Source organism: Acidovorax sp. FG48 (assembly GCF_057809085.1).
On record NZ_JBMDJH010000003.1, the window covers coordinates 169886 to 282255 of the forward strand.

General features: G+C 64.6%; 102 protein-coding genes, 4 tRNA genes and 1 pseudogene (2 of these 107 running past the window's edge). 54 read left to right on the forward strand and 53 right to left on the reverse strand.

What is annotated here, in order from left to right:
* The 3 genes from rpmA to proB all read left to right on the forward strand — a co-directional run.
* On the forward strand, positions 1–17 hold the 3' portion of the coding sequence (gene rpmA, locus ACODSU_RS05680; protein WP_005794180.1) for a 50S ribosomal protein L27. 241 nt of this gene lie to the left of the window's left edge; only the last 17 of its 258 coding nucleotides appear in the window; its start codon lies beyond the left edge, outside the window; its stop codon occupies positions 15–17.
* A gap of 169 nt (positions 18–186) precedes the next feature.
* Positions 187–1257 carry an Obg family GTPase CgtA gene (gene cgtA / locus ACODSU_RS05685; protein ID WP_060987288.1) on the forward strand — a complete coding sequence of 357 codons (1071 nt, stop codon included), beginning with the start codon at positions 187–189 and terminating at the stop codon, positions 1255–1257.
* Between the two features lie 89 nt (positions 1258–1346).
* A complete protein-coding gene (proB, locus tag ACODSU_RS05690) occupies positions 1347–2489 on the forward strand; it encodes a glutamate 5-kinase (RefSeq protein WP_488840752.1) in 1143 nt (380 codons plus the stop codon).
* Between the two features lie 113 nt (positions 2490–2602).
* On the opposite strand, the gene ACODSU_RS05695 is transcribed toward proB, so the two are convergent.
* Positions 2603–3280, reverse strand: coding sequence for an RNA pyrophosphohydrolase (locus ACODSU_RS05695; protein ID WP_015012721.1), 678 nt, complete (start codon positions 3278–3280; stop codon positions 2603–2605).
* Positions 3281–3373: 93 nt separating this feature from the next.
* Between ACODSU_RS05695 and ACODSU_RS05700 the strand changes: the two genes are divergently transcribed.
* Positions 3374–5116, forward strand: coding sequence for a proline--tRNA ligase (locus ACODSU_RS05700; RefSeq protein ID WP_488840754.1), 1743 nt, complete (start codon positions 3374–3376; stop codon positions 5114–5116).
* Entirely contained in the window at positions 5113–5820 is a 708-nt protein-coding gene (locus tag ACODSU_RS05705; protein ID WP_488840756.1) for a lytic transglycosylase domain-containing protein, read from the forward strand. Before ACODSU_RS05700 ends, ACODSU_RS05705 begins: the two co-directional genes overlap by 4 nt.
* Before the next feature lie 36 nt (positions 5821–5856).
* Here ACODSU_RS05705 and paeA read toward each other — a convergent pair whose 3' ends face one another.
* The 6 genes from paeA to hemA form a co-directional block, all read right to left on the reverse strand.
* Positions 5857–7200 (reverse strand): polyamine export protein PaeA, encoded by a 1344-nt coding sequence (paeA, locus tag ACODSU_RS05710; protein WP_488840758.1) that lies wholly within the window; start codon positions 7198–7200, stop codon positions 5857–5859.
* Positions 7201–7368: 168 nt separating this feature from the next.
* Positions 7369–8376: an AAA family ATPase gene (locus tag ACODSU_RS05715; protein ID WP_015012725.1), complete on the reverse strand. Its 1008-nt coding sequence runs from the start codon at positions 8374–8376 to the stop codon at positions 7369–7371.
* A gap of 156 nt (positions 8377–8532) precedes the next feature.
* Positions 8533–8856, reverse strand: coding sequence for a Grx4 family monothiol glutaredoxin (gene grxD, locus ACODSU_RS05720; RefSeq protein WP_015012726.1), 324 nt, complete (start codon positions 8854–8856; stop codon positions 8533–8535).
* Positions 8857–8918: 62 nt separating this feature from the next.
* Positions 8919–9773: a peptide chain release factor N(5)-glutamine methyltransferase gene (gene prmC / locus ACODSU_RS05725; RefSeq protein WP_488840760.1), complete on the reverse strand. Its 855-nt coding sequence runs from the start codon at positions 9771–9773 to the stop codon at positions 8919–8921.
* 72 nt (positions 9774–9845) lie between these two features.
* Positions 9846–10934, reverse strand: a complete 1089-nt coding sequence (gene prfA, locus ACODSU_RS05730; RefSeq protein ID WP_488840762.1) for a peptide chain release factor 1 — start codon at positions 10932–10934, stop codon at positions 9846–9848.
* Positions 10935–11047: 113 nt separating this feature from the next.
* The gene (gene hemA / locus ACODSU_RS05735) at positions 11048–12367 is read right to left on the reverse strand and encodes a glutamyl-tRNA reductase (RefSeq protein WP_209817591.1); all 1320 of its coding nucleotides are present in this window, start codon (positions 12365–12367) and stop codon (positions 11048–11050) included.
* Positions 12368–12439: 72 nt separating this feature from the next.
* Between hemA and ACODSU_RS05740 the strand changes: the two genes are divergently transcribed.
* Together ACODSU_RS05740 and ACODSU_RS05745 are read left to right on the forward strand one after the other, a co-directional pair.
* Complete coding sequence (locus tag ACODSU_RS05740) at positions 12440–12718, forward strand: hypothetical protein (protein WP_309826357.1); 279 nt, start codon at positions 12440–12442, stop codon at positions 12716–12718.
* 173 nt (positions 12719–12891) lie between these two features.
* Positions 12892–13860 (forward strand): Bug family tripartite tricarboxylate transporter substrate binding protein, encoded by a 969-nt coding sequence (locus ACODSU_RS05745; RefSeq protein WP_488840764.1) that lies wholly within the window; start codon positions 12892–12894, stop codon positions 13858–13860.
* Between the two features lie 114 nt (positions 13861–13974).
* Here the strand turns inward: ACODSU_RS05745 and ugpQ are convergent, their stop codons facing one another.
* The 6 genes from ugpQ to ugpB form a co-directional block, all read right to left on the reverse strand.
* Positions 13975–14736, reverse strand: a complete 762-nt coding sequence (ugpQ, locus tag ACODSU_RS05750; protein WP_488840766.1) for a glycerophosphodiester phosphodiesterase — start codon at positions 14734–14736, stop codon at positions 13975–13977.
* Entirely contained in the window at positions 14733–15137 is a 405-nt protein-coding gene (locus ACODSU_RS05755; RefSeq protein ID WP_310227385.1) for a bleomycin resistance protein, read from the reverse strand. Before ACODSU_RS05755 ends, ugpQ begins: the two co-directional genes overlap by 4 nt.
* Entirely contained in the window at positions 15106–16116 is a 1011-nt protein-coding gene (locus tag ACODSU_RS05760; protein ID WP_488840768.1) for a sn-glycerol-3-phosphate import ATP-binding protein UgpC, read from the reverse strand. Before ACODSU_RS05760 ends, ACODSU_RS05755 begins: the two co-directional genes overlap by 32 nt.
* A 61-nt stretch (positions 16117–16177) precedes the next feature.
* Complete coding sequence (gene ugpE / locus ACODSU_RS05765) at positions 16178–17029, reverse strand: sn-glycerol-3-phosphate ABC transporter permease UgpE (RefSeq protein ID WP_015012735.1); 852 nt, start codon at positions 17027–17029, stop codon at positions 16178–16180.
* Between the two features lies 1 nt (position 17030).
* A complete protein-coding gene (gene ugpA, locus ACODSU_RS05770) occupies positions 17031–17912 on the reverse strand; it encodes a sn-glycerol-3-phosphate ABC transporter permease UgpA (RefSeq protein WP_015012736.1) in 882 nt (293 codons plus the stop codon).
* A gap of 120 nt (positions 17913–18032) precedes the next feature.
* Positions 18033–19346, reverse strand: coding sequence for a sn-glycerol-3-phosphate ABC transporter substrate-binding protein UgpB (gene ugpB / locus ACODSU_RS05775; protein WP_488840770.1), 1314 nt, complete (start codon positions 19344–19346; stop codon positions 18033–18035).
* 300 nt (positions 19347–19646) lie between these two features.
* Here ugpB and serA point away from each other — a divergent pair, with 300 nt between their 5' ends.
* The 14 genes from serA to nudB all read left to right on the forward strand — a co-directional run bounded on the left by serA (position 19647) and on the right by nudB (position 36119).
* Positions 19647–20876 (forward strand): phosphoglycerate dehydrogenase, encoded by a 1230-nt coding sequence (gene serA, locus ACODSU_RS05780; protein ID WP_015012738.1) that lies wholly within the window; start codon positions 19647–19649, stop codon positions 20874–20876.
* Positions 20877–20974: 98 nt separating this feature from the next.
* Entirely contained in the window at positions 20975–24889 is a 3915-nt protein-coding gene (locus tag ACODSU_RS05785) for a DUF3683 domain-containing protein (RefSeq protein ID WP_488840772.1), read from the forward strand.
* Positions 24889–25320: an HIT family protein gene (locus ACODSU_RS05790; RefSeq protein ID WP_309826352.1), complete on the forward strand. Its 432-nt coding sequence runs from the start codon at positions 24889–24891 to the stop codon at positions 25318–25320. Before ACODSU_RS05785 ends, ACODSU_RS05790 begins: the two co-directional genes overlap by 1 nt.
* A gap of 79 nt (positions 25321–25399) precedes the next feature.
* On the forward strand, positions 25400–25822 hold the full coding sequence (locus tag ACODSU_RS05795; RefSeq protein ID WP_015012741.1) for a gamma-butyrobetaine hydroxylase family protein: 423 nt from the start codon (positions 25400–25402) through the stop codon (positions 25820–25822).
* 216 nt (positions 25823–26038) lie between these two features.
* Positions 26039–26770, forward strand: coding sequence for a bifunctional demethylmenaquinone methyltransferase/2-methoxy-6-polyprenyl-1,4-benzoquinol methylase UbiE (gene ubiE / locus ACODSU_RS05800; protein WP_015012742.1), 732 nt, complete (start codon positions 26039–26041; stop codon positions 26768–26770).
* A 36-nt stretch (positions 26771–26806) separates the two neighbouring features.
* Positions 26807–27844: a Tim44 domain-containing protein gene (locus tag ACODSU_RS05805; protein ID WP_488840775.1), complete on the forward strand. Its 1038-nt coding sequence runs from the start codon at positions 26807–26809 to the stop codon at positions 27842–27844.
* A 61-nt stretch (positions 27845–27905) separates the two neighbouring features.
* On the forward strand, positions 27906–28544 hold the full coding sequence (locus ACODSU_RS05810) for a hypothetical protein (RefSeq protein ID WP_488840777.1): 639 nt from the start codon (positions 27906–27908) through the stop codon (positions 28542–28544).
* On the forward strand, positions 28541–30106 hold the full coding sequence (gene ubiB / locus ACODSU_RS05815) for a ubiquinone biosynthesis regulatory protein kinase UbiB (protein ID WP_488840779.1): 1566 nt from the start codon (positions 28541–28543) through the stop codon (positions 30104–30106). Before ACODSU_RS05810 ends, ubiB begins: the two co-directional genes overlap by 4 nt.
* 166 nt (positions 30107–30272) lie before the next feature.
* Complete coding sequence (locus ACODSU_RS05820; protein WP_488840781.1) at positions 30273–31724, forward strand: high affinity choline transporter 1; 1452 nt, start codon at positions 30273–30275, stop codon at positions 31722–31724.
* Between the two features lie 88 nt (positions 31725–31812).
* Positions 31813–32154: an FmdB family zinc ribbon protein gene (locus ACODSU_RS05825; RefSeq protein ID WP_110959688.1), complete on the forward strand. Its 342-nt coding sequence runs from the start codon at positions 31813–31815 to the stop codon at positions 32152–32154.
* An 8-nt stretch (positions 32155–32162) separates the two neighbouring features.
* Positions 32163–32783: a DUF502 domain-containing protein gene (locus ACODSU_RS05830; RefSeq protein WP_015012747.1), complete on the forward strand. Its 621-nt coding sequence runs from the start codon at positions 32163–32165 to the stop codon at positions 32781–32783.
* Between the two features lie 56 nt (positions 32784–32839).
* Positions 32840–34657 (forward strand): aspartate--tRNA ligase, encoded by a 1818-nt coding sequence (aspS, locus tag ACODSU_RS05835; RefSeq protein WP_060986755.1) that lies wholly within the window; start codon positions 32840–32842, stop codon positions 34655–34657.
* A 138-nt stretch (positions 34658–34795) separates the two neighbouring features.
* Entirely contained in the window at positions 34796–35626 is an 831-nt protein-coding gene (locus ACODSU_RS05840; RefSeq protein ID WP_060986754.1) for a CsgG/HfaB family protein, read from the forward strand.
* A 19-nt stretch (positions 35627–35645) separates the two neighbouring features.
* Positions 35646–36119, forward strand: coding sequence for a dihydroneopterin triphosphate diphosphatase (gene nudB / locus ACODSU_RS05845; RefSeq protein WP_488840783.1), 474 nt, complete (start codon positions 35646–35648; stop codon positions 36117–36119).
* 65 nt (positions 36120–36184) lie between these two features.
* On the opposite strand, the gene ACODSU_RS05850 is transcribed toward nudB, so the two are convergent.
* Positions 36185–37951, reverse strand: coding sequence for a response regulator (locus ACODSU_RS05850; protein ID WP_488840785.1), 1767 nt, complete (start codon positions 37949–37951; stop codon positions 36185–36187).
* Positions 37952–38307: 356 nt separating this feature from the next.
* Between ACODSU_RS05850 and ACODSU_RS05855 the strand changes: the two genes are divergently transcribed.
* The 8 genes from ACODSU_RS05855 to ACODSU_RS05890 all read left to right on the forward strand — a co-directional run bounded on the left by ACODSU_RS05855 (position 38308) and on the right by ACODSU_RS05890 (position 44684).
* A complete protein-coding gene (locus ACODSU_RS05855) occupies positions 38308–39045 on the forward strand; it encodes an endonuclease/exonuclease/phosphatase family protein (protein ID WP_015012752.1) in 738 nt (245 codons plus the stop codon).
* Positions 39046–39091: 46 nt separating this feature from the next.
* Positions 39092–40336, forward strand: a complete 1245-nt coding sequence (clsB, locus tag ACODSU_RS05860) for a cardiolipin synthase ClsB (RefSeq protein WP_488840787.1) — start codon at positions 39092–39094, stop codon at positions 40334–40336.
* A gap of 116 nt (positions 40337–40452) precedes the next feature.
* Positions 40453–41178 carry a GTP cyclohydrolase I gene (gene folE / locus ACODSU_RS05865; protein WP_309826342.1) on the forward strand — a complete coding sequence of 242 codons (726 nt, stop codon included), beginning with the start codon at positions 40453–40455 and terminating at the stop codon, positions 41176–41178.
* A gap of 2 nt (positions 41179–41180) precedes the next feature.
* The gene (locus ACODSU_RS05870) at positions 41181–41603 is read left to right on the forward strand and encodes a BLUF domain-containing protein (protein WP_060986749.1); all 423 of its coding nucleotides are present in this window, start codon (positions 41181–41183) and stop codon (positions 41601–41603) included.
* Between the two features lie 225 nt (positions 41604–41828).
* Positions 41829–42710 (forward strand): EamA family transporter, encoded by an 882-nt coding sequence (locus ACODSU_RS05875; RefSeq protein WP_488840790.1) that lies wholly within the window; start codon positions 41829–41831, stop codon positions 42708–42710.
* Entirely contained in the window at positions 42707–43564 is an 858-nt protein-coding gene (locus tag ACODSU_RS05880) for a DUF429 domain-containing protein (protein ID WP_488840792.1), read from the forward strand. Before ACODSU_RS05875 ends, ACODSU_RS05880 begins: the two co-directional genes overlap by 4 nt.
* 84 nt (positions 43565–43648) lie before the next feature.
* Positions 43649–43888 carry a hypothetical protein gene (locus tag ACODSU_RS05885; RefSeq protein ID WP_488840794.1) on the forward strand — a complete coding sequence of 80 codons (240 nt, stop codon included), beginning with the start codon at positions 43649–43651 and terminating at the stop codon, positions 43886–43888.
* A 124-nt stretch (positions 43889–44012) separates the two neighbouring features.
* A complete protein-coding gene (locus tag ACODSU_RS05890; protein WP_488840796.1) occupies positions 44013–44684 on the forward strand; it encodes a histidine phosphatase family protein in 672 nt (223 codons plus the stop codon).
* A gap of 581 nt (positions 44685–45265) precedes the next feature.
* Here ACODSU_RS05890 and ACODSU_RS05895 read toward each other — a convergent pair.
* The 8 genes and pseudogenes from ACODSU_RS05895 to ACODSU_RS05930 form a co-directional block, all read right to left on the reverse strand.
* Positions 45266–46603 (reverse strand): annotated as a pseudogene (locus ACODSU_RS05895) (tetratricopeptide repeat protein); the annotation flags it as partial.
* A gap of 23 nt (positions 46604–46626) precedes the next feature.
* Positions 46627–47235, reverse strand: coding sequence for a hypothetical protein (locus tag ACODSU_RS05900; protein WP_015012762.1), 609 nt, complete (start codon positions 47233–47235; stop codon positions 46627–46629).
* Between the two features lie 105 nt (positions 47236–47340).
* Positions 47341–48744: an amidase gene (locus ACODSU_RS05905; protein WP_488840798.1), complete on the reverse strand. Its 1404-nt coding sequence runs from the start codon at positions 48742–48744 to the stop codon at positions 47341–47343.
* A 135-nt stretch (positions 48745–48879) separates the two neighbouring features.
* Positions 48880–50370 (reverse strand): ABC transporter substrate-binding protein, encoded by a 1491-nt coding sequence (locus ACODSU_RS05910; RefSeq protein WP_488840800.1) that lies wholly within the window; start codon positions 50368–50370, stop codon positions 48880–48882.
* Between the two features lie 191 nt (positions 50371–50561).
* Positions 50562–51446 (reverse strand): ATP-binding cassette domain-containing protein, encoded by an 885-nt coding sequence (locus ACODSU_RS05915; RefSeq protein ID WP_488840802.1) that lies wholly within the window; start codon positions 51444–51446, stop codon positions 50562–50564.
* On the reverse strand, positions 51443–52480 hold the full coding sequence (locus ACODSU_RS05920) for an ABC transporter ATP-binding protein (protein WP_488840803.1): 1038 nt from the start codon (positions 52478–52480) through the stop codon (positions 51443–51445). The genes ACODSU_RS05915 and ACODSU_RS05920 overlap by 4 nt, the downstream gene beginning before the upstream one ends.
* A gap of 29 nt (positions 52481–52509) precedes the next feature.
* Positions 52510–53388, reverse strand: coding sequence for an ABC transporter permease (locus tag ACODSU_RS05925; RefSeq protein WP_209817534.1), 879 nt, complete (start codon positions 53386–53388; stop codon positions 52510–52512).
* Between the two features lie 5 nt (positions 53389–53393).
* On the reverse strand, positions 53394–54356 hold the full coding sequence (locus tag ACODSU_RS05930; protein ID WP_056060468.1) for an ABC transporter permease: 963 nt from the start codon (positions 54354–54356) through the stop codon (positions 53394–53396).
* A gap of 208 nt (positions 54357–54564) precedes the next feature.
* Here ACODSU_RS05930 and ACODSU_RS05935 point away from each other — a divergent pair, with 208 nt between their 5' ends.
* On the forward strand, positions 54565–54822 hold the full coding sequence (locus ACODSU_RS05935) for a YfhL family 4Fe-4S dicluster ferredoxin (protein WP_056747312.1): 258 nt from the start codon (positions 54565–54567) through the stop codon (positions 54820–54822).
* 101 nt (positions 54823–54923) lie between these two features.
* Here the strand turns inward: ACODSU_RS05935 and pth are convergent, their stop codons facing one another.
* From pth to ACODSU_RS05970, 7 genes are all read right to left on the reverse strand, one after another.
* Positions 54924–55532: an aminoacyl-tRNA hydrolase gene (gene pth, locus ACODSU_RS05940; RefSeq protein ID WP_488840806.1), complete on the reverse strand. Its 609-nt coding sequence runs from the start codon at positions 55530–55532 to the stop codon at positions 54924–54926.
* A gap of 201 nt (positions 55533–55733) precedes the next feature.
* Positions 55734–56369, reverse strand: coding sequence for a 50S ribosomal protein L25/general stress protein Ctc (locus ACODSU_RS05945; protein WP_295937496.1), 636 nt, complete (start codon positions 56367–56369; stop codon positions 55734–55736).
* A gap of 160 nt (positions 56370–56529) precedes the next feature.
* Positions 56530–57504 (reverse strand): ribose-phosphate pyrophosphokinase, encoded by a 975-nt coding sequence (locus ACODSU_RS05950; RefSeq protein WP_488840808.1) that lies wholly within the window; start codon positions 57502–57504, stop codon positions 56530–56532.
* A gap of 46 nt (positions 57505–57550) precedes the next feature.
* Positions 57551–57627: transfer RNA gene (locus ACODSU_RS05955), tRNA-Gln, on the reverse strand.
* Between the two features lie 30 nt (positions 57628–57657).
* Entirely contained in the window at positions 57658–58515 is an 858-nt protein-coding gene (gene ispE, locus ACODSU_RS05960; RefSeq protein ID WP_488840810.1) for a 4-(cytidine 5'-diphospho)-2-C-methyl-D-erythritol kinase, read from the reverse strand.
* A gap of 63 nt (positions 58516–58578) precedes the next feature.
* The gene (locus ACODSU_RS05965) at positions 58579–59106 is read right to left on the reverse strand and encodes a lipoprotein insertase outer membrane protein LolB (protein ID WP_488840812.1); all 528 of its coding nucleotides are present in this window, start codon (positions 59104–59106) and stop codon (positions 58579–58581) included.
* Positions 59106–60887, reverse strand: a complete 1782-nt coding sequence (locus tag ACODSU_RS05970) for a tetratricopeptide repeat protein (protein WP_488840814.1) — start codon at positions 60885–60887, stop codon at positions 59106–59108. The genes ACODSU_RS05965 and ACODSU_RS05970 overlap by 1 nt, the downstream gene beginning before the upstream one ends.
* Before the next feature lie 29 nt (positions 60888–60916).
* Here ACODSU_RS05970 and mutM point away from each other — a divergent pair, with 29 nt between their 5' ends.
* From mutM to mutY, 3 genes are all read left to right on the forward strand, one after another.
* Positions 60917–61732: a bifunctional DNA-formamidopyrimidine glycosylase/DNA-(apurinic or apyrimidinic site) lyase gene (gene mutM, locus ACODSU_RS05975; RefSeq protein WP_060984790.1), complete on the forward strand. Its 816-nt coding sequence runs from the start codon at positions 60917–60919 to the stop codon at positions 61730–61732.
* Positions 61733–61835: 103 nt separating this feature from the next.
* On the forward strand, positions 61836–63797 hold the full coding sequence (locus ACODSU_RS05980) for a dynamin family protein (protein ID WP_488840816.1): 1962 nt from the start codon (positions 61836–61838) through the stop codon (positions 63795–63797).
* A complete protein-coding gene (mutY, locus tag ACODSU_RS05985; protein WP_488840818.1) occupies positions 63794–64864 on the forward strand; it encodes an A/G-specific adenine glycosylase in 1071 nt (356 codons plus the stop codon). Before ACODSU_RS05980 ends, mutY begins: the two co-directional genes overlap by 4 nt.
* Positions 64865–64973: 109 nt before the next feature.
* On the opposite strand, the gene rapZ is transcribed toward mutY, so the two are convergent.
* Genes rapZ through ACODSU_RS06000 form a run of 3 tightly spaced genes read right to left on the reverse strand, consistent with a single transcriptional unit; the run spans position 64974 to position 68454 of the window.
* Complete coding sequence (gene rapZ / locus ACODSU_RS05990; RefSeq protein ID WP_488840820.1) at positions 64974–65837, reverse strand: RNase adapter RapZ; 864 nt, start codon at positions 65835–65837, stop codon at positions 64974–64976.
* Positions 65837–67555 carry a DNA repair protein RecN gene (gene recN / locus ACODSU_RS05995; protein WP_488840822.1) on the reverse strand — a complete coding sequence of 573 codons (1719 nt, stop codon included), beginning with the start codon at positions 67553–67555 and terminating at the stop codon, positions 65837–65839. The genes rapZ and recN overlap by 1 nt, the downstream gene beginning before the upstream one ends.
* 2 nt (positions 67556–67557) lie before the next feature.
* Positions 67558–68454, reverse strand: a complete 897-nt coding sequence (locus tag ACODSU_RS06000) for an NAD kinase (protein WP_488840824.1) — start codon at positions 68452–68454, stop codon at positions 67558–67560.
* A 28-nt stretch (positions 68455–68482) separates the two neighbouring features.
* Between ACODSU_RS06000 and hrcA the strand changes: the two genes are divergently transcribed.
* The 4 genes from hrcA (at position 68483) to greB (ending at position 70541) form a co-directional block, all read left to right on the forward strand.
* A complete protein-coding gene (hrcA, locus tag ACODSU_RS06005) occupies positions 68483–69487 on the forward strand; it encodes a heat-inducible transcriptional repressor HrcA (protein ID WP_488840826.1) in 1005 nt (334 codons plus the stop codon).
* 50 nt (positions 69488–69537) lie between these two features.
* Positions 69538–69614, forward strand: a tRNA-Ile gene (locus ACODSU_RS06010).
* 204 nt (positions 69615–69818) lie between these two features.
* Positions 69819–69895, forward strand: a tRNA-Arg gene (locus tag ACODSU_RS06015).
* A gap of 79 nt (positions 69896–69974) precedes the next feature.
* Complete coding sequence (greB, locus tag ACODSU_RS06020; protein ID WP_488840828.1) at positions 69975–70541, forward strand: transcription elongation factor GreB; 567 nt, start codon at positions 69975–69977, stop codon at positions 70539–70541.
* A 73-nt stretch (positions 70542–70614) separates the two neighbouring features.
* On the opposite strand, the gene ACODSU_RS06025 is transcribed toward greB, so the two are convergent.
* The 4 genes from ACODSU_RS06025 to ACODSU_RS06040 all read right to left on the reverse strand — a co-directional run bounded on the left by ACODSU_RS06025 (position 70615) and on the right by ACODSU_RS06040 (position 74786).
* Positions 70615–72894: a RelA/SpoT family protein gene (locus ACODSU_RS06025; protein WP_488840830.1), complete on the reverse strand. Its 2280-nt coding sequence runs from the start codon at positions 72892–72894 to the stop codon at positions 70615–70617.
* A gap of 97 nt (positions 72895–72991) precedes the next feature.
* Complete coding sequence (gene rpoZ / locus ACODSU_RS06030) at positions 72992–73195, reverse strand: DNA-directed RNA polymerase subunit omega (RefSeq protein WP_005794722.1); 204 nt, start codon at positions 73193–73195, stop codon at positions 72992–72994.
* Positions 73196–73211: 16 nt separating this feature from the next.
* Positions 73212–73832 carry a guanylate kinase gene (gmk, locus tag ACODSU_RS06035; protein ID WP_015012785.1) on the reverse strand — a complete coding sequence of 207 codons (621 nt, stop codon included), beginning with the start codon at positions 73830–73832 and terminating at the stop codon, positions 73212–73214.
* A gap of 36 nt (positions 73833–73868) precedes the next feature.
* Positions 73869–74786, reverse strand: a complete 918-nt coding sequence (locus ACODSU_RS06040; protein WP_110959660.1) for a YicC/YloC family endoribonuclease — start codon at positions 74784–74786, stop codon at positions 73869–73871.
* Between the two features lie 75 nt (positions 74787–74861).
* Here ACODSU_RS06040 and ACODSU_RS06045 point away from each other — a divergent pair, with 75 nt between their 5' ends.
* The 5 genes from ACODSU_RS06045 (at position 74862) to hemW (ending at position 79642) form a co-directional block, all read left to right on the forward strand.
* The gene (locus ACODSU_RS06045) at positions 74862–75878 is read left to right on the forward strand and encodes a serine/threonine protein kinase (RefSeq protein ID WP_015012787.1); all 1017 of its coding nucleotides are present in this window, start codon (positions 74862–74864) and stop codon (positions 75876–75878) included.
* A gap of 82 nt (positions 75879–75960) precedes the next feature.
* Positions 75961–76863 (forward strand): PP2C family protein-serine/threonine phosphatase, encoded by a 903-nt coding sequence (locus ACODSU_RS06050; protein WP_015012788.1) that lies wholly within the window; start codon positions 75961–75963, stop codon positions 76861–76863.
* Between the two features lie 131 nt (positions 76864–76994).
* Positions 76995–77729 carry a ribonuclease PH gene (rph, locus tag ACODSU_RS06055; RefSeq protein ID WP_015012789.1) on the forward strand — a complete coding sequence of 245 codons (735 nt, stop codon included), beginning with the start codon at positions 76995–76997 and terminating at the stop codon, positions 77727–77729.
* A 49-nt stretch (positions 77730–77778) separates the two neighbouring features.
* Complete coding sequence (gene rdgB, locus ACODSU_RS06060; RefSeq protein ID WP_056641312.1) at positions 77779–78378, forward strand: RdgB/HAM1 family non-canonical purine NTP pyrophosphatase; 600 nt, start codon at positions 77779–77781, stop codon at positions 78376–78378.
* A gap of 13 nt (positions 78379–78391) precedes the next feature.
* Entirely contained in the window at positions 78392–79642 is a 1251-nt protein-coding gene (hemW, locus tag ACODSU_RS06065) for a radical SAM family heme chaperone HemW (RefSeq protein WP_488840833.1), read from the forward strand.
* A 44-nt stretch (positions 79643–79686) separates the two neighbouring features.
* On the opposite strand, the gene ACODSU_RS06070 is transcribed toward hemW, so the two are convergent.
* Positions 79687–80031, reverse strand: a complete 345-nt coding sequence (locus tag ACODSU_RS06070) for an I78 family peptidase inhibitor (RefSeq protein WP_488840836.1) — start codon at positions 80029–80031, stop codon at positions 79687–79689.
* Between the two features lie 348 nt (positions 80032–80379).
* Between ACODSU_RS06070 and ACODSU_RS06075 the strand changes: the two genes are divergently transcribed.
* On the forward strand, positions 80380–82131 hold the full coding sequence (locus ACODSU_RS06075; protein ID WP_488840838.1) for a diguanylate cyclase domain-containing protein: 1752 nt from the start codon (positions 80380–80382) through the stop codon (positions 82129–82131).
* Between the two features lie 563 nt (positions 82132–82694).
* Here the strand turns inward: ACODSU_RS06075 and ACODSU_RS06080 are convergent.
* The 10 genes from ACODSU_RS06080 to ACODSU_RS06125 all read right to left on the reverse strand — a co-directional run bounded on the left by ACODSU_RS06080 (position 82695) and on the right by ACODSU_RS06125 (position 89292).
* The gene (locus ACODSU_RS06080; RefSeq protein WP_488840840.1) at positions 82695–83129 is read right to left on the reverse strand and encodes a hypothetical protein; all 435 of its coding nucleotides are present in this window, start codon (positions 83127–83129) and stop codon (positions 82695–82697) included.
* 213 nt (positions 83130–83342) lie between these two features.
* Positions 83343–83430, reverse strand: a tRNA-Ser gene (locus ACODSU_RS06085).
* 19 nt (positions 83431–83449) lie between these two features.
* Positions 83450–84130, reverse strand: a complete 681-nt coding sequence (gene ureG, locus ACODSU_RS06090) for an urease accessory protein UreG (RefSeq protein ID WP_488840842.1) — start codon at positions 84128–84130, stop codon at positions 83450–83452.
* A 62-nt stretch (positions 84131–84192) separates the two neighbouring features.
* On the reverse strand, positions 84193–84903 hold the full coding sequence (locus ACODSU_RS06095; RefSeq protein WP_488840843.1) for an urease accessory protein UreF: 711 nt from the start codon (positions 84901–84903) through the stop codon (positions 84193–84195).
* An 11-nt stretch (positions 84904–84914) separates the two neighbouring features.
* Positions 84915–85574, reverse strand: coding sequence for an urease accessory protein UreE (gene ureE / locus ACODSU_RS06100; protein ID WP_488840845.1), 660 nt, complete (start codon positions 85572–85574; stop codon positions 84915–84917).
* A gap of 75 nt (positions 85575–85649) precedes the next feature.
* Positions 85650–86147 (reverse strand): GNAT family N-acetyltransferase, encoded by a 498-nt coding sequence (locus tag ACODSU_RS06105; protein WP_343735084.1) that lies wholly within the window; start codon positions 86145–86147, stop codon positions 85650–85652.
* Between the two features lie 13 nt (positions 86148–86160).
* Positions 86161–87906, reverse strand: coding sequence for an urease subunit alpha (gene ureC, locus ACODSU_RS06110; protein ID WP_488840848.1), 1746 nt, complete (start codon positions 87904–87906; stop codon positions 86161–86163).
* Between the two features lie 93 nt (positions 87907–87999).
* A complete protein-coding gene (locus ACODSU_RS06115) occupies positions 88000–88305 on the reverse strand; it encodes an urease subunit beta (protein WP_488840850.1) in 306 nt (101 codons plus the stop codon).
* A gap of 22 nt (positions 88306–88327) precedes the next feature.
* Complete coding sequence (locus ACODSU_RS06120) at positions 88328–88942, reverse strand: HupE/UreJ family protein (RefSeq protein WP_488840851.1); 615 nt, start codon at positions 88940–88942, stop codon at positions 88328–88330.
* A 47-nt stretch (positions 88943–88989) separates the two neighbouring features.
* A complete protein-coding gene (locus ACODSU_RS06125) occupies positions 88990–89292 on the reverse strand; it encodes an urease subunit gamma (RefSeq protein ID WP_015012806.1) in 303 nt (100 codons plus the stop codon).
* Between the two features lie 148 nt (positions 89293–89440).
* Between ACODSU_RS06125 and ACODSU_RS06130 the strand changes: the two genes are divergently transcribed.
* The 4 genes from ACODSU_RS06130 to mgtA all read left to right on the forward strand — a co-directional run bounded on the left by ACODSU_RS06130 (position 89441) and on the right by mgtA (position 97787).
* Positions 89441–93055 (forward strand): hybrid sensor histidine kinase/response regulator, encoded by a 3615-nt coding sequence (locus ACODSU_RS06130; protein ID WP_488840853.1) that lies wholly within the window; start codon positions 89441–89443, stop codon positions 93053–93055.
* Entirely contained in the window at positions 93055–94125 is a 1071-nt protein-coding gene (locus ACODSU_RS06135; protein ID WP_488840855.1) for a response regulator, read from the forward strand. Before ACODSU_RS06130 ends, ACODSU_RS06135 begins: the two co-directional genes overlap by 1 nt.
* Positions 94126–94522: 397 nt before the next feature.
* Positions 94523–94768 carry a hypothetical protein gene (locus ACODSU_RS06140; RefSeq protein ID WP_488840857.1) on the forward strand — a complete coding sequence of 82 codons (246 nt, stop codon included), beginning with the start codon at positions 94523–94525 and terminating at the stop codon, positions 94766–94768.
* 283 nt (positions 94769–95051) lie between these two features.
* On the forward strand, positions 95052–97787 hold the full coding sequence (gene mgtA / locus ACODSU_RS06145; protein WP_488840859.1) for a magnesium-translocating P-type ATPase: 2736 nt from the start codon (positions 95052–95054) through the stop codon (positions 97785–97787).
* 24 nt (positions 97788–97811) lie between these two features.
* Here mgtA and ACODSU_RS06150 read toward each other — a convergent pair whose 3' ends face one another.
* Together ACODSU_RS06150 and ACODSU_RS06155 are read right to left on the reverse strand one after the other, a co-directional pair.
* Positions 97812–98138, reverse strand: a complete 327-nt coding sequence (locus ACODSU_RS06150) for a plasmid stabilization protein (protein WP_488840861.1) — start codon at positions 98136–98138, stop codon at positions 97812–97814.
* A gap of 206 nt (positions 98139–98344) precedes the next feature.
* Positions 98345–99031 (reverse strand): DUF3334 family protein, encoded by a 687-nt coding sequence (locus tag ACODSU_RS06155; protein ID WP_488840863.1) that lies wholly within the window; start codon positions 99029–99031, stop codon positions 98345–98347.
* Positions 99032–99198: 167 nt separating this feature from the next.
* Between ACODSU_RS06155 and ACODSU_RS06160 the strand changes: the two genes are divergently transcribed.
* Complete coding sequence (locus ACODSU_RS06160; protein ID WP_488840865.1) at positions 99199–100383, forward strand: S-methyl thiohydantoin desulfurase domain-containing protein; 1185 nt, start codon at positions 99199–99201, stop codon at positions 100381–100383.
* Between the two features lie 63 nt (positions 100384–100446).
* A complete protein-coding gene (locus ACODSU_RS06165; RefSeq protein WP_209817837.1) occupies positions 100447–101496 on the forward strand; it encodes a sensor domain-containing diguanylate cyclase in 1050 nt (349 codons plus the stop codon).
* Here the strand turns inward: ACODSU_RS06165 and ACODSU_RS06170 are convergent.
* The 3 genes from ACODSU_RS06170 to ACODSU_RS06180 form a co-directional block, all read right to left on the reverse strand.
* A complete protein-coding gene (locus ACODSU_RS06170) occupies positions 101487–101948 on the reverse strand; it encodes a (2Fe-2S)-binding protein (protein WP_291444834.1) in 462 nt (153 codons plus the stop codon). The genes ACODSU_RS06165 and ACODSU_RS06170 overlap by 10 nt on opposite strands.
* Positions 101949–101968: 20 nt before the next feature.
* Complete coding sequence (locus ACODSU_RS06175) at positions 101969–104239, reverse strand: xanthine dehydrogenase family protein molybdopterin-binding subunit (RefSeq protein WP_488840868.1); 2271 nt, start codon at positions 104237–104239, stop codon at positions 101969–101971.
* Positions 104240–104465: 226 nt separating this feature from the next.
* Entirely contained in the window at positions 104466–105650 is a 1185-nt protein-coding gene (locus tag ACODSU_RS06180; protein WP_488840870.1) for an MFS transporter, read from the reverse strand.
* 416 nt (positions 105651–106066) lie between these two features.
* Between ACODSU_RS06180 and urtA the strand changes: the two genes are divergently transcribed.
* From urtA to urtE, 5 genes are all read left to right on the forward strand, one after another.
* The gene (gene urtA, locus ACODSU_RS06185; RefSeq protein WP_060984130.1) at positions 106067–107329 is read left to right on the forward strand and encodes an urea ABC transporter substrate-binding protein; all 1263 of its coding nucleotides are present in this window, start codon (positions 106067–106069) and stop codon (positions 107327–107329) included.
* 181 nt (positions 107330–107510) lie between these two features.
* Positions 107511–109091 carry an urea ABC transporter permease subunit UrtB gene (urtB, locus tag ACODSU_RS06190; RefSeq protein WP_488840872.1) on the forward strand — a complete coding sequence of 527 codons (1581 nt, stop codon included), beginning with the start codon at positions 107511–107513 and terminating at the stop codon, positions 109089–109091.
* Positions 109092–109111: 20 nt separating this feature from the next.
* Entirely contained in the window at positions 109112–110251 is a 1140-nt protein-coding gene (gene urtC, locus ACODSU_RS06195; protein ID WP_488840874.1) for an urea ABC transporter permease subunit UrtC, read from the forward strand.
* A complete protein-coding gene (gene urtD / locus ACODSU_RS06200) occupies positions 110248–111123 on the forward strand; it encodes an urea ABC transporter ATP-binding protein UrtD (protein ID WP_015012821.1) in 876 nt (291 codons plus the stop codon). Before urtC ends, urtD begins: the two co-directional genes overlap by 4 nt.
* 76 nt (positions 111124–111199) lie before the next feature.
* Positions 111200–111892, forward strand: coding sequence for an urea ABC transporter ATP-binding subunit UrtE (gene urtE / locus ACODSU_RS06205; protein WP_488806390.1), 693 nt, complete (start codon positions 111200–111202; stop codon positions 111890–111892).
* A 4-nt stretch (positions 111893–111896) separates the two neighbouring features.
* Here urtE and ACODSU_RS06210 read toward each other — a convergent pair whose 3' ends face one another.
* Positions 111897–112370, reverse strand: partial view of a phosphatase PAP2 family protein gene (locus ACODSU_RS06210; protein ID WP_488840877.1) — the 3' portion only. The gene runs 387 nt beyond the window's last position; only the last 474 of its 861 coding nucleotides appear in the window; its start codon lies off the right edge, out of view; it ends in the stop codon at positions 111897–111899.

Consider the following 112370-nt stretch of genomic DNA (forward strand, 5'->3'; position numbering starts at 1 on the left):
ATGTGACACCCGCCTGAGGATTTTCCTCTGGCACTCATCGAAGCCCCGCTTTGTCGGGGCTTTGTTGTTTGGTCTGTACGCGCTACTGATGTGTTGTTGGTGGGTGGTGGCTGGAGTACGCGTCGCCATTCCGCCACAATGGATTGCCAGCGGATGCTGCGGACCCTTTTGTAAACTGGATACCCCATGAAGTTCGTCGATGAAGCCTTTATTGACATTGCCGCTGGTGATGGTGGCAATGGCTGCGTGTCGTTCCGGCACGAAAAATACAAGGAGTTCGGCGGCCCCAATGGTGGTGACGGGGGGCGCGGCGGGCATGTGTTCGCCGTGGCTGACCCCAATCTGAATACCTTGGTGGACTATCGCTACTCGCGCCGCCATGAGGCCAAACGGGGTGAGCATGGCATGGGTTCCGACATGTTCGGTGCTGCAGGTGCTGACATTACGCTCAAGATGCCGGTTGGCACCATCATCAGCGATGCCGAGACGGGTGAGGTGCTGTACGAGCTGCTAACCCCGGGCGAGGTCATCACCATTGCCAAGGGCGGAGACGGCGGCTTTGGCAACTTGCGTTTCAAGAGCGCCATCAACCGCGCTCCGCGCCAAAAAACGCCCGGCTGGCCTGGAGAGAAAAAGAATCTCAAGCTGGAATTGAAGGTGCTGGCCGATGTGGGCCTGCTGGGCATGCCCAACGCGGGCAAGTCCACCTTCATCACGGCGGTGTCCAACGCGCGGCCGAAGATTGCGGACTACCCTTTCACCACATTGCACCCCAACCTGGGCGTTGTGCGGGTGGGACCTGAGCAGAGTTTTGTGGTGGCCGACATTCCCGGTCTGATCGAGGGCGCATCCGAAGGTGCGGGCTTGGGGCACCAGTTCCTGCGCCATCTGCAGCGCACGCGCTTGTTGCTGCATATCGTTGACGTGGCGCCGTTCGATGAGGCGGTGGACCCAGTAGCCCAGGCCAAAGCCATCGTGAACGAGCTCAAGAAATACGACCAGCAGCTCTACAACAAGCCGCGCTGGCTGGTTTTGAACAAGCTGGACATGGTGCCCGCCGAGGAGCGTGAGGCGCGTGTGAAGGACTTTGTGAAGCGCTTCAAATGGAAGGGCCCTGTGTTTGAAATCTCCGCCTTGACCCGCGAAGGCTGCGAGCCGCTGATCCACGCCATCTTCCGCCACGTGCAGTCCGAGCAGCGCACGGAGAACGAGCCGGTGGAGGTGGATCCTCGTTTTGCTGGTGACGCGCCGGCCTGACGCCTTGAGGTCCAGAGCACAGAATTGCTATATTTTTAATAGCTACTCAGGCATTAAGCAGTAGCGCTATCGGCATCAAAGACATCAAAATGGTTTCCAGCGTATTGAGAGATGCCCGCCGCATCGTGGTGAAGGTGGGCTCCAGCCTTGTGACCAATGAAGGGCGTGGACTGGATGAAACTGCCATCGGCGAGTGGAGTCGCCAACTGGCTGCTCTGGTACGCGGCGACGGGGGCGCACCGCGCGAGGTGGTGATGGTGTCTAGTGGCGCCATTGCCGAAGGCATGAAGCGTCTGGGCTGGACCACGCGACCCCAGGAAGTCCACGAGTTGCAGGCGGCTGCAGCGGTGGGGCAGATGGGGCTGGCGCAGATGTACGAGACCAAGCTGCGCGAGCAGGGCATGGGCAGCGCGCAGGTGCTGCTCACCCATGCCGACCTGGCCGACCGCGAACGCTATCTCAATGCTCGCTCAACCTTGCTTACGCTGCTGCGCTTGGGTGTGGTCCCGGTGATCAACGAAAACGACACGGTGGTCAATGACGAGATCAAGTTTGGCGACAACGACACGCTGGGTGCGCTCGTGGCCAACCTCGTGGAGGCCGACGCCCTGATCATCCTCACGGACCAGAAGGGGCTGTACACCGCTGACCCGCGCCGTGATCCATCCGCACAATTTGTGCATGAGGCCAAGGCAGGTGATCTGGCGCTGGAAGCGATGGCGGGCGGCGCGGGCTCAAGCATCGGCAAGGGCGGCATGATCACCAAGATCCTGGCGGCCAAACGTGCGGCGGGCTCTGGTGCTTCGACTGTGATCGCCTGGGGGCGCGAGCCCGATGTGCTGGTTCGTCTCGTGAATGGCGAGGCACTGGGCACCCTCCTGGTCGCGCAAACGCAGAAAAAGCAGGCCCGCAAGCAGTGGATGGCCGACCATCTGCAGCTGCGCGGCTCCGTGGTGGTGGACGCGGGTGCGGCCGCCAAGGTGCGCGACGAGGGCAAAAGCCTGCTGCCCATCGGCATGACGGCGGTGGAGGGCGACTTTTCGCGTGGCGATGTGATTGCCGTGCGCGACGGGTCCGGAGTCGAAATCGCACGTGGCTTGGCCAACTATGCAGCGGCGGAAGCCCGCCTGCTGTGCCGCAAGCCGTCAACGGAGTTTGAGAAACTGCTGGGCTACATGGCGGAGCCGGAGATGGTCCACCGCGACAATCTCGTGCTGGCGCAGGGCGCTTAGAGATTCACAGCATACATCGATCAGCTTGTGCATCGGTTCCGGGCTGAGGGACGATCCACCCACCAAAACAAAACGCCTGCATTTGCAGGCGTTTTGCATGGAGCGCTACCGGGTCAGCGCGGCGTGTCTGATACCGATGGCATACCGTCAAGCTCTCCCGGCATGCTGTTTTGCGGGTCGGGGTCGAAACTGGCGCCCGGCGGGAGCTCCATTCCCGGGTTGACAAGCATGGAGCCCGTGCGAAACATGTTCGCAGCGCCGGTGTGTTCGCCCTCTCTGGTGCGCAAGCCACTGCGCAAATAACGGTTGCGCTGCTCGTGGCGCGGGAGATAGCGGGCCAGTTCAGTGAGCGCCATCTCGTAAACGCCACGTTTGAACTCGACCACCACATCCAGCGGAACCCAGTAGTCGTTCCACCGCCAAGCGTCAAACTCCGGGTGGTTGGTGGCGCGCAGGTTCAGATCCCAGTCGTGTCCCATCAATTGCAGCAGATACCAGATCTGCTTCTGTCCCTTGTAGTGGCCGCGTGCATCGCGGCGGATGTACCGGTCAGGCACCTCATAGCGCAACCAGTCCCGGGTGCGGGCCACCACGCGAACGTGGTTGGGCAATAATCCCACCTCCTCATGCAGCTCGCGGAACATGGCTTGCTCGGGGGTTTCGCCCCGGTCAATGCCACCCTGCGGGAACTGCCAGCTGTGGGTGCGTATGCGCTTGCCCCAAAACACCTGGTTTTTCTGGTTGAGCAGGATGATGCCGACGTTCGGCCGAAAGCCGTCCCGGTCAAGCATAATCAAACCCCAAATTTTTAAATTGTGTCCATTATGCACGGCGCCTAGCGCGCAGCAAGTGGACGGCCCCGTTCTGCCTGCAATCGATTCCTGATGAAAGCCTCCCAATTCTTCATTTCCACGCTCAAGGAAGCTCCGGCGGACGCCGAAGTGGTCAGCCACAAACTCATGACGCGGGCCGGGCTGATCAAGAAGCTGGGCGCTGGCATCTATAACTACATGCCTTTGGGTCTGCGCGTGATCCGCAAGGTGGAAGCCATCGTGCGCGAAGAAATGAACCGCGCGGGCGCCGTGGAGCTGACCATGCCGGTGGTGCAGCCCGCCGAGCTCTGGCAGGAAACGGGCCGCTTTGAGAAAATGGGCCCTGAGCTGCTGCGCATCCAGGACCGCCATGGGCGCGACTTTGTGGTGCAGCCCACCAGCGAAGAAGTGATCACTGACATCGCACGCCAGGAGCTCAAGAGCTACAAGCAGCTGCCGAAGAACTTCTACCAGATCCAGACCAAGTTCCGCGACGAGCGCCGCCCCCGTTTTGGCCTCATGCGCGGCCGCGAGTTCATCATGAAGGATGCTTACAGCTTTGACCGCGACCAGGCGGCCGCCAAGGCCAGCTACCAGGTGATGGCGCAGGCCTACCGGCGGATCTTTGACCGCTTCGGCCTGACCTACCGCGCCGTGGCCGCTGACAGCGGCGCCATCGGCGGCGACCTGTCGGAAGAATTCCAGGTGATTGCTGCAACCGGTGAAGACGCCATCGTCTACTGCCCGCAGAGCGACTACGCCGCCAACATGGAAAAGGCCGAAGCGCTGGCCCCCGCCGGTCCGCGCGGCGCTGCCACGCAGGCGCTGACCAAGACGGCCACACCGGGCAAGAGCACCTGCGCCGATGTGGCGGAACTGCTGGGTGTTCCACTCAACACCACCGTGAAGTCGCTGGTGCTGGCCACGGACGAAACCAACGAAGCCGGTGAGATCGTCAAGACCCAGGTCTGGCTGCTGCTGCTGCGCGGCGACCACGATATGAACGAGATCAAGGTTGGCAAGGTGCCCGGACTGGCGGGCTTCCGCTTCGCGACGCTGGGCGAAATTGAGGACCACTTTGGCTGCAAGCCGGGTTACCTGGGTCCCATCGGCCTGAAGAAGCCTTTGAAGATCGTGGCAGACCGCGAAGTCGCTGTGATGGCCGACTGGATCTGCGGCGCCAACGAAGTGGACTTTCACATCACCGGCGTCAACTGGAGCCGCGACCTGCCGGAGCCCGACATGGTGGCCGACCTGCGCAATGTGGTGGCGGGCGACCGCTCCCCCGACGGCAAGGGCGAGCTGGCGATCGAGCGCGGTATCGAAGTGGGCCATGTGTTCTACCTGGGCACCAAGTACAGCAAGGGTATGAACGCGACCTTCCTGGGCGACGACGGCAAGCCGGCATTCTTCGAGATGGGCTGCTACGGCATTGGCGTGACGCGCCTGCCCGCTGCCGCCATTGAACAAAACCACGACGAGCGCGGCATCATCTGGCCGGACGCGATTGCGCCGTTCACCGTGGTGGTCTGCCCCGTGGGCATGGACCGCAGCGAGGCCGTCAAAGCCACGGCCGAGCAGCTGTATGCCGACCTGCTGGCCGCAGGCGTGGACGTGATCCTGGACGACCGTGGCGAGCGTCCCGGCGCCATGTTTGCCGACTGGGAGCTTATCGGCGTGCCCCACCGCGTGACCATCGGCGACAAGAGCCTGAAGGAAGGTGTGGTCGAGTACCAGCACCGCCGTGATGCCGCAGCCACCAAGGTGGCCGTGGCCGACATCCTGGCCCACGTGAAGGGCCGCATGGCCGTATGAGCAAGAGCGGCACCCCCTTGAACGCTCCGTGGGCTGCCGCTACTGGCGGCCCCGTGGGGCCGTCGCGCCGCAGCTGCCTGGTGTCGCTGGCGTCGCTGGCAGCGCCCGCTGCCTGGCTGGGTGCTCCGCAGGTGGCGCACGCCGGCGGGCAGCTGGAGGAGCCCCTGATGGACTCGGTGCGTACCGCACTCAGCTCGGCCATCGCCAACCAGGCGCCGCCCGAGCCAGAGTTTTTCACCACCGAAGCGCGCCTGCACTACCTGCGGTGGCTGGGTACGCAAAGCGATCGCCTGCGCCCGCGCAAGCCGGACCTGGAGGTGCGCCGCGACTTCCTGCAGACGGTCTGGTACGAATCCAAGCGCGCGGGGCTGGATGTGTCCCTGGTTCTGGGGCTGATCCAGGTGGAAAGCGGATTCCGCAAGTTTGCGGTGTCCAGCGTCGGAGCGCGGGGCTACATGCAGGTCATGCCTTTCTGGACGCGCGTGATTGGTGATGGCGACCCGGGCAAGCTGTTTCACATGCAGACCAACCTGCGTTTTGGCTGCGTCATCCTGCGCCACTACATCGACCGGGAGCAGGGCGATCTGTTCATGGCCCTGGGCCGCTACAACGGCAGCCGGGGCCGGTCGCCCTACCCGGATGCCGTGTTTGCGGCCCAGCGAAAGTGGCTGTTTGCCGACCGGCCCCAGTCGCCTGCCGCTTAAATTAGTGGACGGGGCATGACACCGGCCGGGCCCCGGTCACTGCGCGGTGGTTGCTGCGGGGGCTGACGGGTTCGCCGCAGTGCCGCCAGAGGCCCCGCCCAGCCGGGACACCATGACCTGGTCGATGCGGTAGCTGTCCACGTCCAGCACCTCAAACTTGTAGCCGCCCCAGCTCACGCTGTCGGTGCGGCGCGGCACGCGGCGCAGCATCACCATCAGGAAGCCCGCCAGGGTTTCGTATTCGCCGGTGTGCGGCAACTCGTCCAGCGACAGCGCATGCAGCACATCCTCGATGGGCGTCACACCGTCGATGAGCCAGGAGTTTTCGTCCCGCCGCACGATCTGCTCCTCATCCACCGGGCCCACCAGGTCACCCATCACGGTGCTCATCACGTCGTTCAGCGTGACCACGCCCACCACCAGGCTGTATTCGTTCACGATGACCGCAAAGTCCTCGTGCACCTGGCGGAACTGCTCCAGCACTTCCGACAACGTGAGCCGGTCGGGCACGATCAGCACCTTGCGCACCAGGCTGTCGTCGGCCAGCGAAATCGGCTGGTTGTTCAGCACGCGCTGGAACAGATCCTTGGCATCCACATAGCCCACCACGTGGTCGATGTCGCCTTCGCACACCGGGTAGGTCGAAAACGGCTCGGCAGCGATGCGCAGGCGGATGACCGAGTCGGGCTCGTCGCGCAGAAAAAATGCAATGCGGTCGCGCGGCGACATGGCGCTGGATACTGTGCGCGTGTCCAACTCAAACACGTTGGTGATGACCTGCTGCTCGCGCGCCGCCAGCACCCCGGCACGCGCGCCTGCCTCCATCATGGCCAGGATATCGTCTGACGTGATGCGGTCATCGCGCAGCGATGACAACCCCAACAGGCGGAACAGCGCGTCGGCCCCCCGGCTGTAGAACCACACCAGCGGCCGCAACAGCGTCATGCACCAGGCCATGGGCTGTGCCAGCCGTATCACGAGTCGTTCGGGCTCGGCCATGCCCAGGCGTTTGGGGAACAGGTCGGCAAACAGGATGAACAGCGAGGTGATGATGAGGAAAGACGCCAGAAACCCCGCCCGCTCGGCCGTGGGCCCTGACATCCACAGCGCAAACAGTTCGCTGAAATGCGGGCTCAGCGCCCCTTCGCCCACGATACCGCCCAGGATGGCCACGGCGTTTTGCCCCACCTGCACCACCGTGAAATAGTCTCCTGGCTGCTCTTGCATGCGCAGTACCCGGTCCGCGCGCGCGTCGCCTTCGTCGGCCATCTGGCGCAGGCGCAGGCGGCGGGCGGCCGCGAGCGAAATCTCGGCCATGGAGAAAAAGGCGCTGGCTGCAATCAGCAGCCCGATCACGAAGAGGCTTTGGGACAGGGTCATGGGACGAGGGTGGAGCCGGTGCACGGTGTGTGTGCCACGGGCCACCAAGTGTATCTGCGCACCTTGTGCGCCGGCCTGCTGATGCTGCCTGGGTGGATAGTGCTAACCCCGCGCCAGGCCTTTGCTTGGCGTGGCGGGGGAGGCGACACCAGCAGGCGACCGCGCTACTTACTGCACAAAGCCGATGCGGCTGCGCCCCGTGGCCGCCTTGGGCAGATCGGTGATCTCCACGGTAGACCGGCGGTCCAGCCGCGCGTTGCCAAAGCCGGTCATCAGCGCCCGCCGCATCTCGCGCGGGGGCATCTGGGCCAGGTGGTCCAGCACGTCGTCCAGCGGTTCGGGGTCGATCAGGCGGCCCCAGTCATGCCCCGCGCGGATGCCCTGGTACAGGTTGCGGGCGATGGTGCGGGCCTGATCCAGCGTGGGCGCCTCCACCTCGAACACGTTCATGCGGTTCAGGATGGGGTCGGGAATGCCGCGTGTGTCGTTGGCTGTGGTGATCCAGATCACCTGGCTCGCGTCGATGGCCACCTCGGCAAACTCGTCGGTAAAGCTCTGGGCGGTGTCGTACTCCAGCAAGCTGTACAGCGCACCCAGCGGGTCGTACTGCGCATCGCTGCTGGCCTTGTCGATCTCGTCCACCACGATGACCGGGTTGGCATATTCGCCTTCGACCAGCGCCTCAAACACCTTGCCGGGCCGCGCGCCCTTCCATTGTGCGGACGAGCCCGACAGCAGCCAGCCGGCGGTCATGGAGCTCATGGGCAGCAGGTTCATGCCCGTGCCCAGCAGCTCGGCCAGGTGGCGCGCAAAGTGGGTCTTGCCGATGCCTGGCGGGCCCAGCAGCAGCATGGGCGTGACTTCCAAGCCGTCGCTGCTGTCCTGCGCCAGCGCCACATGGCGCTTCACGTCGTCCAGCACCTCGGTGAAGTTGGGCAACTGCTCGTACAGGCTGGCCATGTCGGGCACGCCCGAGGGCTTGACCTGAAAACGCTCCGGACCACGCTCCAGCATGCGTTCGTACACGGTGCGCAGGGTTTCGTATTCGCGCTGGTTGCCCGACTCTTGCAACCGGGCCAGCTTGCGTTCCACATCACCCGGATGGAACACGTTGCGCATCTGGGCCACCGGCAGGCGCAGGGCGGGAGACTGGGGAACAAGGCTATGGCTGGTCATTGCATGCTCCTGTGAGGGTTACGTCACGCAATCATTCAAGCACACAACATGCCCGCTGCTCCATCGGAAAAGCCCCTGATTGGTGCCTCTGTTGCGGGCAAACAAAAAGGCCGCCCGAAGGCGGCCTGATGGCGGGTGGCGCAACGGCTGCGTCGATCAGCCTTCGGTGCCCAGCACCTGCTTGAGTTCGCCCGATTCGTACATCTCCATCATGATGTCCGAGCCGCCGATGAACTCTCCCTTCACGTACAGCTGGGGGATCGTGGGCCAGTTGCTGTATTCCTTGATGCCCTGGCGGATTTCGTCGTCTTCCAGCACGTTGACGGTGACCACGCTCTTGGGGTCCACGCCGCAGGCCTTCAGGATCTGGATCGCGCGGCCGGAGAAGCCGCACATGGGGAAGCTGGCGCTGCCCTTCATGAACAGCAGGATGTCGCTGGATTTGACGAGGGCGTCGATGCGTTGTTGGGTGTCGCTCATGGGTAAAACTCCTTGAAAGAGGCGGGCGGGCCTGGGTGGGGGAGGGCCCGCAATGGGATGGATTATTTCACTGTCTGCGCCAAGGGCCATTGCCCGCCCGTGCAACGCGCAATGCCAGCGAGGTCATTGCGGCTTTGCACCTGGGCAAAGCCGCGGGCGGCAAGCAGGGCCTTCACGGCTTGGGCCTGGTCGTAGCCATGCTCCAGCAGCAGCCAGCCCCCGGGGCGCAGGTGGGTGGGCGCCTGGGCCACGATGGTGCGGATGTCTTCCAGGCCGTCTGCGCCGCTGGCCAGGGCCTGCAGCGGCTCGTGCGTCAGCGCGGCCAAGTGCGGGTCGGCGCTGGGGATGTAGGGAGGGTTGGAGACGATGGCATCGAAGGGACCCGCCACGCCCGCCAGCCAGTTGGCGGGCTGGAACTGCACGGGCAGGCCCAGTCGCTCGGCATTGGCCTGCGCCACGGCCAGCGCATCGGTACTGGCATCCACCGCCAGCACCTGGGCGTCGGTGCGCTGGCTTTGCAGCGCCAGGGCGATGGCGCCGCTGCCGGTGCCCAGGTCCACCACGCGGGGCGATGCCAGCGGGGCGATCACCTCCAGCGCCCAGTCCACCAGGGTTTCGGTGTCAGGGCGCGGGTCCAGCACGCGCGCGTCCACCTGCAGCGGCAGGCCGTAGAACTCCTTGCGGCCCGTGAGGTAGGCCACCGGCTCGCCCGCCAAACGGCGCTGGCACAGGGCGATGAACTGGGCGTGGACGGTGTCTTCCATGGCTTCGGTGTCGTGCGCCAGCAGCCAGGCGCGGCCTGCGTCAGGGCGACCCACGGCGTGCAGCAGCAGCAATTGCGCGTCGATGCGTGCCAGGCCCAGCGTGTGGGCCTGCGCCAAAGCCTGGGCGAGGGTGGGAGAGGTGGTGTGGTTCACTATTGTTTTGATAGCTGTTCAGGCATATGAATCTATCGCTACCAGCCAATTTGTCTCAAATTCTGGCCGAGCTCACCCGGTGGCGCCCATCTCCAGCTCTTCCAGCTGCTCGGCCTCGCGGGCATGCTGCAGGGCCTGCAGCACATCGCCCAGGTCGCCTTCCATCACGGCCAGCAGCTTGTACAGCGTGAGGTTGATGCGGTGGTCGGTCAGGCGCCCCTGCGGGAAGTTGTAGGTGCGGATGCGGTCGCTGCGGTCGCCGCTGCCAATCAGGCCCTTGCGCAGCGCGGCCTCCTTGGCGGCGCGTTCGCTACGCTCTTTCTCCTGAATGCGCGCCTGCAGCACCTGCAGCGCCTTCGCCTTGTTGCTGTGCTGGCTGCGGCCGTCCTGGCATTCGGCCACGATGCCGGTGGGCAAGTGCACCACGCGCACGGCAGAGTCGGTCTTGTTGATGTGCTGACCGCCCGCGCCGCTGGCGCGGAAGGTGTCGATGCGCAGGTCCGCCGGGTTCAGGGTGATGGCCTGGTGCTCGTCGGGCTCGGGCATCACGGCCACGGTGCAGGCGCTGGTGTGGATGCGGCCCTGCGTTTCGGTGGCGGGCACGCGCTGCACGCGGTGGCCGCCGGATTCGAACTTGAGCGCGCCGTACACATGGTCTCCCTCCACGCGCAGCACGATTTCCTTGTAGCCGCCCAGCTCACTTTCGTTGGCGCTCATGATCTCCACCTTCCAGCCCTGGGTGGCGGCATAGCGGGTGTACATGCGGGTCAGGTCGGCGGCGAACAGGGCGGATTCATCGCCGCCCGTGCCCGCGCGGATTTCGACGAAGGCATTGCGCGCATCGTCGGGGTCTTTGGGCAGCAACAGGCGCTGGAGTTCATCCTCCAGCTGCACCAGCTCGGCCTCGGCGCTGGTGATTTCTTCCTGTGCCATCTCGGCCATGTCGGGGTCGACCAGCATCTCGCGCGCACCCGCCAGGTCGGCCTCGCGCTGCTGGTAGCGGGCGTAGCGGCCTGCGACCTGCGTGACTTCGGCATGTTCGACGGAGATCCGCCGGTACTGCGCCATGTCGCTCATGATGTCTTCGCGCGAGAGCAGAAAGTCGAGTTCGCCCAGGCGTTGTGCGTAGCGCTCCAGCTGGCTTCGGAGAAAGGGTTTCATGGAATTCTGGGAAAAGGATTTGCTACAGATTTGGTAGCTGTTAGCGCTTGTATATCATGCGCTTGAGACCGATTTGACTCAAATCGGAACGGCTGCGGAGCGGGCGAGCGCCGCTACAGGCCGTTGTTGTGGGGGGTCTTGCTTTGCGAGCGCAGGAACAGGCGCGAGACGGTCTGGGCCGTCTGGGCGCGCATCTCGGCATCGCCCGCGCGCAGTTCGGCCAGAGTGCCGTGCAGCATCTTTTGCGTGAGGCCGCGCGAGAGGGCTTCGAGCACGGCGTCCACATCCTCGCCCTTGGCCAGCAGCTTCTTGGCGCGGGCGATTTCCAGCGCGCGCCATTCGTCCGTCTGGGCGTTGAGCTGCTGGATCAGCGGCACCACGCCACCCTCGGCGGCTGCGGGGCTGCGCAGTTCCATCCAGTGCATGAAGCTTTGCACGCCCGCATCGATGATCGCCTCGGCCTGCGCCACGGCGGCCTGGCGGTTGGCCTGCGCGGTCTGCACCACGGTGGCCAGGTCGTCCACGGTGTACAGGTAGACGTCGCCCAGGGCTTTCACCTCGGGCTCAATGTCGCGCGGCACGGCCAGGTCCACCATGAAGATGGGGCGGTGGCGGCGCTTCTTGAGCGCGCGCTCCACAGCACCCAGGCCGATGATGGGCAGGCTGCTGGCGGTGCAACTGATGACGGCGTCGAACTCGTGCAGACGCTCGGGCAGGTCGGCCAGGCGCATCACCTCACCGCCAAAGCGAGTGGCGAGCTTTTCGCCGCGCTCCAGCGTGCGGTTGGCAATGGCGATGGCCTTGGGGTTCTTGGCGGCGAAGTGCGTGGCGCACAGCTCGATCATCTCGCCCGCGCCGACGAACAGCACGCGGATCTTGGAGAGGTCTTCAAACAGCTGGCTGGCCAGGCGCACGGCGGCGGCGGCCATGCTGATGCTGTGGGCGCCAATCTCGGTACTGGTGCGCACCTCTTTGGCCACCGCAAAGCTGCGCTGGAACAGCTGGTTGAGCGTGGTGCCCAGTGCGCCGGCTGTTTCGGCGGCGCGCACAGCGTCTTTCATCTGGCCCAGGATCTGGGCCTCGCCCAGCACCATCGAATCGAGGCCGCTGGCCACGCGGAAGGCATGGCGGGCGACGAGGCTGTCTTCGAGGGTGTAGGAGTGCGAGCGCAGCAGGGCCGGGCTCACGCCACCGCTTTGGGCCAGCCAGCCCAGCGTGTGGTCCATGGCCGGCGCCTCGGCGGCGCAGTAAATTTCGGTGCGGTTGCAGGTGGAAATGATGGCGGTTTCCACCCCCGGGTGCCGGGTGTTGCTGCCCAGCGACTGGCGCAAACCGTGCAGGGTGGGCGCAATCTGGTCGAGCGCAAACGCAAACCGGCCACGCAGATCGAGCGGCGCGGTGGTGTGGTTGATGCCGAGGGCCCAGACTGCCATAAGCTGCAATTATAAAATTGTTGGCCCGAACAGGCGGCCTTGCTTGTTCAAGCCTTGATTTGGGTCAATTCCATGGGTCCGCTGGACATCGCCAACCACCTCCTCAACTTTGTTGCACCCGCTGCCGCTGTGGCGCTCGTACTGGTGCTTTCGGGCCGCCTGGTGGGCTCGCGCAGCGCCTCTGCGATGTCGGTGTGGCTGCGTGGGGCGATTCTGTTTGCCGTGGGGGTGGCGGTGCTCGCGGCAGGGCTGGTGCTGTGGGGGCGTGACGGCAAGATGCTCACCTATGCCGCGCTGGTCGTGGCCTGCGCCACCTGCCAGTGGGTGCTGGTGCGGGGCTGGAAGGCCTGAAGCTTTCAGCAAGCCGTCACATGTTTTGAGGGTTTGCGAGGGGTGCTCTGGAGGGCTGCCGCGCCCTAGTGTCTGATAGCCTCTTTGCATCTTCCCATGCGGTCGCCATGGTCCGCGTCGACGGAAGCGGCAAGCATCCCTCACACCCACAACCAAAAGCTGGAGACACCCCCATGAAGCTGCTGCGTACCTGCATCACCCTGGCCGCAGGCCTGGCCTTGTCTGCCGCCGTGCATGCGCAGGCGTTTCCGTCCAAGCCGGTTCGTATCGTGGTGGGCTTCCCCGCCGGCGGGCCGCTGGACCAGCATGCGCGCCTGCTGTCCGACAAGCTGCAGACCGTGCTGGGCCAACCCGTGGTGATGGACTACAAGGCCGGTGCCGGTGGCACGGTGGGGGCGCAGGAGGTCATGAGAGCGCCCCCGGACGGCCACACCATCATGCTGGCCAACACGGGGGTGATGGTCATCAACCCCGCGCTGTACAGCCGCCTGCCCTACGCGACCTTGAAGGATTTTGTGCCCGTGGCACGCACGGCCATGCAGCCGTTGGCCTTGCTGGTCAACCCGAGCGTGCCCGCGAAGAACCTGCAGGAGTTCATGGCCTATACCAAGTCGCGGCCTGGTCAGGTCAACTTTGGCTCGGCGGGCAATGGCGGCATCAGCCACCTGGTGCCCGAGATGTTCAAGACGGCCACGGGCCTATTCATGGTGCACATTCCCTACCGGGGCAGCGCGCCCGCGTTCACCGACCTCATGGGCGGGCAGGTGCAGTTCATGGCCGAGAGCATTCCGCAGGCTGCGTCGTACCACAAGCAAGGCAAGGTGCGCGCCCTGGCCGTGACCAGCAAGGAGCGCAACCCCGCGCTGCCCGAGGTGCCCACAGTGATCGAGAGCGGTATCAAGGGCTTTGAGGTGGTGGGCTTCTACGGCTTTCTGGCTCCTGCTGGTACGCCCAAGGACGTGGTCAACAAGCTCAGTGATGCCTTTGGCCAGGTGCTGCAGATGCCCGACGTGCGCAACCGGATGGTGAGCCAGGGTGCCGATCCGGCGTTTTTGGGCGCAGACGACTTTGCCAAGTTCCTGGCCGCCGAGATGCCGCGCTGGGCGGATGCTGTCAAGAAGTCCGGCGCGAAGATGGATTGACCCCCTGAGGCGCTAAGCGCCTTCCCCCTGAAGGGGGGCGCCACCAGTGGCCCGGTGAGGCCGGCCCACGGTGGCCGCTAGATTGGGATGGGGGTGTTTTGGTGAAGTGGTGCCCTATGGCTTGGCAGGCGAGAAAAAATCCACCCGGTCGGTGATGATGCCGTCCGTGCCTAGCGCGATGAGGCGCTGCGCTGCCCAGTCGTCATTCACCGTATAGCTCAGCGTACGCATGCCCATGCCCTGCACTTGGGCCACCAGGGCTTGGTCCCACAGCGCGTAGTTGCACACGATGGCTATGCAGCCGAGCGCCTGGGCCTTGTCAAAACACCCGTCCCACAGCGCGTCGATCAGCAGCGCGCGGGGAATGTAGGGGGCGGTGGCCATAGCACCGGCCAGTGCCTCGGGCTTGAACGACGAGAACAGGGGCGGCACAGCCTGGCCTTGCCACAGCCGCGCAGCGTATTCACCCACCACGCGGCCAGTGACTTCTTCCTGCCCCGGCGTGGGCTTGATCTCGATGTTCAGGAAAAAACCGTTGGCGATGCAGTAGCGCGCCAGGTTCTCCAGCGTGGGCAGGGGCTCGCCCGCGTGGCTGCGAGAGTGCCAGCCGCCGGCGTCCAGCTGGGCGAGCTCGGCCCAGGGCAGATCACCGCCGGTGCCGTGGCCGTTGGTCGTGCGCTCCAGCGTGGCGTCGTGCATCAGAAAGGGCACGCCGTCGGCACTCAGCTTGGCGTCGCACTCGAACATGCGGTAGCCGTACTGGGCGCCCAGCCGGAACGCGGCCAGGGTGTTTTCAGGGGCCAGCTTGCCAGCGCCGCGGTGGGCGATCCAGCGGGGGTAGGGCCACGGGACGAGGGGGGAAGAGGGTGCGCTCATGCGGGTTCACCAAATTTCAGCAGGTTGCCGTGGGGGTCGATGACGAACATCTCCTTCATGCCCCAGGGCTGGACGGTAGGGGGCGCCAGTTGCAGGCCCCGTGCCGTGAAATCCGCGTGCAGCAAGTCAGTGTCTGCACGCACGTAGCACGAGGTGTTTTCTGCAATGTGGCGCTCGGTGCAGTGCCAGAAGTGCAGTTCGCACCCGTCGCGCTGCAGGATCAGGTAGTGGTCCATCTCCAGCAGCGCGGTGAAGCCCAGCCGTTCGACGTAGAACTGCCGGGTTTCCGCCAGGTGCAGCGAGGCCAGCACCGGCACGGTGGCGAGAATGCCTTGCCCGGCGCGGACGGCTTCACCCGGCTGCACAGGCTCAGCCGGGGATGCGTTTGCCCGTGGTGGCATCGAACGCATGCAGGCGGTCGGGGCGCGGCAGCACATGGATCACCGAGTCGGGCTGCGGCGCGTGGGTGCCTTCCTCCACGCGCACGATGATCTGCTCGCCGTTGAGGCGGCCGTAGATCAGGCGCTCGGCGCCCAGCAGCTCCACGGTTTCGACCGTGACCGCCCAGCCCTCGCTGCCCACGTCCAGATGCTCGGGGCGGATGCCCAGGATGGTGCCCGGCTTGGCGCCCGGGGCGTTCTTGAGCAGGTTCATGGGTGGCGAGCCGATGAAGCTGGCCACAAAGGTGGAGGCGGGCGTGTGGTAGACCTCTTCGGGCGTGCCGAACTGCTCCATGTTGCCTGCGTTCATCACGATCATGCGCTGGGCCAGCGTCATGGCCTCGACCTGGTCGTGCGTCACGAACAGGCTGGTGATGCCCAGTTCGCGGTGCAGTTTCTGGATTTCGAGGCGCGTCTGGGCGCGCAGCTTGGCGTCCAGGTTGGACAAGGGCTCGTCAAACAAGAAGACTTGCGGCTGGCGCACGATGGCGCGGCCCATGGCCACGCGCTGGCGCTGGCCGCCGGACAGCTCGCGCGGCTTGCGCTCCAGCAGGTGCGAGAGTTCGAGGATCTTGGCGGCCTTGTCCACGCGGCGCTGGATTTCTTCCTTGGGCACCTTGGCGATCTTCAGGCCATAGGCCATGTTCTCGAAGTTCGTCATGTGGGGGTACAGCGCGTAGTTCTGGAACACCATTGCGATGTCGCGCTGGGCGGGTTCCAGGTCGTTGACCACACGGTCGCCGATGCGCAATTCGCCGCCGGAGATTTCTTCCAGACCCGCCACCATGCGCAGCAGGGTGGACTTGCCGCAGCCCGAGGGACCGACGATGACGACGAACTCGCCGTCCTTGATCTCGGCGTTCACGCCGTGGATGACCTGGTTGGCCTTGGGGCCCACGCCGTAGCGCTTGACGATGTTGCGAAGAGAGAGGGATGCCATATGTGCAATGAATTTGATAGCTACAGGGGCTTATTGAACAAGCGCTTGCAGGGGTTTTGTCTTATTTTTCGGTATCCACCAGGCCTTTGACGAACCAGCGCTGCATCACCACCACCACAAAGGCGGGCGGCAGCATGGCCAGCAGGGCCGTGGCCATCACGATGTTCCACTCGTTGCCTGCATCGCCGCCGGCCAGCATGCGCTTGATGCCGATCACCACGGGGTACATGTCCTCGGAGGTGGTCACCAGCAGGGGCCAGAGGTACTGGTTCCAGCCGTAGATGAACTGGATCACGAACAGCGCTGCGATCGAGGTGCGCGACAGCGGCACGAGGATGTCCTTGAAGAAGCGCATGGGGCCGGCGCCGTCCACACGCGCGGCCTCCACCAGCTCATCGGGCACCGTCAGGAAGAACTGCCGGAACAGGAAGGTGGCGGTGGCCGAGGCGATCAGCGGCACCGTGAGGCCCGCGTAGGTGTTGAGCATGCCCAGGTTGGACACCACCTGGTAGGTAGGCCCGATGCGCACTTCCACCGGCAGCATCAGCGTGATGAAGATCAGCCAGAAGCAGATGCCCTTGAAGGGAAAGCGGAAGTACACGATGGCAAACGCCGACAGCAGCGAGATGGCGATCTTGCCCAGGGTGATGACGATGGCGGTGATGAAACTCACCCACATCATGCGGGCCACGGGGGCGCTGGAGCCGGGGCCGGAGCCGCCGCCAAACAGCGCATCGTGGTAGGTCTGCCAGAAGTTGCTGCCGGGCACCATGGGCATGGGCACCTGCACGATGTCCTGCGCCGTGTGCGTGGAGGCGACGAAGGCCAGGTACAGCGGAAAGCCGACGATGATCACGCCCAGCACCATGATGAGGTGCGAGAACGCGGTGAGGTAGGGACTACGTTCAACCATTTCAGTACTGCACTTTCTTTTCGACGTAGCGGAATTGGATGACCGTCAGCACCACGACGATGGCCATCAGCACCACCGACTGCGCGGCCGAACCGCCCATGTCCATGGCCTTGAAACCGTCGTGGTAGACCTTGTAGACCAGGATGGAGGTGTCGCGCCCGGGGCCGCCTTGCGTGGTGGAGTCCACGATGGCAAAGGTGTCGAAGAACGCGTACACGACGTTGATCACCAGCAGGAAGAACGTGGTGGGCGACAGCAACGGGAACTGGATGCTCCAGAACCGGCGCCAGGGGCCGGCGCCGTCGATGGCGGCAGCTTCGATCAGGGACTTGGGGATGGATTGCAGGCCCGCGAGGAAAAACAGGAAGTTGTAGGAGATCTGCTTCCAGACCGCAGCAATCACGATCAGTGTCATCGCGTGGTCGGAGTTGAGCATGTGGTTCCAGTCAAAGCCCGACTGGCGCAGCATGTACGCCACCACGCCCAGCGAGGGGGAGAACATGAACATCCACAGCACGCCCGCCACCGCCGGAGCCACGGCGTAGGGCAGCAGCAGGGCGGTCTTGTAGACGATGGCGCCCTTGATGATGCGGTCGGCAAAGATGGCGAGGATCAGCGACAGGCCAATGCCCACCACCGCCACCAGGATCGAAAAGAAGGCCGTGGTCTTGAACGATGCCAGGTAGCCTGGGTCCTCGAACAGGGCCTTGAAGTTGTCTAGCCCCACCCATTCGGTGGACATGCCAAAGCTGTCCTGCATCTGGAACGACTGCACCAGGGCTTGGCCTGCGGGCCAGAAGAAGAACACGCTGATGATGACCAGCTGCGGCGCCAGAAGCACCCAGGGCAGCCATGCAGAGCGGAAAAGTACGCGTTTTTCCATGACGAAACTCTCAAAAAGAAAACCCCGCCGCCCCGTGAACCATGCTGGCTGACGGGGCGGCGGGCTTTCGGTGTCACCCTGCTGTGGGGCGGGGTGGCACCGACAGATGGTGGACCGTACTTACTTGTTGGCGCGTGCGAAGCGGGCCAGTTGTTCGTTGCCACGGGTCACAGCGGTGTCCAGGGCTTCCTTGGGCGACTTCTTGCCCGACCAGATCTGTTCGGTTTCCTCGTCGATGATCGTGCGGATCTGCACGAAGTTGCCCAGGCGGATGCCGCGCGACTTGTCGGTGGCCTTGCGGATCATCTGCGTCACGGCCACATCGGTGCCGGGGTTCTTGTCATAGAAACCGGAGGCTTCGGTGAGCTTGTACGCGCCCATGGTCACAGGCAGATAGCCCGTGCGCTGGTGGCTGGCGGCCTGCACCTTGGTGTCGTTCAGGAAGTTCAGGAAGCTGGCCACGCCCTTGTACTCCTCGGGCTTCTTGCCGGCCATCACCCACAGGCTGGCACCACCGATGGCGGTGTTCTGGGGAGCGCCCTTCACGTCAGGGTAGTAGGGCAGGGTGGAGATGCCGTAGGCGAACTTGGCTTCCTTGGCCACGCGGGCGTACAGGCCCGACGAGCCGGTGATCATGGCGCATTCACCGGAGGGGAAGGATGCATCGGCGGTGTTGTTGCGGCCCTTGTAGACGAAGCTGCCTTCCTTGGAGGCCTTGGCCAGGTTCTCGAAGTGGCGAACGTGCAGGGGGGTGTTGATCTGCAGCTGGGCGTCGTTGCCATCAAAGCCGTTGTTCTTCGATGCGAACAGGGTGTTGTGCCACAGCGAGAAGCTCTCCAGCTGCGTCCAGCTCACCCAGCTGGTGGTGAACGGGCAGCTGTGGCCGTTGGCCTTTAGCTTGGAGGCAGCAGCGAACACTTCGGGCCAGGTCTTGGGCGGTTTGTCGGCGTCCAGGCCGGCCTTCTTGAAGGCGTCCTTGTTGTAATAGAAGATGGTGGTGGAGCTGTTGAGCGGGTAGCTCAGCATCTGGCCGTTGGGGGCGGTGTAGTAGCCGGCCACTGCGGACACGTACTCGGTGGGCTCGAACTTGAAGCCTGCGTCGTTCAGCACCTTGGCCGCAGGCACGATGGCGCCCTTGCTGGCCATCATGGTGGCGGTGCCCACTTCGAACACCTGCAGGATGTGGGGAGCATTGCCGGCGCGGAACGCGGCGATGGCACCAGTCATCGATTCGTCATACTGACCCTTGTACGTGGGAACCACCTTGTACTGGGTCTGGCTGGCGTTGTATTGCTTGGCCAGGTCATTGACCCAGTCGCCCAGCGCTGCACTCATCGAGTGCCACCATTGGATCTCAATGGGAGCCTGCGCTTGTGCAGGCACGCAGACCGACATGGCAACAGCAGCACAGACCGCCAGAAGCTTCGTTTTCATGAATATTTCCTCCGAGGATGACGAAAAGCACAAGGGCCGGATGCTATGCAGCCTTTGTGACATTGATATGTCGTTGTCGCATGACCTCGCGGCATGCATCAACCGGGGAAACCCCTTGGGTTACCCGTGAGGGGTGCGATTGTGACCTTTTTGTGACAAGGTGTGGCGCATTTGCCGAGGCTTGCAAGGTTTTGTGCAATGCACCATGCTGGTGACTGCTCACCTGCGTGGGCACCCTCGGTTCGTTCGCGCCGTCGCGCGCCGGACCTTTCCTTCTTTCATCCCTCCTCCTTCATCGCCATGGCCACCAATTCGCTCGACAAGAACAAGATCAAGTTTCTGCTGCTCGAAGGCATCCACTCCTCCGCAGTGGATGTGATCCGGGCGGCGGGCTATACGCAGATCGAGACGGTGTCCGGTGCGCTGCCTGACGAGGAACTCAAGCGCAAGATCGCCGATGTGCACTTTGTGGGCATTCGTTCGCGCACCCAGCTCACCGAAGAGGTGTTTGCCCAGGCCCACAAGCTGGTGGCTGTGGGCTGCTTTTGTATTGGCACCAACCAGGTGGATCTGAATGCGGCGCGCGAGCGGGGGATTGCGGTGTTCAACGCGCCTTACTCCAACACCCGCTCTGTGGCCGAGCTGGTGCTGGCCGAGGCCATCCTGCTGCTGCGCGGGGTGCCCGAGAAGAACGCCGTGGCGCATCGGGGCGGCTGGCTCAAGAGCGCCGACAACGCCTACGAGATCCGCGGCAAGACCCTGGGTATCGTGGGTTATGGCTCCATCGGCACGCAGCTGTCGGTGCTGGCCGAGGCGCTGGGCATGCACGTGGCCTTCTTTGATGTGGTCAACAAGCTGCCCCTGGGCAATGCGCGGCAGGTGCAACACCTGCACGACCTGCTGGGCCAGAGCGACATCGTGAGCCTGCACGTGCCCGAGCTGCCCTCCACCGAGGGCATGATTGGCGCCGCCGAAATTGCGGCCATGAAACCCGGCGGCATCCTCATCAACGCCGCGCGGGGTACGGTGGTGGATATTGAAGCGCTGGCTGCGGCCCTCCAGGCCAAGAAGCTGCTGGGCGCCGCCATCGACGTGTTCCCCGTCGAGCCGCGTACCAACAAGGACGAGTTCCAGTCGCCCCTGCGCGGGCTGGACAATGTGATCCTGACCCCGCACATCGGCGGCTCCACCATGGAGGCGCAGGCCAACATTGGTCTGGAGGTGGCCGAGAAGCTGGTGAAGTACAGCGACAACGGCACCAGCACCTCGTCGGTCAACTTCCCCGAGGTGGCGCTGCCGGCCCACCCCGGCAAGCACCGCCTGCTGCACATCCACCGCAACGTGCCGGGCGTGCTGTCCGAGATCAACCGCATCTTCTCGGACAACGCCATCAATGTCTCGGCCCAGTACCTGCAGACCAACGAGAAGATCGGCTATGTGGTGATCGACATCGATGCCGCCTCGTCCGACCTGGCGCTGGACAAGCTGGCCCGGGTGAGCGGCACCCTGCGCAGCCGCGTGCTGTTCTGAGGCTCTGGCAGGGCTGCTTCGGCTCAGCCGGGCAGCCCTGGCCCGGCAAGCCATAGGCCGGTGGCTTAAAATCGCGCCCCCACCCCAGGTAGACCCCCATGAATGTACCGATCGCGCTGGCGGCCTTGCAGACGCAGGCCGCCGAGCCTGCCCGACTGCGAGAAATTCCCTATAACTACACCTCGTTCTCCGACCGGGAGATCGTGATCCGGCTGCTGGGCTCCGCCTCCTGGGAGGTGCTGGACCAACTGCGCAAAGAGCGCCGCACCGGCCGTTCGGCCCGCATGCTGTATGAGGTGCTGGGCGATATCTGGGTGGTGCAACGCAACCCCTACCTGCAGGACGACCTGCTGGACAACCCCGGCCGCCGCAAGCTGCTGGTCGATGCGCTGAACCATCGGCTGGCCGAGATTGAAAAGCGCCGCACCCCCGCCGACGACGCCGACCGCGACCGCCTCGTGGGCGAGCTCGTCGTCGCCGCGCGCCGTGCGGTGGCCGAGTTCAACGCCACCTTCGAGCAGGCCGCGCAGCTGCGCCGCCAGATTCAGCGCACGCTGGGCCGCCTTACGGCCAAGGACAACATCAAGTTCGACGGCCTCTCGCGCGTGTCCCACGTGACCGACGCGACCGACTGGCGTGTCGAGTACCCGTTTGTGGTGCTCACCCCCGACACCGAAGTCGAGATGGCGGGCCTGGTCAAGGGCTGTATTGAGCTGGGCCTGACCATCATCCCGCGTGGAGGCGGCACCGGCTACACCGGCGGCGCGATCCCGCTGACCTGGAAGAGCGTGGTCATCAACACCGAAAAGCTCGAAGCCATGACCGAGGTGGAGATGCGCCGCCTGCCGGGCCTGGACCGCGAAGTGGGCACGGTGTGGACCGAAGCCGGTGTGGTCACCCAGCGCGTGGCCGATGCGGCCGAGCGCGCCGGTTTTGTATTTGCGGTGGACCCGACCAGCGCCGAGGCCAGTTGCATTGGCGGCAACATCGCCATGAACGCAGGCGGTAAAAAGGCCGTGCTGTGGGGTACCGCACTCGACAACCTGGCCAGCTGGCGCATGGTCACGCCCGACGCCCAGTGGCTGGAGGTGACGCGCCTGGACCACAACATGGGCAAGATCCATGACGTGGAGGTCGCCACCTTCGAGCTGCAGTACTTCGAGGCCGATGGCAAGACGCCCGTGCGCACCGAGCGGCTTGAAATTCCGGGCCGCACCTTCCGCAAGGAAGGCCTGGGCAAAGACGTGACGGACAAGTTCTTGGCGGGGCTGCCCGGCATCCAGAAGGAAGGCTGCGACGGCCTCATCACCAGCGCGCGCTGGGTGGTGCACCGCATGCCCGAGCACACGCGCACCGTGTGCCTGGAGTTCTTCGGCAACGCCAAGGACGCCGTGCCCAGCATCGTCGAGATCAAGGACTTCATGTTTGCCGAGCAAAAGCGCAGTGGCGTGCTGCTGGCGGGCCTGGAGCACCTGGATGACCGCTACCTGAAGGCTGTGGGCTACGCCACCAAGAGCAAGAAGGGCAACGGCGGCCTGCCCAAGATGGTGCTGATTGGCGACATTGCCGGCGACAACGCCGACGACGTGGCCCGCGTGACCAGCGAGGTCGTGCGCCTGGCCAACACCCGCAGCGGCGAAGGCTTTGTCGCCATCACGGCCGATGCGCGCAAGAAGTTCTGGGCCGACCGCAAGAAGACGGCGGCCATCAGCCGCCACACCAACGCCTTCAAGATCAACGAAGACGTGGTGATCCCCCTGCCGCGCATGGCCGAGTACACCGACGGCATCGAGCGCATCAACATTGAACTGAGCCTGCGCAACAAGCTCAAGCTGTGCGACGCTCTGACCGAGTTCTTCGAACGCGGCAACCTGCCCCTGGGCAAGCACGACGCCGACGACGAAGTGCCTTCGCCCGAACTGCTGCAAGACCGCGTGGCCCAGGCCATCGCTCTGGTCGAAGAGGTGCGCGCCCTCTGGCAAGGCTGGCTGCACGATGTGGAAACCCTGTTCCCCCAGCTGCAGGACCACACCCTGCGTGCCAGCTGGAAGACCCAACTGCGTGCGCCGCTGCAAGGCATCTTCACCGGTGCGGCGTTCAAGCCCATCCTGGACGAGGCCGTGGCCATCCACAAGCGTGTGCTCAAGGGCCGCGTGTGGGTGGCGCTGCACATGCATGCGGGCGATGGCAACGTGCACACCAACATCCCCGTCAACAGCGACGACTACGAGATGCTGCAGACGGCGCACGAGGCCGTGGCGCGCATCATGGTGCTGGCACGCAGCCTCAATGGCGTGATCTCCGGCGAACACGGCATTGGCATCACCAAGCTGGAGTTTTTGACCGACGACGAACTGCGTCCCTTTGCCGAATACAAGCGCAAGGTGGACCCGGAAGGCCGCTTCAATAAAGGCAAGCTGCTCCGAAATCAGGAGCAACCAGGGCATGTTCCACTAGCGCTTGGTGCCGATTCGGCTTCAAAACCTGCGCTGCATGCCGATCTGACCAACGCCTACACGCCCAGCTTCGGGCTGATGGGCCACGAGTCGCTGATCATGCAGCAGAGCGACATCGGCGCCATTGCCGATTCGGTCAAGGACTGCCTGCGCTGCGGCAAGTGCAAGCCCGTGTGCTCCACGCACGTGCCGCGCGCCAACCTGCTGTACAGCCCGCGTAACAAGATCCTGGCGACCTCGCTGCTGGTCGAGGCGTTTTTGTACGAAGAGCAGACCCGCCGGGGCGTGAGCATCAAGCACTGGCAGGAGTTTGAAGACGTGGCCGACCACTGCACGGTGTGCCACAAGTGCGAGAGCCCTTGCCCGGTGAAGATCGACTTCGGCGACGTCACCATGAACATGCGCAACCTGCTGCGCAAGATGGGCAAGAAGACCTTCCGCCCTGGCAACGCGCTGGCCATGACCATGCTCAATGCCACCAACCCCGACACCATCAAGCTGATGCGCTCGGCCATGGTGGACGTGGGCTTCAAGGCCCAGCGCATGGCCGTGGACCTGCTGCGCAAGGTGGGCCGCAAGCAAACGGCCAAGCCGCCAGCCACGGTGGGCACGGCTCCGATCAAGGAGCAGGTGATCCACTTCATCAACAAGAAGCTGCCCGGCGGCCTGCCCAAGAAGACGGCGCGCGCGCTGCTCGACATCGAGGACAAGGACTACGTGCCCATCATCCGCAACCCGCAGGCCACCACGGCGGAGACGGAGGCGGTGTTCTACTTCCCGGGATGTGGCTCGGAGCGCCTGTTCTCGCAGGTGGGCTTGGCAACCCAGGCCATGCTGTGGCACGCGGGCGTGCAGACGGTGCTGCCGCCGGGCTACCTGTGCTGCGGCTACCCCCAGCGCGGCTCCGGCCAGTTCGACAAGGCCGAGAAGATGATCACGGACAACCGCGTGCTCTTCCACCGCGTGGCCAACACACTCAACTACCTGGACATCAAGACCGTGGTGGTGAGCTGCGGCACCTGCTACGACCAGCTGCAGGGCTACGAGTTCGACAAGATCTTCCCGGGCAGCCGCATCATCGACATCCACGAGTACCTGCTCGAAAAGGGCATCCAGCTGCAAGGCAAGGGCGCCTACCTGTACCACGAGCCCTGCCACAACCCCATGAAGCAGCAGGACTCGATGAAGACGGTGAAGGCGCTGGTGGGTGAACAGGTGCTCAAGAGCGACCGCTGCTGCGGCGAGTCGGGCACGCTGGGTGTGACTCGGCCCGACGTGTCCACGCAGGTGCGCTTCCGCAAGGAAGAAGAAATCCGCAAGGGCGAAGCCAAGCTGCGCGAGAGCGGTGCCGTGGGTGCCCAGGACAACGTGAAGATCCTCACCAGCTGCCCTAGCTGCCTGCAGGGCCTGAACCGCTACGAAGGCGACCTGAACAACGGCCTGCTCGAAGCCGACTACATCGTGGTCGAGATGGCGCGCGAGATTCTGGGCGAGAACTGGATGCCCGAGTACGTACACCGTGCCAACAACGGCGGCATTGAGCGGGTGCTGGTCTGATGGCCTGCCCCTTGTGCGCTGAAGACGGCGGCGCATTGGTCTGGCGTGGCGAGCGCCTGCGTGTCATCCGCGCGCAGGAGGTGGGTTTCCCCGCCTTCTACCGCGTGGTGTGGAACGTGCACGTGGCTGAGTTCTCGGACCTGACTGCCGCCGACCGCGTGCACTGCATGGAGGCGGTGACGCTGGTGGAGCAGGCCCTGCGCCAGCACCTGGCGCCCACCAAGGTCAACATCGCGGCCCTGGGCAACATGGTGCCGCACCTGCACTGGCATGTGATTGCACGGTTTGACTGGGACAGCCACTTCCCTGCCCCGGTATGGGCCGCAGCGCAGCGGCCCAGCCCCGCAGCGCAAGAGGCCGCCGTGTTGGCCCTGCTGCCCGCGCTGGAGGCGCAGCTGGAGTCCCAGCTAGCGCAGTGGGCCGCCCGGTAACCTTGCTGGCAGCGTGTGCCGGGGCGGGTGGGACAATGGCAGCCGTCGTTTCTGACAACAGTTTTCTCAAGGTGATTCCATGGCAGGTTTGAAAGCGGGCGCTCCCACGCCACAGGCCCTGACGGTGCATGAACAGTCGCGCGTGCTGGAGGTGGGCTTTTCGGATGGCGCCACGTTCCGCATTCCGTTCGAGCTGATGCGCGTGTACTCGCCCTCGGCCGAAGTGCAGGGCCACGGCCCGGGCCAAGAGGTGCTGCAGACGGGCAAGCGCAATGTGGCGCTGGTCAACCTGGAGCCCGTGGGCAACTACGCCGTCAAGCCCACGTTCTCTGACGGGCACGACAGCGGCATCTTCACCTGGGACTACCTTTACGAACTGGGCCAGAAGCAGGACGCGCTGTGGGCCCAGTACACCGAGCGGCTGGCTGCGGCCGGAGCCGATCGCGACGCGCCCATGGCGCCCAAGGGTGGTGCAGGGGGCCATGCCTGCGGCGGCCACTGAGGCTGTGCGCAGACGCGCGGGGGGGGGGCTGGCACCTTCAGCTGCACAAGCCCCTGTTCACCAAGGTGCTATTGAAAATATAGCTGTCAACGCAATATTTGCTTGCGCTAGCGGCTGGTTTTGTTTCAATAGCGTTCTCCAAATTGCGACAGATGCCCCAATTCAGTGCGGGGTTGTCGCTGTACCTCTGGCGTTCACGCGCCTAGCATGATTCTTATGAGCACCACGCATTTCGGTTTTCAGTCGGTGGACGAGCAGGAAAAGGCACGCCGCGTGCGCGGTGTGTTCGATTCCGTGGCCTCCAAATACGACGTGATGAACGACCTCATGTCGGCGGGCCTGCACCGCGCCTGGAAGGCTTACACCGTGATGGTGGCCAACCTGCGCGAAGGCAGCCAGGTGCTGGACATTGCCGGTGGCACGGGTGACCTGGCGCTGGCGTTTTCCAAGAAGGTGGGCGCCTCGGGCCGTGTGGTGCACACCGACATCAACGAGGCCATGCTGCGTGTGGGCCGTGACCGTCTCATCAACGAGGGCGTGGTGCTGCCTACGCTGGTCTGCGACGCTGAAAAGCTGCCGTTCCCCGACGCGCATTTCGACGTGGTGAGCGTGGCTTTTGGCTTGCGCAACATGACCCACAAGGACCAGGCCATTGCCGAAATGTGCCGAGTGCTCAAGCCCGGCGGCAAGCTGCTGGTGCTGGAGTTTTCCAAGGTGGCCAAGCCGCTGGAGAAGGTGTACGACTGGTACTCATTCAAGGTACTGCCCCAGCTGGGCAAGCTGGTGGCGGGCGACGACGCCAGCTACCGCTACCTGGCCGAGTCCATCCGCATGCACCCGGGGCAGGAAGAACTCAAAAGCCTCATGCAAAAAAATGGTTTTGGGCATGTGGACTATCACAACATGACGGGGGGAATTGTCGCCCTCCATGTTGGAATCAAGTGCTGAGCGGTTTGCTCGGTCGATAACGGAGACGGAGAAGTCATGATGAAACTGTGGTCTGTGGTGTTGGTCGCGATGCTGGCGTTTGCACACGCCGATGCCGACGCCGCGCGGCGACTGGGTGGTGGCAAATCGGTGGGCAAGCAGTCCAGCAACGTGACGCAGCGCGAGTCGGCCACGCCGCCCGCTGCACCGGGCGCACCCGCACAGAGTGCGACCAACACGGCGGCGGCCGCCAAGCCTGCCACCGCCACCCCTGCGGCAGCCCCGGCCGCTCCGGCCAAGAAGCCCTGGGGCGCCATGCTGGGCGGCCTGGCAGCTGGGCTGGGCCTGGCCTGGCTAGCGCACTCGCTGGGTCTGGGCGCAGGCTTTGCCAACATTCTGATGATTGCGCTGCTGGCGCTGGCGGCGTTTGCCATCTTCAAGATGGTCATGCGGTCGCGCAACGGTGGCGGCAATGGCGCTGGCAATGCGGCGGGTGGCGCTCCGTTCGCCTTCCAGGGCGCGGGGGCCGCAACGCCTGCCGCTGCGCAGGTGCCTCCGCAGTACAGCCCCAACAACGTGGGCAACGACGCATCGGCCCGCCCCTGGGAGCGCAGCAGCATGGCGTTTGACGCCTCGCGTGCCGGTCAGGGGGGCGTGGGCTCGGGTGTGGTGATCGGCTCGGGCCTGTCGGGCTCGCAGAACTGGGGTGTGCCCGCAGATTTCGACACCGAGGGTTTCCTGTCGGCCGCCAAGCGCAACTTTGTGACCCTGCAAGGCGCGTGGGACCGTTCGGACATAGCAACCCTGCGGTCCATGATGACGGACAACATGCTCGATGAAATCCGCACCCAGCTGGCCGAGCGCGAAGCCCACCGGGGCACGCAGCCCAACCACACCGATGTGGTGATGATCGAGGCGCAGCTGCTGGGCATCGAAGACCTGGGCGATGGCTACATGGCCAGCGTCGAGTTCTCCGGCATGATCCGCGAAGAACCCTCGGCCGGGCCCAGCCCGTTCCGGGAGGTCTGGAACATGACCAAGCCCAAGACCGGCAACACCGGCTGGCTGGTGGCTGGCGTGCAAGCGCTGCAGTAAACGCAGCCCATGGGGCCCCTGCGGGTCACGGGCATTCCAGTTCAGGGAATAATCGGGGACTATGGCAACACCACAGTCCCCTTTTCCTTTTCTGGACGGCCTCTTCGAGCGCCTGGCCGCTGGCCCGCAGCCCCCGCAATGGCTGGTCCACGAAGTGCAGCAACGCCTGGTGCTGTTTCTCAACCATGTGCTGATGCAGGAAAAAGAGGCCACGGACCGGCTGGTGCGCCAAAAAGGCCGCATCGCGCGGGTGCAGTGGCGGGCCTATTCCCTGTCGCTGGTCATCACCCCGGCTGGCCTGCTCAACCTGGCGCCCGAATCCGCGGTGCCCGACCTGCGGCTGGAAGTGACCGACACCTCTCCCATCACCCTGGCCCAGGCCGCGTTGCGTGGCGACAAGCCGTCCATCCGCATTGAAGGTGACGTGCAACTGGCGGCAGAGATCAACTGGCTGGTGGACCATGTGCGCTGGGATGTGGAAGAAGACCTGGCCCGCGTGATCGGTGATGCCCCTGCACACACGCTGGCGCAGGTCGCCGGCCGGGCGGCCCAGACATTGCGCCAGTTTGTAGGTTCGCGCATGGCCGCCGCCAGCGCGGCGTCTTCCTCGGTGGTGGTTGCGACGGCACCGGTGGCGCCCGGCGCTCCGGCGGCTGCACCGCTGTCACCCTCGGGTGGTTCGGACCGGGCCGACGCATGAAGCGCTTCTTGCGGGGGGCGGCCATCCTGTGGGTGGTGTTCCGGTTCGGCCTGGATGGCTTGCTGCTCGACAGCTTTCAAAAGCCCTGGCTGCGCATGATCTCGCGCATCGTGTCCATCGGGCGCAATCTGGATGCACCGCGTGGGCAACGCCTGCGCGAGGCGCTGGAAAGCCTGGGGCCCATCTTCGTCAAGTTCGGCCAGGTGCTGTCCACCCGCCGCGACCTGCTTCCGCCCGACATCGCGGACGAACTGGCCCGCCTGCAGGACCGCGTGCCGCCATTCGACCCCGACATCGCCATCGCCACCATCGAGCGTGCCTTCCGTCGTCCGGTGGACGAGGTGTTCACCTCCTTCGACCGCACACCGGTGGCCAGCGCGTCCATCGCCCAGGTGCATTTCGCCACGCTGCGCGACCGCCAGGGCATTGAGCGCGAGGTGGCCGTCAAGGTACTGCGGCCTGGCATGCTGCCGGTGATCGAAAAGGACCTGAGCCTCATGCGCATGATGGCGGGCTGGGTGGAGAGTCTGTCGGCCGACGGCAAGCGCCTCAAGCCCCGCGAGGTGGTCGCCGAGTTCGACAACTACCTGCACGACGAGCTGGACCTGGTGCGCGAGGCCTCCAACGCGGCCCAGCTGCGCCGCAACATGGCGGGGCTCGACCTGGTGCTGATCCCCGAGATCTTCTGGGACTTCTGCCACCCCGAGGTCATGGTGATGCAGCGCATGAAGGGCGTGCCCATCAGCCAGATCGAGCGCCTGCGCGAAGCAGGGGTGGACATCCCCAAGCTGGCGCGCGACGGCGTGACCATCTTCTTCACCCAGGTGTTTCGCGACGGGTTCTTCCACGCCGACATGCACCCGGGCAACATCCAGGTGAGCCTGGAGCCCGCCACGTTCGGCCGCTACATCTCGCTGGACTTCGGCATCGTGGGCACGCTGACCGAAGTGGACAAGGAATACCTGGCGCAGAACTTTGTGGCGTTCTTCCGGCGCGACTACAAGCGCGTGGCCGAGCTGCACATCGAAAGCGGCTGGGTACCGCCCGAAACGCGGGTCAACGATCTCGAATCGGCCATCCGCGCCGTGTGCGAGCCGTACTTTGACCGCCCGCTCAAGGAAATCTCGCTCGGCCTGGTGCTGATGCGCCTGTTCCAGACCTCGCGCCGCTTCCACGTCGAGATCCAGCCCCAGCTGGTGCTGCTGCAAAAAACCCTGCTCAACATCGAGGGCCTAGGCCGCGAGCTGGACCCGGACCTGGACCTGTGGAGCACGGCCAAGCCGTTCCTCGAAAAGTGGATGCTGGAACAGATGGGCCCCCAGCGCCTGTGGCGCGAACTGCGGGCCGAGGCGCCGCACTACGCCAAGCTGTTGCCCGAGCTGCCGCGCCTGATCTACGACGCGCTGCGCCAGCGCCCCGCAGACCACCAGCCCGCCCTGCGCGAGTTGCTGGAGGCACAAAAACGCACCAACCGGCTGCTGCAATCCATCATTTATGGCGGTGTGGGGTTTGTGCTGGGGCTGCTTGCCATGCAGCTATTCATGCGCATCCGGGTTTTTTAGCGTCTGCGGCACAAAAGTTGCCTTCATAATCCGCAGCAATTTTGTAACGTGTTTGTAAGCGGGGCTGCGGCCCCATGGTCGTCAGGCGCCGCAGTGTGACCACCCCAGCCACTTTGCGCGCGCGCTGCCTTTTTCGCTACCACCCCTGGAGTTTTGGAGCGGCGCCATGCTGTTGTCATTCATCGTTCTGTACCTGTTGGTTTCGATTGGTGTGGGCCTGTATGCGGCCACTCGCGTGCACAACACCGCTGACTATGCGGTAGCCGGGCGTAGCCTGCCGCTGGCGGTGGTGATAGCCACCACGTTTGCCACCTGGTTTGGATCCGAAACCGTGCTGGGGGTTTCTGCCCGCTTTGTGGATGGAGGGCTGGGCGCCGTCGTGGAAGACCCCTTTGGCGCGTCCATGTGTCTGGTGTTGGTGGGACTGTTTTTCGCCTACAAGCTCTACCAAAAGAACCTTATCACCCTGGGCGACTACTACCGCCAGCGCTACGGCCGTGTGATTGAAGTGGCCTGCTCGGCCATCATCATGTTCAGCTACCTGGGCTGGGTGGCTGCGCAGATCACGGCCCTGGGCCTGGTGTTCAACCTGCTCACCCAAGGCGCTGTGTCGATCACCATGGGCATGATCATTGGCACGCTGGTGGTGCTGGTTTACACCCTGTACGGCGGTATGTGGTCTGTCGCCATGACCGACTTTGTGCAAATGATCGTCATCGGCGTGGGCCTGCTGGCCATTGCCTGGTATGCGGCCGACCTGGCGGGTGGTGCAGGCAAGGTGGTCGAATTTGCGGCGCGTGAGGGTAAGTTCCATTTCTTCCCGACCGGGGGCGTCAAGGAATGGACATTTTTCATCGCTGCTGCCATCACCATGATGCTGGGCTCCATCCCTCAGCAGGACGTGTTCCAGCGCGTCATGTCGTCCAATAGCGCTGCCACCGCGCGCAAGGGACCGGTGATCGGCGGCCTGTTGTATTTGCTGTTTGCCTTCATCCCGATGTTCGTGGTCACCGCTGCAGTCTTGGTGATGCCCGAAACGGCGCAGGCGCTGCTCAAAGATGACCCCCAGAAGGTATTGCCCACCCTGGTGATGGAGCGCATGCCATTGATGCTACAGGTGGCGTTTTTTGGCGCGCTTCTATCGGCCATCATGTCTACTGCATCCGCTACCTTGCTGGCGCCTTCCACCACATTTGTTGAAAACATCCTGCACAACCTGCGCCCTGGGATGAATGATCAGCAGACCCTCAAGGCAATGCGCATCTCCGTGTTGGTGTTCACGGGCTGTGTGCTGACCTATGCCATCACCATGCAGGGCACCTCGATCTATGAGTTGGTGTCGGGTGCGTACCAGGTGCCGTTGGTCGGTGCCTTTGTGCCGCTGGTGTTTGGCCTGTACTGGAAACGCGCCACCACCCAAGGCGCCCTGCTGGCCGTGGCAATGGGCCTGGGTGTCTGGCTGCTGTTTGTGGCGAGCCCCATGCTTTCGGAGGCTTTCCCGCAACAACTGGCAGGTGTGCTGGCCGCTTTGGTAGGCATGCTGGCGGGTTCGTTGGCGCCGCAGTGGATTGATGATCACAAGGGGCACGTCACCCACTACCAAGGCAGTGCCAGCTGAATGCCCGGGCCCGCGCCATGGTGCGGGCCTTGCAGATAGGCATGCCGCCTATAATTGAGGGTTTTGCACTTTCCCTCAACACACTGACATGCCTATTTACGCCTACAAATGCGGCTCCTGCGGCCATGCCAAGGATGTGCTGCAAAAAATCTCCGATGCACCCCTGACGGTGTGCCCCGCCTGCGGCGCTGAAGCCTTCTCCAAGCAGGTCACTGCGGCGGGATTCCAGCTCAAAGGTTCGGGCTGGTATGTGACGGATTTCCGGGGAGGCAGCGGGGGCAGCTCCGCTCCCGCGACCGAAGCCAAGTCGGAATCCAAGACCGAGTCTTCTGCATCTGCCAGTGGTGGTGATGCTCCTAAAAAGGAAGCATCCAGCGCAAGTACCACTAGCGCTGGAAGTGCCAGCGGCACTTCTTCCTCTTCGAGCTGAGGACCTGCATGGCTGCCTTGCGCAAATGGCTGTTGACAGGCCTTCTGGTCATCGTGCCCGGTGTCATCACGGCCTGGGTGCTCAACTGGATTGTGAGCACGCTCGACCAGACCCTGCAGATCCTGCCGGGCGCGTGGCAGCCCGACAAGCTGCTCGGGGTGCATGTCCCGGGCTTTGGCGTGGTGCTCACGCTGGCCATCTTGCTGGTGGTGGGTGCCATTGCCAGCAACTTCGCGGGCCGCAAGCTCGTGGAGTGGGGCGATGCGCTGGTGCACCGCATTCCCGTGGTGCGGTCCATCTACTCCAGCGTCAAGCAGGTGTCGGACACGCTGTTTTCCGAGAGCGGCAACGCCTTTCGCAAGGCCGTGCTCGTGCAGTGGCCCCGCGAAGGGGTGTGGACCGTGGCGTTCGTCACGGGTGCTCCCAATGGTGAAGTGGCTGCCTATCTGCGCGACGAGTTCGTCAGCGTATACGTGCCCACCACCCCGAATCCCACCGGTGGGTATTTTGTGATGGTGCGCAAGAGCGACTGTGTCGAGCTCGAAATGAGCGTGGACAGTGCCCTCAAGTACATCGTCTCCATGGGTGTGGTGGCTCCGGCGGACCCCACGCTGCCCCCGCCCAAGTAAGAAGAAAAGCAATCTCTTTCAACGTCAACGCGCCCTGCGGCGCCGGAAGTTTTGTCATGGCCATGCGTTCCCACTATTGCGGTCTTGTGACCGAAGCCCTGTTGGGCCAAACCGTTACCCTGTCGGGCTGGGTGAACCGCCGCCGTGACCATGGTGGCGTGATCTTCATCGACCTGCGTGACCGCGAAGGCTACGTGCAGGTGGTGTGCGACCCCGACCGCGCCGAGATGTTCAAGATCGCCGAAGACGTGCGCAACGAGTTCTGCGTGCAGGTCAAGGGTGTGGTGCGTGCTCGCCCCGCCGGCACCACCAACGACAAGCTCAAGACCGGCCAGATCGAAGTGCTGTGCCATGAGCTGAACGTGCTCAACCCTTCGGTCACGCCTCCGTTCCAGATCGACGAAGACAACCTGTCCGAAACCACGCGCCTCACGCACCGCGTGCTGGACCTGCGCCGCCCGTACATGCAGAACAACCTGATGCTGCGCTACAAGGTGGCCATGGAGGTGCGCAAGTTCCTTGATGCCAACGGCTTCATCGACATCGAAACCCCCATGCTCACCAAGAGCACGCCCGAAGGCGCGCGCGACTACCTCGTGCCCAGCCGCGTGCATGACGGCCAGTTCTTCGCGCTGCCCCAGTCGCCCCAGCTGTTCAAGCAGCTGCTGATGGTGGCGGGCTTCGACCGTTATTACCAGATCACCAAGTGCTTCCGCGACGAAGACCTGCGCGCTGACCGCCAGCCTGAATTCACCCAGATCGATATCGAAACATCGTTCATGGAAGAGCAGGACATCCGCGACATGTTCCAGGGCATGATCAAGACGGTGTTCCAGAACACGCTGGGCGTGGACCTGGGCGAGTTCCCCGTCATGACCTACCAGGACGCTGCGCGCCTGTATGGCTCCGACAAGCCCGACCTGCGTGTGAAGCTCGAATTCACCGAGCTGACCGACGTGATGAAGGACGTGGACTTCAAGGTGTTCTCGGGTGCCGCCAACATGAAGAACGGCCGCGTCGTGGCCCTGCGCATTCCCGGCGGCTCCAAGGAAAACGGCGGCATCAGCCGCGGCGAGATCGACGCCTACACCGAGTTCGTCAAGATATACGGCGCCAAGGGCCTGGCCTACATCCGCGTGAACGAGCTGGCCAAGGGCCGTGACGGCCTGCAGTCGCCCATCGTGAAGAACATCCACGACACCGCCCTGCAAGCGGTGCTGGAGCGCACCGGTGCACAAGACGGCGACCTGATCTTCTTCGGCGCCGACAAGGAAAAGATCGTCAACGACGCCATTGGCGCGCTGCGCATCAAGATCGGCCACAGCGAGTTCGGCAAGAAGAACGGCCTGTTTGAAGACCGCTGGGCGCCGCTGTGGGTGGTGGACTTCCCGATGTTCGAGTACGACGAGGAAAACCAGCGCTGGAACTCGGTGCACCACCCCTTCACCAGTCCCAAGGACGGCCACGAAGACTGGATGGTCACCGCGCCCGAGAAGTGCATCTCCAAGGGCTACGACATGGTGCTCAACGGCTGGGAAATGGGTGGCGGCTCCGTCCGTATCCACCGCGCCGATGTGCAGCAGAAGGTGTTCGACGCCCTCAACATCACGCCCGAGGAAGCCCAGCTCAAGTTCGGCTTCCTGCTGGACGCGCTGCAGTACGGCGCGCCCCCGCACGGTGGCCTGGCCTTTGGCCTGGACCGCATCGTGACGCTGATGACCGGTGCCGAGTCGATCCGCGACGTGATCGCCTTCCCCAAGACCCAGCGCGCCCAGTGTCTGCTCACGCAGGCGCCCAGCCCTGTGGACGAAAAGCAGTTGCGCGAGCTGCACATCCGCCTGCGCAACCCCGACGCGGTCAAGACTGCGGCCTGATTTCGGACGCATCACGTCCTTCGCGTATGCAGCCATGCATCGCACAACAAGCGGCTCGGGCCTGGTGCCCGGGCCGCTTTTTTCATGCGCGGCGCGTCGGCCGCTGACCGCCGGGCGCGGATTGAAAGAGGTACCTCCATGCGTTTGTTGACACGCTCCCATTGGCTGCTGGCAGCGGCCGCCTGCATCGCCCTGGCCGGATGTGGCGAGAAGAAGACCGAACTGGGGCAGGGCGGCTCGGTGGTCACGGGCTCGGCCGGACCGCAGGGTGCGCAGAACGCGGCCCGCGAGCTGGTGCGTTGTGATGCGCCCGTGGCCACCCTGGCGCTGGCCGAGAACCCCAACGGCTACATCATGGGTTCAGGCTACCAGCTGCCTTCGTCGCCGGTGCCGCTGGTCAAGCTGCTGGCTCAGCAGAGCGGGTGCTTCCGGGTGGTGGACCGGGCGGCCGGCCTGAAGGGGACGATTCAGGAGCAGGAACTGAAGGACGCAGGTGTGCTGCGCAAGAACAACTCCACCGTGGCCAAGGGCAAGGGCTACGAGGCGCAGTACACGCTCACGCCCAGCCTCACGTTCAGCGAACAGGATGCGGGCCGGGGCCTGGCCGGGGTGATCGCCATGATCCCGGTGCTGCGCGACATTGCAGGCCTGGCCGGGCTGGTGGAGCAGGTCAAGTTCAAGGAAGCGCAGACGGCCTTGCTGCTGTCCGACAACGAAACCACCGAGCAGGTGGCAGCGGCCACCGGCTCCGCACGCACTACCGACCTCGGGGTGGGCGGCCTGGTATTCGGCAAGCTGGGCGGCGCCGCAGGCGCTGGCTGGAGCAATACCAACGAGGGCAAGGTCATCGCCGCAGCGTTTCTGGACGCACACAACCAGCTGGTGGTGCAGGCGCGCGCGTTGCAGGCCAAGGAGCTGCCCCCGCCCGTACCCACCACCACGGCAGCCCAGCGCCCCAAGGGCGGTTGAAGGCAAAGGGCGCCGAGCCATGGCAACCGCCGGGCCGCAGCGGCCGTACAAGCTTCCGGAGTCGGTGCTGGTGGTGATCCACACGCCTGCGCTGGACGTGCTGCTGATCCGTCGCACCGGGGGCGAAGGGCATTGGCAGTCGGTCACCGGTAGCAAGGACGCGCTGGACGAGCCCTTTGCCGAGACGGCCCGCCGTGAAGTCGCCGAAGAAACCGGCATAGACACCCAGGCACCGGGTTGCCGGCTGACCGACTGGGCGCTGGAGAACGTGTACGACATCTGGCCCCAATGGCTGCACCGTTATGCCCCCGGCGTGGTGCGCAACCGCGAGCGCGTGTTTGGCCTGTGTGTACCCCCCGGGACACCCGTGGTGCTGAGCCCGCGCGAGCACGATGCCTATGAGTGGCTGCCCTGGCAGCAGGCAGCAGACCGGTGTTTTTCTGCCTCCAATGCCGAGGCTTGCCTGTTGCTGCCCCGGTTCGTGAGCCCCTGAAAATCCGGCGAGCCACTGGCCGCTGGCCAGTTGTTGAGGACGGCCGCGGGCCAGGCGCCGTTGTCTCAAGGAGAGTCTGGCGGCCGCAGCCGCAGGGCTGCCGCAGGGTCGTCGGCCTCGTCAGTGGGTGCTGGGTTCAGTGCCAGGCTGTCTTGCGGAGGCGGTGGGATGCGTGCCGGTGCGTTGTCGCCGCTGCTGCGCACCCGCAGTGCCACGCCGCCGGGATGCCGCTCGCTGTCTTGCCCCAGGATGGCCCTTGCCGGGGCCGTGCCCATGCGGGTGCGCAGTGCGTCGATGGCTGCCTGCAGCGGCTCGGGCGCGGCCATGCGCGCGCTGTGGCGCAGCAGCACCTGCTGGGCCATATCCAGCAGTTTGGAGTTGAGGGTGCGCTCGGCCTCGGCCAGCAGGTTTTGCACAGCCCCGCCCGGGTCGCCCCCCAGGCTTTGTGCCATCGCGACTTCGGCCGTCTTGTTGACCCGTTGCAGGCAGTCGCGCACCAGCTCGCTGTAGGGCTCATGCAGGTTGCAGGCATTGGCCATCAACTCGGTCAGACCCCTTGTGTTGGCATAGCGCATGCCCAGGGCGCGCACCCAGCTGTCACCCTCGGGCAGCTCAATGGATGTGACGGCCAACACGGCCAGCAGGCTGCCCAGGTTGCAGGCGGCTTCAAAGTCAAAGGTGCTGGACGTGATCTCGCGGGCCATGCCACGCACCGATTCGACTGCCTGCGAGAACTGCCGCTGCTGGATGAGCTGCAGCGCGCGCGCCACCTCCGCAAACCGACGGATGCGTGCGCTGCTGTGGTGGCGCTCCAGGATGCGGGCAAAGTCGGCCATGCAGCGCTCAATGCCCTTGCGGTCGTTTTCGGCGTAATAGGCAAACGTCAGCAGCACCAGCGACTGGTAGTCGAACAGCTTGGAGTCAATGCCCAGCACCGTGGCGCGCGCCAGCACCTTGGTGGCCGTGGCGCGGTCGCCCATGTAATACGACATCATTCCCAGCTTCTGAAGCCGCACGACCGAGTCGGGCGTGAGGGTGCTGGCCGTTCGGTAGGTCTCGATGGCCTGCGCAAAGTTGCCCATCTCCACCTGCGCGCGGCCCAGCACGTCGTAGGCGTCGGCAAACGAGGCGTCCTCGCCAATCAGCTCCTGCAAGGTGGTGATGGCGCGCGCGGCCTGTCCTGATTCGATCTGCGCACGGGCCACGCCCAGCTTGGCCCAGGGGAGGGCACGCGCCGCGATCACGGCCTCGAACAGGGTGCGCGCCTCGTCGTGCCGGCCCAGGCGCAGCAGCAGCTCCGACCCAATGCGGGCGGCGTACAGCCAGTAGGGCTTGTGGGCCTCAAAGCGCTCCACGCACAGCGCGGCGGCCTGCTCGAAATCCTCGGCCTCGATGGCGTCGAAAATGGGTTTGAGATGGATCTTGCGCAGGCGCGCCAGGCTCAGGCGCTCGAACAGCGCGCTGGGCGTGAAGGGCTTGAGCAGGTAGCCGTCCAGGGCCGACTCGGCAGCCTCGGCCACGGCGGCATACGACGCCTCGGCCGTCACCATGAAGAACACGGTGGAAAACGGCAGCAGCTGCGCGCGCCGCAGGTCGTCCAGCAGGGTCTGGCCCGAGTAGTTGGACTCGCCAAAAAACTGGTCGCACAACACGTAGTCGAACACCGTGTGCTCCAGCCGGGCGCGCGCGTCCTGCACACGGGAGCATTGCACGATGCGGGTCACGCCGTATTCGCGCAACTGTCCCACCAGGATGCTGCGCGATGTGGCATTGCTGTCCACGATCAGCGCCTGGGTCGGTGGGGCGGGATTGGGGCCGCTCTCGGTAGCCATGGGGGTCGGGGCCGTCCCTGCGTGCTCAATAAATTAGGGGTGTCAGTGTAAGGCGCAGCACCATCCTGCGGTCGTCGGGCAAACCCCTTGCTACCATGGCTTGCGACACAATCTCCAGTCCTAGGAGCGGCAATTGACCGCTTGCCGTTTTCAAGGGCGCCTCATGGATACTGACTCTCGCTGCTTCGTTGACGTTCGCTTGTCGAGTGGGCACGCTACGCATTCGCCAGCACCGAGCTGGGAGCGCCATGCGGCGTTGCTCCTCCTTGCGGGCATGAGCCCGCCGCGTCCTCGCGCCTTGCCTATCGCACCCATCGCGGCGCTGGCGAGCGCGTTCAACTACCCCTCCTAGGACCATGCAACACGACGACATCCTGCGCGTAGCCACCTACAACATCCACAAGGGGGTGCAAGGCATCGGGCCCGCGCGGCGGCTGGAGATTCACAACCTGGGCCTGGCGGTGGAGCAGCTCGATGCCGACATCGTGTGCCTGCAGGAGGTGCGCAAGCTGCACCGGCGCGAGGCGGCGTATTTCCAGCGCTGGCCTGAGCTGCCGCAGGCCGAGTTTCTGGCGCCCGAAGGCTACGAGGCGGTGTACCGCACCAACGCCATCACCAAGCACGGCGAACATGGCAATGCGCTGCTGACCCGCTGGCCGGTGATCGGGCACCAGCATGAAGACATCTCGGACCATCGCTTTGAACAGCGCGGCCTGCTGCACGTGGAGGTGGACGTGCAGGGCCGCAATGTGCATGTGATCGTTGTGCACCTGGGCCTGATCCCCGGCAGCCGCATCCGCCAGATCGAGCGCCTGCAGGCCTTCATCGAGCGCGAGGTGCCGCCCGGCACGCCGCTGGTGGTGGCGGGTGACTTCAACGACTGGGGGCAGTTGCTCAAGCGCATGCTGGCGGGTTTTGGCCTGTATGAATGGGATGCGCCCCGCACCTTCACCTACCCCGCACGCCTGCCCTTGGCGCAGCTCGACCATGTGTATGCGCGCGGGCTCACGCCGCTGTCGCTGCAGGTGCCCCGTGGCCGCATCTGGTGGCGCATGTCGGACCATCTGCCCTTGATTGCGGAGTTCCGGCTGTGAGGCCCGGGCGGGGCGTGCTTGGTGTGTGCGGTGGCGGGGTGACCGGATGAGGCGCAAGCCCTTTGCGCAGGCCCCAGGCACCGGGCCCGCCGACGACCACCAGGTCCGTCTGCTGCAAGGTGCTGAGGAGTTCTTCCCGGCGCTGATTGAGGCCATGGATGCCGCCATGGCGGACATCCAGTTCGAGACCTATATCTTTGACTTCACCGGCGCCGGAGCCTCGGTGGCCCAGGCACTGATGCGCGCTGCAGCGCGCGGCGTGCGCACCCATCTCGTGGTCGATGGCGTGGGCACCGGGGCCCTGCCCAAGGCCTGGGCCGAGCAGTTGCAGGCCGCCGGTGTGCTGTGCAGCGTGTATTCGCCGCTGGGGCCACTGGGGCTGCTGCTGCCGCACCGCTGGCGGCGCCTGCACCGCAAGCTGTGCGTGGTGGATGGGCGGGTGCTGTTCTGCGGCGGCATCAACGTGCTGGATGACTTTCACGACCCTAATCACGGCACGCTGGATGCGCCCCGCTTTGACTTTGCGGTGCGGGCCACCGGCAGCCTGGTGGCCTCGGCCAGCGACACCATGGACCAGCTCTGGTGGCGCATGCAGGCCGTGCGCGACGCGCGCCAGCGCCGTCTGCCGGAGGCCCTGCGGGCCCTGCGCGCGGCCAGCGCCGCACGGCACGCGGAGCAGGGTGGCGACCCCGATGCCGGCCCCCCCGTGCGCGCCACCCTGGTGCTGCGCGACAACGTGCGCAACCGCAGCCAGATCGAGAAGGCGTACCGCAAGGCCATCGGCGCGGCGCGGCACGAGGTCATCATCGCCAACGCCTACTTCATGCCCGGCGGCAAGCTGCGCCGCGCGCTGGTGATGGCCGCGCGCCGGGGCGTTCGCGTGCGGCTGCTGCTGCAGGGGCGGTACGAATACTTCATGCAGTACCACGCAGCCCGCCCGGTGTATGGCGCGCTGCTGGAGGCCGGGGTCGAGATCTACGAGTACGCCCCCAGCTTTTTGCACGCCAAGGTGGCCGTCATCGATGCGCAGGGTGACCGGCCCTGGGCCACGGTGGGCTCGTCCAACCTTGACCCGCTCTCGCTGCTGCTGGCGCGCGAGGCCAATGTGGTGGTGGAAGACGCTGCTTTTGCCATCGACCTGCGCCAGCGCCTGGTGCACGCCATGCAGCACGCGGGCCGCCGCATGGACCCTGCACGCTATGCCGGCCGCCCGCTGCGCCAGCGGGTGCTGGACCGCGTGGCGTTTGGTCTCATGCGCCTGGCGCTGTGGGTGACGGGCAAGCGGTATTGAGAGAGTTTTATCGAGCTTGCTACTTTATTGATAGCTGCTCAGGCATATTGCACTAGCGCTTGCTGCCTAAAACCCTTGTAATCGATCAAACTGTGTTCGCTGGTACGATGCCACCCATGTCCAGCCAACCTGCCGCCGATATGACGCCCATCCCACCGGACGAAGGCACGCCCGTTTCCGTCAAGATCCGAGAACGCCTTGCCGCCGCGCGCAAGCGCTTTCACGCCAACGACAACATTGCCGAATTCATCGAGCCCGGCGAGCTGGAGAAGCTGCTCGACGAGGTTGAGGTCAAGATGCAGGGCGTGCTCGACAGCCTGGTGATCAACACCGAAGGCGACCACAACACCAACAACACCGCGCGCCGCGTGGCCAAGATGTACCTCAACGAGGTGTTCAAGGGCCGCTACGTAGCGCAGCCGCCCATCACCGAATTCCCGAACGCCGAGCACCTCAACGAGCTGATGATCGTGGGCCCGCTCACCGTGCGCAGCGCCTGCAGCCACCACTTCTGCCCCGTGATCGGCAAGATCTGGATCGGCGTGATGCCCAACGAGCACACCAACGTGATCGGCCTGTCCAAATACGCGCGCCTGGTGGACTGGATCATGGGCCGCCCCCAGATCCAGGAAGAAGCCGTGGTGCAGCTGGCCGACCTGATCATGGAAAAGACCCAGCCCGACGGCCTCGCCATCGTCATGGAAGCCAGCCACTTCTGCATGTCCTGGCGCGGCGTGCGCGACAACGACAGCCGCATGATCAACTCGGTCATGCGTGGCGTGTTCCTCAAGGACAGCGCCCTGCGCCGTGAATTTTTGTCCCTCATTCCTGGAAAGAACTGACCATGCTGGTACGCCTGCTTTACGCCAGTCGCGCGGTCGATACCTCGCCCGCCGCCATCGAAGCCATCCTGACGCAGTCGCGCCAGCACAACCCGGGCTCCGGCATCACCGGCGTGCTGTGCTATGGCGGTGGCGTGTTCCTGCAAGCCATCGAGGGCGGCCGCTCTGCGGTGAGCGAGCTGTATGGCCACATCCAGAAGGACTCGCGCCACAAGGACGTGGTGCTGTTGCACTACGAAGAGATCGCCGAGCGCCGTTTTGGCGGCTGGACCATGGGCCAGGTCAACCTGTCCAAGATCAACCACTCCATCCTGCTGAAATACTCCGAGAAGCCTGAGCTGGACCCGTACTCCGTGTCGGGCAAGGTGTCGTTTGCGCTGCTCGAAGAGTTGATGGCCACGGCCTCCATCATCGGAAGAGCATAGAGATCACCCCCCTGAGGCGCTGCGCGCCTTCCCCCCGCTCTCGCACCACTTCGCGGTGCGGGCAGGGGGACGCCACCAGTGCGGCGGGGCGGCCCTTGCACGGTGGCCCCCAGCTTGGGCCGCGCCAGTTGCAGATGCCGTGAGCGGTACCTAGCCCTTCAATCCAAGCCGCAGCCGCCATCGCGCTGCGGCTTTTTGCATTCAAGCCCTCTCTCTTTCTGACCTGTGACCTTCACCGCCTTCGCCCTCATCATCCTCGCCGGCCTCATCCACGCGTGCTGGAACATCGTGGCCAAGAAGGCCGGGGGTGACTCGCGGTTTGCGTTCTTCACCTCGGTGATCATGATGGTGGTCTGGGCGCCGCTGGGCTGGTACCTGGGGCGCGACGCGGTGCCGCATTGGGGGGCGGTGGAATGGGGCTTTGTGGCCGCCAGCGGGCTGCTGCATGTGGCGTACTTCGTCATCCTGCTGCGCGGCTACCGCGTGGCGGACCTTACCGTGGTCTATCCGCTGGCGCGGGGCTCGGGGCCGCTGTTGTCGTCGCTGGTGGCCATCACGCTGCTGGGTGAGCAGATCTCGGCGCTGGGCGCCCTGGGCATTGTGGGCGTGGTCGGTGGCGTCTTTTTGATCGCGGGCGGCCCGGGCCTGCTGCGCGCCGCGCATGACCCTGCCGCACGGGCACGGGTGCACAAGGGGATGGCCTACGGGGTTCTGACGGGGGCTTTCATTGCCAGCTACACGGTGGTTGATGGCTACGCGGTCAAGTTCCTGCTCATGTCGCCCATCTTGGTGGACTACATGGGCAACTTTGTGCGCGTGGGTCTGCTGGCGCCCGTGGTGCTGCGCGACCTGCCCACGGCCCGCACGCTGTGGCTGGCCCAGTGGCGTTTTGCTCTGGCCGTGGCGGTGGTGAGCCCCGTGGCCTATGTGCTGGTGCTCTACGCCATGCAGCAGGCGCCCCTGTCGCACGTGGCCCCCGCGCGCGAGGTGTCCATGCTGTTTGCGGCGCTGATTGGCGGGCACCTGCTGGGCGAGGGTGACCGTGTGGCGCGCATCTGTGGCGCGCTGTGCATTGCGGCGGGCGTCACGGCCCTGGCATTGGGATGACCGCCGTGGCACCCCAACAACTTCCAATCCAGCTGCTGGGCTGCGACTTCTCCAGCAGCCCCACGCGGCGCAAACCCATCGTGCTGGCGCTGGGCCAGCGCCAGGGTGCGCGCGTGGTGCTCAGCGCGCTGCAGCCGTTCGACACCCTGGCCGCATTCGGCCAATGGCTGGCGCAGCCCGGCGACTGGGTGGGCGGTTTTGATCTGCCCTTTGGCCTGCCGCGCGAGCTGGTGCAGGCGCTGGGCTGGCCCACCAGTTGGTACGCCTGCATGCAGCACTATCGCCACCTTAGCCGCGAGCAGATCCGCGCGCAGTTTGCAGCGTTCTGCGATGCGCGCCCGGTGGGCGGCAAGTTTGCCCACCGCGCCACCGACGGGCCCGCAGGCTCCAGCCCGTCGATGAAATGGGTGAACCCGCCCGTGGCCTACATGCTGCACGCGGGCCTGCCGCTGCTGCTGGACGCGGGCGTGCACCTGCCGGGCCTACACGCAGGCGACCCCCGCCGGGTGGCGCTGGAGGCCTACCCCGGCCTGCTGGCGCGCGAGGTGCTGCAGCGCCGCAGCTACAAAAGCGACGACCGCGCCAAGCAAACGCCCGACCGCCTCATCGCCCGCAAAGACCTGGTCAACGCGCTGGAGCTGGGCCAGACCCGCCTGGGCCTGCGCCTCAAGCTCAGCCACGCCCAGCGCGATGCGCTGGTGCAGGACGCCAGCGGCGACAGCCTGGACGCCGTGCTGTGCCTGCTGCAGGCCGCCTGGGCCCAGCAGCGCCATGCCGAGGGAGATGCGCTCTATGGCCTACCGTCAGGGCTCGACCCGCTCGAAGGCTGGATCGTCACGGCGGACAAGCCCTGACTGACGAACCTGCCGCTTTTCCGGGCATCAAACCGCCGCAGGCTGCGTAGCATGGGTAGGACACGCTGGATGCTTTGCTTGCCCATGCCTTTCGCCCCCCGCCTTTCGTGCGTGCTGTGCGCGCTGTTCGCACTGCTCGTCTTGCTGGCCCCACTGCTGCTGCAGGCCGCCCCCGCGCCCTGGTACTACTGGCGCAGCCTAGTCGACGGTCAGCGTGTGTGCGCGCAAACCTCGCCCGGCCCGGGCTGGGAGCAGGACAGCGCCGCCTACGAAGGCCCCGGCTGCCAGCCGCGCCGCAAGGTGCTGGTCGTGCCCATGCGGTGACGCGCCGCTCGGTAGGTGGTGCGCAGGCGGTTGTTATAAAAAACATAGCTATCAGCGCTTATTGCATAAGCGCTTGCGGGCAAAAGAGCTTGCAATGCTGTGTGTACATTCGATAATGGCATGCATGACCGAACTCATCCTGATTCGCCACGGCGAGACCGACTGGAACCGCGAACTGCGCTTCCAGGGCCACGTGGACGTGCCCCTCAACGCCACTGGCCACGAACAGGCCCGCCGCCTGGCCGAGCGCCTGGCCGCAGAGCGCCCCGTGGTGCACCACCTCATCTGCAGCGACCTCATCCGCACCCAGCAGACCGCCACGCCCAGCCTGCAGGTGCTGTTCCCTGAGGCCCGCATCGACACCCTCACCGACAGCGCCCTGCGCGAGCAAAACTTTGGCGTTGTGGACGGCAAGCGCGTGGATGACGTCAAGTTGGAGCACGCCGACGCATGGAACCAGTGGCTGCGCTTTGAAGCCGACTACGGCATGCCCGGCGGCGAGACCACCCGCCAGTTCCACACCCGCGTGATGGACGCCGTCTACCGCATCGCCCAGCAACACAGCGGCCAGACCGTTATGGTGGTCACCCACGGCGGCGTGCTCGACATGATCTGGCGCACGGCACGTGGCACGGGGCTGGACGGCCCCCGCCAGAGCGACATCCCCAACGCAGGGCTCAACCGCGTGCGGGTGAGCGGCGAGGTGGTGGAGGTGCTGGACTGGGCCGACGTGCGGCACCTGGCGGATTTGCCGGAGCAGCCCGTGTATGACCAGACGAAACTGGTGGTGCGGTGAGGCTAGCTAGCGCGAATTAGATTCGGCGGTGTGCTCATCGAAAATCACGAAGTGCTCAACTCCTCTGCTACGGTTCGCAGCGCGTAAAGCATCCCAAAGAGTTCTTCGGGGTGATATCTCATGGTGGCTTGTGCGAGGGGCGCGCCCTTGGCAAGCCACTCTTCTCCCCGCTGCACGTATTGTTCTTCCGACAGCCCTTCGTACCGCTCCCATGGATATCGGAGGGCCACAAAGTTCTGTCCCCATTCCTTGAAAACGCTCTGATGGTTGTTGGTTAAACCAGATGGCCCAATTCGCTCTCCTGCCAGGGAGAGTAGGCGAACTTGTATCTCTTTCGGCAAACGTTTGAACAGCTTCTCATACTTGTGTCCATGCGCATTTTCATTGAGCGTTCGTTCAAAAACTACTTTGAGCAAAAGCTCTAGGCTTAGTAAGCGCAGCAGGTAGTAAGAGTCAGATCGATCTACTTCATCTGAGGCCGCGTAGAGTAAGTCAGCGTCAATCAGTCTCTGTAGGGCGTCCTCGTGCATTAGTCTCAGACGCAACTTGGTGATCGGCGAGGGAGGCTTTTTGTACGTATCAGGTAGCCCCAGTTGTTCGTCTGTTGCCTTCATTTGCCGCGCCAGCCTCACCGACTCCGGCTGCCCATTCACCATCGGCTGCAACACGTTCTGCACCGCCGCCCACTGTCCGTTGCGCTGCAGGGCATCCAGCCAGATCTGGTGGAACAGATCGCGCTGCGCATGGCTCCCGCCAATCTCCACCAGCCGGGGCAGGGCCACGCCCAGCTTCTCCACAGCGGTCGCCCAGTCGCCCCGCGCATGCCCCAGCAGGCCCTGAGCGGCAGGTACACACACTTGCTGCCACACCATGCGCTCATGCGCCTCGGTACGGGAGGCTGCGTGGGCTGCGATGTTGTTTTGCAGCGTGAGTGCTGCCTCCATGCGCCCGGCGCGGGCCAGGCCGTAGAGGTATTGCAGGTCCAGGAAGGGCAGTACATGGTCGGCCAGGCGCGGCGCCAAGTGGTCGGCCACGTCGGCCCAGCGGTCGCCTACGTCCACGCCCGCCAGCTCCAGCCGGGCGAGCAGGGACACGGCGTTGATCTGGTCTTGCGTGTATTCCTTGACCACGCCCCACACTTGGCTGTCGTACAGCGCCAGCACCTCGGCGTGGCGGTCTTGCTCCAGCAAAAACAGCGCTTGGTGCCACCAGTTGTGCGTGACCATGAAGGAGTTCAGGCCCGTCCAGGTGTCGCTCACGCTGGCCATGAAGTCGGTACCTTCGCGGATGCGGCCCTGGGTCAGCATGACGTGGGCCAGTGCGTGGTGGGCCCAGGGCTCTTTGCGGCACAGGCTGATGGCGTGGCGGGCGGCGCTTTCGGCCTCGGGCAGGCGGTGGCATTGCTCCCAGCCGAAGGCGAGCATGCCGTGCAGATACGGTACGTCGGCCGCTGCGGGCAGGGCCTGCAGCGCCAGGCGCAGCATGCCGGGTGAGTCGCCCCGGTTGAACAGATGGTATTGGCCGAGCTTGAGGGAGGCGAGATCGCGCGGGTGCAGGCAGGCTTGCTCTTCGTGCAGCGCAATGGCGCGGGGCAGGTCGCCATCCACCCAGGCGGCGATGGCGGCCACAAAGCGTTGTTCACGCTCGCTGGCTTCTGCGGCACGGGCCAGGGCCTGGTCGATGAAGGGGCGCGCGTTGCGCGGGGCGTCTGCCGACTCGGCAAACATGTGCAGCGCCGCGCAGCTGGCCTGGACGATGGGGCTGGTGTCGGCCGCCGCGTTCAGAACGTTCACCGCGCGGGCCTCGCAGGCGATGAAGCCTTCTACAAATTCATTCAGCGCCGTTGCGCTGGTGGCGTCGTGCAGCGTGATGGGGTTGCCCAGGCTGTCGGTCATGCGGGTGTGCGTGGAGGATGGCATGGGGCATTGTTGGGTCGCTGGGCTCAGCCGCCGTTGATCAAGGTCAGGTAGGCGTTGCGGGTTTCGGCGGACACCGAGGCCACGAGTTGTTCGTGCGGCGTCTGGTGCCGCGCCAGCATGCGGGCGCTGGCCACGGTTTTGGACTTGCAGTACCAGTGGCAGGTGTGCTGCATCAGAAACAGCTCGGCCGTCATCATGTAGGCGCGGTCCTTGGGTGACAGGTGGCTGGTGTTCTGCACCACATGGGCAATGCCGCGCGCGTGGATGGCCAGGGCTCGGCGCACGTCAAAGGTCATGGCGGGCAGCAGCTTGTCGGCAAACGGTATCGGCACGGAGAGCCGGCTGACACGCGCGTGGGCTTCGTCCACCTTGGCAAAGTCGGCGGCAAAGCGGCTGAACTGCTCGCTCAGCTGCGACTCGGTGGTGCTCAGCAGGCTCCAGATCTGGCTGCGGCGCTCGTCGGTGCTTTCACCCAGGGCGCGCAGGTAGCCGTCGGTCAGCGCCTCCATCAGCTTTTCGATCTGGTAGTTGGCCAGGTGTTTGCCCAGCAGTGCAATGCGTTTGCGCTGCTCTTTGGCGTTGAGCATGAAGGTGCCGGTGGCGATGAGGATCGCCAGGATGATGATGTCCATGCGGTGGTGGGGTGGTGGTTGGTAGGGCGGGGGGCTCCAGCGGTGGTGCCAGCGTCAGAGCGTATCCCCCAAGGTTACCAATAACAGCGCACAACAGACGCAGGGTTATGCCGCAGGCGGCTGTGGCCATGCGCGCTGGGGCTCGCGGATGAGCTCGAAGGCATGCGCGACCTGCAGCACGCCCAGGTCGTCAAAACGCGCACCCGCAATCTGCAGGCCGATGGGCAAACCGGAGCGGGTGTAGCCGCAGTTGACCGAGGCCGCAGGTTGCTCGGACATGTTGAATGGCACGGTAAACCCGATGTGCTCCAGCGGCCGTAGTGGGTCGTTGGTGGGCGAGGGCAGCTCGGCCTGGAAGGCGACGTTGGGCGCCACGGGCGAGATCACGTAGTCGAACGCGCTGCAGGCCTTGACCGTGTTCACCCGGGTCAGGTGAAACTGGTGGCTGGCGTTAAAGACTTCGGTGCCGCTCATGCCGGCAGCGCTGTCGGCCCAGGTGCGGATGTAGGGCAGCACCTTGTCGCGCCGCGCCGCAGGCAGGGCCTGCAGGTCGATGTGGGACCGCATGCGCCAGAAATGGTCCATGCCGTCGAGCATGGCCTGGGTCATGAACGGTGCCATGGGCACGATGGTGGCGCCGGCGGCTTCCATGAGTTTTGCGGCGCGCTCCACGGCGGCCTTCACTTCGGGCTCCACGGGCAGGCCGCAGCCAGCGTCCAGCAGCAGGCCGATGCGCAGGCCGCGCAGGCGTTCAGCGCCCTTGTTGAACTGGCTCCACGCGATGTCCTGGTAGGGCAGGCTCATGCTGTCACGTGCGTCGGGCTGGCTCAGCACCTGCATCATCAGCGCGGCGTCGGCCACGGTGCGGGTCATGGGGCCGGCGGCGCGGCCGGTGTAGGGTGGGTCAATCGGGATGCGGCCCAGGCTGGGCTTGAGGCTGAAGATGCCGCACCAGCTGGCGGGCAGGCGCAGCGAGCCGCCAATGTCGGTGCCAATGTGCAGCGGGCCGTAGCCCGCAGCAGCCGCAGCGCCACCACCGGCGCTGGAGCCGCCAGGGCCCTTGCTCACGTCCCAGGGGTTGCGCGACAGCGGGTGAAAGGTGGACAGGCCCGAGGACAGCATGCCGTAGTCGGGCATGGTGGTCTTGGCGACGATGACGGCACCGGCCTCGCGCATGCGGGCGGCAGGGGGGGCGTCTGCGGCAGCGGGCACCAACTCGACGGCGGCCGTGCCCAGCGGGGTGGGGTCGCCTTCGGTGGCAATGTTTTCCTTGATGGTGCTGGGCACGCCGTCGAGCGCGCCCTTGGGCTCGCCGCGCAGCCAGCGGGCCTCGGAGGCTCGGGCTTGCGCCAGGGCGGCCTCGGGGCGCAGCAGGTAGGTGGCCTGGATGTGGGGCTCCCACCGTTCGATGTGGGCCAGCACGGCCTGCGTGACCTCAACCGGTGACAGCTTGCGCTGGCGGTAGGCGGCGATCAGGTCGTGGGCGGGCAGGTCGTGCAGTTCGGTCATGGCGGGGTGGGGGTCGCCGTAGCGGCGTTTATCAATAAAAAAAGGCTGCAAGCGCTAGTGGATCAAGCGCTGGCAGCTATTGTTTTAGGAGTATTGGCTCCTGCACGCGCCGCGTTGTGTTGCGGCGCGTGGCGGTCAGGACCAGGACAGCGCGGAGATGTCGTTGACGAACACGGGCATGTCTTTCCACAGGCCCTTGAGGTTCTTGTTGGCCACCGTGATCCACTGGTTGGAGTACAGGAAGGCGTGCACCGAGTCCTCGGCCAGCAGGCGCTGCGCATCGCCCAGCAGCTTGGCGCGGTCGGCGGGGCGGGCGGCGTTCTTGATCTGGTTGAACAGGTCGTTGAACTTGGGCGAGTTGTAGGCCCAGTAGTAGTCAGGCTTGGCAAAGTTGCCCAAGTCAAAGGGCTCCACGTGGCTGATCACGGTCAGGTCATAGTTCTTGCTGCCGTAGGTGCCGCTGAGCCACTGCGCCCATTCCACGTTCTGGATCTTGGCGGCGATGCCGACCTTGGCCAGCTGGGCTGCAATCACCTCGCCACCCTGGCGCGCGTAGGGCGTGGGGGGCAGCGTCATCGTTAGCTCCAGCGGCGTCTTGATGCCGGCTTCGGCCAGCAGCTTCTTGGCCTTCTCGGGGTCGTAGGGGTTCACGCCCGTGGTGTCCACGTAGCCAAACGCGCCGGGCACGTAGTGGCTGCCGATGGGCGCGCCGTAGCCGTCGCCTGCACCTTCAATGACGGCCTTGCGGTCAATGGCGGCGGCAATGGCGCGGCGCACGCGCACGTCGTCCAGCGGCTTCTTGCCGTTGTTGATGGCCAGAATGGTCTTGGCGCGCGAGCCACTGACCACCACCTGGAACTTGGGGTTGGCCTTGAACTGCGCCACGCTGCGCGGCGTGACGCGCGGGAAGGCGTCCACGTCACCGGCCAGCAAGGCAGCCACCTGGGCGGCTGGGTCGGAGATGAAGCGGAAGGTGGCGCGCTTGATCTTGATGGCCTTGGCATCGCGGTAGTCGGCCCACGCGGTCAGCACGACCGACGAACCCTTGTTCCAGGCCTGCAGCTGGTAGGGGCCGGTGCCCACGGGTTTGTTGGCGTTGGTGTCGGCGCTCTTGGGTTCCACGATGATGGAGGTGGCCTGGCCCAGCACGAACAGCAGGTCGGGGTCGATCTCCTTGTTGAGCAGCACCACGGTGTAGTCGTCCACCACCTGGGTGGTGATGCCGGCAAAGGTGCGCTTGTCCTTGTTGGTGCTCTTCTCGCCGCCTGCGCGGTCGTACGAGAACTTGACGGCCGCAGCGGTGAAGGGCTCGCCGTTCTGGAACTTCACACCACGGCGCAGCTTGAAGGTGTAGGTCTTGAGGTCGGGCGAGACCTCCCAGCTTTCGGCCAGCAGGGGCGACACGCTGCCGTCGGGGTTGATCTTGGTGAGCGTCTCGAAGATGTTGTACTGAACGATCTCGGCGATGGCGGAGGCCGCACCGGCGGTCGGGTCGAGGCCTGGGGGCTCCAGCGTCATCGCCAGCGTCACCGCATCTTTGCGGCCTTGCGCCAGGGCGCCAAGCGAGGTGGTCAAGGGCACAGCGGCGATGGCGCCAGTGGCAAGAACGGTACGGCGGTTCAGCATGTTCGGACTCTCCAGACAAAAAAACCAGACAACAAACATTGGGACTTCGCAAACAAGGATGCAACAACTAACTTGCTTAGGAGCGAGCCGTTTGCCCACGCCTTGTTTTGCGTAAGTCTTGACCATAAGCCCCGGTGCAATTTGTTACCGGGGAGGAAAGAAGCTTTTTACACCATCACACCTGCATGTGGTTATGCGGTTTTTGCCGTTGCAGCAGCAGCGGCTGCCGCACGGCGCGCCCGTGCGCGGCCCGGCTGCACCTGGGGCACGGCGCCCACCAGTGACTGTGTGTACGGGTGCTGCGCGTTGCGGAACAGCTCGCCCGGCGAGCCGCGCTCCACGATGCGCCCCTGGTACAGCACCACCACCTCGTCGCACAGGTGGTTGACCACCGCGAGGTCGTGGCTGATGAGCATGTAGGTGATGCCGAACTGCTGCTGCAGGTCCTGCATCAGGTTGAGCACCTGGGCCTGCACCGACACGTCGAGCGCACTCACGGGCTCGTCGGCCACGATGAGGCGCGGCCGCGTGATGAGGGCACGTGCAATGGCGATGCGCTGGCGCTGGCCGCCAGAAAATTCGTGTGGGTACTTGCCCAGGTCGTTGGTGCGCAGGCCCACTTGCGATAGCACCTGGGCGGCCTGCTCGCGTTGCTCGGCGCGTGTGGTCTGGCCCTGCGCCTGCAGCGGCTCGGTCACGATACGTTCCACGGTCTGGCGCGGGTCCAGCGATCCGTAGGGGTCCTGGAACACCATCTGGAAGTCGCGCCGCGCCTGGCGCAGCTCTTCGGCGGGCAGCTGGTGCAGGTTGCGGCCCAGCAGTTCCACCGTGCCGGAGGTGGGCGCATCCAGCGCCATCACCAGCCGTGCCAGGGTGGATTTGCCCGAGCCTGATTCACCGACGATGCCCAGGCTGCGGCCTGCGGCAATCGAGAAGCTCACGCCGTTGAGGGCTTGCACCTTGCCCGGCGGGCGGAACAGGTGCTCGCGGGGCAGGGTGTATTCGCGCACCAGGTCGGTCACTTGGAGCAGCGGCGCGGCGGTTGGGGCGACGGTGGTGTGATTGGCGTGGGTCATGCAGCCACCTCGACGATGTTCACCACGTTCGCACTCTGCGCCTCGGCAATGGCCTCGCGCCGCAGGCAGCGCACCAGGTGGTCGCCGTCGGCATCGGTGGCCACGAGCGTGGCCTCGGGTTGTTGGTGGTGGCAGTCATCCACCGTGTAGCTGCAGCGCCCCGCAAAGGGGCAGCCTGCGGGCAGGTCTACCAGCTCGGGCACCGTGCCCGGAATGGTGGACAAACGAGGGCGTTGCCCAGGCGCGTGCACGGCACCCAGGTGGGGCCGGGCGGCGAAAAGCCCGCGTGTGTAGGGGTGCGCCATGGCCGAGAAGACCGAGGCGGTGGAGCCACTTTCGACCACGCTGCCGCCGTACATCACCATCATGCGGTCCACGTTCTGCGAGATCACGCCCAGGTCGTGCGAGATCAGGATCAGCGCCATGTTGCGCTCGGCCACCAGGTCGCTGATGAGGTCCAGGATCTGCTGCTGGATGGTCACATCCAGTGCCGTGGTGGGCTCGTCGGCAATCAGCAGGTCGGGCCCGCAGGCCAGTGCCATCGCAATGGTGATGCGCTGGCGCTGCCCGCCCGAGAACTGGTGCGGGTAGGCGTCAAAACGCTGCGCGGCGTTGGGGATGCCCACGCGGTCCAGCAGGGCAATGGCTTCGGTGCGTGCGGCTGCCGCATTCATGCCCCGGTGCAGGCGCAGCGGCTCTGCCACCTGGCGGCCAATGGTGTGCACGGGGTTGAGGGCCGTCATGGGCTCCTGGAACACCATGCCAATGCGGTTACCGCGCATCTGGCACATCTGCGCATCGGTGCGGCCCACCAGCTCTTGGCCGTCAAAGCGGATGCTGCCGGTGACCTGCGCGCTCTCGGGCAGCAGGCCCATGAGCGACATGGCGGTGATGGACTTGCCACAGCCTGATTCACCGATCAGGCCCAGGGTTTCACCGCGCGCCAGCGAAAAGCTCACGCCGCGCACGGCATCGGCGGGGCCTCGGTGCGTCTGCAGGCGGATGCGGAGGTTGGAGACTTCTAACAGAGACATCGTGGGGTCTGGGAGGCTTCTTGGCGGGGTCAACGCTTACGCGAGAGGCGGGGGTCTAGGAGGTCGCGCAGGCCATCGCCCAGCAGGTTCAGCCCCAGCACGGCCAGTGCAATCGCCACGCCCGGCCACACGGCCAGCAGCGGGGCCTGGAACATCAGGGTCTGTGCCTCGCTGAGCATGCGGCCCCAGGAGGGCTGGGGCGGCTGGGTGCCCAGGCCCAGGTACGACAGGGCGGCCTCGGCCAGGATGGCGATGGCGAACTGGATGGTGGCCTGCACGATGAGCACCGACAGGATGTTGGGCAGCACGTGTTCCAGCGTGATGCGCCAGCTGCCTTTGCCGCAGGCACGTGAGGCCAGGATGTATTCGCGCGACCACACGGCGTTGGCCGATGCGCGCGTGACGCGTGCAAACGTCGGGATGTTGAAGATGCCGATGGCGATGATGGAATTCACAATGCCTGCACCAAACACCGCCGTCATCATGATGGCTGAGAGGATGGCGGGGAAGGCGAAAGTGAAGTCTGCCAGCCGCATGATCAGTTCTTCCACCCAGCCGCGCTTGGCGGCGGCCAGCAGGCCCAGAGCCGTGCCGATGGTGAGACCGATGCCCACCGCGATCACGCCCACCAGGATGGAGTTGCGGGCGCCCACCAGCAGCAGCGAGGCCACGTCGCGGCCAAAGGCATCGGTGCCCAGCCAGTGGGTGCCGGAGGGACTCGCCAGCTTGTTGGCCAGGTCCATCTCGTAGGGCGACCAGGGCGTCCAGACAAAGGAGAGCAGCGCAGCAAGGATCAGCAGCGCCGACAACACCGCACCGATGACAAAACTGCGGTGGCGCAGCGCGCGGTGCAGCCAGCCGGGGGCGGAGGGTGTGGAAGAGGAGAGGGTGGACACGGCGGCGCTCATGGGGATCAGATGTCGGAAGCCTTCACGCGGGGGTCGATCACGGCGTAGAGGATGTCCACGACGAAGTTCACGATCACCACCATGGCGGCGAGCAGCATCACGCAATTGCGCACCACGATCAGGTCGCGGTTGGAGATGGACTGGAAGATCAGGCGCCCGAGGCCGGGCAGATAGAACACGTTCTCGACCACGATGGTGCCCGCCAGCAGGTTGGCAAACTGCAGCCCCATCACGGTAACCACCGGGATCATGGCGTTGCGCAGCACATGGCCCCACAGCGCTGCGCGCTGCGTGAGACCTTTGGCGCGGGCCGTGCGTACAAAGTCTTCACGCAGCACCTCCAGCACGGCCGAGCGGGTGATGCGCGCGAGGATGGCAGCCTGCACCACAGCCAGCGCAATGGCGGGCAGCAGCAGGGCTTTGAGGGCTTCTAGCGGGCTGCCGCCAGCGTCTTCCGTCCAGCCCGGAAAGCCGCCGGCCGAGAACCACTGCAGCTTCACCGAGAACAGCAGGATCAGCAGGATGGCGAACCAGAAGTTGGGGATGGCAATGCCGATCTGCGCCAGGCCCATCACGCCCACGTCACCCAGCTTGTTGTGGCGCGCCGCGGCGTACACACCGGCGGCCAATGCCAGCACCGTGGTGATCACCATGGCCATCAGGGCCAACGGCACGGTAAGTGCCAGGCGCTCCAGCACCAGGTCGAGCACGGGCGAGCTGTAGGCGTAGCTGTCGCCCATGTTGCCCACCACCAGGCCGCTCACCCATTGCCAGTAGCGCAGGCTGGCGGGCTGGTCCAGACCCAGCTTGGTGGCCAGAGCTGCCACCGCATCGGGAGAGGCATCGGGACCCATCAGAATCTGCGCGGCATTGCCCGGCAGGATTTCCAGCACCAGGAACACGACGATGGAGGCGCCAATCAACGTGGCCAGGAGGGTGACAAACCGCTTGAGAAAAAACAGGCCCATGGGTGGGGTGCGTTGGCAGGTGGGTCAGACGCAGGGGCGTCAAAATTAATGTGTATACACAGCATAACGGTAAAAACGTCCCCGTCAGCGGTGGTGGGTTGCAGTGTGGCACGCAAGGCACATGCCACCGGCGCGGGATAATACGGAGCATGAACTGCGCCGCTCGCTCCGTTGCCCCTGTTTTTGGCCCTGTGCACTGGGAGGCTGTATGGCGCTGATGATCACGGACGAGTGCATCAACTGCGATGTGTGCGAGCCCGAATGCCCCAACCAGGCGATCTACCTGGGGCAGGAGATCTACGAAATCGACCCGAACAAGTGCACGGAATGTGTAGGGCATTTCGACGAGCCCCAGTGTGTGCAGGTCTGCCCTGTGGCCTGCATTCCCGTGAACCCGCAGCACGTGGAAAGCCGCGAAACCCTGTGGCAGAAGTTCCAGCGGCTGCAGGCAGCCACACCGACGTAATTTGAACCAAATCGACCGCTTGCGCTAGTAGGTCATGCCTTGGGCGCTATTGAATAAATAGCAATATCCACAGCGCAACGGCTGGATGGACTGGTGGCCCCTCAGTCCTCCACAGGCCGAGGGGGCTTGGGGCGGGGCGGTTTGGTGGTGTGGATGAGCAGCGTGGCCTTTTCCATGTCCCCCGCCAACAGAGCGGGGTAGGCCTTGAGCGAGTGGGCGATGCTGTCCTCGATCAGCGTGCGCTGGTCTTGCGACGGCTTCTTGAGCACCCAGTTGGCGACTTCGCTTTTGACGCCCGGATGGCCGATGCCGATGCGCAGGCGCCAGTAGTCGGGCGAGCCCAGCTGTCCGTGAATGTCACGCAGGCCGTTGTGCCCGGCATGGCTGCCGCCGCGCTTGAGCTTGACCTGGCCCGGTGCGATGTCCAGTTCGTCGTGCACCACCAGGATTTCCTCGGGCAGGATCTTGAAAAAGCGCGCCAGCGAGGCCACGGACTTGCCCGAGAGGTTCATGAAGGTCTGCGGTTCCAGCAGCCACACGTTCTGGCCGTGCACCGTGGTGCGTGCCACCAGGCCGTGGTAACTGCGCTCGGGCACCAGCGTGGTCTTGAGTTCGCGCGCCAGGGCATCAATCCACCAGAAGCCGGCGTTGTGCCGCGTGTCCTCGTAGTCTGGCCCGGGGTTTCCCAGGCCTACAAACAGCTTGATCATGTGCGGGATTATCGGTGGCTGGGGTGTGGAAAGGTCGTCGGCATTGCTGCCGCTGCCTGAGGATGCAGTCGGCGAGAGAGAGGTGCGGCGTGCAAAGTGCGCCACACCAATGAAAACGGCCCACGCAAGGTGGGCCGTTTCGTGGTCAACACCGCAAAGCGGGTTGACCGGGTGAAGTGATCGAGGTCGTTGACCGGCGAATTACTTCTTGCCCTTGCCCTTGCCCTTGGCATCGGCAGCAGGAGCGGCTTCAGCAGGGGTCTCGACGACCACGACTGGAGGCACCACGGACACCAGCACGGGGTTGTTGTTCTGGCCACCACGGACCTTGGCCACCACGCCCTTGGGCAGCTTGATGTCCTTCAGGTGCAGGGAAGCACCCTTTTCCAGCTTGGACAGGTCCACAGCGATGAATTCGGGCAGGTCCGAAGGCATGCAGGTCACGTCCAGTTCGTTCACGACGGGGTTGACCATGCACTTGTCCACCTTGACGGCGTTGGACTCTTCAGCACCGCTGTAGTGCAGTGGCACCTTCAGGTGCAGCTTGGTCTTGTCGTCCACGCGCTGGAAGTCGATGTGCAGCACCAGTTGCTTGTAGGGGTGGTATTGCACGTCACGCAGCACGACCTTGGACGTAGTGCCAGCCACTTCCATGTCCAGCACGCTGGAGTGGAAAGCTTCCTTCTTGAGGGCGTGCCACAGAGCGTTGTGGTCCACCTCGATCAGTTGGGGTTCGGCAGCACCACCGTACACGATGCCAGGCGTCTTGCCCGAATTACGCAGACGGCGGCTCGCACCCGTACCCTGCTTGGCGCGCTCAAAAGCGACGAAGTTCATAGTTAGCTCCTGAAAAGGACAGACCGCGACCAGTCGTATCCCGATTAAAAAAGACCTGTGACGCCACTGTGGCGGCAGGCCTGCGCATTGCTCTCGAACAGACAAGCCTCCCGAAGGAGGCCTGCGTGCAATCCGACTGCAACGCTCCCGGGGGAGCGCGTTAGAACAGGTTGTCCTGGTCCGAGAACAGACTCATGACCGACTCACCCTTGGCAATGCGCTGGATCGTTTCGGCGATCAGCGGGGCCACGGAGAGTTGGCGGATCTTGGAACATCCCTTGGCGTTGTCGCTCAGCGGGATGGTGTTGGTCACCACCACTTCATCGAGGGCCGAGCCCTTGGCGATGCGTTCGATGGCAGGACCCGAAAAAATGGGGTGCGTGCAGTAGGCGTACACGCTCTTGGCGCCACGCTCCTTGAGCACTTCGGCCGCCTTCACCAGCGTGCCGGCGGTGTCGATCATGTCGTCCATGATCACGCAGTTGCGGCCTTCGATCTCGCCGATCACGTGCATGACTTCCGACACGTTGGCCTTGGGGCGGCGCTTGTCGATGATGGCCAGGTCACAACCCAGTTGCTTGGCCAGTGCACGGGCTCGCACCACGCCACCCACGTCGGGGGAGACGACGATCAGGTCCTCGTAGTTCTTCTGGCGCAGGTCGCCCAGCAGCACCGGAGAGGCGTAGATGTTGTCCACGGGGATGTCGAAGAACCCTTGGATCTGGTCGGCGTGCAGGTCCATGGTCAGCACGCGGGCCACGCCCACGGCTTGCAGCATGTTGGCCACCACCTTGGCCGTGATCGGCACACGGGTAGAGCGGGGGCGGCGGTCCTGGCGGGCGTAACCGAAATAAGGAATCACGGCGCTGATGCGTTCAGCCGATGCACGCTTGAGCGCATCGACCATGATCAGCAGTTCCATGAGGTTTTCGTTGGTAGGTGCGCAGGTGGACTGCACCACGAAAACGTCACGTGCACGCACGTTTTGCTTGATTTCGACGGTGACTTCACCGTCAGAGAAGCGACCCACGTCAGCCGCACCGAGGGTGGTGCCGAGGTGTTGGGCAATTTCAGCTGCCATGCCAGGATTGGCATTGCCGGTGAAAACCATGAAGTCGGGGTGGTTGGCTTGCATGAGCGTCCCAGCAGTCTGAAATAAAAGCCCGTACGCGGAAAGCGTTTGGCAGGGGAAGAAGGATTCGAACCTTCGCATGCCGGAATCAAAATCCGGTGCCTTAACCAGCTTGGCGACTCCCCTACACAGGTCAATTGCCGAAGGCAACCAACCTTAAATTTCTCCTGATGCCCAACCTGCCAGAGGATGAATCATCAGATTTTCACATGCCTTCACTTGCCAGCCCTCTGGGGCTCCGCACAGGTCGACTGCATGTGACATCTGTGCAAACACTGCACTGCCTGAGCCTGTCATTCTGCCTTTGAGACCGCGATCGTTGAGCCATTCAATGGCTTGCGAAACATCCGGGCAAAGAGCCTGAGCAACCGGCTGCAAGTCGTTTCGACCGAAGTCAAAGTGTGCTGCAGCAAAGCCTAAGATTGTAGCACTATCTGAATCGCGTTTCAAACTTGGAGACAAAAAAATTTCTTTTGTCTCCAAACCTGCAGCGGGCTTCACGATCACAAAGCTCGCTTGCGGCAGCTGGTGCGCTTTCTCAAGCGGCGTGATTGTCTCACCAATTCCCTCCACCCAGGCGTTGTGACCGCATAAAAAAAACGGAACATCTGCACCCAGTTGCAAACCGATCTTGGCCAACGCATGTCTTGGCAGGTTGAGCCCCCACAACCGGTTCAATGCGAGCAGCGTGGTTGCGGCATCAGACGAGCCTCCTCCCATGCCCGCTTGTGCAGGCACGCGTTTCAGGATGCTGATGTGCGCACCCTCGCTGCAGCCCGTGGCTGCTTGCAGCGCGCGAGCTGCACGAACCGAGAGATCCACTTCGGGCAGTGCCATCGACAGGTCTTCCCGCGAAATCAACCCATCGGCTCGGCGCTCGAAGTGCAAGGTGTCGCACCAGTCCACAAGCATGAACACGGACTGCAGCAAGTGGTAGCCATCCGCACGGCGCCCGGTAATGTGCAGAAAGAGATTGAGCTTGGCCGGGGCCGGCACGTCATACAAGGCTTGCATGGGGAGGTGGTACGAGGTGGTGCCGTGCGAACGGTGCTGCTGGCCGTCGCAGAGGGCTGGCCGTCAGGGAGTCAGCGCAATGCGCAGCGTGGCGGTGGGCTGTGGATCGTCACGGCGTGCCGTCAGCCGTCCGTCGACAATGCCGGTGAGGTCTGCTTGCCACCCCGTCGCACTGGCCTGGGTGCCCTTGAGCCAGCTAAACAGGGCGGTCACGGGAATGCGTGTACCGGTCACATCCTGGAGCAGCGTGTCGAGGGAATCAGAGGTGCGGGTGTCCTGGCCGCTGACCAGTTGCGCATGCCCATCCTTCCAGTCGAGTTGCGCAATGCGATTGCCGAAAGGGCTGAGCAAAACGAGTCCACCGGCCTGGGCGGTGCCGCGCAGCTCAAACATGGCAGAAAAAGACTGCGAGGCCTGCCCGTCAATCTGAAGTGCGATGCGACCGTTCCAGCTGTTTTCCTCCACGGGGGCTGATGGCATTGGCTGCGCACAGCCCGCAAGCCACAAGGCACACAACACCAGCCAGCCCATCCATCGATGGCGAAGCGTTCCGGTCAGTGGGCTGACGATGTTGCCAAACAGGCTTGGCATCAGAGGGAGGCTCCGAGGCGTTTCAGGGTCTCTTTGAGGGTGTCGTTGTCGGGGCTGGCGCGCTGTCCTTCTTTCCAGACGCGCGTTGCGCCGTCCTTGTCACCCATGCTCCAGAGAACCTCACCCAGATGTGCGGCTATCTCCACGTCGGGCCGGGCCTTGAAGGCCGCTTCGAGGTGCTTGCGCGCGTCGGCCTTGTTGCCCAGGCGGAATTCCACCCATCCCAGGCTGTCCATGATGAAGGGGTCGTTGGGGGCAAACTGCAGGGCCTTCAGGATGAGCTGTTTGGCCTCGTCCAGCCGCACGCCCCGGTCCGCGAGCGAATAGCCGAGGGCGTTGTAGGCGTGGTGGTAGTCGGGCTGGCGCGCGATCACCTGGCGCAGCAGCTGTTCCATGGTGTCGGGCTGGCCAGCCTTTTCGGCGAGCATGGCCTGGTCGTAGACCAGTTCCGCATCGTCCGGAGCTATGGCCACCAGTTCCGTTTGTACTTTGTAAGCTTCCTGGTACAGACGTTGGTCGCGCAGCAGCTGTACTTCGGCCATGAGTTTCAGGCGGTGGCTCTCTGGGGAATTGCCTGGCAAGCTGCGCAACAAGGCCCGTGCCTCGGCGAGCTTGCCCTGGCGTGCCAGCAATGATGCGCGACGCGTCTGTGCACCAAAGACTTCCTCTGCGTTGTCGATGCGTGCGAGCCAGGCTTCTGCGCCCGCAAAGTCTTTCTTTTTCTCGGCAATCTGTGCGTGCAGCAAGTACGCCTGCGTGAGACTCTTTCGCCGCAGGTCGGCATCGGCGGACGCAGAGGCAAGCTCCATGAACCGCTGCAGCGACGCCTCAGCAGCGGGCAGCCGGTTGTCTTGGTATTGCAGAGTGGCCGCCACCAGCCAGGCCTCCGTCAGATCTGGCTTTTCCTTCGTAACGGTTTCCAGCTGGCGACTGGCCTCTGGGTAGCGCTGCAGGCCCAGCAATACCCGGGCGTACGCCATGCGCAGGTCCGGGATGGGCTGCTTGGACAGGGTTTGCGTCACGATGGGCTCCGCGTCCAGCAGGCCTTCGTCCATCAGCTCCAGCGCCAGCCGGGCGGCACTTTCGCTGGCATTGTCCAAGCCCTGCGCCCTGCGTGCCGCGTCCAGCGCGCCGGCCTTGTCGCCCGCAGCAAGTCTCACGCGGCCCAGCGATACCCAGGCCTCGGGCCCAGTCGCTGGATTGGTGAGTTCGTTGACCAGGGCTTGTTCCACCACTTTGGCGGCCAGCGCTTTGTCGCTCGCACGTCCATACAGTTGTGGCAGGGAGGCCAGCGCCGAAGCCTTGGACCGGGGAGAGGCCTGTGCGAGTTCCTGGCGCAGCAATTCCGGTGTTTCGGCGATGCGGTTCAACGCGATCAGGATTTGCAGCACATATTGATTGGCCTCGCGCGACTGGGGCAAGGCTTCCTTCCAGGCTCTGGCGGCAGCCAGGGCGTATTCGCCCGATCGTGACTGCAAGGCAATGTCAGCGGCGCGTTGGTAAAGCTGACCATCCGCACTACGGCGCGCGGCCTCCAGCATGAATGCGTAGCCGGCACCGGGGTCCCCGGTGCGCGCACTGATCTCGCCCAGGAAGATTTCGTAGAACAGCTCTGCGTCCAGCGCGGGGTTGGACGCCACTGGAGAGGAGGACTCGCTCGGGGGAGGGCTTTCGCCGGCGGGCTTTTGGGCCCAGGCAGAGTGGGCGGCGGCCGCAATCACAGTGGCCAAGGCGACGGTACGAAAGCTGTGGGATAACACCATCGGGCCATAATAATCCATGCCTGTTAAGCCGTTGCCCGGTTGTTTGTATGCCTGAGTTGCCTGAAGTGGAAGTGACGCGGCGCAGTTTTGCTAACGCGATCACTGGAGCCCGGATCGAAGCGGTGGTGATGGGCAAGTCCTTGCGATGGCCTCTGGGTTGTGACCCGCAATTGCTGGTGGGTCAGCAAGTGGTCGGAGTGCGCCGGCGGGGCAAGTACCTGTTGCTGGATATGGAGCAAGGCCTGCTGCTTCTGCATCTGGGCATGTCCGGCAGCCTGCGGTTTGCTGCTGACATGCCGGAAGCGGGCCCGCATGACCACTTTGACCTCGTCACCCACCGGGGCACGCTGCGCCTGCACGACCCACGCCGATTTGGCGCGGTGGTCTATGCGCCATCAGAGGATTCGCCCGTGGCCGCCAAGTTGTTGGGTGGGTTGGGCATGGAGCCCTTGTCAGAGGAGTTTCTGCTCCCGACTTTTCAGGCGGGACTCAAGAAAAGCCGGATGCCCATCAAGCAATTGCTTCTGGCGGGACGCTTGGTGGTAGGGGTGGGGAATATCTATGCCTCCGAGGTGCTTTTCCTGTCAGGCATCCGTCCCACTACGGTGGCTTCCCGCATCGGCGCTGCCCGGGTCCACAAGCTGCATCAGGCCATTCGTTCGGTGCTGGCCCGCGCTGTAGAAATGGGGGGGAGCACACTGCGCGACTTTTCGAATGCCGACGGAATGGCGGGCCACTTTCAGACGGCAGCGAACGTGTATGGCCGCGATGGTCAGCCATGCCATGCATGTGGTACAGCCATCGAGCTGATTCGCCAGGGACAAAGAAGCACTTACTTCTGCCGGCAGTGTCAGCGCCCCTAGGTGCCGACAGTCCGATCAGCGGTTTGTGACAGCGGGCGGACGGTCGATGCTATATTTTGTATATACCTGCCTCGCGGGCCATCCATAGATCTCTGGGAGCAAAGTGGGACCTTCATTCAACGAACAGTTTGACCAGCATGGCGTCTGGCGACGGGAGTTCGCCCAGCAGCTCAAGCGGCTGGCCGATTGGATGGCCACGCATGACCTCATGGACGCAGCGGTGCAAGAGCGCCTACAACGCCTGGAGGAGCAGGTACGCAGCGACAAGGTCATGGTGGCGTTTGTGGCGGAGTTTTCGCGCGGCAAGTCAGAGCTGATCAATGCGATCTTTTTTGCTGACTACGGCCGCCGCATCATGCCTGCCAGCGCAGGCCGCACGACCATGTGTCCCACCGAGCTGGGTTACGACGCCAATGTGGCGCCCAGCTTGCGGCTGCTACCGATTGAAACCCGGCTTCAGATGCAGAGTCTGGCGGAGTGGCGCGTCAAGTCAGACCGCTGGCACGAGATCCCCCTGGACGTCGGCAACGCGGACCAGATTGCCAAAGCCCTCGAAAAAGTGGCGGAGGTGCGCAAGGTCAGTTTGGACAACGCGCGTGCGCTGGGTTTTTGGCATGACGATCTGACGGACGAGAATCCTGTGCCCGATGCGCAGGGCATGGTGGAGGTGCCCATGTGGCGCCACGCCATCATCAATATCCCGCACCCTCTTTTGAAGCAAGGGCTGGTGATTCTGGACACGCCCGGCCTGAACGCTGTGGGTGCGGAGCCGGAGTTGACCGTCAACCTCATTCCCCAGGCACACGCGGTAGTGTTCATCCTGAGCGCTGATACCGGTGTGACGCGCTCGGACCTCTCGATCTGGCGTGAGCACCTGGCCATCTCACCAGAGAGCGTGGAAGCGCGTTTGGTGGTGTTGAACAAGATCGATACGCTCTGGGACACGCTCAACACCGCCGAGCAGGTCCAGTCTCAGATGGAGCGGCAGTGCGCGACCTCGGCGGAGATGCTTGGTGTGTCCCTGGATCGTGTGGTGCCGGTATCGGCCCAAAAGGGCTTGGTCGCCAAGATCACCGCGGATGACGTATTGCTGGAAACCAGTGGACTCCCCGCGCTGGAGGAGGCCCTGGCCAAAGGCATCATGGGCAGGCGCCAGTCCATATTGCGAGCTGCTGTGGCCACGGGCGTGGCGAGCCTGCGCACTGAAACGTCGCGTGTCATCAACATTCGGCGGCGGGACCTCGATGACCAGATGGCAGAGCTTCGCAGCCTGCGGGGCAAGAATGCATCGGTGATCGAATCCATGCGCCATCGCATAGAGCAGGAGCAGCGTGAATTCGACCTCAGTACCGCCAAGATTCAGGCGGTTCGCGCGGTTCATCTCAAGTTGCTGCGTGATGTGTTCCAACAGCTGGGAGCCAAGGCTCTCAAGGCAGAGCTGGCCGAGCTGGCCCAGACGCTGCAGCAAAAAGGGCTCAAGCTCGGCGTCAAGAAGATATACGTCCAGACCTTTGACAAGCTGCGAGGCACCTTGGACAAAGCGCAAGCCTCTGGAACCGAGATCCAGGCCATGCTGAGCGGGACCTTCCGGCAGCTGAATGCCGAGTTTGGTTTTTCCTTGCAGGTGCCTACGCCGCCACAGCTGGAGCATTTTGCGCAGGACCTGCACCAAATCGAGCAGAGCCATTTGCAGTACCTGGGCATGGGCAATGCGCTCAAGCTGGCGCAACCCGAGTTTGCCGAGCGCTTGGTGCGCGCTTTGGCGATGCGGTTGCGTACGGTCTATGAGTCGGCCGCCAACGACCTGGAACTGTGGAGCAAATCCGCCACCGCGCAATTGGACGCGCAGCTGCGGGAGCGGCGGCGCAGCTTCGCTCGTCGCATGGAGGCGGTAGACCGCATCCAACAGGCTGCCAGCGGGTTGGTGGAACGAATCTCGGAGATCGAGGCTGGCGAGGAAGAGCTTGGACAGCTGGAGCGCAAGCTCCACGAGCTCACCTCTAAGTTGGTGGCTCTGCCAGGGGCTACACCCGCATTGACTGACGCGCATCCGGTTTCTGCATGAGTGCTGAATCCCGAGAGGGTGTGGCCGAGCGGGTAGTCGCTTGGCAGGCTGTACATGGACGCAACCATCTGCCCTGGCAGCAGACCCGAGATCCCTACCGGGTATGGCTGTCGGAGATCATGCTGCAGCAAACCCAGGTCACCACCGTGCTGGACTACTACACGCGCTTTCTGGACCGGTTTCCTGATGTGAGCGCCCTGGCGGCAGCCCCTCAGGACGAAGTTCTGGGCTTGTGGAGTGGTTTGGGTTACTACAGCCGTGCACGCAATCTCCATCGCTGCGCCCAGCAGATCATGACTGACCATGATGGTGCCTTCCCGCGAACGGCGTCGGTGCTAGCGTCTTTGCCGGGCATCGGGCGTTCGACCGCCGGCGCCATTGCATCGTTCTGTTTTTCAGAGCGCGTACCCATTCTGGATGCCAATGTGCGTAGGGTCCTGACGCGGCTGCTGGGCTTCGACAAAGATCTGGCCTCTGCCAAGAACGAGCGCCTTCTATGGGAGCATGCCGATGCGCTGTTGCCTGTGCGCGATCTCGATGTGGCGATGCCCCGTTACACCCAGGGCTTGATGGACTTGGGGGCATCCCTGTGCACGCCTCGCGCTCCAAAATGCTCCGATTGTCCTTTGGCGAGCGATTGCGTCGCTTTCAAGCAAGGCAATGCTGAACGCTATCCCGTCAGAACCCGGAAACTGTCACGCCGGGCCGAATCCTGGCAATTGGCGATCCTGCGCGATGGCCAGGGCCGCATCTGGCTGCAGCGCCGCCCTCCAACAGGGATCTGGGCGGGAATGCACTGCGTGCCCGTCTTCCCTGACATCGAGTCCCGGGATACTTTTGTGAATAGCTTGGGTGGCAATGAGCAAGTCGTGCAACAAGAGCTGCAGCCCTTCGTACATGTGCTGACGCACCGGGACCTGCACCTTCATCCCCTGTTGATACAGGCCAACGGGATGATCGCTCTGGCAAAAGAGGGGGAGTGGCTGGGGCCAGACCAATGGCCCTCGGTGGGGTTGCCGGCGCCCATTCGCAAGTTGCTGGACACCACGCAATCGACGCTGTGGTGAATGCGCAAGTCGTGCTACCGAGTGGCTGTGCCGCCTTCGCCAGCGCCCAGATCCCGTTACTCGTGCTGCGCGCAGGTTGGCGCGTAGCAATCGGGCGCCAGCGGAAGAGTCAGCGCCCGTCCAGTTCGCGGTGGCGCTTCAGTGCAGTCCACCGGTCACTGAAAGCCTGGGCCAGTCTTTCGACCAAGTAGACGGAGCGGTGTTGTCCGCCCGTGCAACCGATGGCTACCGTGACGTAGCTTCGGTGGTTGCGGTCCAGCACATCCAGCCAGTGCGCCAGAAACTGTTCAATGTGCGCACGCATCAGAGCCACGTCCGGTTGCAGGTCCAGAAAGTCGGCCACCGGCTGGTCCAGTCCTGTGAGGTCTCGAAGGGCCGTCTCATAGTGCGGGTTGGGCAGCATGCGCACGTCGAAGACGTAGTCGGCGTCCATGGGAATGCCGCGTTTGAACGCAAATGACTGGAACACCAAGGTCAACTGCCCTTGCGCCGTGGACATCAGGCCTTTGACATAACTTTGCAACTGAGAGGCGCGGATGGTGCTGGTGTCGATCACGTGCGACTGTTCGCGCAGCTCTGCCAACAACTCCCGCTCCAGTTCAATGATCTGGACCAACGCCCTGCGCCCTTGTTGAAGATCGTCGTGCGACAAGGGATGGCGGCGGCGCGTTTCGGAGAAACGCCGCACCAGGGTGTCAATCGTGGCGTCAAGAAAAAGGGATTTCACGGCCACGCCCTGGATGCGCAAACGGCTCAATTCCTGAGGCACCTGGTGCAGCGAGGTGGCGCTGCGGACATCCACTGCAATGGCTACGCGATTGCCATGGTGTTTGTGTTCCAGCGCTACAAAGGCTGGCAGCAGTTCGGGTGGCAGGTTGTCTACGCAGTAGTAGCCAGCATCTTCCAGTGCGTGCAAGGCGACGGATTTTCCAGATCCCGACATGCCTGTGATGACAACGATCTCAAGAGCCATCAGCGTTTCCTCGCGGCGGTAGAGGAGATAGAGGAATTGGAAGGTGGGGCTGGCGCTCTGGCCAACGTCGGAACAGCAGTGCCCAGCATTTCGCGCGCGTGCGCCAGTGTGGTCTCGGTAGCGCGCTCGCCACCCAGCATGCGAGCGATCTCTGCCACTCGTTCATCTTGCTGCATAACCAGAACCGTGCTGGTTGTGCCCTGAGCGCTCTTGTTTTTCGCCACCTTGAGGTGGTGATGCGCACAGGCTGCCACTTGCGGCAGGTGGGTCACCGCCAGCACTTGCCGATCTCGACCCAGCTGTTGCATCAGCCTTCCTACGGTTTCGGCGACTGCTCCACCCACGCCGGAGTCCACCTCGTCAAAAATGAGCGTAGGCGCTGCTCCCAACTCGCTGGTTGTGACCGCAATGGCGAGCGAAATGCGAGACAGCTCGCCGCCCGATGCGACCTTGCCGACGGGCTTGGGTGTCATGCCGGGGTGCCCTGCAACCAGGAACACGACATCGTCAATCCCATCGGGTGAGGGCTCTGAAGCTTTGCTCACCGATACCTCAAATTTGCCACCCTCCATGCCGAGTCCCTGCATGGCCTGAGAGATGGAGGCTGAGAGTTTGGGGGCCGCTTTGGCGCGGGCCATAGAAAGCGTGCGCGCTGCTGCCTGGTATGCCTTGGCGCTGGCCGACTCGCTGGCTTGCAGTCTGTCAAGGTCGGAGGCGGCATCAAGCTCGTGCAGGGATGCTTTCCAGTCCTTGAGCAGCGCAGGGAGCTCTGCAGGAGGGCGTTTGTACCGGCGTGCCAGTCCCATCCACTGGGACATGCGCTCGTCCAGCTCTGTCAACCGTTGCGGATCGATGTCGGCATGGCGCAGGTAGCTGTGCAGCGAGTGCACTACATCGGTCGTCTGCGCCAGGCTCGACGCGAGGATATCGGCCAGATTGGCGAATTCTGGCTCAATATGTTCCTGGGCTTGCAGAAGGGCATGCGCGCGGGTCAGAGCGGAAACAGCTCCACCTTCGTCTTCCTGCAAGGCCTGAAGCGTCCCCTGCGCTCCGTCCAGCAGGGCCTGTGCATGGGACAGGCGTTTGTGTTGGGTGTCGAGCTCATCCCACTCGTCATCACCGGGCCCCAGCTTGTCCACTTCGCTGATTTGCCACTGCAGGCGCTCGCGCTCTTGCTGCAGTGTGGCTTGCGCGGCGCGCGCCTGTTGCAATGCCTTGAGGTCCGCCCGCCATTGCGCCCAGCGGGATGCTGTATCCCGGGTGTTCACACCGGCGAAAGCGTCAAGCAAGCCTCGCACCGACTCTGGTCGGGTCAGGCTTTGCCACGCGTGCTGACCGTGGATGTCGACAAGCATCTCGCCCAGCGAGCGCAACTGGGAGGCTGTAGCAGGGGTGCCATTGATCCACGCGCGGCTCTTGCCCTGCGCGTCGACGGTACGGCGCAGCAGCAACCGGTCATCGGCTTCAAACCCTCCTTCATCCAGCCAGGGGCGGGCGTGCGCGGGGCAGTCAAATTCCGCGCAAATATCGGTCTTACTGCATCCCTCTCGCACCACGCCCGCATCTGCACGCGCCCCCAAGGCCAGTTGCAATGCGTCGATCAGAATGGACTTTCCTGCACCTGTCTCCCCGGTCAACACGGTGAAGCCATTGCGCAAATCCAGTTCCAGCGTTTGTACGATCACGAAATCGCGCAGGGTAATCTGCCGCAACGCCATGGTCAGTAGCCCCCTTCATTCCAGCGCAGCTTCTTGCGCAGTGTCGCGAAGTAGTTCCAGCCCTGCGGGTGTAAAAACCGTACACGGTGTTCCGACCGTTTGACGAGGATGCGGTCACCATGCAGTAAGGATGCGAGAGACTGCATGTCGAAGTTTGCGCTGACATCGCGGCCGCTCACCACTTCCACGGCCACTTCCGTCGCATCGGAGAGCACGATGGGGCGGTTGGACAGCGTATGCGGTGCGATAGGAACCAGCACCCAGCCTGGGATGGAGGGATGAAGCATCGGGCCTCCTGCGGACAGCGAATAGGCTGTCGATCCGGTCGGGGATGCAATGATGAGACCGTCGGCCCTCTGGTTGGCCACAAACTGTCCACCCACTTCCACGCGCAGCTCCACCATGCCCGAAGTTGCTCCACGGTTGACGACCACATCGTTCATGGCCAGGGCTTCAAACACCACACGCTCATCGCGAACCACGGTAGCGTGCATCAATGGCCGCTGGTCTTCTTCATAGGCCCCTCGAAGCATGGGCGGCAGTGTGGTCTGATAGGTGTCGAAAGGGATATCGGTGATGAAGCCCAGTCGGCCCTGGTTGATGCCGATCAGTGGCGTTCCAAAGCGCGCCAGGCGGCGACCGATGCCCAGCATCGTCCCATCACCCCCGACCACCAGGCCCAGATCGCACCGCGCACCGATCTGGTCTACATTCAAAGATGGATAGTGTGTCAGTCCGGTATTGCTGGCGGTTTCTGCTTCCAGCGCAACCTCACATCCCTGGCGCTCCAAGAAATGTGCAATGTCTTCCAAAGCCCTGCGTGAGCCGTCACCGGAGGCGCCTGCGGCTGAAGTCTGGTACTTGCCTATAAGTGCGACATGGCGGAAATTGGACGTCATCACGAAATTACATCATTAAAATCATTCCATGCTCGATGACCGTGCCAAGTTGTTGCTCAAAGCCCTGGTCGAGCGTTACATCGCTGATGGGCAGCCCGTGGGATCGCGGACGCTTTCTCGTGCGTCTGGCCTGGATTTGTCTCCCGCCACGATTCGAAACGTTATGGCGGACCTCGAAGAGCTGGGGCTGATTGCAAGTCCACATACCTCCGCAGGCCGCATTCCCACCGCGCGTGGATACCGCTTGTTTGTGGACACAATGCTGACGGTGCAGCGCGAGGCGGTCATGCCGGCGCAGTTGGCTCCGGAGCAACCCCAAAAGGTCATCGCCAACGCCGCACAGCTGCTGTCCAACCTCTCCCAGTTCGTCGGTGTGGTGATGGCACCTCGGCGCACCTCAGTATTTCGCCACATAGAGTTCCTACGACTATCTGAAAAGCGCTTTCTCGTCATCATCGTGTCGCCGGAAGGTGACGTACAGAATCGTGTGATCTTCACCGAGGTGGATCACTCCCAGTCGCAACTGGTTGAAGCTTCCAATTTTCTGAATGCCCACTATGCCGGACTCGCGATGGAGCAGGTGCGAGAGCGTTTGAAGTCCGAGGTCGATGTGCTGCGCGGAGAGATTGCATCGCTTATGCAGGCGGCAGTCAACGTAGGTTCGGAGGCGCTGTCCGAGGCGCAGGACGAGGTGGTAATTTCTGGCGAGCGCAACCTGCTCTCCGTCAGTGATTTCTCCAGCGACATGGGTAACCTGCGCAGGGCATTCGACTTGTTCGAGCAGAAGACGCAGATTCTTCGCCTTCTGGATATCTCCAGCCAAGCCGAAGGGGTGCGCATCTACATCGGCGGCGAGAGCCAGGTTGTGCCTTTTGAAGAGCTCTCGATCGTCAGCTCCCCTTATGAGGTGGACGGCAAGGTGGTGGGGACTTTGGGTGTGATTGGTCCTACGCGCATGCCATACGACCGCATGATCCAGATCGTGGATATCACTTCCAAGTTGGTGTCCAACGCACTCAGCCACCGCAAGTAAGCCCCTACAATACGGCGCTTGACCCGTTGTATAGCGCTGGAGCACGGCTGGGGGCGTTAGCTCAGTTGGTTAGAGCAGAGGACTCATAATCCTTTGGTCGTTGGTTCAAGTCCAACACGCCCTACCACCCTTGCTTGCAGGGTGGACCCATCAACAAATGACGTGTTTTGTGATCCAAATCGCTCAGTTTGTTTTTGGAGCCTTCATCGTGCGTTACAATCTCGGCTTGCGTTGAATTGACTGACTGTTTGCAGCGCCTGACTCAGGAAAGCAATCAGAAAAAAGCAAATTTCAAGGGTCGCCAAGAAATCATGCTATAATTCGAAGCTTAGCGGCTGTAGCTCAGCTGGATAGAGTACTTGGCTACGAACCAAGGGGTCGTGGGTTCGATTCCTGCCAGCCGCACCAATGTTTAAAGCCTGCAATCGCAAGATTGCAGGCTTTTTCATTTGTCCAAGCGCTTTGCGCTGATTGGAGAGTTCTGGCGATGAGCAAGGCTTTTACCAAGGAAACCGATAGCGCTGACGATGACGAAGGATTGGCACTGCCTCCTTTGCCGCCGGGTGGCAAAAACTACATCACGCCCTCAGGCTATGCACGCCTGAGGGCAGAGCTTTTGAATCTCATTGACAACGAGCGGCCCAAGATTGTGGATGTGGTGCACTGGGCGGCCAGCAACGGAGATCGGTCTGAAAACGGCGACTACCTCTATGGCAAGAAGCGCCTGCGCGAAATTGATCGGCGCATCCGTTTTTTGACCAAGCGGCTCGAGATCGCCGAGGTGGTGGACCCCAGTTTGCATGCGGGCAGTGAACAGGTCTTCTTTGGGGCCACCGTCACCTACTCCGACGACGAGGACGGTGAACGCACAATCACCATCATGGGCATCGACGAGGCGGACAGTCGTATGGGTCAAGTCAGCTGGATTTCGCCCGTGGCGCGGGCTCTGTTGAAGGCTCGCGTTGGGGATGAGGTACAGCTGCCCACGCCGGGTGGGGTGCGCCATTTGGAGGTGGTGGAGGTGCAGTACCCACCTCGGAGCGCCGCCACATAGCCTGTTTGCGCACAAGCGGCGGCCCGTGTGCCAGTTGCGGAAAGCCCAGAGCTTGATGCTCCGTGCGGAGGTGTCAGGGCTGCGGCGTGATTCTTGCCGCGCGCAGCACCGCCTGCGTGCGCCGCAGGTTGCGCAATGCCAGCTCGAGGTGGGCTTGGTCGCGAACCGCCACGATGAACCGCAAATCCGTGGTGTCCAGGGCTGCCTCATCGTCCATATCTACATGGGTGATATCGGCCTCTGAGTTGGCAAGCTCTGCCGCCACGCGCGCCAGCACCCCCTTGCCGTTGTTCACAGTGACGACCACGCCCGTTTCGAACATGCGTGTGGGCTCGTCCGACCAGTCCACGGCAATGAACCGTTCGCTGTCTTTATGCTGAAGCCGTTTGGCAACACTGCAATGTGCGTTGTGCACGACCAGCCCCTCGCCGCGGCCCAGATAACCAACGATGCTGTCGCCTGGCACGGGGCGGCAGCAGGTGGCGTATTGCACGGAAGCATTCTCGCTACCGTCCAGCGTGACAGCCCCTTGCGACAGGTTTTCGTGGGATGTGTAGCGCTCACGGGTCATGAGCAGGGCGTCCGGACGGTGGCCATGCTCTGACATCAACACCATGAGCCGTTTGGCGACGATGCTGGCAATGCGTTTGCCCAGACCCAGGTCGGTCATCAGCTCGCTGCGCGTGCGGTTGCCGGTAAAGCGCAGCAGTTTGTCCCACAGCGGTTGGGTCTCGGGGTTGACGGGGGGCAGTTGTTCGAGGCCTTCCGCGCGAATCGCCTGCGTCAACAGCTTTTCGCCCAGCCCTTCGGACTCGGTTTGGGCCAAGGTTTTGAGGTAATGACGGATCTTGGATCGCGCGCGACCTGTGCGTACAAAACCCAGCCACGCAGGGTTGGGTGTGGAGACCGGGGCAGTAATGATCTCGACCACGTCACCGTTTTTCAGTTCCGTGCGCAGCGGGACCTGCTCGTTATTGATTTTCGCGGCGGTGGTACGGTCGCCCACGTTGCTGTGAATCGCGTAGGCGAAATCCACTACCGTGGCACCACGCGGCAAGGCCATGATCTGGCTCTTGGGAGTGAAGACATACACCGCATCGGGAAAGAGGTCCACCTTGACGTGGTCCCAGAACTCCGCCGCATCCCGCGTTTCGTTCTGGATGTCCAGCAGGGACTGCAGCCACTTGGTTCCCAGGCGCTCAGCGGCAGTGCCTTCTCCGTCCTGGGCCTTGTACAGCCAGTGCGCTGCCACGCCGGCTTCGGCAATCACATGCATCTCGTCGGTGCGCATCTGGAACTCGATGTTCACGCCCGAGGGGCCAACCAGCGTGGTGTGCAGCGACTGGTAGCCGTTGAGTTTGGCAATCGCGATGTGGTCTTTGAACTTACCGGGCACTGGCTTGTACATCTGGTGCAAAACACCCAGCGCCGTGTAGCAATCGGTCACGGTAGGCACAATGACCCGAAAGCCGTAGATGTCCGTCACCTGGGCAAAGCTCAGGTGCTTGAGGTCCATCTTTTGATAGATGGCGTACAGCGTTTTCTCGCGCCCAGCCAGGCGCACCTTCATGCCGATCTTGGAGAACGCAGCATCCACTTCAGCCTGCACTTTTTGAACCAGATCGCGTCGGCGGTTGCGGGATTTGTTGACCGCTTTGGCCAGCGTGGCGTAGCGCCAGGGGTGCAGGTGCCGGAAGGCCAGATCCTGCAGTTCGCGATAGGTCTGGTTCAGGCCGAGGCGGTGGGCAATAGGGGCATAGATTTCCAGCGTCTCGGACGAGATGCGGCCCCATTTGCTGCGCGGCATGTCCGACAGCGTGCGCATGTTGTGGGTGCGGTCGGCCAGTTTGATGAGGATGACGCGCACATCCCGCGCCATGGCCAGCAGCATTTTGCGAAACGACTCGGCCTGGTTCTCTTCGCGGGTGTTGAACTGGAGCTTGTCCAGCTTGGTGAGGCCGTCCACCAGCTCGGCCACGGGGGCGCCAAACCGGTCGATCAGGTCGGCCTTGGTCACACCACAGTCTTCCATCGCGTCGTGCAGCAGCGCCGCCATCAGCGCCTGGGCGTCAAGCTTCCAGGCCGCGCACTGTGCGGCGACCGCAATGGGGTGGGTGATGTAAGGCTCGCCACTGTTACGCAATTGCCCCAGGTGGGCTTCGTCGGCAAAGCGGTACGCCTGGCGCACCTGTTCGATGCTGGTGGCGTCCAGGTAGTCCAGGCTGTCGGTCAGTGCGGCGAAGCTGGCCGCAGCCGCATTGGCGGCCGCAGCGGCTGCCGAAAGATTGCCTGTCGGGGCCGGTTCACCGGGCCGGGGCTGCGTTGCAGAAGGTGAGTTGAGCACCGCGTTCATGCCTTAAATGTAGCGCGGGACAGCGCCAGAGGACTTTTGGGCAAAAAAAAGCACCGCTGGCGCGGTGCTTTTGGATGGGCTTTGCCCAGAAAAACGTTCAACCGGGAACCTTCTTGAGCATCTCCAAGCCCACTTTGCCTTCGGCGATCTCACGCAGGGCGGTCACTGCCGGCTTGTTGCGGCTTTCAATGCGGGGAGCGTGGCCCTGGCTCAGCATGCGAGCGCGGTACGTGGCGGCCAGCACGAGCTGGAAGCGGTTGGGGATCTTTTCCAGACAGTCTTCTACGGTGATGCGTGCCATCGTTTACTCCGGGGATTCAGGTGATATTGAGCGACTGGAAGGTGTCAGCACGGGCGCGGCGCTGGGCGGCGTACTTGAGTCGCTGGGCGTGAACTACGGCTTTCAGGTCGAAAAGCGCGCGCTCAAACAACTCGTTGATTATAACGAAGTCGAATTTGCTGACCTGCGCCATCTCTTCGGCCGCATTCTTGAGGCGGACCTCGATCACCTCTGGTGTGTCTTCGCCGCGCCGCTCCAGGCGAGAGCGCAGCTCTTCCCAGCTGGGCGGCAGGATGAAGACCAGCACGGCGTTGGCGAAGGCCTCCCTGATCTGCAGTGCACCCTGGAAGTCGATCTCCAGGATCACATCCGAGCCCTGGGCAATGCGCTCTTCGATGGCTTTCTTGGAGGTGCCGTAACGATTGCCGTGCACATGCGCCCACTCCACGAAGGCATTGCTCTGCACCATCGCGTCAAACTCAGATTGCGACGCGAAGTAGTAGTCGCGGCCGTGTTTCTCCTGGCCGCGCGGTGCGCGGGTGGTGTGTGAGACCGAGAGGTGAACGTGCGAATCCAGCTCCAGCAGTGCCTTGACCAGGCTGGACTTGCCGGCACCACTGGGGGCTGCCACTACGATGAGATTTCCAGGATAGTCCATGGTTGATGTGCGCCAGACGCTATCAAAAAATGAGTGTTATTCGATATTTTGCACTTGCTCGCGCATCTGCTCGATCAGCACCTTCATGTCCACGCTGATGCGGGTGAGGTCGAGCGCGGCAGATTTGGAGCCCAGGGTATTGGCTTCGCGGTGCAGCTCCTGGATCAGAAAGTCGAGGCGTTTGCCCACCTCGCCGCCTTTTTTCAGCAGGCGCTCAATCTCGTCCAGGTGCGAATCCAGCCGAGTGATCTCTTCGGCCACATCGATACGGATGGCAAAGGCGGTGGCTTCGGTCAACGCGCGATCGCGGGCGGCCTCGGGCAGCGTGGAGCCATCGGTGAGGGCCATCGCCTCTTTCCAGCGCTCCATGAAGCGCTGGCGTTGCTGCTCCACCAGCAGCGGCACCATGGGAACGGCCTGTTCGGCCAAGGCCCGTAGCTGCTTGACGCGATCCAGCAGCATGGTCGCCAAGCGCTTGCCTTCGCGCTCCCGTGCGGCCAGCAAGGCGGTCAGGGCTTCTTCGGCCAGGGCGGGCACGGCCTCGCTCCAGTCTTCGCTGCCCGAGTGTGCGTTGGCGCACAGGCGCAAGGCGTCCGCCACAGTAAGGGGTGCGGCGCTGGGCAGCCAGGCCCGGACGGAGTCTTGCAGAGAGTTCAGGCGCTGCAGCAGCCTTGCGGGTGGGTCTTGCAGGCTGTTGCCATCGTCGCTGTCGAGGGCCGCGCGCACTTCGACCTTGCCGCGCTTCAGGCGCGCTGTGAGCAGTGCGCGCAGCGTGGGCTCCATGGCGCGCAGCTCGTCGGGCAGACGGAACGACAGGTCCAGAAAGCGGCTGTTGACGGATCGGATTTCCAGTCCCAGCCTGCGCGTCTGGGGGGCGCGGGCGTCGGTTTCAGCGCCAGTGGCAGATGCGCCATGCTGTGCGCTGGCGTATCCGGTCATGCTGTAAACTGCCATTGGACTTTTTGATGGTTGCTTGCGATCCGGCGATTATCCGGGTTCCGCCTTACCCCCGAATCATCTTCGCAAAATATGTCAAAAATCAAACCGGCCCCCTTGCCGCCCGATACCGCAATTGGCGGCTACCGTGTGGTGCGCCGGTTGTCCTCCGGTGGTTTTGGAGTGGTCTATCTGGCCCTCGACGCCGAAGGCCAGCAGGTCGCCATCAAGGAATACCTTCCCTCATCCCTCGCGACCCGCGCTCCCGGCGAGCTTCTGCCCAAGGTGCCGCCCGAAAAACTCTCGCTGTACCGCCTGGGGCTCAAGAGCTTTTTTGAAGAGGGCCGCTCGCTGGCGCAGATTTCGCACGCCTCCGTGGTGAGCGTGCTCAATTTCTTCCGCGAGAACGAAACCGTCTACATGGTGATGAACTACCTGGAGGGCGCGACCCTGCAGGACTTCATCATCACCGCCCGCGACCTCAAGACCCAGAAGGTGTTCCGCGAGTCCACCATCCGCTCGCTGTTCGACGAGGTGCTGCGCGGCCTGCGCATCGTGCACCAGCACAAGATGCTGCACCTGGACATCAAGCCCGCCAACATCTTCATCACCGACGACAACAAGGCCGTGATGATCGACTTCGGCGCTGCGCGTGAAGTGCTGAGCAAGGAAGGCAATTTCATCCGCCCCATGTACACCCCCGGCTTTGCAGCGCCCGAGATGTACCGGCGCGACTCGCAGATGGGGCCGTGGACGGATATCTACGCCATCGGCGCCTGTATCTACGCCTGCATGCAGGGCTTCCCGCCCAACGAGGCGCCGCAGCGTGTGGACAAGGACCGCCTGTCGCTGGCCTTGACCAAGCTGCGCGGTGTGTATTCCGACAACCTGATCGAGGTGGTGGAGTGGTGCATGGCGCTTGACCCGCTGTCCCGTCCCCAGTCGGTGTTCGCCTTGCAAAAGGAGCTCAGCCGCGAAGGGGAGCGCCGCTACACCAAGCTCACCGTGGCCGAGAAGATGCGGTTGCAGCTCGACACCCTGGTGTCTGACACCAAGAAGAATGTGCAGAAGGTGGGTGAAGCCACCGGAATCGGAGCCAAGCCCAAATGAACCAGGCGCACGCGATGCAGGTTCGGGCGAGGCATGTGTCCATGGATGGCGCCCCGGTGCATCCTCGTTTGCGTGAGTCCTTATGAAGTTCTCGGTATTCCAGATCAGCCGCCGCGGCGGCCGCGAGAAGAACGAAGACCGCATGGGCTATTGCTACACGCGCGAATCGGGCCTGTTTGTGTTGGCTGATGGCATGGGCGGCCACCCCGAGGGCGAAGTGGCTGCGCAGATCGCGCTGCAGACCATCTCGGCGTTGTTCCAGCGCCAGGCCAAGCCCCAGCTCAAGGATGTGCAGGAGTTCCTGTCCGGCGCGTTGCTCGCGGCGCACCACCAGATCCTGCGCTACGCCACAGAAAAAGGCATGCTCGACACACCGCGCACCACCCTGGTTGCGGCGGTGTTGCAGGCCGGTACCGCCACCTGGATCCACTGCGGCGATTCGCGCCTGTACATGGTGCGCGATGGCGACCTGCTGACCCGTACGAGGGACCACTCGTACATGGAACTGCGCAACACGCCGCCGCCCGGGCTGGAGCGCATCAACCGCAACGTGTTGTTCACCTGCCTGGGCTCGCCCACCAAGCCCATCTACGACATCACCGGCCCGGTGTACCTGGAGCAGGGTGACCGCATCCTGTTGTGCTCTGATGGCCTGTGGGGCACGCTCAGCGACGACGAAATCGCCAAGCAGCTGGGCCGCAACACCGTATCGCATGCCGTGCCCGAGCTGGTGGAAGACGCCTTGCGCAAAGCCGGGGACAGCAGTGACAACGTGACGGTGGTGGCCCTGGAGTGGGAGACGCCGGATGCGTTCGAGTCCACCCAAGGCGTGTCCACCGACAGCATCAGCGACGACGTGTTCGCCTCCACCATCCAGGCCGGTCCGCTCGATGGGCTGGTGGATGACCTGGACGATGCGGCCATCGAGCGCTCGATTGCCGAAATCAACGAGGCGATTCGCCGCTCTGCGGCCCGCAAAGCCTGACGGACGTGATGGGCCCGGCCGGGGCTGCGCAGCCTCGTGCATTGGGCTGATGCCTGTCAGTTGAAACGTTCCGTTTTCTGGCGTGCGCTTTGGGCGACGCATGGAAGGCATTTTTTGAACCCCCAAGAACCATGACCACATTCACCCGCACCGGCAACCGCGCCGCCAACCAACTGCGCCCTGTGCGCATCACGCGCCACTACACCATGCACGCCGAGGGCTCGGTGCTGATCGAGTTTGGCAACACCAAGGTGCTCTGCACCGCGTCGGTGGAAGAACGCGTGCCTCCGCACAAACGCGGCAGTGGCGAAGGCTGGGTCACGGCCGAATACGGCATGCTGCCGCGCGCCACCCACACCCGCAGCGACCGCGAGGCCGCACGGGGCAAGCAGACAGGCCGCACGCAAGAGATTCAGCGCCTGATTGGCCGCAGCCTGCGCGCCGTGTTTGATCTGAAGCTGCTCGGCGAGCGCACCATCCAGCTCGACTGTGATGTGATCCAGGCCGATGGTGGCACGCGCACCGCTGCCATCACTGGTGCCTGGGTGGCGGCGCAAGATGCGGTCAACCAGCTGCTGGCCAGCGGCAAGATCACCCAGTCGCCCCTGCTGCAACCCGTGGCGGCGATCTCGGTCGGCATCGTGCAGGGCACGCCGCTGCTGGACCTGGAATACGTGGAAGACGTGGATTGCGACACCGACATGAACGTGGTGATGACCGGCGCGGGCCACTATGTGGAGGTGCAGGGCACGGCCGAGGGCGTGGCCTTTACCCGCGCCGAGATGGACCAGCTGCTGGGCCTGGCCGAACAGGGCATTGCCCAACTGGTGCAGCTGCAGCAGCAGGCGTTGCAAAATACTCCTTAATTGATAGCTGCTGGCGCATATTCCACTGGCGCTTGTGGCCGTTTTGACCATGAAAATTGTTCTAGCATCCAACAACCGCGGCAAGCTGGCCGAATTGCAGGCCATGTTTGCGCCCCTGGGCGTGGAGCTGGTGCGCCAAGCCGATCTGGGCGTGGGCGAGGCCGAGGAGCCCTTCCGCACCTTTGTCGAAAACGCCCTGGCCAAGGCACGGTTTGCGTCGGAGCACACAGGCCTGCCCGCGCTGGCCGACGATGCCGGCATGTGCGTGGATGCCTTTGGCGGCCTGCCCGGCGTGGACACCGCTTACTACTGCACCCAGTTCGGCTACGAGAAAAGCGATGACAACAACGTGCGTGCCTTGCTGGAGCAGCTGCAAGGCGTGACCAACCGCCGCGCCGCCATGGTCAGCACCCTGGTCGCCGTGCGCAGCCCGCAAGACCCGGAGCCGCTGATTGCCGTGGGCCGCGTGGTCGGCGAGATCACCACCGAACCCCGGGGCAGCAATGGCTTTGGCTTCGACCCCGTGATGTTCATCCCCGAGTTCGGCAAGACCTTTGCCGAGCTGCCCGTGGAGGTGAAAAACGCCCACAGCCACCGGGGCCGCTCGGCCGCGCAAATGCTGGCGCTGATGCGCGAACGCTGGCTGTAGAAGGGCGCTGACCGTGGTTCACATCCCGATCACGCCGCAGGGCGATACCGAGCCCGCCGTGGTGCGCGACATCCAGCACTACATGCGCCCGGGCCTGCTGCAGCTGCCCAGCCTGCCGCCGTTGTCGCTGTATGTGCACCTGCCCTGGTGCCTCAAGAAATGCCCGTACTGCGACTTCAACTCGCATGAATTCCGCGCGGGTGCTAGCACCGGCGGCGAGGTGCCCGAGCAGCGCTATATCGACGCCCTGATGGCCGACCTGGAGGCCGCGTTGCCCCTGGTCTGGGGGCGGTCCGTGCACAGCATCTTCATCGGTGGCGGCACGCCCAGCCTGTTTTCGCCCGCAGCCATCGACCGGCTGATTGGCGATATCCGCGCCCGCCTGCGGCTTGAGCCCGATTGCGAGATCACGATGGAGGCCAACCCCGGCACGTTCGAGAAAGACCGTTTTCGCGCCTTCCGCGCGGCGGGCGTCACGCGCCTGTCGGTGGGGGTGCAGAGCTTCAACGACCAGCACCTCAAGGCCCTGGGCCGCGTGCACGACCGCGCCCAGGCGATGGCGGCGGTGGAGGAGGCTGCTGCGTCCTTCGACACCTTCAACCTCGACATCATGTACGCGCTGCCGGGCCAGACGCTACCAGAGCTGGAGCAGGACCTGCAGACCGCGCTGGCCTTCAAGCCGCCGCACATCTCCATCTACCACCTCACCATCGAGCCCAACACCTACTTCGCCAAGTTCCCCCCGGCCATCCCCGAGGACGATCAGGCCTACGCCATGCTCGACCGCATCACCGAGATGACGGGCCAGGCGGGCATGACCCGCTACGAAATCTCGGCCTACGCGCAGCCGGGCCACCAGTGTTTTCACAACACCAACTACTGGCAGTTTGGCGACTATTTGGGCATCGGCGCGGGTGCGCACAGCAAGCTGAGCTTTGCGCACCGCGTGGTGCGGCAGGTGCGCTTTCGGGACCCCGCGCGCTACATGGACAACGCCCTGGCGGGCCATGCCGTGGCCCAGGACGACGAGGTGCGCCGCGCCGATCTGCCGTTTGAGTACATGCTCAACGCCCTGCGCCTGCGCGAGGGCTTTGCGCTGCAGGACTTCATGGCCCGCACAGGCCTGCCGCTGACCGCGATCGCCAAGGGGCTGGAGGCAGCCGAACGCAAGGGCCTGATCGAACGCGACATGGCGCGCGTGCGGCCTACCGAGCGGGGTTTTGACTTTCTGAGCGATCTGCAGGAACTGTTTCTGGCGGACTGACCGCGCGGGTTTCAGTCACCCCTCATCGGCAGCGCAACCTCCGCTCAGCCGCACTTTGCGGCGAGGATGCGGCCGGAGCCGTCCACTTCGAGGTTCAGCCGCTGGGTGTCGTATTCCTTGGTGATGATCTGCCCAGGGCGCAGGATGCGCGCCGTCTGCGCGCCCGAGCGCTGACGGGCAGATTCAACAACCGATGCGGTGCTGTTTTGCCCCACGACGAACTGTGCAGGCTGGGCGTTGCACACGCTGGCGGGGAGTGATCCAGACCCTGCGGCGGCCGAGCCCGCCGACGGCGCGGGTGTCTGCCCATAACCCGCGCAACCGGTGACGGCCGCTCCCAGGGCCAGGCTGCAGGCGACGGCAAAAGGGGTGAGGGTCTTCTTCATCATGGCACCGGGCTCCTGAGTTCAAAACGCCCACCATAGCGGAACGCAGGTGCCATGGGGTTTCCGTAGCAATATGGGCCGGTTTCCAGCCGTAACGGGCTGTTGCCTGCATCCGTCTCCACTGGAGCGGGTTCTTGACTTGTATCAAGATGTGTTGTGCAAGGGCAACATGCTCGCCAACTGATCGCTGGGCCACCACTCCTCGACGGGTTGCCGTAAGCCCGGTTCCGCACAATGGAGCGTCCGCCGTTGTGCGTTGTGCGTTGTGTGTTGGCAGCGGCGGGCTCGTGCCATCTGGGGCTGCGTGATGCGCGGGCCTGTGTCGACGTCGCCGTACCGAACCTTCTGACCATGCCTGACGATTCCCGCCTTCGCCTCATCCGTGCCCTGGGCGACACCCTGGATGGTCTGGACGTGGCGCTGTGCGCGTTTGACGACAGCGACCGCACGCTGGCCTGGAACAGCACCTTCTTCAAGTTCTTTCCAGAGCACGCGGGGCATGTGTACGTAGGCGAGCCCTACGAGGCCAATCTGCGCCGCTTCTACACCCAGCGGCTGGATGCCCAGGAGCTGCCCAACATCGAGCGCTACATCACGGCCGGGGTCGAGCGGCACCGGGCACAGACCCGGCCTTACAGCTTTGAGCACCGGGGGCTGCGCGTCCATGTGTCGTCGTTGCCCATCGATGGCGTGGGGCGGGTGCGTGTGTGGCGTGCCGAGGCGCTAACGGCTCAGAGCGCATCCACTGACATGGCTGCGCAGTCCAGCGGCGACATCCACGAACCCGGCTACCTGCGCAGTCCAGTGATCGAAAGCACCGAGCTGTTTGACCGCATTCCCGATGGGCTGATGATCTGCACGGAAGACCAGCGCATCCAGTGGGTCAACCAGCCTTTCATGCAGATGTACCACCTGCCGGACCGCGCTGCCGCAGTGGGCCTGGCGTTTGACGAGGTGTACCGCCACGCATGGTCCGTCGGGGGCGAGGGCGACATGGCACCGTTTTACGACGGGCTATCGACCCTGCAGGAGCACATGCGGTTTGCGGGGGCACCGTTTGAAGTGCCCTTGCCACGCAGCCGCTGGAGCCGCGTCATCGCCAAGCAGGGCAGCGACGGCACCGTGTTCTACGCCCATGTGGACATCACCGAGCTCAAGCGCCAGCAGCGCTTGCTGGCGCAGGCCGAACGCAGCGCCCGCGACAGCGAGGCGCAATTGCGGGAGAAATCCATCCTGCTCGAAGCCACGCTGGAGCACATGGACCAGGGCGTGGCCAAGATCAGCGCCACGGGGGTGGTCGAGCTGTGCAACCGCCGGGCCATGGAACTGCTGGACCTGCCAGCCGAGCTGATGGCGTCCAAGCCCACGCTGGTGAATGTGCTGGCCTACCTGCGGGCTCGTGGCGAATTCCAGGGCGCATCGCAAGAAGTGCAGGACCTGCTGCGGCACAGCAATGGCGGGGTCGATCAGCCCCAGGTGTATGACCGTCCCCGGCCCGACGGCCGCATTCTGGAGGTCCAGACCGTGCCCATCAAAGGCGGCGGCGCGCTGCGCACTTTTACCGACGTCACCCAGCGCAAGCAGGCCGAGCAGCAGATCCGCCATGTGGCAGAGCACGACGGCCTGACCGGCTTGCTCAACCGCACCGCCTTTTTGCAAGCGTTGCAGGCCGCAGCCACCGACGTGCACCGGTCGGGCCGTGGTTTCGCTGTCTTGTACGTGGATCTGGATGGGTTCAAACCGGTCAATGACCGCTACGGGCACGCCGTGGGTGACCAGTTGCTGGTGTGGGTGGCCCGGCAACTGACGCAGGCCGCGCGCGAGGACGATGTGGTGGCGCGCCTGGGCGGCGATGAGTTCGCGCTGCTGCAGCGGGGGGTATCGGACGGTGACAGCGCGTACCGCCTGGCCGACCGTCTGGTGCAAGCCCTGGGCCAGCCCACCGAGATCGAAGCGCACGCGCTGCAAATCGGCGCGTCCATCGGCATTGTCCTGTCGCCCGGCGACGGCACCGAGGCCGAAGAACTCCTGCGCAAGGCCGATTCCGCGATGTACCTCGCCAAGGCCACGGGGCGGGGCTGCGCAAGGATTTACGGAACATAGGCGCCGATAGCTCGGGTACTGATTCCATATCCCTCCCTTCTGCTGATCGACAGAGCTTGGAGGAATGGGTCCTGTCCTACATGGCCTCAGTAGTCACCGTCCTAACATTGGTCCGTCGATCCCCTCGACATCCCTCCCGCTTGCATCGCGCAAGTGTTCAGCCCGCAATTTGCGGGCTTTTTTTTGCCCGCCCTAAGGCATCAACACAGGGATGAAAAAGCGACTGCGCCGTAGGCCTTTTGCCGAGCCGCAAAGCCCCGGTGTCCATCTGTCGGCACCATTGCGGTACGGGCGATGCCGTCATCACCCAGCCATCCCAGCGCGCTACATCACAAGAATGATTCTGTACAAACCCGGCACGCAATTTCTCTACAAAGGCAGAACGGTGAGCGTGGACTACGTCATCATCAAACGCACCGGCCTGTGGATTCGGTTGGCGCACAGCGAAGAGGTGTGCCGCCCTGAAGATTTGACCCCCATAACACCGCAGGGAGCGGGGCTGACGAGGTAGAAATAAGACTGCACGCAGAGCGCAGGCGTGGTCTGGCTCGCTACCGAGATGGTTATCTGAGCTGCCGGGACAGCCACAGCAGCCCCCAGACGATGGCCACCAGCTGAACCAGGTTGACGCAGAGCGCTGCCGTATGCACACGACGAAAGTGCTGAATCGCCCCGTCGCTGCTGGCCTCGATCTTTGCGCCGAGCTGCTGCATGGCCTGCAGCAAGTGCTTGCGCAGCAGCGAGACGACGCAGGCATTGACCGCCACGCCTAAGGCAAAGGGATACCTGCCCCAAAGCGCATAGCTGACAAACGCCCCCAGCGACGCCCAGAACGCTGCACGGTAGTACACGTTGAAAAACCCCCGAACGAAACGCGCGTCCAGTGGGGTGTCATGTTTCAGCGTGAGAAGCGGCACGCCCCCCATCAAGAAGTAGGCGGTGGTGACCAGCAGGGCCACCGTGAAAAAGAACGATGCGTAGAGGGCGGACGACAACATCTTTCACTCCTCGAAATAGCCGGCCACTTCACGCAGCTGGCTCACACCAAATCCTCCATCCTGCCCATGGATGCGGCAAGGCTCCGCCAAACACAGTCTAGGGGGCGGATGTGTTCTTGTGAACTGTATTGGGGGAGGGTTTTCGGCAACAGACATGTTGCCGTGCGGGCCTGGGCGCACATTTCGCGGTTGGAACTGCGCCGGGCCAAGAACTGGCGGAGACTGTGAGATTCGAACTCACGGACGGTTGCCCGTCGGCAGTTTTCAAGACTGCTGGTTTAAACCACTCACCCAAGTCTCCGGGAGGGAAGGCGCGAATTCTAGCTGACTGCGGGGGCTGATTTCTTTTGCAGCATGCCGCGGGTCTCGATGAACTTCACCACGTCGGCCACGCCCGCCAGGGTTTTGAGGTTGGTCATCACGAAGGGCTTGAGGCCCTGGGTGGTGGTGCGCATGCGGGTGGTGTCGGCGTGCATCACTTCCAGGTTGGCGCCCACGTGGGGGGCCAGGTCGGTCTTGTTGATGATGAACAGGTCGCTTTTGGTGATGCCGGGGCCGCCCTTGCGGGGGATTTTTTCGCCCGCGGCCACGTCGATGACGTAGATGGTGAGGTCGCTCAGCTCGGGGCTGAAGGTGGCGGCCAGGTTGTCGCCGCCGCTTTCCACAAACACGATGTCGGCGTTGGGGAACTCGCGCAGCATGCGGTCGATGGCTTCGAGGTTGATGGAGCAATCCTCGCGGATGGCAGTGTGCGGGCAGCCGCCGGTTTCCACGCCCAGGATGCGCTCGGCGGGCAGGGCACCGCTGACGGTGAGCAGGCGCTGGTCTTCCTTGGTGTAGATGTCGTTGGTGATGGCGATGAGGTCGTAGTCATCGCGCATGGTCTTGCACAGCATCTCCAGCAGCGTGGTCTTGCCGGAGCCGACGGGGCCGCCGATGCCCACGCGCAGAGGGGGCAGGTTTTTGGTGCGGTTGGGGATGTGGTGCAGGGCGTTGGTCATGGTGCTAGTGGTGGCGTCATTCGCTACCAAATAAATAGCTACCTGCGCTTGTATTGCTTGCGCTAGGAGCGGAAAAGTCTTGAATATTGCACTTCGTGCTGCGCGCTCAGAATGGCGAGCATGGGCGAGAACGCCTGGCGCTCGCTGTCCATCAGGCTGGCGGCGTGGTCTGCGGCGAGCGGGATGGCGGCGGCCAGCCGGGCCAGGATGCGCTGGCCTGCGCTTTGGCCCAATTGCATGGATTTGAGTGCGGCCTGCACCATGTTCTCGGCCCAGCCAAAGGCGTAGGCCAGCAGCACCTCGCGCACGCTGGCCTGGGTGGGCGACGCGGCCAGTGCGAAGGCCACAGGGTAGGTGGGGGGCAGAGCGGCCAGGTGGCGCACGGCGGGCATCAGGGCTTCGTCGCCCTGGTACTGGTTGCGCAGCCATTCGGCCAGCGAGCGGCCCATTTGCTCGGTCTGCAGGCGCAGCTCGCTCGTCTCGCGGGTGTGCAGCACCCAGTCGTTGAGTTCTTTCACGTGCTCCATGTCGCCGCGCCGCCAGGCGCCCATGGCCTTGGCGATGAGCGCCATGTCGCCGCGTGCCTGGGTGATGTGGAGCTGGTCCAGCAGCCAGTCGCCCACGGCGGCTTCGCTGGCGAGGCTCGCGTTTTCAATGGCGCTTTCCAGCCCTTCGGAATACGAGAACCCGCCGACGGGCAGCGCGGGAGAGGCCAGCCACATCAGCTGCAAGAAGCTGGCGGCGGGCAGGGGCGTGGGGCGGTCCAGGCGCATGGAGCGGGGAGTCAGTGGTCGTGGTTGCAGTCGGGGCCGTGCACATGCTCTTGGGCGACCACGGGGATGGACACGGTGCGCCCACGGGCAGGGACTGCGCTGGGGGCGGCTGCATGGTTGTGATCGTGGCTATGCCCATGTTCATGGGTATGGCCATGTGAATGGTCATGTGAGTGGTCGTGTCCATGCCCCCCATGGCTGTGTCCACCACCATGCCCCGCTGCATAGGCACCGCCTTCGGGCTCAAACGCCAGGTTCTGTGCGGTCACGATCAGGTGCATGGCGCGCAGCATGTCGGCCAGCACGTGGTCGGGTTCGATCTTGAGGTGGTCAGGCTGCAGCTCGATGGGCACATGGCGGTTGCCCAGGTGGTAGGCGGCGCGGGTCAGGTCAAACGGCGTGCCGTGGTGTTGGCAGTGGGTGATGACCAGCACGGGCTGGGGCGCTGCAATCACGCGGACCATGGAGCCGTCTTCGGCCACCAGCACGTCGCCACCGCGCACCAGCGTGCCGCGTGGCAGGAAGATGCCCAGTTCGCGCCCGGCAGAGTCGGTGGCGGCAAAGCGGCTTTTCTGGCGCACGTCCCAGTCGAGTTCGACGGTGGCGGCGCGCTTGAGCAGGACGGGCGCGAGGCCTTGGCCTTGGGGGAGGAGTTTGGAGACCTGGATCATGGCGAGAGAGGATTTCGGTGCCGGCAAGGCGAGGTCCACATTGTGGCCTTGGCTGCGGGGTGGCACGGGCTGGCTCTACAGCGCGCGGCTCATGTACCGGCTGTGGGGGTCAAGCTGGTAGCTGCCGAACGGCGCGCAGTCGGTAAAGCCATAGCGCAGGTAGAGCTGGTGAGCGGGTTCAAAGAAGGGCTGGGTGCCCGTTTCCAGGCTGATGCGCTGGTAGCCCAGGTCCACGGCCTGGCCCAGGATGTGTTCAAGGATGGCCCGGCCTACACCGAGGCCGCGCAGGGACTCTGCGGCACGCATGGATTTGAGCTCGACGTGGTCGGCGCTCAGGTGTTTGAGGGCGCCGGTGCCCACCAGTCGCCCGGGCGCGGGTTCGGTGTCGTCCGGCAGCCACGCCGTCCAGAAGCGGATCTCGGGGCGGCGCAGTTGGTCCATGTCCAGCGCATGCACGCTCTCGGGCGGCGAGGTGGCGCGCATGTCCTGCAGATGCTCTTCCATGAAGGCGGCAATGCGCGGGTCGCTCAGGTCGTCCAGGCGCAGGGAGAGGCTGTCCAGCAAACTGCTCATTGTGGGGGGAGTGTCAGAACAAAAAGTAGCGCTGCGCCATGGGCAGCAGGGTGGCTGGCTCGCAGGTGAGCAGCTGGCCGTCGGCGCGCACGGTGTAGGTCTGCGCGTCCACCTCCATCTTGGGCGTGTAGCTGTTGTGCACCATGTGCTGCTTGCGCACGCCACGGATGTTGCCCACAGCGCTGAGCTGCTTGCGCAGGCCAAAGCGCTCGCCAATGCCAGCGTTCAGGCCCGCTTGCGACACAAAAGTGAGCGAGGTCTTGGCAATGGCCCCGCCGAACGCGCCGAACATGGGCCGGTAGTGCACGGGCTGGGGGGTGGGGATGGATGCATTCGGGTCGCCCATCGCAGCCATGGCGATCAGCCCGCCCTTCAGGATGAGCGCGGGTTTGACGCCGAAGAAGGCAGGCTTCCAGATCACGATGTCGGCCCACTTGCCCACCTCCAGTGAGCCCACCTCGTGGGCAATGCCGTGCGCAATGGCGGGGTTGATCGTGTACTTGGCCACGTAGCGCTTAATGCGGAAGTTGTCGTTGCGCTGCAGGACTTCCGCCAGCTCGTCGCGCCCTGCGGTGGGGGCCAGCCAGCCGCGCTGCACCTTCATCTTGTGCGCGGTCTGCCAGGTGCGCAGGATGACTTCGCCCACGCGGCCCATGGCCTGGCTGTCGCTGCTCATCATGCTGATGGCGCCCAGGTCGTGCAGGATGTCTTCGGCGGCGATGGTTTCCTTGCGAATGCGGCTTTCGGCAAAGGCCAGGTCTTCGGCAATGCTGGCGTCGAGGTGGTGGCACACCATGAGCATGTCCACATGCTCGTCCAGCGTGTTCTGGGTGTAGGGCATGGTGGGGTTGGTGGACGATGGCAGAAAGTTGTCCTCGCCCACCACGCGCAGGATGTCGGGGGCGTGCCCGCCGCCCGCGCCTTCGGTGTGAAAGGCGCAGATGCCGCGCCCGCCCACGGCGGCGATGGTGTTCTCCACAAAGCCCGATTCGTTGAGCGTGTCGCTGTGGATGGCGACTTGGGTGTCCGTCTCGTCCGCCACGTCCAGGCAGTTGCTGATGGCCGAGGGCGTGGTGCCCCAGTCTTCGTGAAGCTTGAGGCCGATGGCACCCGCGTTGATCTGCTCGTGCAGCGCATCGGGCAGGCTGGCGTTGCCCTTGCCGAGGAAGCCCAGGTTCATCGGGAACGCGTCGGCCGCCTGCAGCATGCGCTCCATGTTGAAGGGGCCGGACGTGCAGGTGGTGGCCAGCGTGCCCGTGGCGGGGCCGGTGCCGCCCCCCAGCATGGTGGTCACGCCGCTGGCCAGGGCTTCTTCGATCTGCTGCGGGCAGATGAAGTGGATGTGGCTGTCGATGCCGCCTGCGGTGACGATGTTGCCCTCGCAGCTGATGACCTCGGTGCCGGGGCCGATGATGATGTCCACGCCCGGTTGCGTGTCGGGGTTGCCGGCCTTGCCGATGGAGGCGATGCGGCCCGCGCGCAGGCCGATGTCGGCCTTGAAGATGCCGGTGTGATCGACAACGAGCGCATTGGTCAGCACGGTATCCACAGCGCCCTGGGCATTGCTGCGTTGCGACTGCGCCATGCCGTCGCGAATCGTCTTGCCGCCGCCAAACTTCACCTCTTCGCCGTAGCTGCCCGCGCGCAGGGTGTAGTCGGCCTCGACTTCGAGGAGGAGTTCGGTGTCGGCCAGCCGCACGCGGTCGCCCACGGTGGGGCCGAACATCTCGGCGTAGGCGCGTCGTCCAATGGTTGCCATGGGTGGGGTGCTCCGTGAGAACGGTTTACTCTATTTTTGATAGCTGCTTGGGCAATAAATACCTGCGCTATCTGCCAATTTGGCTTGAAGCTGCTACAGCGCGCCCTGCTTCAGGCCCTGGAAGCCGAACACGCGGCGCTCGCCCGCGTAGTCCACCAGCTCCACGGTGCGCTCCTGGCCAGGCTCAAAGCGCACGGCGGTGCCAGATGCGATGTTGAGCCGCATGCCGCGCGCAGCCGCACGGTCAAAGCCCAGGGCGTTGTTGGTCTCGGCAAAGTGGTAGTGCGAGCCCACCTGGATGGGCCGGTCGCCGGTGTTGCGCACCACCAGCGTGAGGGTGCGGCGGCCGGTGTTGAGCAGGTGTTCACCGGGTTCGGTGAGAAGTTCGCCGGGGATCATGAAAGCTCCTTGCAGGGAATGCTCAGGCCATCTGCGCCAGCAGCGCGCCACCGAACGCAGCCACGCCAGCACCTGCAGCGCGGGCCAGCCACACATGGCGGTGGCGCAGTGCCCAGCCAGCGGCCAGGCCTGCGCTGTGCAGCAGCACGGTAGCCGTGAGCATGCCTGCCAGGGTCAACCAGGCGCTGTCGCTACCTGCCAGCTCATAGCCATGGGCCACGCCGTGGAAGACGGCAAACACGCCCACACCCAGCGCCGCCGCCAGCCCGGGAACGCGCAGGCGCGACACGACCAGCAGGCCGGTGACCAGCAGCGACGCGGCAATCATGGGCTCCACCGCTGGCAGCGCCACACCCTGCAGGCCCAGCACGGCGCCCACCAGCAACATGGCCGCAAAGCCCACGGGGCCCCACAGCAGGTCGCGCCCCGCGCTGCGGGCGGCCAGGGCGCTCCACAGGCCCACGGCCACCATGGCGGCCAGGTGGTCCAGGCCGAACAGGGGGTGGGCCAAGCCGCTCAGAAAACTGTTGTGGATGTGGGATTCAGCGCCGGTATGGGCGAAGGCGCCAGAACTGATTGCACTGGCTGCTATGAAAAGAAGAGCGGCTGTGTGACGGTGTGAGGGTGTGATGCGCATGGGGGGCTCCACGGAGAGAAGAGGGGGAATAGAAAGTAGAAGGGGGTTCAGACGATCGGCTGGTGCACGGTGACCAGCTTGGTGCCGTCGGGGAACGTGGCCTCGACCTGGATGTCCGGAATCATCTCGGGGATGCCTTCCATCACATCGGCCCGGGTCAGCACGGTGCGGCCTTCGCTCATGAGCTGGGCCACAGTCTTGCCGTCGCGCGCGCCTTCCATCACGGCGGCGCTGATCAGGGCCACCGCCTCGGGGTAGTTGAGCTTCAGCCCCCGGGCCTTGCGGCGCTCGGCCAGCAGGGCGGCGGTGAAGATCAGCAGCTTGTCTTTCTCGCGAGGGGTGAGTTCCATGGTGTGCCGATTGAGCGAGTGAATACGAATCCATCATAGGCAGCAAGCCCCGTGCCCGCCATACGCCAGAGGGCGAAGGTGCACTGGACATGAAGCCGACCCGTGGCATGGAAACTGCACTTGCAGGGGCTGTCGCCGCCCTTTGCCCATGCCCCCCTCCACCGCCTCCCTTGCCCCGCCCGACGCGAATTCGGCCCCTGTGCCAGGGCCGGACGCCGACGCGCAGGCGCCCCAGCAGGTGGTCAAGGTCCGGCGCGACTACAACAGCTGGGTGGCCACCGAGACCATGGAGGACTACGCGCTGCGCTACACGCCCCAGCGCTTTCGCAAGTGGTCCGAATGGCGGGTGGCCAACACGGCTTTCGGCGCGGCATCCTTTCTGATCCTCGAAGCCGTGGGCGCCACGCTGCTGGTGCAGTACGGCTTCATCAACGCCTTCTGGGCCATTGTGGCCACGGGGCTCATCATCTTTCTGGCGGGGCTGCCCATCAGCGTGTACGCGGCCCGCTACGGGGTGGACATGGACCTGCTCACGCGCGGCGCGGGCTTTGGCTACATCGGTTCCACGCTCACCTCGCTGATCTACGCGAGCTTCACCTTCATCTTCTTCGCGCTCGAAGCCGCCGTGATGGCCTATGCGCTGGAGCTGGCGCTCGACATTCCGCCCACCTGGGGCTACCTGATCTGCGCCATTGTGGTGATTCCGCTGGTCACCCACGGCGTGTCGGCCATCAGCCGTCTGCAGGTGTGGACGCAGCCGCTGTGGCTGCTGATGCTGGTGGTGCCGTTTGTGTACGTGCTAGTGCGCGATCCTGGTGCGTTTTCTGGGGTTGTGCACTACGGTGGTGAATTTGCGCGCGGCGCTACGTTCCAGCTGCCCTTGTTTGGTGCGGCTCTCACCGTGGGCATTGCGCTCATTACCCAGATGGGGGAGCAGGCCGACTACCTGCGTTTCATGCCCGCCCGCACCGCCACCACGCGTGGCCGCTGGTGGCTGGGGGTGCTGGTGGGTGGGCCGGGCTGGGTGGTGCTGGGCGTGCTCAAGATGCTGGGCGGCGCGCTGCTGGCCTACCTGGCGCTCACGCACATGGTGCCCGCCGAGCGCGCGGTGGACCCGAACCAGATGTACCTGGTGGCCTATGAATACGTCTTCCCGCACTATGGCTGGGCGGTGGCGGCCACGGCGCTGTTTGTGGTGGTCTCGCAGATGAAGATCAACGTGACCAACGCCTACGCGGGCTCGCTCGCGTGGTCCAACTTCTTCTCGCGCCTCACGCACAGCCACCCGGGGCGGGTGGTGTGGGTGGTGTTCAACACGCTCATTGCCTTCATGCTGATGGAGATGAACGTGTTCCGCGCCATGGGCGAGGTGCTGGGGCTGTACTCCAACATCGCCATCGCCTGGATCATGTCGGTGGTGGCGGACCTCGTCATCAACAAGCCGCTGGGCCTCTCGCCCAAGGGCATCGAGTTCAAACGTGCGCACCTGTACGACATCAATCCCGTGGGCGTGGGATCAATGGCACTGGCGTCTGTGCTGTCCATCAGTGCGCACCTGGGGCTGTTTGGCCCGCTGCCGCAGGCGTTCTCGGCCGTGATTGCGATGGCGGTGGCCTTTGTGACTGCGCCGTTGATCGCCTGGGCCACGCGCGGCAAGTACTACATCGCGCGGCAGAGCGAGCCGGTGGCTGTGCCTGTGGCGGGGCCCGTGCCTGGCGCGCGGGCTGCCGACATGAGCAGCTACCAGCGCTTCACTGTGCAGCGTTGCGTGATCTGCGAACGCGAATACGAAGCGCCCGACATGGCCCAGTGCCCCGCTTACCGGGGCGCCATCTGCTCGCTGTGCTGCACGCTCGATGCGCGCTGCGGCGACCTGTGCAAGCCCCATGCGAGCATGGCGGTGCAGTGGTCGGCCGCGCTGCGCTGGGTGCTGCCGCGTGCCATCTGGCGCTATCTGGACACGGGCCTGGGCCACTTCCTGCTGCTGATGCTGGTGATCGCGCCGCTGCTGGCGTCGGTGATGGGGCTGCTGTACCACCAGGAGCTCAACACCATTGCCCAGGCCGCCACCGACACCGAGGTGCTGGCCGCCCCTGAAGTGGCGCTGCGCTCGGGCCTGCTCAAGGCCTATCTCGCGCTGCTGGTCATCTCGGGCATCGTGGCGTGGTGGTTGGTGCTGGCGCACAAGAGCCGCCAGGTGGCGCAAGAGGAATCCAACCGCCAGACGGGCCTGCTGGTGCGCGAGATCGAGCTGCACCGCCAGACCGACGAAGCATTGCAGACCGCGCGCAGCGTGGCAGAGGCGGCGCAGCAGCAGGCTGAGGAAGCCCGCTTGCGGGCCGACCAGGCCAACCAGGCCAAGAGCCGCTACATCAGCGCCATCAGCCACGAGATCCGCACCCCGCTCAACTCCATCCTGGGCTACGCGCAGCTCATGGGCGAGGACGCGGGCGTGCCCCCGCACCGCAAGCAGGCGGTGCACGTGATCCGGCGCGGGGGCGAGCATTTGTTGTCGCTCATCGAGGGGACGCTGGACATCGCGCGCATCGAGTCGGGCAAGCTCACGCTGGATGTCGCGCCCATGCGGTTTGCGGACGGGCTGCACGAGATGGCCGGCCTGTTCGAGCTGCAGGCCGCCGCCAAGGGCCTGGCGTTCACGTTCGACGTGCAAGGGGTGATTCCGGAGGTGGTGCGCGCCGACGACAAGCGGCTGCGCCAGATCCTCATCAACCTGCTGGGCAATGCCGTCAAGTTCACGGCGCAGGGCACCGTCACCTTGCGGGTGCGCTATGCGCGCGAAATGGCACGCATCGAGGTGCAGGACACGGGCCCGGGCCTCACGGCCGAGGAGATTGAGCGCATCTTTGAGCCCTTCGCGCGCGGCGGATCGGGCGGTGGCAACACCGCTGCCGCGCCGGGTGCAGGGCTGGGCCTGACCATCGCCAAGATGCTCACTGCGCTCATGGGCGGCGAGCTGACGGTGAGCAGCACCCCGGGCGTGGGCTCGGTGTTCCATGTCAAGCTGTTCTTGCCCGAGGTGCATGGCGATGCGCTGGGCAAGGCCGCAGCGCCAGCGGCCCTGGCTGCCCATGGCCAACGCCAGCGCAAGGGCTATGCGGGCGAGCGCCGCCGCATCCTGGTGGTGGACAACGAAGAGCCCGACCGCGAGCTGCTGGTGCAACTGCTGGAGCCGCTGGGTTTTGAACTGCGCCAGGCCGCGAGCGGCCACGATGCGCTGGACCTGCTGGCCACCGGCTACCGTCCGCACGTGATCTTCATGGACCTGGCCATGCCGGGCATCGACGGGTGGGAAACGCTGCGGCGCGTGCGGCAGATGCACCTGCCCCACGTGCAATGTGCCATCGTTTCCGCCAATGCTTTCGACAAGGCGCTCGACAACGACGTGGACATCCGCCCCGAAGACTTCATCGTCAAACCCGTGCGCCACAGCGAGCTGCTGGACTGGCTGGAGCGCCGCCTGGGCCTGCAGTGGCAATACGACGAGGCCACTACAGCGCCCGCGGGTGCTGAACCCGCCGTGGCGTCTGCGGCGCCCGCACCCCTCACGTACCCCGATGCCGCTGCGTTGCTGGCTCTGGCACAGGCGGTGTCCTTGGGCTACTACCGGGGCATTCTCAACACGCTGGACGATATTGAACGCAGCCAGCCCGCGCACAGCGCTTTTGTCGGCACCATGCGGCAGCTGGCCAAGCAATTCCAGTTCGATGCCATGGGCCAGATCCTGGAGCAGGCACCCTCGTGATGACCACTGCCAATCCCTTTTCCTCTCACCCCCCCACAGCGCCCGCCAGCGCGCTGGACCGCAGCGACAGCGATGTGGTGCTGATCGTGGATGACGTGCCCGACAACCTGGCAGTCCTGCACGATGCGCTGGATGAATCGGGCTACACCGTGCTGGTGGCCATGCACGGCGAGGCGGCGCTGCAGCGTGCGGCCCAGGCGCTGCCCGACATTGTGTTGCTCGACGCCATGATGCCGGGCATGGACGGCTTTGAAGTCGCCCGGCGCCTCAAGGCATCACCTGCCACGGCGCACATTCCCATCATCTTCATGACGGGCCTGACCGAGACCGAGCACCTGGTCGCCGCGCTGGAGGCGGGCGGCGTGGACTATGTCACCAAGCCCATCAAGCCGCGCGAGGTCATGGCCCGCATGAGCGTGCACCTGGGCGCAGCCCGCAAGGCCCGGCAGGACGCCCGCCAGGCGCGTGAGGCGCGCAACGCGCTGGATGCGTTTGGCTACGCCAGCATCACCGTGCGCGCAGCGGATGGCCGCATCGTGTGGCAGACCCCGCTGGCGCGCGAGCTGCTGCAAAGCTACTTTGGCGAGGTCGGCCCCGATGGTATGCCCACCCCGTTTGGCCAGTGGGCACCCGAGCCCGTGCAGGCCTGGCTGCGCCGCCATGTATTGGCCGACAACGCGGCCGAGCTGCTGGAGGCTTCGCTGGCCGAGCCGCCGCGCCTGGCGGTGGAGCAGGGCGCGCGCCGCCTCACCTTCCGCCTGCATCAGCAGGCGGGCGACAGCGCAGGCGGTGGCGACTGGCTCATCGTGATGCGCGAGGTGTCCGACGCGAAGATCATCGAATCCATGAGCCTGTCCTTCAAGCTCACGGCGCGCGAGGCCGAGGTGCTGTACTGGGTCGTCAAGGGCAAGATCAACCGCGACATCGGCGACATCCTGGGCGCCAGCCCTGCCACCGTCAAGAAGCACCTGGAGCGTGTGTTCGCCAAGCTGGGGGTGGAAACACGCACCGCAGCAGCGGCCATGGCCATGAACCGCATCCGGCAGTTGCATCCCCAGTTTGAAGGGTGACCGGCGGGGCCAAAAAAACGCATTGACCTCGTCATGTTGCAGCGCAATAATCGCGCACCTTCATTTCCGGAGCCCCAGCGTGGAAAGTGCCAGTTGTTGCAGTGAAACCCAGCAAGCCGTGACGGCTGCTGCCTGCCAGGCCTCCTGACGCCCGCTCCTGGGCCGTGGGTTGCCTTGTGCAAGCTCCGGCCCCGTCCCTCCCAACCCCTGTTGTGCCCCGTGCGCCCCCGTCGGCCATGGCGGTGTGGGTGGCTATACCGTCTTGCCGCTTTGCTGCATCTGTGCCGTCTGCACGGGCCGTGCCCCTTTGGCCGGGGCATGGCCCGCCTGCTGTGACGGTGCCCCTGGCACCCATCTGCGTCTGCGTGCTCCGCCCTGCCTGCCAAGGACAACGGCCATGCGTTTTTTTGTTGTGGATCTGCCCCGCCTTTTCCAGCGTGCGGTGGCGCCTGGCGCTGAACACGCCGAGCATGCTGCATCGCTGCCTTCAGGCGTACAGGGCCCTGCCCATGGGGCCGCTGGCAGCCTGCAAGCGGTGGCCGAACTTGACGGCACCACGTTGTGGCCCACGCACCGCATTCGCTGCTACCTGCATGGCCAGCCGCCTGCGCGGGCATTGCGCCGCCGGGCGCGGCCGCTTTAAGCCGGCCCACGCCTGTATTGCAACCACTACCCAGGAGGCCCCATGGACCCAGACCCGCGCAGGCGCTCCGAAGCGCCGCCCCACACCACATCCCCATTGAACTTTGCATACCAGGCCCAAGGCCCGAGGCGATGGCTTGCGTGACCGCGTGAGCCGCATCCTCTGGCCGTTGCGGGCCAGAAGGAGTGACTCACCATGTTCCGTTTCATCCACATTTCTGCGCACACGGCACCACAGCCCATGACGCGCAATACCGTCAGCGTTGGCTGCTAGGGAGACCGCCATGAGCTTCCTGCACCACCTGTTCGACCGCTTTTTGCACACCCGCCATGTCACCCGCCACTTTGCGCGGCGGCTGATTCTGGACACGCTCACGCTGGGCCGCGCGCCCACCCCCGCCACCTCGCCCGACCTGCTCAGCCGCGAACTGCAGCGCGCCGCCAGCGATGAACTGCCCGCACTGATCGAGCGCCTGCAGTCCGACCCTGCAGGCCTGAGCGACGCCCAGGCCGCCGCCGCCCTGGCCCAGCACGGCCCCAACGAGGTGGAGCACGAAAAGCCGCTGCCCGCCTGGCTGCACCTGTGGCACTGCTACAAGAACCCGTTCAACGTGCTGCTCACGGTGCTGGCACTGATCTCGTACCTCACTGAGGACCACGAGGCCACCGTCGTGATTCTGGCCATGGTGGTGCTCTCCACGCTGCTGCGGTTTGTGCAGGAGGGCCGCTCCAACCGCGCGGCCGAGCGCCTCAAGTCGCTGGTCAGCAACACCGCCACGGTGCTGCGCCGCACCGACACGGTGGGTGCCGCAAGTGCAGCCACGCCGCGCGAGCTGCCCATCCACCAGCTGGTGCCGGGCGACCACATCGTGCTGTCGGCGGGCGACATGATCCCGTCGGACTGCCGCGTGCTCACGGCCAAGGACCTGTTCGTGAGCCAGTCGGCCATGACGGGCGAATCGCTGCCGGTCGAAAAATTTGCCGAGCGCAGCCAGCCCGGCACCAGTGCGCTGGACGCCACCAACCTGCTGTTCATGGGCACCAACGTGGTCTCGGGCTCGGCCACGGCACTGGTGGTGGCCACGGGCAACCACACCTACTTTGGCACGCTGGCCACCCGCGTCACGGCCACCGACCGCACGCCCACCGCGTTCCAGGCAGGCGTCAACAGCGTGAGCTGGCTGCTGATCCGCTTTGCGCTGGTCATGGTGCCCATCGTGCTGGTGGTCAACGGCTTTACCAAGGGCGACTGGCTGGAGGCGTTTCTGTTCGCGCTGTCGGTGGCTGTGGGCCTCACGCCCGAGATGCTGCCCATGATCGTGACCAGCACGCTGGCCAAAGGGGCCGTGCTGCTGTCGCGCAAGAAGGTGGTGGTCAAGCGGCTGGACGCGATCCAGAACTTTGGCGCCATGGACGTGCTGTGCACCGACAAGACCGGCACGCTCACGCAGGACAAGATCTTTCTGGAGCGGCACACCGACGTGTTCGGCCACAACAGTGACGAGGTGCTGGCCTTTGCCTACCTCAACAGCCACTACCAGAGCGGCCTGAAGAACCTGCTGGACCACGCCGTGCTGGAGCATGTGGAGCTGCAGACCGACCTGCGCCTGGCGCAGGACTACCGCAAGGTCGATGAGGTGCCTTTCGACTTCATGCGCCGGCGCATGTCGGTCATCGTCAGCGAGCGCAACGACCACCACGAGCTGATCTGCAAGGGTGCGGTGGAGGAGATGCTGGACGTGTGCACCCAGGTCCGCGTGGTGGAAGACACCGGCGTGCAAGACCTGCCGCTGGACGCCACCCTGCGCGCACGGGTGCTGGAGGTGACGCGCGGCCTGAACAACGAGGGCCTGCGCGTGGTGGCGGTGGCCATGAGGGAGACGCCGCCCCACCAGACGGTGTACAGCGTGGCCGATGAGTCGGGCCTCACGCTGATTGGCTACGTGGCGTTTCTGGACCCACCGAAGGAATCCACTGCCCCTGCGCTCAAGGCGCTGGCCGCGCACGGCGTGGCCGTGAAGGTGCTGACCGGTGACAACGAACTGGTGACGCTCAAGGTCTGCCGCGAGGTGGGCCTGGCCGTGCAAGGCGTGCTGCTGGGCAAGGATGTGGACGCACTGGACGACGCAGCCCTGGCGCGCGCGGCCGATACCCACAACCTGTTTGCCAAGCTCTCGCCGCTGCACAAAGAGCGGCTGGTGCGCGCGCTGCGCGCGGGCGGCCATGTGGTGGGCTTCATGGGCGACGGCATCAACGACGCCCCGGCGCTGCGTGCGGCCGACATCGGCATCAGCGTGGACAGCGCGGTGGACATTGCCAAGGAGGCGGCCGACATCATCCTGCTGGAGAAAAGCCTGATGGTGCTGGAAGAGGGCGTGATGGAGGGCCGCAAGACCTTCAGCAACATGCTCAAGTACATCCGGATGACGGCCAGCTCCAACTTCGGCAACGTGTTTTCGGTGCTGGTGGCCAGCGCCTTCCTGCCCTTCTTGCCCATGCTGCCGCTGCACCTGCTGGTGCAAAACCTGCTGTACGACCTGTCGCAGATCGCCATCCCGTTCGACAACGTGGACGAGGAGCTCATCCGCAACCCGCTGAAGTGGAACCCGGGCGACATCGGCCGCTTCATGGTGTTCTTCGGGCCCATCAGCTCGGTGTTCGACATCACGACGTTTGCGGTTATGTGGCATGTGTTCGGCGCCAACAACGAGGGCGCGCAGACCCTGTTCCAGTCGGGCTGGTTTGTGGTGGGGCTGCTCACGCAGACGCTGATCGTGCACATGATCCGCACGCCCAAGCTGCCGTTTGTGCAAAGCGTGGCGTCGGTGCCGCTGCTCACGGCCACGGTGCTCATCATGGCGGTGGGCATCTTCATCCCCATGGGGCCGCTGGCCGGTCACTTCAAGCTGCAGGCGCTGCCGCTGGCTTACTTTCCGTGGCTGGTTGGCATTCTGGCGGGCTATGTGCTGCTGACAACGGTGATGAAGCGCTGGTACGTGCGGCGCTACGGCTGGCAGTGAGGGGGCGCCAGGTGCGCGCCCGGTTCATCGCGCCAGGGCCTGCTCCAGCTGCTGCTTGTTCATCCGGGACCGGCCCCGGATGTTCTCGCGCCTGGCGTCTTCGTACAGCTGCTCGCGCGTGCGGCCCTGCGGGCCGCGGTGCGAGTTTTTGCCGCCGCGCACAGGAGCCGGCGTGGCTTTCAGGGTTTGGGGGTTGGCCGTGCGGGCTTCGCCGTGTTGCGCGCGCTCCTTGTTCACGGTGCGCGCGGCAATCTCTTCGGCGGTGCTTTCGCTCTCACCGCGTTCCAGCAGGCTGTCCTTGATGTGTTCGTACTGGCGCTCGCGTTTGGCGCTCCAGGCGGCACGTGGCATGGGGACTCCTTTCCGATCAACAGGTGGGCTTTTCAGCTTAGACCCGTGACCTGGCGGAACGGTCAGTGCATCGTGACGGCGGGTGTAGGACAGGCCCGCTGGGCCGCCCGGAGGGGCGCCGCAGCCACTCTGGGCGCTTCTTATGAACAAAATTGGCTGCAAGCGCTAGTGCATCATGCGCTGGCAGCTATCTTTTTTGTAGTGTTCTACATGCCCAGGGACTTGAGCAGCGCATCCGTGTCGTCCTGGCCAGCGGGCGGTGGGGCGGGCACGGGCGGGGCTTCTTGCGACTGGGCCATCAGTGCGTCCGGGTCGGGCGCCTCCTGCGCTTCAAAGTCGTAGAGCTTGATGAACTCGGTGCGGTCGATGGCGAGTTCGAGGTAGAAGATGTTGTTGTTGCTGGTGTAGAAGGTCACGCGCCGCGCCTCGGGCTTGTCGAGGTTGGCGTCCACCGACAGCTGCACCTGCTTGTTCAGCACCAGCATCTTGGGCTGGTTCTGCGTGATGTGGGTCTGCAGCTCGCGCCGCACCTTGCCGGTGAAGTCGCCCACCACCTGGTTCATCAGCTCGCCCATCACGTTGCTGACCTCGTCGGAGGTGTACGAACTGACCAGGTCATCCTTGGACATGCCCATGTTCAGCAGGTAGTTGGCGTACAGCTCCATCGCCGCCTGGCCTGAGAAATTGATGATCACCAGCCCCGAGAAGCCGCCGTCAAACAGCACAAAGCAGCCAATGTCGGGTTTCAGGCAGGTCTTGCTGATGCGCTGCACCATGCCGGAATAGTGGATCTGGCTGTGTGTAGCCACGCCCAGTACGCGGGTGACGGAGTTGCAAAGGCTGATCAAAAGGTCTTCGGTGCCGTAAACGGGGGATTTTTCGGGGGGGCTCATGGTGGGGGTAGCGGAAAACAACTTGGTGCACAGCATAGGCGATGATGCCGCCGTAAACCAGAGTGCAGGCCCTGCCGTGGTGCCGATCCCCCCGTGGTATCCCGGTCATTGACTTTCGACGGGGCTCGGATATCGTGCTTTTCATCCAAATAAGAGAGGGGGGCCCGATGGGCAATGTCTATTTCTATGGCCTGACCGATTTCCAGGCGATCGCCACCGGGGCGGCCGTGCTGGCCAGCGGCGGTGGTGGCAGTTACCAAGACGCATGCGCCATCGTGCAGCAGCTGGCAGACCAGGGCTACTCCGGCACGGTGCAGGTGCAGGACTACGACGGCGCCACCAACGCCTGTGTGCTGGCCATCATGGGCTCGCCCGACGCGGCCGACAACCTCACCCTCACGGCGGTGCAGAACTCCATCAGCAACACCGTGGCCGTGATGCAGGCGTACACCGGCATGCAGCCGGGCGCCTTCATCCCGGTGGAGATCGGGCCCATCAATTCGCTGGTGCCGCTGATTGGCGCGGCCATGTCGGGCGGCAGCATCTGGGTGGTCAATGGCGACGGCGCGGGCCGCGCAGTGCCCGAGCTGCCCCAGACCACCTTCACCGCCCCCACAGGACCCGCGCCCAGCCCCGCTGTGCTGGCCAGCGATGCGTCCACGCTGGCGGCGGCGGAGTATGCGGTGCTGGGCTCTCCCACGGCGTCGGGCATCGAGTCGCTGGCGGGCGGGGTTGTGGGCGGTTTTGGCGGGTACTCGGGCATTGCGATGTGGCCCTCCAACGCGGGCAATCAGTTCGCGTTGTCGGGCAGCTACATCCCGGGCACGCTGGAGCAGGCACGCCAGCTGGGCCTGCAGCTCTTGCAGGCGGTCACGCCGCTCAGCACCCAGGCCGTGGCGGCGGGTATCCAGAACCTCACCGGCCGTGCGGCGCGCGCGGTGGTCACGAACTTTTTCATGACCTCGGTCACCCAGTCCACCTCCAGCGCGTCGCTGGACTCGGGCATCATCCGGCTGGACAATGCGCCAGACCCGGCCCAGAGCACCGAGACGCATTACCTGTACAACCTCAACGAGAACCTGATCATGTATTCGGCGGCGAGCACCACCCCCGACATCATCGCGCCCGACTCGATCTGCTACTACTCCGAGAGCACAGGGCGGGGGTTCTCCAACGCCAGCGACGACCTGGCCCAGTATTTCGATGCCAAAACGGGCCGCAGCACCGGCAACCAGGTGAGCGTGATTGCGGTGCAGACGGCGCCCCAGCTCTACAACACCCCCGGTGTGGTGGCCTCCTTTGCGGCGCTGCTGCGCAATATCGGTTACGCGGGCGGCATGCCCCCCGCCTGATTCCTGAAGCCCGCGCCGACGCACGAGAGAAACGGAACGCTGTGAAAAAAGGTGGTCATTGCCATGGGTGAGGCGGACCTGAACAAGGAGCGGCTGGAGCTGGCCCTGGAGGCCGCCGGGCTTGACCTGTGGGAGAACGACCTCATCACCGGCAACGTCACGCGCAAGGCGACCAAGACGTTTGAAGAGCTGGGCTTCACCGAAGACGAAATCGTCTCGGGCGTGCAGGACATCTATGGCCTGTTCCATCCCGACGACATCGACACCGTGCGCCGGGCCGTGGCCGACCACCTGACGGGCGTCACGCCCCAGTACCGGTGCGAGTTCAGGCTGCGGTCCAAGAGTGGCGAGTGGATCTGGTTTGCCAACTATGGCCGCATCATGGACGGCCACAGCGAGACCCCTGGCAAGCGCTTGATCGGCGTCACTTTCAACATCCACGACCGCAAGTGCCGCGAGACCGAGATCGCCCAGATCAACCAGCAGCTCACCGAGCAGAACCGTCTGCTGCAGCAGCTCAACGCCACGCTGGAGCGGCTGGCCGCCAATGACTCGCTCACAGGCCTGTCCAACCGGCGCACGCTCATGGAGCTGGGCGCCAAGGAGGCCAAACGCACCGAACGCTTCGGCCACCCGATGTCCTTGCTGGTGGCGGACATCGACCTGTTCAAGTCCGTCAACGACATGTACGGCCACCTGGCTGGAGACCGTGTGATCTGCGCCGTGGCCCAGGTGTGCGCGGCGCGCAAGCGCAGCGGTGTGGACATCGTTGCGCGGTTTGGGGGCGAGGAGTTCGTCATCGTGCTGCCCGAGACCGATGGCCCTAGCGCGCTGCAAGTGGCCGAGTCACTGCGCCGCGAGGTCGAGACCCTGCTAGTGTGCGTGGGCGACGAAGGGCAGGAGGTGGCCGTTACCGTGAGCATTGGCGTGGCCACGCTGCATCAGGGCTCGGGCATGAGTTTTGAAGAGCTCGTCAACCGCGCCGACCAGGCCCTCTACCAAGCCAAGGGTACAGGGCGCAATGCCGTGTACTGCGCCGACATGCCACCTGCTGAAGGGGGCGTGGTCGAGCAGGTTCCGCTCGACCTGGGAGGGGGGGGCTCTCAGCCCTGAGGCCCCCGCGCCGCCTGGTGGATCGCCGCCCGGATGCGCGGGTAGGTGCCGCAGCGGCAGGCATTGCCCGACATGGCGGCGTCGATGTCGGCATCGGTGGGCTGCGGGGTTTTCTTCAATAGTGCGCAGGCCGACATCAGCTGCCCGCTCTGGCAGTAGCCGCACTGCGCCACATCCACCGCCGTCCATGCCGTGCGCAGCGCGGTGGCTTCGGGGCCCTGCAGGCCCTCGATGGTGGTGACCTGGGCATTGCCCACGGCCGACAGGGGCGTGATGCATGCGCGCACCGGCTCGCCGTTCAGGTGCACCGTGCAGGCGCCACACAGCGCCATGCCGCAGCCAAACTTGGTGCCGTTCATCTGCAGCTCGCCGCGCAGCACCCACAGCAGGGGCGTGTCGGGTTCGGCGTTGACGGCGACGGATTGGCCGTTGAGGTTCAGGGTCGTGGTCATGGGGGCTCCGGTGCGTCGGGTCAGCTGAGCTTGAGCGGCAGCGCGCGCAGGCGCTGGCCGGTGAGGGCAAACAAGGCATTGGCCACGGCGGGTGCAATGGGCGGCACGCCGGGCTCGCCCACGCCCTCGGGGGGCTCGGCGCTGGCGATGATGTGGGTCTCCACGCGGGGGCAGTCGGCCATGCGCAGCAGGGGGTAGTCGTGCAGGTTGCTCTGCTGCACCTGGCCGTCTTTGATCGTCACTTCGCCCCACAGCGCAGCGGTGAGGCCATAGACCACGGCGCTTTCCATCTGCTGGGCAATGAGGTTGGGGTTGATGGCCGCGCCGCAGTCGATCACGCACACCACGCGGTGCACGCGGATGGCCTTGTCGGCGCCCACCGACACCTCGGCCACCTGCGCGACGATGGAGCCGAACGACTGGTGCAGCGCCACGCCGCGCGCCCGTTGCACGCCCGACGCATCCGGCGGCAAGGGCTGGCCCCAGCCCGCCAGCTCGGCCGCTTTTTGCAGCACCTTCAGGTGGCGCGGGTGTTTTTGCAGCAGCGCGGCGCGGAAGGCCACCGGGTCCTTCTTGGCGGCATGGGCCGCTTCGTCCACAAAACTCTCTTTGAAGAACGCCTGGTGCGAATGCCCCACCGAGCGCCAGAAGCCCACGGGCAGCGGCAGGTCGATGATCTCGTGGGCAATGCGTGCGTGGGGCCACTCGTAGGGCTGGTCGAACGCGCCTTCGGACGTGGTCTTGTCCGGCCCCGCGCCCGGCAGGCCAAAGGTGCGGGCCAGCACCTGCGGCACGATGGCCTGACCGGCCGACACGTTGTGCCAGGCCACCAGTTGGCCCTGTGCGTCCAGCCCGGCCTTGAACCGGGCCACGCAGGCGGGGCGGTAGAAGTCGTGCTGCAGGTCCTGCTCGCGGGACCACAGCGTCTGCACCGGCGCGCCGCCCGCGGCCTTGGCAATGGCGGCGGCCTGGGCCACATAGTCCACCTCCAGCCGCCGGCCAAAGCCACCGCCCAGCAGCAGCTGGTGCACGGTCACCTTGGTGTCGTCGATGCCCAGGGCCTTGGCGGCCGCCATGCGCGCCAGGCCCGGCACCTGGGTGGATGTCCACACGCTGGCCGCGCCATCCTTGAACTGCACGGTGCAGTTGATGGGCTCCATGGTGGCGTGGGCCAGGTAAGGCGCGCGGTAGTCGGCAGTGAGGGTGGTTGCAGCGCCTTGCAGGGCCTGGTCCACATCGCCCACGCTGTGGTAGCCAAAGCCTTGGGCCTGGTCCAGCGCCTGGGTCAGCTGGGTCATGACGGCGGCGCTCGACAGCGTGGCGGCGGGGCCATGGTCCCACTGCACGGTGACTGCGGCGGCGGCCTTCTTGGCGTGCCAGGGCGTGTCGGCAATCACGGCCACGCCGCCAGTGCCGCCGTGGTACGGCGCTACGGCCAGCACCTGCTTCACCCCGGGCATTTTTTGCGCGGCTGCGCCATCGAACTGGACTACTTTGCCGCCCCGCGTGGGGCACATCACCACGCTGGCGTACAGCAGGCCGGGCGGGTGGGCATCGATGCCAAACACCGCACTGCCGTCGAGCTTGGAGGGCGCCTCGATGCGGGTGAGCGGCTTGCCGATCAGCTTGAATTCAGCAGGCGCCTTGAGGGGCACCTTGCCTGGAGGCGGCTGCTGCGCCGCCAGTGCGGCCAGCTCGCCAAACGTGGCGCGCTGGCCTGCCGCATGTTCCACCACGCCGGCGTTGACCTTGCATTCGGCGGCCTGCACCTTCCATTGCACGGCCGCTGCGTTGATGAGCATGGCGCGGGCGTGGGCACCGGCCTCGCGCATGGGGCGCCACAGGTCCTTGATGCTGCTGGAGCCACCCGTCATCATCACGCCCACTTCGCGCATGGTCTTGGCGGTCAGCCAGCCCGCCACGGCCTTGATGGAGCCGTCGTTGTCGGGGTGGAACGGCAGGCCGTCCACCACCGTGGCCAGGTTGTTGTAGATGTCGTCGATGGGCGCCATCTCCAGCCGCACCTGGGCCCAGTCGGCGTCCAGCTCTTCCGCCAGGATGGCGGCCAGCCCGGTGTGCGCGCCCTGGCCCATTTCGGACTTGGCCATCATCACCGTCACCGTGTTGTCGGCGGCTACCTTGAGCCAGCCATTCAGCGCCACCTGGCCTGTGCCCTGGGGCAGGGGCTGCGCGGTGTGCAGCCGCTGGCGCGGGGGCACCACGCCCCAGCCGATGACCAGCGCGCCGGCTGTTGCGGCGCCACCGAGGAGCACTGTGCGTCGTTTCACCATGGGTTGTCCTTGCCGTTGCGGAGGACCTGCGGGTGTGTCCAGCCGTTGGGCTGCCATCCTATCGCCGTGCGCGGGCGAACGCTGTACGCCCATGTCGGCTATGCGACGCAGCGCGGCAGGCGGATGGGGCACAGGCCGATACGGGCGAAAGCGAAAAAAAGCCCTGCCGGGTGAGCCGGGCGGGGCCTGTGGCCTGGGGGCTGCGGGCCGCTGCAGGGCCTGACCGTCAGACCGCCTTGCAGTCGGCCAGCACGGGCGCCTGGGCAGCGGGCTGCCGGTCCAGCCAGGCGATATACGCCGTGAGCGCCAGCGCACTCAGCGTGACAGCAGCCGCCACCAGCGGAATGACCTGCAGCGACCATCCGGCCGTGATGACTGCGCCCCCCAGCCAGGCCCCGATGGCATTGCCCAGATTGAACGCACCGATGTTGAGTGTGGACGCAAGGCTGGGTGCATCGCCCGCCTGCGACACCACCCGAGCCTGCAGCGGCGTGCCCGCTGCGAACGACACCATGCCCCACACCACCACGGTGACGATGGCGGGCCACAGCCACGCGCTGGTGAACGAAAACGCCGCCAGCACCCCCGCCAGCACGGCGAAGATGCCCATCAGCGAGGGCAGCAGCTTCCAGTCCGCCAGGCGGCCGCCCAGCAGGTTGCCAATGGTCAGGCCCACGCCGCACAGCAGCAGCACGCCACTCACGTTCTGGGGCGATACGCCGGTCACGTCGCGCAGGATGGGTGTGATGTAGGTGAACAGCGTGAACATGCTGGTGGAGGCCAACACGCTCACCGCCAGCGCCAGCCACACCTGGCGGATGCGCAGCACGCGGAACTCGCCCAGCGCGCTGCCGCTGCTCTGGTGGCGCAGGTGCGGCACCCAGCGCACCACGGCCGCCACGGCCAGCACCCCAATCGCCACCACTGCCCAGAAGGTGGAGCGCCAGCCCAGGTGCTGGCCCAACAACGTGCCCAGCGGTACGCCCAGCACGTTGGCCAGCGTGAGCCCGGTGAACATCAGCGCCATGGCCTGGGCGCGCTTGTGCGGCGCCACCACGCTGGCCGCCACCACGGCACCAATGCCAAAAAACGCCGCGTGGCAGAACGAGGTGACCACACGCGCCACCATCAGCCACGCATAACTGGGCGCCAACGCGCAGCCCACATTGCCGATGATGAACAGCACCATCAGCCAGGTCAGCGTGGTCTTGCGCGGCCAGCGCGCGGTGGCCACCGCCAGCAGCGGCCCACCCACGGCCACGCCCAGGGCGTAGGCCGACACCAGCATGCCGGCGGCGGGGATGGAGACGGACAGGTCACCCGCCACTTCGGGCAGCAGCCCCAGGATCGCGAATTCGGTGGTGCCAATGCCAAAAGCGGCAATGGCCAGGGCCAGCAAAGGGAGGTTCATGGAGCGCAGCGGGGCAGAAGGGCGGCAACCGGGCCCATGGAGGCCTGGCGCGCGAAGATTAGGGAAAACCCGCAGATTCTACGGAGACTCCACAACCTTCGCTGGTCAAGGTTTTTGAATGAAATTGGCCGGTAGCGCCAGTGATATATGCAGCATCAGCTATCTTTTTGATAGTGATCGCGTTGCCGTCTCCGGCTCCCCTGTTGCGCCTGTCGTTGGCAGTGAGATGCCGCGCAACGGCCCCGTGGGAAGCAGCCCCGCAGCGGTGCGTGTACGCCACCCGGCGTATTTCGCCAATGGGCCCCGCTCTCCAGAATCCATTCCATCGCCCGATCGAATGCGGCTCCACACCGGGGCCCGCCGGGCGAAGCGGTTTGATTGATTCCCTGATTGAAACCACCACCGGAGAAGCACACATGCAACGTCGTTATTCCCTCAAGGCCCTCGCGGCCGTCGCTACGCTCGCTGGCCTGTCTGCGCTGCCAGCCCATGCCCAGGACACGATCAAGGTCGGCATCCTGCACAGCCTGTCGGGCACCATGGCCATCTCTGAGACCGTGCTGAAAGACACCGTGCTCATGGCGATCGACGAGATCAATGCCAAGGGCGGCGTGCTGGGCAAGAAGCTCGAACCCGTGGTGGTGGACCCGGCCTCCAACTGGCCTCTGTTTGCCGAAAAGACCAAGCAGCTGCTGGGCCAGGACAAGGTCTCGGTCATCTTCGGCTGCTGGACCTCGGTGTCGCGCAAGTCGGTGCTGCCTGTCGTGGAAGAAATGAACGGCCTGCTGTTCTACCCCGTGCAGTATGAGGGCGAGGAACTGTCCAAGAACGTGTTCTACACCGGTGCCGCGCCCAACCAGCAGGCCATCCCTGCGGTGGACTACCTGATGAGCAAGGACGGCGGCGGTGCCAAGCGCTGGGTGCTGCTGGGCACCGACTATGTGTACCCCCGCACCACCAACAAGATCCTGCGCGCCTACCTCAAGAGCAAGGGCGTGAAGGATTCGGACATCGATGAAAAGTACACCCCCTTCGGCCACTCTGACTACCAGACCATCGTGGCCGACATCAAGAAGTTCAGCCAGGGCGGCAAGACGGCCGTGGTCTCCACCATCAATGGCGACTCCAACGTGCCCTTCTACAAGGAACTGGGCAACGCCGGCCTGAAGGCCAAGGATGTGCCGGTGGTGGCCTTCTCGGTGGGTGAAGAAGAACTGCGCGGCGTGGACACCAAGCCGCTGGTGGGCCACCTGGCCGCCTGGAATTACTTCCAGTCCATCAAGAGCCCTGAGAACACCGCCTTCATCAAGAAGTGGAGCGACTACGCCAAGGCCAAGGGTATTGCCGGCCACAAGGACAAGCCGCTCACCAACGACCCGATGGAAGCCACCTACATCGGCATCAACATGTGGAAGCAAGCGGTTGAAAAGGCCAAGAGCACCGATGTGGACAAGGTGATCGCCGCCATGGCCGGCCAGACCTTCAAGGCACCGTCGGGCATCGTGAGCAAGATGGACGAGAAGAACCACCACCTGCACAAGAGCGTGTTCATCGGCGAAATCAAGGCCGACGGTCAGTTCAACGTGGTGTGGAAGACCCCTGGCCCCGTGAAGGCCAAGCCATGGTCGCCTTACATCGAAGGCAACGACAAGAAGAAGGACGAGCCTGAAAAGAAGTGACACCCCCCTGAGGCGCTAGCGCGCCTTCACCCCCTCTCTCACGCTGCGCGTGGGAGGGGGGACGCCCCCAGCGCACGCAAGCGAAGCGCCGCATGCGCGGCTAGGCGGCCCTTGCGTGGGGACGCTGGCATGGGCCCTGCCCTCTGCATGGGCCTTTGCATATTGACCGACTGGCCCCTCCATGAATTTCTCTTTCATACCTCGCCTCTTTGTCTGCCTTTTGCTTTACGCAACTGCGCAGGCACATGCACTCACTGCCGAGCAGGCCCTGGCCATGGCCGCTGGCGACACCGACGACCGCGTGGCCGCCGTGCAGCAGGCCGTGGTCGACCCCAGCGAGCGCACCGCTGCCTTCCTGCAGGCACTGGCCGATGATGCGGTGAAGGTGGCCGGTGGCAAGACCCTGATCGTGCGGGACGACAAGGGCATCGACCCCGTCACCGGCGCCGAGGTGCCACTGCCTGCCGATGCCGAAGACATCATCAACAACAACCGCATGCGCGGCGAGATCGACACGGCCCTGGCGGGCCTGGCGCTGTTTGGCAAGGACGAAGCCCAGCGCATGGCCGCCGCCAAGGCACTGACCAAAGAGCCTGACGCAGGCCGCCTGCCGCTGCTCGATAAAGCCCTGGCGCAGGAAACCAGCGACAAGATCAAGGCCCAGCTGCAGCTGGCGCGTGCCGCCACCTTGCTGGGCAGCGACGATGCGGCGCAGCGCATCGCTGCCGCGCAGGCCCTGTCGGCCAGCGCCACGCCCGATACGCGCCTGCTGCTGAACGAGCGCGTGGCGGTGGAAGAAGACGCCAAGGTCAAGGCTGCCCTGCAGGCCGCGCTGCGCACCCTGGACGACCAATTGGCCTGGGGCGAGCGCTTGGGCGCTGCGTTTTCGGGCATCAGCCTGGGCTCCATCCTGCTGCTGGTGGCCTTGGGCCTGGCCATCACCTACGGCCTCATGGGCGTGATCAACATGGCCCACGGCGAGCTGATGATGATCGGCGCCTACGCCACCTACGTGGTGCAGGGCGTGTTCCAGAAGTTCTTTCCAGGCGCTTTCGACTGGTACCTGGTGGCTGCGGTGCCGCTGGCCTTTCTCACCTCGGCCCTCGTGGGCGCGGTGCTGGAGCGTGGCGTGCTGCGCTTTCTGTACGGCCGCCCGCTGGAGACGCTGCTCGCCACCTGGGGCATCAGTCTGGTGCTGATGCAGCTGGTGCGCAGCCTGTTTGGCGCGCAGAACGTGGGCGTGGAAAACCCCGCGTGGATGAGCGGTGGTGTGCAGGTGCTCTCCAACCTCACGCTGCCTTACAACCGCCTCGTCATCATCGGCTTTGCCATCGCGGTGCTGCTGGGGATGGGCTACCTGATTGGCCGCACGCGCCTGGGCTTGTTCGTGCGCGGGGTGACGCAAAACCGCCCCATTGCCTCGTGCATGGGCGTGAACACGGCCCGCATCGACACCATGGCCTTTGCGCTGGGCTCGGGCATTGCAGGCCTGGCCGGTTGCGCGCTGAGCCAGGTGGGCAATGTGGGGCCTGACCTGGGTCAGAGCTACATCGTCGATGCCTTCATGGTGGTGGTGCTGGGTGGCGTGGGCCAGCTGGCGGGCACGGTGTATGCCGCGCTGGGCCTGGGCATTTTGAACAAGTTCCTTGAAGGCTGGGCAGGCGCCGTGCTGGCCAAGATTGCGGTGCTGGTGTTCATCATCATCTTCATCCAGAAGCGGCCCCAAGGCATCTTCGCGGTCAAAGGGCGTACGGCCGACTGAAGCATCAGAGACGACAGATCATGACTACGCCAACCTCTCCCAACCTCCAATTGCCCGCACCGGCGCCGCTGCTCACGCGCGGCGGCTGGTCGGCCTTCATCGTGGCGCTCATCGTGGTGTGCGCCGTCGCACCGGTGCTCAACCTGTGGGTGCCTGCAGGCAGCGTGTTCCACCTGTCGGACTACGCCGTGGCGTTGCTCGGCAAGATCATGTGCTACGCCATCTGCGCGCTGGCCATGGACCTGATCTGGGGCTACACAGGCATCCTGAGCCTGGGCCACGGCCTGTTCTTTGCGCTGGGTGGCTACGTGATGGGCATGTACCTCATGCGCCAGATCGGCCGCGACGGAAACTACAAGAGCGACCTGCCGGACTTCATGGTGTTCCTTGACTGGAAGGAACTGCCCTGGCACTGGGCGCTGTCCGACAGCTTCGTTGCCACGCTGATCCTCATCGTGGCCGTGCCGGGCGTGATTGCGTTTGTTTTCGGCTACTTCGCCTTCCGCTCGCGCATCAAGGGCGTGTACTTCTCCATCATTACGCAGGCCATGACGTATGCGGCCATGCTGCTGTTCTTCCGCAACGAGACGGGCTTTGGCGGCAACAACGGGTTCACCGACTTCAAGCGCATCCTGGGCACACCCATTGCCACGCAGAACATGCGCATGACGCTGTTTGTGCTGACGGGCATCACGCTGCTGGGCTTCTTTTTGCTGGCCCGCTGGCTGGTGCGCAGCAAGTTCGGCCGCGTGCTGCAGGCCGTGCGCGATGCCGAAAGCCGCGTCATGTTCTCGGGCTACTCGCCGCTGCCCTACAAGCTCACCATCTGGACCATTAGCGCCATGATGTGTGGCGTGGCGGGCGCGCTGTATGTGCCCCAGGTCGGCATCATCAACCCGGGTGAGATGAGTGCTGCCAACTCCATCGAGATCGCCGTGTGGGCGGCCGTGGGCGGCCGCGCCACGCTCCTCGGGCCCATTGTGGGTGCGTTCATCGTCAACGGGGCCAAGAGCTGGCTCACGGTGACCGCGCCAGAGTTCTGGCTGTACTTTCTGGGTGCGCTGTTCATTGCCGTGACGCTGTTCCTGCCCGATGGTGTGGTGGGCCTGGTCAAGAAGCTCAAAGCAAAAATGACAACCACGAAGGGAGCTGCGCAATGACGCCCGATCTGATGGAAGAAGGCGCGCGGCGGCTGCAGAAGACGCTAGCGCCCGCTGTACTGGGCCAGACCGAATCGGGCGGCCGCGCGGCAGGCTTCTCGCGCGTGGCGGTGCCGGGCGAGGTGGATGTGACCCATGGCCGCATCTTGTACCTGGAAGACGTGCACGTGAGCTTTGACGGCTTCAAGGCCATCAACGGCCTGAGCCTGGACATCGCCCCGGGCGAGCTGCGCTGCATCATCGGCCCCAACGGCGCGGGCAAGACGACGATGATGGACATCATCACTGGCAAGACGCGGCCTGACAAAGGCACGGTGTTTTTCGGCTCCACGATTGACCTGTTGCGCCACAACGAGCCCGAGATCGCCAGCCTGGGCATTGGCCGCAAGTTCCAGAAGCCCACGGTGTTCGAGCAGCTCAGCGTGTTTGAGAACCTGGAGCTGGCGCTCAAGACCCACAAGGGCGTGAAGTCCAGCATGTTCTTCCGGCTCGACTCCGCGCAGTCGGACCGTCTGGCCGAGATCCTGCACACCATCCACCTGGCCGACAGCGTCACGCGCCAGTCGGGCAACCTGAGCCACGGGCAGAAGCAGTGGCTGGAGATTGGCATGCTGCTGATGCAGGACCCCAAGCTGCTGCTGCTGGACGAACCGGTGGCGGGCATGACGGACGAAGAAACAGCGCGCACGGCCGAGCTGTTCCTCACGCTCAAGGGCAAACACTCGCTCATGGTGGTGGAGCACGACATGGGCTTCATCCGCACCATCTCCGAAAAAGTGACGGTGCTGTGCGATGGCTCGGTGCTGGCCGAAGGCACGCTCGACCAGGTGCAGGCCGACGAGCGCGTGATCGAGGTGTACCTCGGCCGGTGAAGGTATTCACTATCAACAGTATAGCTGCCAGCGCATATGGAACTAGCGTTAGCGGCCCAAAACACTCCAAGTCACCATGCTCACCGTCCAGAACATCAACCAGTACTACGGCGGCTCCCACATCCTGCGTGACGTGAGCCTCACCGCCACCCCGGGCAAGGTCACCGTACTGCTCGGCCGCAACGGCGTGGGCAAGACCACGCTGCTCAAAAGCCTGATGGGCCTGGTGCCCATCAAGAGTGGCTCCATCCAGTTCGATGGCAAGCCCATCGACAAGGCCACGCCCTACGACCGGGCGCGTGCCGGCATCGGCTTTGTGCCCCAAGGCCGCGAAATCTTCGGCCGCCTCACCGTGGAAGAAAACCTGCGCATGGGCCTGGCCTACAAAAGCGGCTCCACCCCCGTGCCCCCGCACCTGTACGAGCTGTTCCCCGTGCTCAAGCAAATGCTCAAGCGCCGGGGCGGTGACCTGTCGGGCGGACAACAGCAGCAGCTCGCCATCGCCCGCGCCTTGGCCCCCGGCCCGCGTTTGCTGATCCTGGACGAGCCCACCGAGGGCATCCAGCCCAGCATCATCAAGGACATCGGCCGCGTGATCCGCATGCTGGCCGACCAGGGCGAGATGGCCATCCTGCTGTGCGAGCAGTACTACGACTTTGCGCAGGAGCTGGCCGACGAGTACTTGGTGATGGAGCGCGGCGAGGTCATCGCACGCGGGCCGGGCAGCGAGATGGAAGCCAAGGGCATTCGCAACCTCGTGGCGATCTGAAGGCTCAGAGGCGTTGCGCTGCAGCGGTGGCAAGGGCCGGACTGCGCCAGCGCGACACGCTCTCCATGATCAGCACCGTGCACACCATCCAGGTGCCACCCAGTAGCCAGCCCGCCAGCACATCGCTGGCGTAGTGCACGTGCAGCACCACGCGGCTCCAGCCGGTGGTGAAGATCAGCGCACCGGCCAGCATCACCGCAGGCAGGTGCCATGCACGGGGCAAGAGCCGCGTGGCCAGATAGGCCAGCATGGCGTATGCCACCATCGATGCACTGCTGTGCCCGCTGGGAAAGCTGTAGCCGCTGGCCTCCGCAATGCCGTGCGTGTGCTCGGGCCGCACGCGCTCGAACAGATTCTTCAGCACCTTGGTCAGCGCGCCGTTGCCCGCCATGGCCACCAGCCAGCCGGTGGCCAGCAGGCGGTGCCGGCGCAGCCATAGCGCGGCAGCCACGCCCAGCGCCAGGGCGGTCAGCACCCA

Excerpts from the sequence above, each read along its gene's own strand:
- cgtA (WP_060987288.1), top strand. The coding sequence starts at position 187 with ATGAAGTTCGTCGATGAAGCCTTTATTGACATTGCCGCTGGTGATGGT.
- proB (WP_488840752.1), top strand. The coding sequence starts at position 1,347 with ATGGTTTCCAGCGTATTGAGAGATGCCCGCCGCATCGTGGTGAAGGTG.
- ACODSU_RS05695 (WP_015012721.1), bottom strand. The coding sequence starts at position 3,280 with ATGCTTGACCGGGACGGCTTTCGGCCGAACGTCGGCATCATCCTGCTC.
- ACODSU_RS05700 (WP_488840754.1), top strand. The coding sequence starts at position 3,374 with ATGAAAGCCTCCCAATTCTTCATTTCCACGCTCAAGGAAGCTCCGGCG.
- ACODSU_RS05705 (WP_488840756.1), top strand. The coding sequence starts at position 5,113 with ATGAGCAAGAGCGGCACCCCCTTGAACGCTCCGTGGGCTGCCGCTACT.
- paeA (WP_488840758.1), bottom strand. The coding sequence starts at position 7,200 with ATGACCCTGTCCCAAAGCCTCTTCGTGATCGGGCTGCTGATTGCAGCC.
- ACODSU_RS05715 (WP_015012725.1), bottom strand. The coding sequence starts at position 8,376 with ATGACCAGCCATAGCCTTGTTCCCCAGTCTCCCGCCCTGCGCCTGCCG.
- grxD (WP_015012726.1), bottom strand. The coding sequence starts at position 8,856 with ATGAGCGACACCCAACAACGCATCGACGCCCTCGTCAAATCCAGCGAC.
- prfA (WP_488840762.1), bottom strand. The coding sequence starts at position 10,934 with ATGAAACCCTTTCTCCGAAGCCAGCTGGAGCGCTACGCACAACGCCTG.
- hemA (WP_209817591.1), bottom strand. The coding sequence starts at position 12,367 with ATGGCAGTCTGGGCCCTCGGCATCAACCACACCACCGCGCCGCTCGAT.
- ACODSU_RS05740 (WP_309826357.1), top strand. The coding sequence starts at position 12,440 with ATGGGTCCGCTGGACATCGCCAACCACCTCCTCAACTTTGTTGCACCC.
- ACODSU_RS05745 (WP_488840764.1), top strand. The coding sequence starts at position 12,892 with ATGAAGCTGCTGCGTACCTGCATCACCCTGGCCGCAGGCCTGGCCTTG.
- ugpQ (WP_488840766.1), bottom strand. The coding sequence starts at position 14,736 with ATGAGCGCACCCTCTTCCCCCCTCGTCCCGTGGCCCTACCCCCGCTGG.
- ACODSU_RS05755 (WP_310227385.1), bottom strand. The coding sequence starts at position 15,137 with ATGCCACCACGGGCAAACGCATCCCCGGCTGAGCCTGTGCAGCCGGGT.
- ACODSU_RS05760 (WP_488840768.1), bottom strand. The coding sequence starts at position 16,116 with ATGGCATCCCTCTCTCTTCGCAACATCGTCAAGCGCTACGGCGTGGGC.
- ugpE (WP_015012735.1), bottom strand. The coding sequence starts at position 17,029 with ATGGTTGAACGTAGTCCCTACCTCACCGCGTTCTCGCACCTCATCATG.
- ugpA (WP_015012736.1), bottom strand. The coding sequence starts at position 17,912 with ATGGAAAAACGCGTACTTTTCCGCTCTGCATGGCTGCCCTGGGTGCTT.
- ugpB (WP_488840770.1), bottom strand. The coding sequence starts at position 19,346 with ATGAAAACGAAGCTTCTGGCGGTCTGTGCTGCTGTTGCCATGTCGGTC.
- serA (WP_015012738.1), top strand. The coding sequence starts at position 19,647 with ATGGCCACCAATTCGCTCGACAAGAACAAGATCAAGTTTCTGCTGCTC.
- ACODSU_RS05785 (WP_488840772.1), top strand. The coding sequence starts at position 20,975 with ATGAATGTACCGATCGCGCTGGCGGCCTTGCAGACGCAGGCCGCCGAG.
- ACODSU_RS05790 (WP_309826352.1), top strand. The coding sequence starts at position 24,889 with ATGGCCTGCCCCTTGTGCGCTGAAGACGGCGGCGCATTGGTCTGGCGT.
- ACODSU_RS05795 (WP_015012741.1), top strand. The coding sequence starts at position 25,400 with ATGGCAGGTTTGAAAGCGGGCGCTCCCACGCCACAGGCCCTGACGGTG.
- ubiE (WP_015012742.1), top strand. The coding sequence starts at position 26,039 with ATGAGCACCACGCATTTCGGTTTTCAGTCGGTGGACGAGCAGGAAAAG.
- ACODSU_RS05805 (WP_488840775.1), top strand. The coding sequence starts at position 26,807 with ATGATGAAACTGTGGTCTGTGGTGTTGGTCGCGATGCTGGCGTTTGCA.
- ACODSU_RS05810 (WP_488840777.1), top strand. The coding sequence starts at position 27,906 with ATGGCAACACCACAGTCCCCTTTTCCTTTTCTGGACGGCCTCTTCGAG.
- ubiB (WP_488840779.1), top strand. The coding sequence starts at position 28,541 with ATGAAGCGCTTCTTGCGGGGGGCGGCCATCCTGTGGGTGGTGTTCCGG.
- ACODSU_RS05820 (WP_488840781.1), top strand. The coding sequence starts at position 30,273 with ATGCTGTTGTCATTCATCGTTCTGTACCTGTTGGTTTCGATTGGTGTG.
- ACODSU_RS05825 (WP_110959688.1), top strand. The coding sequence starts at position 31,813 with ATGCCTATTTACGCCTACAAATGCGGCTCCTGCGGCCATGCCAAGGAT.
- ACODSU_RS05830 (WP_015012747.1), top strand. The coding sequence starts at position 32,163 with ATGGCTGCCTTGCGCAAATGGCTGTTGACAGGCCTTCTGGTCATCGTG.
- aspS (WP_060986755.1), top strand. The coding sequence starts at position 32,840 with ATGGCCATGCGTTCCCACTATTGCGGTCTTGTGACCGAAGCCCTGTTG.
- ACODSU_RS05840 (WP_060986754.1), top strand. The coding sequence starts at position 34,796 with ATGCGTTTGTTGACACGCTCCCATTGGCTGCTGGCAGCGGCCGCCTGC.
- nudB (WP_488840783.1), top strand. The coding sequence starts at position 35,646 with ATGGCAACCGCCGGGCCGCAGCGGCCGTACAAGCTTCCGGAGTCGGTG.
- ACODSU_RS05850 (WP_488840785.1), bottom strand. The coding sequence starts at position 37,951 with ATGGCTACCGAGAGCGGCCCCAATCCCGCCCCACCGACCCAGGCGCTG.
- ACODSU_RS05855 (WP_015012752.1), top strand. The coding sequence starts at position 38,308 with ATGCAACACGACGACATCCTGCGCGTAGCCACCTACAACATCCACAAG.
- clsB (WP_488840787.1), top strand. The coding sequence starts at position 39,092 with ATGAGGCGCAAGCCCTTTGCGCAGGCCCCAGGCACCGGGCCCGCCGAC.
- folE (WP_309826342.1), top strand. The coding sequence starts at position 40,453 with ATGTCCAGCCAACCTGCCGCCGATATGACGCCCATCCCACCGGACGAA.
- ACODSU_RS05870 (WP_060986749.1), top strand. The coding sequence starts at position 41,181 with ATGCTGGTACGCCTGCTTTACGCCAGTCGCGCGGTCGATACCTCGCCC.
- ACODSU_RS05880 (WP_488840792.1), top strand. The coding sequence starts at position 42,707 with ATGACCGCCGTGGCACCCCAACAACTTCCAATCCAGCTGCTGGGCTGC.
- ACODSU_RS05885 (WP_488840794.1), top strand. The coding sequence starts at position 43,649 with ATGCCTTTCGCCCCCCGCCTTTCGTGCGTGCTGTGCGCGCTGTTCGCA.
- ACODSU_RS05890 (WP_488840796.1), top strand. The coding sequence starts at position 44,013 with ATGACCGAACTCATCCTGATTCGCCACGGCGAGACCGACTGGAACCGC.
- ACODSU_RS05900 (WP_015012762.1), bottom strand. The coding sequence starts at position 47,235 with ATGGACATCATCATCCTGGCGATCCTCATCGCCACCGGCACCTTCATG.
- ACODSU_RS05905 (WP_488840798.1), bottom strand. The coding sequence starts at position 48,744 with ATGACCGAACTGCACGACCTGCCCGCCCACGACCTGATCGCCGCCTAC.
- ACODSU_RS05910 (WP_488840800.1), bottom strand. The coding sequence starts at position 50,370 with ATGCTGAACCGCCGTACCGTTCTTGCCACTGGCGCCATCGCCGCTGTG.
- ACODSU_RS05915 (WP_488840802.1), bottom strand. The coding sequence starts at position 51,446 with ATGACCCACGCCAATCACACCACCGTCGCCCCAACCGCCGCGCCGCTG.
- ACODSU_RS05920 (WP_488840803.1), bottom strand. The coding sequence starts at position 52,480 with ATGTCTCTGTTAGAAGTCTCCAACCTCCGCATCCGCCTGCAGACGCAC.
- ACODSU_RS05925 (WP_209817534.1), bottom strand. The coding sequence starts at position 53,388 with ATGAGCGCCGCCGTGTCCACCCTCTCCTCTTCCACACCCTCCGCCCCC.
- ACODSU_RS05930 (WP_056060468.1), bottom strand. The coding sequence starts at position 54,356 with ATGGGCCTGTTTTTTCTCAAGCGGTTTGTCACCCTCCTGGCCACGTTG.
- ACODSU_RS05935 (WP_056747312.1), top strand. The coding sequence starts at position 54,565 with ATGGCGCTGATGATCACGGACGAGTGCATCAACTGCGATGTGTGCGAG.
- pth (WP_488840806.1), bottom strand. The coding sequence starts at position 55,532 with ATGATCAAGCTGTTTGTAGGCCTGGGAAACCCCGGGCCAGACTACGAG.
- ACODSU_RS05945 (WP_295937496.1), bottom strand. The coding sequence starts at position 56,369 with ATGAACTTCGTCGCTTTTGAGCGCGCCAAGCAGGGTACGGGTGCGAGC.
- ACODSU_RS05950 (WP_488840808.1), bottom strand. The coding sequence starts at position 57,504 with ATGCAAGCCAACCACCCCGACTTCATGGTTTTCACCGGCAATGCCAAT.
- ispE (WP_488840810.1), bottom strand. The coding sequence starts at position 58,515 with ATGCAAGCCTTGTATGACGTGCCGGCCCCGGCCAAGCTCAATCTCTTT.
- ACODSU_RS05965 (WP_488840812.1), bottom strand. The coding sequence starts at position 59,106 with ATGCCAAGCCTGTTTGGCAACATCGTCAGCCCACTGACCGGAACGCTT.
- ACODSU_RS05970 (WP_488840814.1), bottom strand. The coding sequence starts at position 60,887 with ATGGATTATTATGGCCCGATGGTGTTATCCCACAGCTTTCGTACCGTC.
- mutM (WP_060984790.1), top strand. The coding sequence starts at position 60,917 with ATGCCTGAGTTGCCTGAAGTGGAAGTGACGCGGCGCAGTTTTGCTAAC.
- mutY (WP_488840818.1), top strand. The coding sequence starts at position 63,794 with ATGAGTGCTGAATCCCGAGAGGGTGTGGCCGAGCGGGTAGTCGCTTGG.
- rapZ (WP_488840820.1), bottom strand. The coding sequence starts at position 65,837 with ATGGCTCTTGAGATCGTTGTCATCACAGGCATGTCGGGATCTGGAAAA.
- recN (WP_488840822.1), bottom strand. The coding sequence starts at position 67,555 with ATGGCGTTGCGGCAGATTACCCTGCGCGATTTCGTGATCGTACAAACG.
- ACODSU_RS06000 (WP_488840824.1), bottom strand. The coding sequence starts at position 68,454 with ATGACGTCCAATTTCCGCCATGTCGCACTTATAGGCAAGTACCAGACT.
- hrcA (WP_488840826.1), top strand. The coding sequence starts at position 68,483 with ATGCTCGATGACCGTGCCAAGTTGTTGCTCAAAGCCCTGGTCGAGCGT.
- greB (WP_488840828.1), top strand. The coding sequence starts at position 69,975 with ATGAGCAAGGCTTTTACCAAGGAAACCGATAGCGCTGACGATGACGAA.
- ACODSU_RS06025 (WP_488840830.1), bottom strand. The coding sequence starts at position 72,894 with ATGAACGCGGTGCTCAACTCACCTTCTGCAACGCAGCCCCGGCCCGGT.
- rpoZ (WP_005794722.1), bottom strand. The coding sequence starts at position 73,195 with ATGGCACGCATCACCGTAGAAGACTGTCTGGAAAAGATCCCCAACCGC.
- gmk (WP_015012785.1), bottom strand. The coding sequence starts at position 73,832 with ATGGACTATCCTGGAAATCTCATCGTAGTGGCAGCCCCCAGTGGTGCC.
- ACODSU_RS06040 (WP_110959660.1), bottom strand. The coding sequence starts at position 74,786 with ATGGCAGTTTACAGCATGACCGGATACGCCAGCGCACAGCATGGCGCA.
- ACODSU_RS06045 (WP_015012787.1), top strand. The coding sequence starts at position 74,862 with ATGTCAAAAATCAAACCGGCCCCCTTGCCGCCCGATACCGCAATTGGC.
- ACODSU_RS06050 (WP_015012788.1), top strand. The coding sequence starts at position 75,961 with ATGAAGTTCTCGGTATTCCAGATCAGCCGCCGCGGCGGCCGCGAGAAG.
- rph (WP_015012789.1), top strand. The coding sequence starts at position 76,995 with ATGACCACATTCACCCGCACCGGCAACCGCGCCGCCAACCAACTGCGC.
- rdgB (WP_056641312.1), top strand. The coding sequence starts at position 77,779 with ATGAAAATTGTTCTAGCATCCAACAACCGCGGCAAGCTGGCCGAATTG.
- ACODSU_RS06070 (WP_488840836.1), bottom strand. The coding sequence starts at position 80,031 with ATGATGAAGAAGACCCTCACCCCTTTTGCCGTCGCCTGCAGCCTGGCC.
- ACODSU_RS06075 (WP_488840838.1), top strand. The coding sequence starts at position 80,380 with ATGCCTGACGATTCCCGCCTTCGCCTCATCCGTGCCCTGGGCGACACC.
- ACODSU_RS06080 (WP_488840840.1), bottom strand. The coding sequence starts at position 83,129 with ATGTTGTCGTCCGCCCTCTACGCATCGTTCTTTTTCACGGTGGCCCTG.
- ureG (WP_488840842.1), bottom strand. The coding sequence starts at position 84,130 with ATGACCAACGCCCTGCACCACATCCCCAACCGCACCAAAAACCTGCCC.
- ACODSU_RS06095 (WP_488840843.1), bottom strand. The coding sequence starts at position 84,903 with ATGCGCCTGGACCGCCCCACGCCCCTGCCCGCCGCCAGCTTCTTGCAG.
- ureE (WP_488840845.1), bottom strand. The coding sequence starts at position 85,574 with ATGATCCAGGTCTCCAAACTCCTCCCCCAAGGCCAAGGCCTCGCGCCC.
- ACODSU_RS06105 (WP_343735084.1), bottom strand. The coding sequence starts at position 86,147 with ATGAGCAGTTTGCTGGACAGCCTCTCCCTGCGCCTGGACGACCTGAGC.
- ureC (WP_488840848.1), bottom strand. The coding sequence starts at position 87,906 with ATGGCAACCATTGGACGACGCGCCTACGCCGAGATGTTCGGCCCCACC.
- ACODSU_RS06115 (WP_488840850.1), bottom strand. The coding sequence starts at position 88,305 with ATGATCCCCGGCGAACTTCTCACCGAACCCGGTGAACACCTGCTCAAC.
- ACODSU_RS06120 (WP_488840851.1), bottom strand. The coding sequence starts at position 88,942 with ATGCGCATCACACCCTCACACCGTCACACAGCCGCTCTTCTTTTCATA.
- ACODSU_RS06125 (WP_015012806.1), bottom strand. The coding sequence starts at position 89,292 with ATGGAACTCACCCCTCGCGAGAAAGACAAGCTGCTGATCTTCACCGCC.
- ACODSU_RS06130 (WP_488840853.1), top strand. The coding sequence starts at position 89,441 with ATGCCCCCCTCCACCGCCTCCCTTGCCCCGCCCGACGCGAATTCGGCC.
- ACODSU_RS06135 (WP_488840855.1), top strand. The coding sequence starts at position 93,055 with ATGACCACTGCCAATCCCTTTTCCTCTCACCCCCCCACAGCGCCCGCC.
- ACODSU_RS06140 (WP_488840857.1), top strand. The coding sequence starts at position 94,523 with ATGCGTTTTTTTGTTGTGGATCTGCCCCGCCTTTTCCAGCGTGCGGTG.
- mgtA (WP_488840859.1), top strand. The coding sequence starts at position 95,052 with ATGAGCTTCCTGCACCACCTGTTCGACCGCTTTTTGCACACCCGCCAT.
- ACODSU_RS06150 (WP_488840861.1), bottom strand. The coding sequence starts at position 98,138 with ATGCCACGTGCCGCCTGGAGCGCCAAACGCGAGCGCCAGTACGAACAC.
- ACODSU_RS06155 (WP_488840863.1), bottom strand. The coding sequence starts at position 99,031 with ATGAGCCCCCCCGAAAAATCCCCCGTTTACGGCACCGAAGACCTTTTG.
- ACODSU_RS06160 (WP_488840865.1), top strand. The coding sequence starts at position 99,199 with ATGGGCAATGTCTATTTCTATGGCCTGACCGATTTCCAGGCGATCGCC.
- ACODSU_RS06165 (WP_209817837.1), top strand. The coding sequence starts at position 100,447 with ATGGGTGAGGCGGACCTGAACAAGGAGCGGCTGGAGCTGGCCCTGGAG.
- ACODSU_RS06170 (WP_291444834.1), bottom strand. The coding sequence starts at position 101,948 with ATGACCACGACCCTGAACCTCAACGGCCAATCCGTCGCCGTCAACGCC.
- ACODSU_RS06175 (WP_488840868.1), bottom strand. The coding sequence starts at position 104,239 with ATGGTGAAACGACGCACAGTGCTCCTCGGTGGCGCCGCAACAGCCGGC.
- ACODSU_RS06180 (WP_488840870.1), bottom strand. The coding sequence starts at position 105,650 with ATGAACCTCCCTTTGCTGGCCCTGGCCATTGCCGCTTTTGGCATTGGC.
- urtA (WP_060984130.1), top strand. The coding sequence starts at position 106,067 with ATGCAACGTCGTTATTCCCTCAAGGCCCTCGCGGCCGTCGCTACGCTC.
- urtB (WP_488840872.1), top strand. The coding sequence starts at position 107,511 with ATGAATTTCTCTTTCATACCTCGCCTCTTTGTCTGCCTTTTGCTTTAC.
- urtC (WP_488840874.1), top strand. The coding sequence starts at position 109,112 with ATGACTACGCCAACCTCTCCCAACCTCCAATTGCCCGCACCGGCGCCG.
- urtD (WP_015012821.1), top strand. The coding sequence starts at position 110,248 with ATGACGCCCGATCTGATGGAAGAAGGCGCGCGGCGGCTGCAGAAGACG.
- urtE (WP_488806390.1), top strand. The coding sequence starts at position 111,200 with ATGCTCACCGTCCAGAACATCAACCAGTACTACGGCGGCTCCCACATC.